Below are 115,343 nucleotides of genomic sequence, written 5' to 3' on the forward strand. Positions count from 1 at the left end.
CGATATGTTTCAACTTTTCTCCTATACTGCAATACTATAGAAATAAAAAAGGAGGAATTATTATGAGTATTTTCAATGTTCTTTTGACCATCCACATTTTATTTGGAACAATATGTTTAATTACCGGTATTGTGGCGATGGTTGCTCAAAAGAAGAAAGGGAAACATACGGAATGGGGCGAAATATATCATGCATCCTATGTTGTCATTACCCTCACTGCAATTATATTATCCATTATAAACTGGGATAAAATCGCATATTTATTTTATGTAGCAATTTTCTCTTATGCTTTTGCGATTTATGGCTACCTTGCAAGAAAAAAACGCTGGAAAAATTGGATCCACCACCATATTAGAGGTATGTTAGGTTCTTATATAGGTGCGGTAACCGCACTTTTAGTAAACGTCGGTATTCATATTCCCATAATTAATTTACTGCCACCTATATGGTTTTGGTTTTTACCTACATTAATCGGTATTCCTCTCGTAGCCAGTGTATCAAAAAAATATAAAAAGCGTAGTTAAAATTCATTACATTTTCGTTACTTTCTGACTAAACTTATGAAAAATAATACCCAATGTCGTATTCTTTCGCGTTCGGTTCGTAAAACTAGCAAAAAAAGAATCCAATATGCTTATTGGATTCTTCTTCACGTCTTTTTCATATTTCATTTCAATGTCGGCTCTATGTATTCAATGATATTACCATCTGGATGACGAATTATCATTTTCATACCTGTGGGTACTTGTATTGGTTCAGTAATCATTACGCCGTTATAGTTTAAGATTAGTTCTTTTACTTCGTTGAGATCATCAATTACAATCGTTGCAGCAACATGATTCTTAATTGTTTCTTTTAATTCTTCAATTAAAAGTAAATTTGTAAATCTAATCACATGCGTTCCGTTCATTTGAAATTCGTGTGGTTTTTCTTGCTTTAATAGTATTTTGTAAAATTCTAGATGAGTTTGTAAGTCTGAAACATAGAGGCGTGGGACAACAGCTAATATATTCATCCTACTTACACTCCTTTTTAGTTTAACTAGATTAATTTAATTATATATTACTCGAAAACCTATATAAACTATTACGTTAAAAACAGTTTCTTTTAATTAAAACTTTAATAATGAATGTAATCGATCCGGATAATTCGTAAACATCCCGTCAACTCCCCATAATAGTAACTTTTTCATGTCTGCTTCATTATCTGCAGTAAATGGATGAACTTCTAATCCTTGTTTCTTTATTTTCTTTACGTAAGCTGAATCAATATATTTATAGTTCATTCCAAGACCAATGCAATATGTTTTATACTTTTTTATCTCTAATTCAGTTAATTGAACTGCCTTCTTATAGGATAATAATTGCACCAGGGGTATATTAACATTTAAATTATGAATTTTTTGCAGACTTTCTTCACTAAATGATTGAATAATAACTTTATCCTGTATTTCATAGTGATTAATAATTTCTAATAACTTTTCTTCCATTTCTGGATATTCATCAGGTGATTTTGTTTCAATATAATAGTTCGCGTCATGCCCAAACACTTCAATTACTTCTTCGAGTGTTGGAACTTTAGCATTTTCATATTCTTTCTTTGCTAAATTTGGATACTTTTTATTGTAAGTAGAGCCTGCATTTAGTTGCTTTATTTCTTCTAATGTATGTTCCTTGACTAGTCCTGTACCATTTGTAGTACGATTTAATGTTTCATCATGCATAGCTACTAAATATCCGTCTTTTGTCATTTGGAGATCTATTTCTATATAATCTCCTTTTAATTGTTGTCCTAATGTATAAGCTGCTATTGTATGTTCTGGTGCATACGCAGAAGCTCCTCTATGTGCAATGTTTTTTATATGAGTTGATTGATTAATAGCTTTCGTGTACTTACGTTCATTTACTTTATGAAAAACAAAAGTACCTATTACTATAAAGATGCAAAGTATTGTAACGATATATATCTTTTTCATAATGATTTATTAACTCCTACATGAAAGCAATTTGGCTTGAATAATTTATTCAAATAAATGTCGATTTTCAAATACAGTCATTTGTCCAACAGATTGAAAACCGGCCTTTTTATAAATATTAATCCCATCAGGTGAAGCTTGTAATACGCATTGAGCAACGTTTAATGCCTTTGCTTCTTGTAGCAAGTAATGAAACATAGTAGAACCAAATCCTTTTCCTCTCATTTCTTCTTTCGTTGCTATATCATAAATACCAATACTATCTTTTGTACATACTAATGAACCAACCGATATGACTTCATCTTTATAAAGTCCTAAGTATAGGTTCATATTCCCACTATTCCATAAGTCGAAAGAAGCAGTTTGATTGTAGAATGCTTGTACATGTATACCTTCCTCTGATGAACCAAACAAATTAGCTAACGTTTCTCCAAACTTTTTAATTTGTTCTGGTGAAGATGCTTTTTGTATTGTAAAACCTTCTGGCATGTTTATTGTCGGATGAATTGTATTTAATTCTGCGACCATTGCAATATTTTGTTCTGCTTCTTTTAAGTCCAGTTTTATTAATTCGCTTTTTATAGTCTGCTCGTACCTATCATCCCAAAACCAAACACTCATTGGAAATTTCTTTTGATTATAGTTGTTTACCTCTTTATATAATTTCTCGATCCCTTCTGTTACATTATTGTTTAGTAAAGTAATGATATTAAATGTATCTGCAGGTAAACCACAGTCGACAGCAATGTAATCCTTCGTTTCTTTCACATTCATTCCCTGTGCCTGCCGCGCAATATATGAAGTTTTATATGTAAAATTATCTATTAGTAACTGTTTAAAATTCATCCATTTTGCTCCTTTTATAAAATTTGTATTCGAATACTTCAGTATTAAATATAACATATAAGAAATGTACCTATTTCTATAAAAATATCTCTTTACATTACTCTTTGCGCCCTTAAAGAATAAAAAATGATATAACGTTGTCGGAATGAAAAAAGTGGTATATAATAAATATTATCATTACTAGTAATTATTTTAGGTATTCCTAGAATAAAGGAGCGATACATATGAAAATTACTATTTATTTCGGAAGTCATGAAGATCAAGATGTTCGTACAATGGACTGTCATTTAGATGTAGAAGATACAGAAGAGATTGTTTCTGTATCATAATATAAATTGTGGGGATGAACCCTCTTCCCCACAGCGTTTAAGGCACCTTTTGCAGGTGTCTTTTTTGTTGTTTTTTTCGTCAAAAACCCTTTACTTTATAGCGTTTTAATAGTAAAATATAAATATACGAACAAACGTTCTTTTTATTTTAATTGTACATGAAGGGATGATTTTTACAATGGCTCAAGCAAAGCGCAGAGGAAGAAAAAAGCAAACACCTATCATTTCAAATACAGGCTTTATCGGCTCTGTCTTTATTGATACATTGGAGTTACAAAAGAAATCCTATTATTTCGCTCGTAAAAAACTTCAAATTGTTCATCACGTATTAGATGGTCTCTCTGGGGCAACAAGTTCTCTATTTAAGGAACATAACATTTCAGCATATATGTCATGTGTATATTTACATAAACAAAAGAAAATCGGCTTTGTTCTTTCAACGAAACCATTTGAACAAAGTGACGGTGTTGCTTATTTTGTAAATTATTTAATCGAAAAGAATTTTTACGGTAATCATGACGAAGACGTAGAATATCAAGAAGTATTTAATACAGGTTTTATCGGTGTAGTATTCGCCGATTTATGTAGTATAGATCGCTTTAATTTCGAGTTTGAGATGGGTATGTTAACGAAATTAATGAAAGATATGATTATTCCGGTTAAAGAACTCTTTTTACGACACAATGTACCAGCTTACATTTCCACTTCTCATTTAGAGGAACAAAACAAATTAGGTTTCGTTCTATCTGTAAAACCATATGATGAACGTGCAGAAGCAGATTTATATTTTGAAGCGTACTTAAAAGAACGCGGGTTATTTATTGGTGATGAAGAAGACGATATTGATAAGATTGTTATTAGAAAAACAGCTGAATTACGATAGACAAGCGCAGGATGATGATCCTGCGCTTTTTCCATATTATTTAATTACGTTCAACACTATACCCTTTTGAATGAATTTCTAAATTCAATTTATTTGAGTAAACCTGATTCAAAATAAGAAATACGATCCCTCCTCCAATTGGAAGTGTGTAGGCTGGAATATGATTTAATAATAGACCTGATAATGCCAGTGCTATCGGCTGCATCATTTTACCTACGCTTAATCCAATACTAAGCACTCTGCCCCTATATTCATCTGGAATCTCTCTTTGCATAAAATAAATTAAAGGGATATCGATTAATGCTATCATTAGCCCTAAAAAGAACATAATAGCGCAATACATAGTAACAAATACAATATTATTAACTTCAATACTTTTGAATAGGACTGGGGCACCTGAAACTATCATAAAAATTGCCAACATAAAACTTATTTTTTTCAATAGATAGGAATAAGAAAAACGATTCGTTATCTTTTTCACTAACATTGCACCAACTATCATACCTATCGGGAAAGTCCCTTGAATCAAACCAAATTGTTTAGAACTAAGGTTGAGAACTGTATTAATAATGTATGGCAATGGAACAGTTACAGCAAATCCAAGGAAAAAATTAAATGAAATTAAAATACGAAACGTATTTTTTAGGCTTTCCCGCTCCATTAAGTAAGAGCATCCCTCCTTTATATCTTTAATAAAATGAATTTCTCTAATTGAACATTCCTCATTTATGTATCGCTCACACAATTTAAAGTTTATAAACAATATGGATATAGCCGAAAGGATAAATGAAATACCGTTAATAATTATAAAAGTTTTCATATCAAAGACCGCAAAAACAATGCCTCCTAACATAGGTCCTAGAATTAAAGATATAGAGTCGATAATTTTACTTATAGAGTTAAGACTCATTAGTCTCTCTTTAGAGACGATATTTGGTTTTGCAGCCTCTAACCCTATTCCAAAAAATGTTGTAAATACTGTCATAAGAAAGGTAGTAGTATAAACGATGAATAAGTTTAAACCATAATAGCTGCTTAATATATAAACAGTTATTAATAAGCATCCGCTTAGTACGTCCATACAAACGACGAGTTTCTTTTTATCAACCTTATCAGCAATTACACCGGCAAATGGATTCATAACAATCATTGGAATTGTTCCTAATATGAGCGTAATCGCGAAATTTAACGCAGATCCAGTTATTTGTAAAACATACAATCCTAATGCAAAACTATAAATAGAGCTACCGAATAGTGATACTGTTTTTGCAATTGAATATAAACAAATATTTCTTAACTCTTGGTTTCTTTTTTTATTTTCCATATGTAATCGTAAACTTGCCATAACTTTTCCCCCTGCCTAATTTTGTGTTACGTACATTGTAAGTTCTCGGGTCAACCCAATCGCAATATGTACGATTTGAAAAGTTTGAAGGGAAAATAAATAAAAGATGGGGTTAACCCCATCTTTTTCCGAAAAATGAATATGTATAAATTTCTTCTCCTTGAACAAAGAAATCCTCGTATTTTCCGCCCCGTTCCAAATAATTTGACGTTCGTTCATCAATGGATTGAAACCTTAGATTATGAATTTCTTTCATTACTTTTGAAAGTTTAAAATTCTCTCGAAATCTAGTTGTAATTTGGCTATTTATACTGAATTTATTAAATAAAATAAATGAGCTTAATAAATAACAATCGTGTTTAAAAAGCGAATTTAATTCGTGTAATAAAAAAGCCTCATGTTCAAAACTATAATTACTTGTACCAGACTGATCAATTACAATATCAACAGAATCTTTTTGAATAGGGATGTTTAAGAAATCAGCACAGATAAATAAAATGTTTCTTTTAGGATTTCTTTTTTCAATTACATCTTTTAAAAATAAAAGTTTATTCAAATCTCGATCAACAGCAATATATAAACAATCTTCCGGTAGTTCTTCATAACTATTCCGTAAAAAGAATCCGAGGCCGGATCCTAAATCCAGTAGTATCTTATTATTTAAATCTAGCTGCATTAGTTTCTTTTTCGCCCATTCTCCTCCCTTCTGTATATTTTCTAAAAAAGCAGTATCCGTTTCATGAATATAATCCGAAATAGTATCATCAAGTGACGTCAGCTCATTTGCTTTAAATAATTTACCCGCAGTTATAATTCCTGAAGTAATAATATATTCTTCACCACAATCACAAATTAACTTCCCCTCAGTAATTTGATTGTTAGTAATAATTCCATCTTGAAGAATTAATTTTTCGCTACACTTAGAACATGTAAGTAAATGTAGTACACTTAAATCTATCCCTATAATTGAATTAGAAGTTTCATTTGTTAATAATAAATCATGTAACACTCCCTTTAATTTATCCCGTTTCTCCTCTAAAAGTTCTATTTCCTGTTCCATCTTGTCATATTTCAGTTTAAATAAAGATTGGTAAAAAGTATCTTTTTCGTAATTCATAGATTTCGCTAAATTTTTATAAAAAAATAGTTCTTTAATTTCATTCAAACTAAATCCTAAATCTTTGTAATATAAAATGAGTTCTAAATCTGTTTGACAATACTCATCAAAAAAATAGTGTCCTCCCTTTTTTTCAGGAATAATGAGACTAAGATCCATATAATGTCTAATTGTATCAATACTTAAGTTATTTACTTCTCCAAACTTACCGATTTTCATAATATCCCTACCATTTAAATATTTTTTTATACAGATTTCTATTTTTATATTTAAAAACCCTTTAAACTTTTGAAACAACATTATTTACGTTATGTATGGGGTATTTGAATACCACATATTTTATAAGGTGTATAATCCTTTTATTTAATTAAATTTCCATCGTATAGAACGTATAGGATATACAGGAATTTATAACTTAATATAGAAAATAAAAAGGAGGAGTTTATATTCTAAATAAGGGGATATACATACGGAATGAGGGATTAGAAAATGACAATTGCAATAGTCTGTTTCGATAACTTTACTGATATTGATGTTTTTCTACCATGGGATTTATTAAATCGTGTACGTTTAGTTGGTGGTATTTCTGATTGGGATGTCCAGCTTTTAGGAACGGAAAAAACTCATATATCCATGTCTGGCTTACGTATTCCCATGACAGGAAGTATATTTGATCTTCCTTCTGCTGACGCTGTAATATTTGCAAGCGGTAAAGGTGTACAAGATTTATATAAAAACCAAGAATATATTAATAGCATTCATGTAGATCCTCAAAGACAATTAATAGGATCTATGTGTTCTGGTTCACTACTATTAGGAGCTAAAAAATTGCTAACTGGCAAAAAAGCAACTACATATCCATCCGCAGTAGAACAACTTAAAGAATTTGGCGTAGAGGTTATTGAAAAAAGTTTCGTAAACGAAGGAAATATTTCAACTGCTGCGGGTTGTTTTGCTGCTCAAGAACTTTCAGCTTGGATTATAAGGACCCTGCTTAATGAAGAAATGGTTGATATTGTACTAGAAACTGTTCAGCCAGTAGGAAAAGGTTTATATTTTTAAATAAGTCGAGTGATTGGTTAGTCCTGGAAACAATAAAATGAATTCTTTTGCTTAATATAGACATGGTGTGTCCCCATTTTCAAATAAAAAAACCCGCGAATCATTCACGGGTTTTCTTCTTAATAACTAATTGCTATTGTACCTTCACCTGCATGTACCGCAAATGAAATTGGTAATGGATATAGTTTGAAATCCATTTCAGGGAATGCTTGTCTAATATCTGCAATCCATTCTTCAGCTCCAGGTTTATCGTTAGCATGGAACATGTGAAGTACTTTTGGTAATTCTTTTTCAAGTTCATTTTTAATGTATTCTCGACATTTTTGGATTTTGCGAACTTTCTTTTCAAGTAAAAGCTCGCCACCTTTTACTTCTAATATTAAGTTAACACTTAATAAACTCCCAAGTAAAAATTGAACTCCCTTTACACGTCCACTTGCGTAAAGACCCTTTAAACTTTTCGGGAATACGTGGAAAGGTCTTCTTTTTTCATCTACTAATGTTTTGTGTATATCTTGTAAAGTCATACCATCATTGTATAACGATTTCGCTTTTCTAATTAGTTCATCCATTGGATAACTTGTTGTTTCGCTATCTAATACCGTTAATGGGAAACCTGCCATTTCTGCAGCTAACTTCATGTTTTGATAGGTTCCACTTACTTTTCCGCTAATAGCAACTGCAAATCCCTCTTCATATTCTTCTTTGCATTTCGAAAATAACTCTACCATTTCCCCTATGTTAGGTTGTGATGTAGTGACAGTTTTACCTTCGTTTAAAGCATTATAAACGCGCTCGCGCACACCTTCTTCACAATCTTTATACGACACACCATCAATAATAACTTCAATTGGGATAACAAAGTTATCTCCTTCTGTTGTAAAACTCGCAGTTGTACTATCAGTAATCCAAGCAACACGCTTCATGTTGTTCCTCCCTTAATTCAATTCCTCTTTTCTAATTTTTCTATATATTTATGTTATGAAAAGAGAATATCCCTGTAATAGTAACAGGACTTTATTGTTTTGGCTATAGTAGATAGATGATAAATGTGAATATTTCTTGTCTTTTTCACAAATTAAAAAGAAAATCAAGAAATTTGCTCGATTTTCTTTTTCTCATACATTATTTAAAAGTTTCATTATCTAAAATCACAACATAATCGTTCGTCAAGCGACCTGCTTCTTTCGTATAACTAACAAGTCTTTGTATGTTATCACAGCTAAGTTTTGCACCCCATACGAGTAGTGGTACACCAATAAAGTCAATATGAAATCTTCTAGAAAACAGACCGCCAAAAGTCATTGGTAAAGGTACAGTTGGTGATGTATTAGAAAAAACGATCTTTTCATGACTTTGATAATGTTTTTGCAAAATCTCTCCTAAATGCTTCATCGCAGGTACAACGACTTTAGATGCCCCGCACCCAATTGTATATACAGGATTACCATTTTCATCTATTCCATGAAAAATAATTTTCCCCATATCTTCGGTTTTCAATTTATTAAAGTAATCTACATTTAATATTTCTTCTTTCGTTAACTTACGGTCAGTTGGCAATTTATTTAAATGATAAGCTGCAGCGAGTGCAGTTGAATGTGTTCCGCCGAAATCAGTGTAAATGAATATCATATGATCATCCCTTGTTATAAAAGTTCAATGTTATTTAGTATTACCGTTCACAGCATTGTTAAACAAGGGATAAATGTATTTACACTTTTTGTATTAACTCATTATATTTTTTCCAGATATAATATCGTCTACTTATTACCGTACCTAATGTAATACATAAAAAGGCATTCGTTACAACCATTAATGTGGAATGTGTACTACCTGAAAACATACTTTGCTTAATTCCAATTTTCGCACCTAAAATAACAAGAAGAATCATTGTGCTTAACCAATTTCCTTTTCGTAATACATGACCCGTTTCACTATCTAATCGAAATGTTAAAACTTTTCCGCGTATAATGCCAAAACCTAAGCCAATTCCAAGCATTGCAACAAATAATAGTCCTTGCAGCAAAGTTATTTGTCCCATATGAATAATGGACTGGATTGTTACAAAGCCCAACAAAACTGGAACAAGCCAAATGCGATTTATTTTGATTTTTCGCTCTTTCCCTTGCAGCAAAACAATAATAAGAATAACAAGTACAATATCCATTTAAAGTCCTCCTATATAGTTGTTTGCCTTTAAAAATTATATTCTCTTCTTTTCATTTCATAATTGAAATACGATAACTCCTTTCAATTGTATGATGTGGAATTTGATTTCCCATCAGTCTGAAGCATTATTTTAAAAAATAAAAAGACGTACTTTTTACCCGTACGTCTTTAGTACCGTTATTTATAAAATAAAGGTTTTCTAGTCAACTAAAATGTTTTTCAAAACAAAAACAATCATGAACTCGTTTAAATTGTTTTCTTATGTCTTCTTTATTTTCACCTGTATAATGAGCAAATGTTTGAACCGGATATAACTGATCAATATTACTTTTCATTACACCTTTTATCTCGTCTGTATGATCGCTATATACGTGTAAATACGAATCTACGTTTACAAATCCGTTCTTTTCATACCATCCATGTACCCATAGGTTGTCCCTAGTCCATGCTTCCAGGCGATTTAGGTTAAGTTCTTTCGCTAACTTTTCTGCCTCATTTAATAGTTGATTACCAATTTTCATTCTACGGAAATCCGGATGAACTGCAATATGCCAAATCATGCCGCCAAGACCTGTCCCTCTTGAACATACCGTACGTTCTTCTAATTCATATTCAATATCTATTAAACCCACAATTTGATTTTCGTATACAGCTACTAATTCAATTGCAGGATTTTCATATTTTTCTTTCTCTCTAAATACGTTATCGTAATATGCTGTATCTAAAAAAGATAACACACGGCAACGTACCCAACCGGTTTCATCAGATTTTTTATATGCTCTAATCTTAATATCCATGTAATCTAAAAGCTCCCTCTATATTTTTATTAATTTTTCAACTCCTACTTCGTTGCTTTAGACATATAATCAATTGAACAATCTAAATCTAGATATAATAATTTTCTGGACTATATCCTTTGCATTAATCATATTTGTCACCGTCATATGCAGAAGAGATTCTTCCACCTAATTATTATTCAATATATAGATGGAAGAATCCTCTAGTGATGTATACTAATTAAAAAATGGAAGAAAAAATTATTTGGAATCTAATGATTCAGCATGATATACCTTGGATTTTGAAGGTAATAAAGTAAACACACACAATATAATAGTTATAAGTAACATTACCAATGATCCTACAATAACTACAAGTTGTATAGAAATAAATTGAGTTGCAACTCCGAATAGAATCGTAATCAAAATGGTTATGCCGGCAATTACTAGTCCATATATACTTCCAATCCGTCCCATTATGTGAACGGGAACGTTGTTTTGATAAAAGGTATAATATCCTGTATTTGCATATGCCATAGAGAAAGATAAAATAAGAAATCCGATAGCAGCTATTACGAACCCATTTGAAAAAGCATAAATTAAATAACCAATTGCAATGAATAATGATCCTATTCCAATTAAAAATGAAGGCGCTAATTTTTTAGATAACATTGTATTTGTTATAGCTCCTAAAATAATTCCAGCCCCGCCGGCACTAACTAAAAATCCATATTCACTATCTGTTAACAATAGAACTTCTTTAGCAAATGACAATTCAAGCGAATCATTTGCGGTAGCTAAAACCATCATCCCTTGAAATAAGAAGTACACAAAAACGATATACAAAGATTTTTTACTAAAATTTAAAACGATGTTCCAATCTTTTTTTAGTACAGCTAAAGATAACTTGTCATTTGATATATGCATATCGGATTTTTTATCAAGATTAGGTAATAGCAATGTAATTACTCCTGATAAGAGAAATGCTATAGCATTTATATATATTGCAAACTCTGGTGTACTTGCTATTAACAATACTCCCGCTATCGCTGGGCCAATTAAAAATGCACCAGATCCTATTAAACTACGCAATGAGTTGAAACGTTGTCTTTTCTCAACTGGAATTAATTTAGTCATATATGTCATAGCAGTTGGCTCGTAAATTGCATTAGCCATACTAATAAAGAATACGAATACATAAACCATCCAAAGTGATGGAAGTAAAGGTAAAATAGCGATAAATACCGCACGATATATATCGAGGTGAAACATTAATTTTCGTTTATTTAAACGATCAATCATACTCCCTGACCAAGCGTTTGTTAATAAAGCGGCTAATGGTTTAATTACATATAAAGTAGCAACAGCTAGGGCTGAACCGCCCATATTATAGACAAGTACGTTTAGTGCTATTAAGTAAATCCATGCCCCTAAATTTGCAATACCAACTCCGGACAGTAATAATAAAGGATATTTCCAATCGTTAAGTAAGTTTTTCATTTTCGGCCCCGCTTTCCAAATTATTTTTAACCAATAAAAAAATCCCACCCCCAAGACTTTAGTCTTAGGGACGAGATTTATCATCGCGGTGCCACCCTAGTTTGTTAATATGTCACCATATTAACCTTATCAGGTACTGCACTCTAATTCATGCTTATACCATAGCTCTATAACGGGAGCTCCCGTCACACCACCCCCTAATAATAGGTTCCGATGTGCTGCTCAGAGGCTTGGTTCAATAAAGAATTTTTACTCCTTTTCAGCTAAATGGAGCTCTCTGTGAAAAATTCATTTTATTTACTCTTCTCTTCACTGCATTTGATTTTTCCATATTATCACATTTATATTTAACTGTAAATAAAAAATAATCAGACATTTACAGTTGGTTCATTTTTGCTTTTCGACCAATTCGGCATACGAAACGCATTAGCTTTTTATGAAGATAAGGAAATAAAGTGAAGAGTACATCCATTGTTTTTTTTAACGGCATTGGACATATAACTAATTTATTTTTATGAATAGCTTTCAGCGCAATTTCAGCAAACTTGTCTGCTGAAATCGGCTTATTTGTTTTTAGTTGTTTTATAATTTGGCTCTTATTCATATTAATTGCAATTGATTTTTCAAATATGGGTGTATCTACAAAAGTTGGACAAAGCACACTTACATTTACACCATATTCTTCTGCCTCATAATGTAATGAAGTGGTTAAACCGACGATAGCATGTTTGGTAGTTGCGTACGCGGTACAAAGTGGAGCAGGTCCTAAACCTGTTGCAGACGCAGTATTAATGATATGACCAAATCCTTGTTTTTTCATGAATTGGTAAGCCAATTGTGTCCCGTAAATTACTCCTAATAAATTTATTTCAATAATATGTTTCCAATTATCTAAAGACATATCGAATACTTCTCCATACATAGCAATTCCTGCATTATTAAACATATAATCAATTCTACCAAACTCATTAACTATTTTTATAATAAGTTCCTCTACGGATTCAGCGTTAGTAACATCTAAATATTCGAACCTAGCTAGTTGATTATTATTTTTTATATTATTCACAAGCTCTTGACCACTTGTTTCATTAATATCTGCGATAATTACAAATATATCTTTATTTGCTAATTGAATAGCTAAAGCTTTACCGATACCAGAAGCTCCGCCAGTTACAATTGCGACTCTTTGTTCATCCATATAAAAAACCTCCTGTTGTTAATACATATAATGAAAACGGACGAGTGTAAAGATTTGAACAATCGTTCTAATTCGCTTGTAATGCTACGCATGTTTGTTTGAAATAGAGAGTAAAAAAATCGTAATGGCTTCATTAAATAAAACTTCTAATTTCTCTGTTTCAAATGAATGAATGAATTGACATAATCCACCTAGCCATGAACCTAATAAAAGACTTGAATCCTCAACATTTTCTATATAAAATTCACCACTTTGTATACCTTCATCCAAAATTTTTTGATATGTTTTTAAAGGGATAACAGCTAAACCATAGAGTTGTTGAATTGTAGAAGGGTTCGCGCTCGGATCAGAGGCAAGTTCTTGTCCTGCTCTTAATAATGGCGTTTTGTAATTATAAAGTACAAATTTAGCTATCCCATATAATTTCCCAGTAGCATTTGTATACTGTTTTTCTGCTATTTCCCATTTATCGTGCCAATTTCTCATACTGTCTTTAGCTAAATAAACAAATAATTCTTCTTTATTTTTATAATGGTAATATATATGTCCTTTACTATAACCAGAGGCTTTTGCAATGTTATCAATTGAAGTTCTTGTATATCCTTTTAAGGAAAATAATTCTGTCGCCTTCTCTGCTATTATTTCTTTGGCTAAATCGCTATCGTATCGTCTTTTATTCAATGTAGACTCCTTCCGTCATTTCATACAAAAAAATTGAACAATCGTTCTAATTTCAATATATGTAAGTTTTTTTGTTTTAGTAACTGTTAAGTTTCTTATTTATTATTTTTTATAAAAATTACGGTGCGTGAAATTACTAAACTCTATAAAAAAAAGAGCCTATTGTATATAGACCCTTCACATTGCTTGAATTAATTTGTATTTGCCTCTGCTAACGGTTGTAACGGTGGTTCTAATTTTAGTTCTAATGCATCGCCTTCTTGTATAGCTTGTCCTTTTTCAATACTTTGATTTGTTACATATCCCGTACCTGAAGTTTTTAAATCTAATTTTAATAGTTTAGAAAAATACATAACATCACGCATTGACCAACCTTGTAAATTGGGCATTGTTGCGTTGTTTCCTAATAAAAATATACGATCACCTTCACTCATTACTTCACCAGACTGCGGATATTGTTTTTTTATTTTTCCTTCGCCTAAAATTATCGGTTGGAGTTTCTCTTTTTTCACATTGTTCTCTACCGTATCTATTGATTGATTCACATAGTTTTGCACTTTTAATTGGGATTTTTTCGTTGCATCGGCCATTTGTTGTTCTGTGTATGGTTTCACCTTTAAATATTCAAGGCTATTTTTCACAACTGGTTTAAATATTTCAGCGAGTGGTTGAGCTCCATATTCATCTCCCTTTAACTTTGGCTGCTTAATAGCTAAGTATACAATTAACTCTGGGTCATCAATTGGAGCCATACCTAAAAATGAAAAAATATAATTTTCTTTTCCTTCCATATATCGTCCATTTTCAGGATTCGGAATTTGGGCTGTTCCTGTCTTGCCTCCTATTGGGTAACCATCGACTTTATACATTGTACCTGTACCTTTTGAAGACGTAATAACACGCTCCATTAAGTCTCTTACCTTGTCCGCAGTCCCTTTTTTTATCGGATTGCCAACTTCTTTCGGTTGATTTTCCATAATAACTTGCTTGTTTGTTGGATTTACAACTTTGTCAACGATATATGGTTGCATCATTTTCCCGTCATTTGCTATAGCCGTAGCAGCTTGGATTAATTGAATTGGAGTTACTGTAGAACCTTGTCCGAAAGAAGTTGTTACTTGTTGAATTTGTGTATTTAATAGTAAAGTATTTTTACTTTCACCAGGTAAATCTATTCCCGTTTTTTGGTTAAAACCAAATTTATTCATATATTGCTTAAATTTATTTGGTTTTAATAACTGATCTTCTAAAATAGAAAAAGCTACGTTTGATGACCTTTCAAAACCTTCATCAAATGTTATAGATCCCCATCCAAACCCACCATTATGATCTTTTATATCCGCTGAACCTACTGAATACTTGCCGGATTGAAAATATTCTTTCCCGTTATATACACCTTCATTGATTGCAGCAGCTAACGTAAATACTTTCATCGTTGAACCTGGTTCATATGCATTTGCGATTGGATCATTTAAAAAGTATTCAATATCCCCTTTATTAGGGTTAAAACTAGGTTTACTAGACATAGCTAAAACTTTCCCAGTCTTTGGATCCGCTATAATACCTACTAACATAGAAGGATCATAGTGCTCTTGCGCCTTATTCATCGCTTCTTCTAAAAAACTATTAATTTGTTTATCAAGCGTAAGATATACGTTATTTCCATTTTTAGCGGGTTCTATTTTTCCTATATCATTTGTAAGCGGGATACCTCCTCGCGCTCCCACATATTCTATATTCCCATTTGTCGAGCGTAAATATTTATCTAAACTTTTTTCAAGTCCAAACTTCCCTTCTGTATTTCCTTTATCGTCTGGTCTAGCAAAACCAAGTATATAAGATGCAAAATCTTCATTTGGATACACTCTTGCTTTCTCAGGCATAAAAGAAACACCTGGGATTTTCAATTTTTTAATTTGTTCTTTCTTTTCCCTAGACAAATTCCGGCCAACTTTTCCGATTTCAACTTGCGTACGCCCCTCATGGAAATTTTTTAATACGTCCTCTTTATCAATTTCAAGCGCAGTAGCTAATTGCTCTGCAGTTTCATCTTTATTTTTCACTTTGTCATTACCTTTCAAATTCACAACAACACGATACGTTGTTGAATCTTGAACGAGCACTTTTCCAGTTTGATCATAAATCGTGCCACGATTCGCTTCCAAAACACCATTTTTATTATGTTGTTCATTTGCTAAATCCTTTACATTCACATTTTGCACGACTCCTACTGCTTGAATATAGAAAAAACGTAAAAGCATAATAAGAAACAAAACAATAAAAGCAATCATAAAATACCGCGCGCCTTTATTCGTTTGAAGTTTATGCATATTTCGCTCCTTTCTTTCACCATTAATTACTACAAAGATGTGCTACCAAATATGTAGTTTTTACTTTCACTACTATATGTTTCGAACATTTCCTTTTAATTCCTTTAAAACAGTCTGAAAGTAGTTATTGTTTCTGTTTCTATTTTTTTTATCTATTTATATTACGGTACGTGAAATTTAAGAATATTCCATCATTAGATGGTTGGTTTATTATAAATTACAAATTTCATAAAGACTTTTAATGCTAACCCAGTATTATTTTGTCACTCTTTTAATACTTATGGCCCTTATCTTGTGCACAATAAAAAGTTCCCCTCTGGATTTCCAAAGGAGAACTTTCAAACAAACCTACAAATAGTTATTTATAAAATTAAGCTAAATGATTATATTTCGCTAAAAAAGGAATACGTTTCGCTACCAACGCGTACGTTTTAAATACAAATTTCGCTATCGGCTCAAACGTACGTGTACTTTGCACTACTAAGCCACTTGTGATAAATGTTAAGAAAGCAGCACCCAGTATATCTAAAGGATAATGAACACCTACGTACATACGTGAAACACCGACTAATACTGCCCAAATAAGAGCGACATATTTAAGTTTTTCTCCTCTAAGCAAAAATACAAATGCAATTGAAAATACAAGTACTGAATGATCACTAACAAATGATGAGTCCGCTGCATGTGGTACTAATTGATGTACATCATGTGATACAAACGGACGTGGATGGTAATATACCGCATGTATCACAACATTTACTAGTAATGCGATAATGACTGAAAGTGTCGTATATAACACTGTATATTGTTTTTTTATTGCATTAATTTTCTTTCCATTGTTAAACCATAAGATAACCATAAATAAAATCGCTACATATGCAGCACTATTTGTAATAGCGATCATTAGCGAATCTAATAGTTTGGACGATCCAGCAAAATTATTAAACCATTGAAATACTGTGTAATTCATAATACTCTCTCCTTGCATAAAAGCTTTCTTGATTTACACAGTATACAACATCAATATGAAAATGGGCTGAAACTTTTCTCATCAAATTCTCATTTTACTATCACTTATTTGACAATATTAAGACTAATTATAACGGCCAATTATGTATAAAGCTGAAAAACCTTTAAAACAATATGAATCATATGCTTTTTATGTGTAGAATACATAACATAGTTACTTCAATATACTAGTTAAGAAATCATATTTTTAATACATACGAAGTGCAATATTACCGAATTGTTCGCCTTGTTCCATACGTCTTAACGCTTGAGTCGCTTCTTCCAACGAATACACTTTATCCATAATTGGTTTAATCTTATATTTCTCTATAAACTTCATCATCTCATTAAATTCTTCACGGCTACCCATAGATGTCCCCATAATATCAATTTGATTATAGAATAACGCTCGTAAAGGCAATTCAATTTTATCTCCTGAGCTTGCGCCAAAATTAACAATTCTCCCATTTTGTTTTAATACATCAAAATATTTTAAGAATGTTGCTGGCCCTATACTATCAATTATTAAATCTACTTTCTCTCCGCGCAAACTCTCTTCCCAATTTCCAGAACTATTGAAGGAAAAGTCTGCACCATATGTTTCGGCAAGCTTCCTTTTGTTCTCTATCCTTGAAGTAACACTTACTTTTGCGCCAATTGCTTTTGCAAATAACATAGCAAACGTCGCTACACCGCCGCCTATCCCCGGAATTAAAACATGTTCGCCACGCTTTAATCTACCCTTTGTAAAAAGCGCTCTATATGCAGTTAGTGCCGATAAAGATAAAACACCAGACTCTTCCCAAGAAAGATATGACGGTTTTGCCACTACATTTTCTACTGGCACAATAACACATTCAGCAAACGTTCCATCTTTCGGTCCACCTAACACCTCTGGTAACTCGGGTATTTCAGCAATATGATCCCATCCAATACTAGGGTTAATAATAACCTCATTTTGTAATAAAGTTCTTGAAACACTTTCTCCAATCTCTGTAATTATACCTGCACCATCTGATCCTAGAACTAATGGGACTTGCATTTCTTTTCTATTATTCATTATAAATAAATCTCGATGATTTAATCCTGCTGATTTTAATTTTACTTTCACTTCCCCAGCGCTAGGGTTTCTCTCAGGTAATACTTTATATTCTACCCCTTCAAATCCTGCTTTATATTGTTGTACGATAGCTTTCATTTTTATTCCCCCTTAATAATTCTAATGTACTAGAAAGTTCGAAATAAACAAAGTAATTTGACTATAAAAAAGAAGGAATGTAAAAACACCCCTTCTTTTCAATGTATTAAAGTGAAACGGTAGGCAGTATAATCGTAACGATTGTTCCTTCACCTTCTTTACTCTCTATTCGAATAGTTCCGTTGTATTTCTCTACAAGACGTTTTGCGATAGACAAACCTAGACCGTTTCCACCTTGTTTTCGACTTCTTGCTTTGTCCACACGATAAAAGCGGTTAAGAACAAATGGTAAATCAGCTTCGGGTATTCCCGCACCACGATCTATGATACGAATTTTAACTTTCCCTGATTGTACACTAGATTCAATACAAATATATTTATTAACTTCTTTTGTATATTTCACTGCGTTATCCAATACGATAATAATAATTTGTTCTAAGTAAGATGAAGGGATTGAGACATATGCCGAATCTTCACCCAGTTTCATATCAAATTGAAATTCAGTTTGAAGTACAGCAAAGTTTTGTGTAACTTGTTTTAATATGCTATTTACATGGACTGGATCAGCTGCAATTGGATGCATCTGTTCTGATTCAGCTCTTGATAGTTCTAGCAATTCTAAAACTAACTTATTTAAACGATCAACTTCCTTTAAACTGGATTGAAGCGATTTATCTAAAACTGCTGGATCATTTTTCCCCCACCGATTTAACATAGACAAGTGTCCTTGAATAATTGTTAGTGGTGTTCTCAGTTCATGGGATGCGTCTTCTACAAACTGCTTCTGTTGTGTAAAGGAAGTTTCTACTTCATCCATCATTTCGTTAAAAAGAAACGATAATTTTGCAAGTTCATCATTATTTTCACGTACTGGAACCCGTTCATTTAGCCCATTTTTCTTAATACGCTTCATCGTATTCGTTATATTTTGAATACTTGATAATAGCTTTTTCGTGATTAGTACCCCACCTAAAAAACTAAGGATTAATCCACATATTCCGGCAATAATCATTACCACTAAAATAATTTTTAATAAATGATCAAAAGCCTCTAAGTTTTTCGTAAGTTCAATCGTGCCAGTGAACTCTTTTGTTTGAATTGGTATACGTTTAACTAATATGCGATCTTCTACATGTCTTTTTATAAATAATTCATCTTGTAAAACTTGTTTTGGCTTTATCCATGTCTCATTAAAATCTCGCGAAACAGTAACAATTGGTTTTCCATCCATGCCGATAACACGAATCATTTGATGTTTATCAATCATATTATTTAAGAAATCTTTACTGTTTTCAAACGTTTTAATCGAAAGGGTATCACTTTTATCTTGGTAATATGCCGCTATTTCTGTCACTTGCCTATTTATTTGTTTCTGTTCATAATCTATAGTCCACTTATTGATTACAATAAACTGCAAAGTGCTATATAAAATGAATAAAATAAATACTAATGTAGTGGACCAAAGTGTTAATTTCCACTTTATAGGTAGATTTCGAATTTGATGCACAATATTTTTAATCATTTCATTATATATCCAGCACCGCGGACCGTTTGGATATATTCCTCCTTATCTACACTATGTAACTTGTTACGTAAATAACGAACGTATACATCAACGATATTCGTCTCAACCATTGCATCATATCCCCATACTTGATCCAATAAAACATCACGGGTAAGTACTCTATTAATATTTTTCATAAACATAAGCAAGAGTTCAAATTCTTTATTTGTAAGTTCGATTTCTTCATTTCCTTTTGTAATAGTTCGAGATTCAATCTGGAGCTGTAAATCTTTGAACGTAAGAGATGAAACATGCTTGTTTTCTATATGTTCTTCCCGTCTAAATATAACCCTCATACGTGCCAACAGCTCTTCAATTGCAAATGGTTTCGGAAGATAATCATCGGCTCCGCTATCTAATCCTGTCACGCGATCCATAATACTATCGCGTGCAGTTAGCATAATAATTGGTGTATTTTTAGTTGCCCTTAATCTACGACACACCTCTATTCCATTTAATCCTGGTAGCATTAAATCCAGCAGAATAAGGTCATAATTTGTTTCAAGTGCAGCCTCTAAACCCTTCCGCCCATCAAACTGTATATCGACTTTATATCCTTCATACTTTAGTTCTAACTCTAAAAAATCAGCTAAATTTTCTTCATCCTCAATGATTAATATGTGTTGCAACAGCAATGCCCCCTATACAGTTAAATGAATCAGTAATCCTACTCCAAATATAATTGCCATAATTTGATGTACTTTTCTATACAATATCAAGTTTATTTTTTTATCATGTTTCTGTAAGAAAAGTCCAATGACACCTAGTATAATTAAAATAAAAAGGGAGAATATACCACTATAAAATATAAGTATATGTCGACTTCCTTTTAATAAAAAATAAACACCGTGAGTAATTGATACAGCTAATACAGTATATCCAATTAATACGTGAAATTTTTTAATGAACAAATATAAATCTTTTATCAATTTAACCCCAATTATATTTTTCTTTTTAAAAAATAACCATACATGACGTAAAAACCATAATGATGCAGCTAAAATCGTCCCATATTCACCGAAAGAACCTAATTTCTTATTTAACCCTTTTACATTTAATACGTTGCCGTAAATTACATTAATAAGTAACAATGCTACACTACAAAAAATAATAGTAAAGCCTATAATTTTTACAAATAAATGAAAAGATTTATGTTTTAGTAGCTTTTCCATTTCATTTAAGCTCCTTTCTTAAAAAGTTTCTGTAACCAGCAGAATATCAAATAAAAAAGAAAGGAACATGAGAACAAGATTAAAATAAAATGAGAATTTCAAGATCACTTAATTTGTTTAGCTTCCTTTATTATTTTTTGAATAAACGGCGCTTTTGCACTTGTATATGAAACTCGATCAAAAGGATATGTAGCTGCAAGTCTCTCTTTTAGTTCTCTATATTCTTTACGTGCCCATTCATGCTTTATTAGAAAGTCTCGAAATAAAAGATTGTTTTTCCATTCGTCACTATTATAAATATAGACATGTAAATGATGAGTGCCCGCTCTCCATTTTCCCTTTCTAAAAAAACGCCAATTAGGTGATTCTTTTGGAACGTACTCATATCCAATTTTTAATAAATCTTCAATCCACTTTTCGATAATTTGCAAATCTGTTACGCCAATCATCATATCAATTAAAGGTTTCGCTCCTAACCCTTGTACAGATGTGCTCCCTATATGTTCAATAGCAATACAATCTCCTCCGAATAAAGAAATAAATTTTTCCTTTTCTTTTAAATACTCTTCATGCCACTCTTTTTCATATGATTTAATAACGATTTGTTGTTCCACTTTATTCACACTCCTATAAGTATTCATCATTATATTTATAAAATTTCATGTGATTAACATAGGATTTTTACAAAATATGTCGAATAATGAAATATACAACTTAATTATAATAAATGCGAGGTATATTATGGAAGCTAAACCAGTTGAAATTCAGTTAAATCAAATAACATTCCAATTAAAAGAACATCATAATTTTGATTGGCTCTTGAAATTAGGAACCGTATTTGCAGTTTTTGACCAGCAAGATTCAGGTAATATAAGTTTTGGTGTTGAAAAAAATGGCCATAAAAAATTCATTAAATACGCAGGGGCACAAACAATTGCATACGAAGGAACAATAAACGACGCTATTGAACGGTTAAAAAAATCAGTTTCCCTATACGAGGAATTAAAGCATAACTCGCTTATAAAACTAATTGAACATTTTCCAGTTCAATCTGGATATGTATTAATTTTCGATTGGTTTGATGGTGAATGTCTTCATTCGCACTGGAGTTTCCCGCCTCCTGAGAAATATAAAAATCCAAACTCTCCATTTTATAAATTTAAGCATTTACCTGTTAGAAAACGAGTTCAATCCTTAAATTCCATTTTTTCTTTCCATACATATGTCGAAAAGAAAAACTATGTAGCAATAGATTTTTATGATGGTAGTATTATGTATAATTTTAATACAAATGAAACGAAAATTTGTGATATTGATTTATATTCTAAAAAACCATACGTAAATAAAATGGGAAGATTATGGGGTTCCTCACGTTTTATGTCTCCTGAAGAATTCGAGCTAAACGCTATGATTGATGCGAGAACAAATGTATTTAATATGGGTGCAATGGCTTTCGCAATTTTAGGTGGTGGAAAAGATCGCTCCTTTACAAAATGGGAAGCAAGTAGGGATTTATATGAAATAGCGTATCGTGCTGTAAATGAAAACCGAATGGAACGATATGTATCGGTTGAAACATTTTATGAAGAGTGGCTAAACATGGCTAATACTGAAAAAATATAAACTTATATTATTAAAAGCAAAAAGTTTCTACTATAATCATGTATAATATATATGAAATGGAAATTCAAAATAACGAGGCAAATATATTATGAACTTTGTTTATATTAATCAAAACGTATTAAATAATCTTCTTTACATTCTAATTAGTATATTTATTTTTTATTTTATATACGATAGCGGGCGCTATTTAAAGAAATATAAAATACTACTTATTACTCTTTGTTCGAGTATCCCACTTATTCTATGTATGAGATACCCTATCTATATGGATGAGAGTTGTATTCATGATTTAAGACAAATCCCAGTCATAATTGGTACACTCTATGGTGGATTCCCTGTCGGTATCATATTGTTTACAATTTTATTAATTACAAGATTTTTATTTTATGGATTTAATATGCTAACTGTCATTGTTTACGGAATAATGTTTATCATTACAGCATTCGCATCCGCAAAATTTAATACATATAATAGAAAAATAAAAGTAGCTTTTTCCATGTTTTTAACCTTTTTCCTAGCAATATTTACAACTGTGATTGTGTTAACTTTATCAAATTTTGAAGTAAATAATTTGTATATTATTTACTTCATAATATTACCGACTACTCTAATGCTATTTATTGTTTATATAAATGAAGTTATAAAAGATGCAGTATGTATGCGATCAAAATTAATTAAAGTGGAGAAAATGGAGATTGTTAGCCAACTCGCTGCTAGCATATCACATGAAGTAAGAAACCCTTTAACTGTCGTAAAAGGATTTACACAACTTTTGAAAACATCCAATCTAACTCCCGAATCGAGAGACAAATATATTGACCATATACTTGAAGAATTAAATCGTGCTCAAGAAATTATTGATGACTATTTAACATTTGCCAAACCTGCTCCAGAAAAATTAGATCATATTTCAGTCGAACAAGAGTTAAATAGAGTTATTAATATGATAGTGCCCTTATGTAATATGAATACGGTACATATTACGAAAGATTTCTCCAATGCAACAATAGTTGGTAATAAACAGCACTTTCAGCAATGCTTTTTAAACTTAATAAAAAATGGTATTGAAGCAATGCCTAATGGTGGCACTTTAAATATCGCCTCTTCTATTAGTAATAATAAAGTTATCATACGAATTGAAGATAGCGGAATTGGTATGTCACAAGAGCAAATAAATCGCTTTGGCGAACCGTATTTTAGTACAAAAACGAAAGGTACAGGTTTAGGTACAATGGTTGCTGTTAAGATCATTGAAACGATGCAAGGTAATTTGAAAATCCGAAGCGTTATGAATAAAGGTACTACTTTGACAATTACATTTCCGAAATGTAATACAAACGCATCTAACAATAAATAAAAAAGGAGCATTTATGCTCCTTTTTTATTTGTTTCGATACATAAGTATCTTCTATGTTTTTTAGTTTTACATTTGTGGAGACTAATTAAAAATTAGTACCCTCCGCCCCAACAGCTGCATCCAACGATAATTAACAAAATAAATAATACAACTAATAAAGCGAAACCTCCACCAAAACCACAAGAACCACCGTAACTCATATTTTCTCCTCCTTTTGGTTTGAAAACTAATAGGTAGTTGATCATTTTAACTGGTTCGTATTATACATTATGTAAATATCCCTTTTTTGAGCATGTCTATATAAAAATAAGTAAAAGCACTCATTTGAGAGTGCTTTAAAATGGATACCAAAAATTTTGAAATACATGTAACTTTAAATATACTGCAGCAATTAAAATGAAAATACCTACAAATAAAGCAATGAAATCCCGGCTTTTCGCTTTATTTGTATAGAACCACGTACGTGTATCCTTCTTTCCAAATCCTCTTAAATCCATTGCGTTTGAAACTGTATCGATTCTCTCTAAAGAATGAATAATTAAAGGCCAGAAAATTAAGACACGGTTTTGCATGCGGATCCATAAACTTGCTTCTCCTTTTTCAAAAGCTACTCCTCTCGCCTCTTGGGCATGTTTAATAACTTTATATTCGGACTGAATATCAGGTATATAACGTAATGCAATATTTATCGCATAAGTAATTTTATAATGAATTCGAAATTTACTTAAGCTACTCACAAATTTGCTTGGATCAGTCGTATAAATAAAAATAATTGTAAATGGTAATAACGTAAAATACTTTAACGAAAGTGTAGCTGCATAAAATAATGTTTCGTATGTAATTGTTGCATATCCAATATACACAAATGAAGTATACGATCCAGTTAATTCCGATCCATGGGTTGGTGTAATAAATAAGATCATGACAGAATTTAATAAACTAAATGTAAATATAACAGTAAAAACAATAAAAATTTTACGAAATGGAATTTTAGCAACTAGAAGTCCGATACATCCAATTATAAATACGAATAGCAATATGCGAAAATCAAAAAATAAAAAAGTAAGTGTCATACAAAAAATAAATAATAACAATTTCACTGATCCGTCCATGCGATGAAAATATGTATTATACACCTTCCTCCCTCCTAATATCATCAAAATAAAGTTCCATAAACCTTTCAGGATTTGCAATACCACTAAATTTAACGAGTTTAAATAAAGAACTCTCCTTTAAGTTCGCTCTTTTTAACGTTTCTGGATGACCTAATACAATAGATGCAGTATTATTCGCAATAACTTCTCCTTCCTTTAGAACTATTGCTCTGTCTGCATATTCTAATGCGAGATTCATATCGTGTGTGATAAAAATAAAGGATATTCCCTTTGCAGCTAGTTTTCTAATAAACGTCATAAATTGTTTATAATGATAATAATCTTGTCCCGCTGTCGGTTCATCTAATATGATAAGTTTTGGATTTGTTGTTAGTACAGATGCAATCGTTAATCTCTTTTTTTGCCCATAACTTAATGCCTGAATTGGCCAATTTCGAAATGGATACAAGCCACAAATTTTTAATGTTTCCTCTGCTCTAAGCTTAATTTCTTCCTTCGAAAATTTTTTTAATTTTAATGAAAATGAAATTTCTTCCATTACAGTAGCTTGTGTAATCATATGATTTGGATTTTGCATCACATAAGATATAACCTCACCGCGTTTACGAATAGACCAAGAATTGATATTTACTCCATCAATTAAAATCCTATCATTTTTTGTTTTGTTTATCCCTATAAGACTATGAGCTAGTGTTGATTTTCCAGCTCCATTATGTCCTAGGAGTGCTACTATTTCCCCTTTAAATAGAGAGAAATTTACATTGTCTAATACTTTTTGTTTATTAGGATATGAGAATGACAAATTCTCTACTTTCAATAATTCTTTTTTTGTAGGAGTATCTTTACAAAAAGTTTGCTTCTCCATCCACTCATTTATTACTCCACTAACACTTTCCCTTTGAAGATTTTCAAGTGGGTATATTACGTCATTATTACTATCAAAATGCAATCTCTTTAAGCCTTCTATGTACATAGGTTCTCTTAATCCGATAGATGGTAATATATTTGATGCTAAAATCTTTTCTGGTGTGCCTATCGCAACAATTTCTCCTTCATCAATTAAAATGATTTTATCTAAATCTAGGTTTAACATTTCTTCTATTCGATGTTCAATTATTACAATTGTTTTATTATATTGTTTATGTATATCTTTAATAAGTTCTACTGTATGTAAGCTACTAACTGGATCTAAATTTGCTAACGGTTCATCGAACAATAATATATGAGCATTTGTTGTTAACAGACCTGCTAAAGAAACAGTTTGTTTTTGTCCTCCTGATAATTCATGTGGACTTTGTTTATGAAAATTATGCATCTTTACCTTTTTTAATGATTCCGAAACAATCTTTTTCATATCATCTTCATTTACGCATTCATTTTCTAAATAAAAAGCTACATCTTCCTCTACTGTAAGACCAATAAATTGTGCATCTTGATCTTGCAAAATTGTTCCAACCTGTTTACTCTGTTCAAAAATACTTCCTTTCCTCGGGTCTTTTCCGTCAATTAAAATAGTACCAGTACTAGTCCCTTCATAAGAAAATGGGATTAGCCCATTCATACAATGAGCTAATGTCGATTTCCCTGAACCACTTCGCCCAGCAATCAGCACTTTTTCCCCAGGATATATATGAAATGTAACGTCTTTAACAGTAGGCTGCGCTGCATGCTTATATTGAAAGTTGAATTGTTCAAAAGAAATAATTGGTTGCATGTTAACATCCCTACTTTTCAATTTTTAAATGTGTATGTTTTTTATTAGATTTAGCTAACCCTATTGTAATTGGCAATCCAAGAACTAAAAATACAATAACATCAGCAATTGTTGCACCTAATACTTGTATAACAATTTTATCAAACGGTTCTCCCATCACGATAATATCGAATGCCCCAGCAAATATAATAGCAATGACAATACCAATTAACCCAGTAATAGCTAAATAGGAAATATCTCCTTTATTATATGTCCCGTTTTTCACACTAAAGCCAACTCTTTTTTGAATGAGCCCCATTGCAAAGCCGATAATGCCGGAACTAAAAACCCAGCCCCACCAAATACCCCAGCCAGCAATTGTATCTGTTACGGTATGACCGATAAGTCCTATTAACAGTCCTGCCACTGGGCCAAATAACGCACCAAAAATGGTTAAAATAGCTAACGCAGGTTTAATAAATGTATTGGGTGCAATAGAAAATCCCCAAAGTCCTAATATCCCGTATAATGCTGCTCCAATTCCGATTGCCACTACTAATTTTGTTGATAATTTGTTCATTACAATTCTCCTCTCTTAATAGTCAACTTTTATTACTCTATATTTATTTTGAAAATGAATTATGCATCGACACTCCCTTTCTATACAACAAAAAATGACCTCTTACATAAGAGGTCATTTTCTTTCACGTTCAAGAATCCTCTTATCTTCCAAAAAACACATCGTGTTCTCTGCGGAATTAGCACCTTCCTATAAATATATATAGGGGTTGCTGAGGTTTCATAGGGCCGTTCCCTCCACCTCTCTGGATAAGTATTAATTTGTAATTCGTATTATGGCATTAAAAAATATAAATTTCAATACTTTTCTAATTATTTTTATTTTTTGTTTAATAGTACATTTAAATCATTGTATTCTTATCGGAATTGTGAAATAATAAATTCAAAATAGTTACGGGAGGAATGTACGATGAAAGTAATCGGTTTAATTGGTGGACTAAGTTGGGAATCTACATCATTATACTATAAACATATTAATACACTTACACTCTCTCAATACGATCAAAATGCAAAGCTTGTTTTATATAGCATGGACTTTGGTGAAGTAACTACTTTATTACAAAATCACCAATATGAAGAAGTGAAAAACGAATTAGTCACCGTTGCAAAGAAGGTTGAAAAATCCGGAGCTGAATGTTTATTAATGTGTTCCAATACGGTCCATCTATTTGCTGAAGAAGTGGAAAGTGCAATATCCATTCCACTTCTTCACATAGGTGATGTAAGTGCTAAAGAAATGGTAGAACAGAATATAAAGCGTATCGGATTATTGGGTACGAAACAAACGATGGAACAAGACTTCTATAAATCACGATTAGCGAATTATAGCATTGAGACAATCATCCCCAATAAAGAGGAAAGAAATTTTATTCATCATGTTATTTTAAATGAATTAAGTAAAGGAATTATTTCAGAAACATCAAAAGAAAAGCTATTACAAATTACAAAGTCATTAATTCAAAATGGCGCAGAAGGTATACTACTAGGTTGCACCGAAATACCGTTGCTCATTTCCCAAAACGACCTTACTGTTCCTGTTTTTGATACTGCTTTTTTACATGCAAATACTGCTGTGCAGTTTGCGGGATAATCATATAAAAGCATAAAGGTGCGCCTCTATGCTTTTATATTACCCACACTATTTATTTAAAAGAGATGTAATCACTGTGATTGCTTCATTTGAACCACCACAATCTAAAAAACTATCTTTCAGTTTTCGTATTCCATGCTTATACTTTTCATTTGAAAGAACATCGGTTACCGCTTCTTTTAACGTTTGCACATTAACATTCTCTTTCAATAACCGATGCGCTGCTTCAAGCTCAGTTAATCTTTGTGCTATCATTGGCTGGTCTTTATCATGTGGAATGATGACAAATGGGACATTAAAATGAATAGCATCGTGTACACTGTTCATACCGCCATGTGTAATAAAAACATCTGCTTCACTTAATACTTCTGATTGAGGTACGTATGGAGCAATTACAAAATTGTTTGGCGCTTCCTTAATTTTAGAACGATCATTTCTATCGCCAATTGCCATTACAACTAATCCATTAAAATCTGAGAAAGCATCAATACATGCATTAAAGAATGGTTCGATCCCTTCAAGCAGTGTTCCCATTGAAATATAAATAACTTTCTTATCTTTAAGCGATTCAAGTGGAAATTCAACATTTATTTTACGCTTTGAAATACTTGGTCCAATAAAAATGTTATTTTCTCCGAACGAATCGCTATTAGGTTGGAAATAACGACTTGTGTACACAAGAGTAACATCTCCCTTATTATGCATAAATTGAAGATTATTTTTAGGCTTTACTCCAAATTCACGATCCATTTGATATAACAACTGTTCAGAAATTTCATCAGGTCGGAATGGTATTGCTGCATTAGGATGAAAAGGTAAAGTCTCCAAAAATTCAGTAGGAATTAAAAATATAGGAGAAGAAACTATGCCTGGAATTTGTAAATACTCCTTTACTAACTCTCCAGCACCAAATATATCATAAATTACGAAATCAAAATGTATGTTTTCACATAATTGTTTCACAATTTCTAATATATATAAAGAAGTTTGAACATGTACACGAAAGAAAGAATTCAGCCCATCTAGAGTTTCAGAATCAATAGAAATCTCCTTTAATAAATCTGGATGTGTATATACAATAGCTCCCAAATCTTCAATTCTGTCTTTAAATTGTTCTGTCGTAATATAATGTACGTGATCCCCCCGTTCAGTATAAGCTTTAACTAAACTTAATGTAGGATTTACATGTCCCTCTGCTGGAAAATTAACCACTAAAATATTTAGCACTTATTTCTCACTCCTTACATTTCAATTCACTTATTAAGCATACTGTAATTATTACCGTCAAACTTCCCCTAATAGTCCTAATATACTTGCTACTTTAGATTGATAAATAATTATCAGTTATTTAATTAAAAAAAGCATCTACATAAGTAGATGCCAAACCGTGATAAGGAGTGTTCTGTGAGGTTAGAATAAGCTTTTCAGCTTGTCCTATGCTATCAATATATGTTTTATTTTATAAAATGTGAATAATTGATAGAATAATTTTATTCTTCTTTCTCACCCATTTTGAATTAATTCCTAAATAAGACAACTCTATTTTTATAACATTTCATATGTTTTAATCTTCTTTAGAGCTATCTATTTTTACAGTTTCTCCAGTCAATCGCTTATTTTTCAATTCAAAATACGCATCTAAAACTTCTTTTCCAATATCAGAATTAATACCAGATTTATCATTCATAACCCACGGCACAACTACGGAAAACGCTACTTCTGGATTATCATATGGCGCATATCCTGCTAACGTTAAGTTATAACATTCTCTTCTCTCGCCTTTTTCATTTCTTCCAATATCACTTTCTCCACCGTATACCGTCTGTGCTGTTCCTGTTTTACCTGCTGGTTTATAAGATGCTTTTTGGAACGCCCTTACTCCTGTTCCATCACCCTCTTGGAATACCTTTCTAAATCCTTCTTTTACTTGATTTATATATTCCTCTTTCATATCAATTTTATTTAAAACAATTGGTTCTACTGCATGCACCACTTTACCAATCTCATCTTTTTGCGACGTTTGCTCTCTTACCTCTTGTACAATTTGTGGCTTCATTCGATATCCACCGTTTGCAATTGTTGAAATATACTGTACGAGCTGAAGTGGTGTATACGTGTCATACTGGCCAATTGAGTAATCTAATAAGAAACCCGGCTGATTATCTTTTTTACCAATTTGTCCAGCTGTTTCATTCGGTAAATCGATGCCCGTTGGAACACCTAATCCGAATTGTCTGAAATAGTACCTCATTTTATCAAAGTGTTCCTGTTTAATATTTAATGAACTATTTTTCACATAATCCACACCTGCAATTTTTAATGCTGTATGAAACATATAAACGTTTGAAGAGACTTGTAACGCTCTTAAATCATCAATGTTTCCAAACTCTTTCCAAGACTTCTTCTCCCTAGTACCTTTAAACTTCATAGGTGCATCATAAAAATAAGTACCTGGTGTTATAGCTTTCGTTTCAAATCCAGTTAAAACTGTCGCACCTTTAACTGTTGATCCCAGCTCATATGAACTAGTCATTGTGCCTAATGCATAGTCTTCAACTTCTGTTTTCCCGTCTTTTTCTACAAGTCTTTTCCCAGCCATTGATAATACTTGTCCGTTTTTCGGATTCATCATTACAACGAAAGCACGGTCCAACATAGATTCAGATCCTTTATATGCCTTTAATATTTTTTCTATACTTTCTTCTACTTTTTTCTGTAATTCCATATCTATCGTTAAAGTTAAGTTCTTACCGCTCTTTCCCTCAGAAATTGTTTCCGTTCTAATTGCAGTACCTTGTTTATCTGCAACGCTTCTTACTTCTTTTTTTGTACCATGAAGTACCTCTTCATATTGCTGCTCAATATAACTTTTTCCAACTCTATCATTTCGGCTATAATCACGTACTAAGTAGTAATCTAATCGCTCACCTGGTAATCCTTCATCGGAATTAGAAACATTTCCAAGAACAGATCGGAATAATCCATCATTTACATACACTCTCTCCCAATCAACCGACACATCTACACCTGGGAGATTTGCTAAACCTTCACTAATTATAGTAAATTCCTTTTCACTAACATCTTTTTTAATAATTTGAGGAGCCATTTGATAACCAGAAGTCATCTTACTTTTAATAGCTAACACTTTAATATCTTTATCTGTTAAACCTTGAAGATTTTTATCTGTAACTCGTTTTCTTTTTAACTCTTCAATTTTTTTATCTAAATTTTTTCCGGTAATATCTTTATCTCTGAACTTATTTATTTCTTTTTTAGATACTAATTTTTCAGTTAGTTTCGGATTTAATTGCATCCAAAAATCTTTCTTATCCGTCTCAGTTAGCTTGTCTATATCTTCTTGTGGTATTTCAATTATGTCTGCAAGTTGTCTTGCTGTTTTTAATATTTCTTCTGATTTTACACCTTTCATCTTTGTATATGTAATTGTACGTAAAGACTTATTATCAACTACTGGATTCCCTTCTCGGTCAAATATTTTTCCCCGCGGCACAGAAAGGCTTACGGTTGCATTTTCTCTCTTCTCCACTTCATTTTTATACGTCTCACCATCGATAATTTGTACTTTACCTAATTGTATAATCATGGCAGAAAACAATATAAATACACATAAGAATAAAATGTTTAACCGCATCGGTACTGCTCTACCGCTTTTTTTCTCTTGTTTTTTCACCTTGTCATAATCTCCTCCTTACTGTATTTCTATTAATAATTGAATCTATATATTAAAAGTAATGCACATTTTCTATACATTACTTTGCACAAATACTAATATATTGATAAAAACTTAATAGAAATTAAAGCAAATCTAAAGAAAAGGTAAAGTTTTCTAAATTAAATACAAAAATACCCAATAACCAAAAGCTTAGCTTTTGGTTATTGGGTATTTAATAAATTTAAGAGTTAATAATTGGACGTATCGATTCAAATCTATCATCATAATTTGATAAAGGCTTTTTACTCTGAAATTTTGGCAAGTAAATCGTTACTGTTGTTCCGAAGCCAACCTCACTCATAATACTTATATTCCCTTGATGACTTTCAATAATTTTATAACTTAACATCAATCCAATACCGGTACCTTTTTCTTTCGTACTATAAAAAGGTTCACCTAATCTTTTAATTCGTTCTTCAGGTATTCCTATTCCTTTATCAATTACATTAATAATGATACCATCTTTGCCTATTTCTTTTATGTGAATTGAAATTCTCCCACCATCTGGCATAGCTTCGATTGAATTTTGCAAAATGTTAATAAATACTTGTTTCAGTTGATTTTCTGAGCATTCAATGATTATATCTTTGGAATCTGCATATAATTCAACTTGAATATTTGTCATAATTGCTTTTGTATTTATTAACGAAACGACATTTTTAAATATTTGATAAAGATTTTTCTTTTCCGTGCTTAGTTCATCTGTTTTAGCAATCGATAAAAATTCTTGAAGAATCGCTTCTATTCTTTCAATTTCAGAAAGCATTAGATCAAAATATTTTTCTTGATCTTCTTTATTAATTTGAAATAGCTGTATAAAGCCTTTAATGACTGTTAATGGATTCCTAACTTCATGAGCAACACCAGCTGCTAATTGACCGATTGCTGCAAGTGTATCTGATTTATTTAGCAATTCTTCTGTCTTTTTCCGCTCTGTAATATCACGTACAATAATCATAATTTTATCATGCAATAACGGTAAACATCTAGCTTCGAAGAAATCGATACTTTCATTAATTGTAAGTGGATATTCCACAATTACATTTGTCCCTTTTTCTTTCACTTGACAAATTGCTTCTTGAAATTTTTTTGCTACTGTAGATGGTAATACTTCGTAAAACTTTTTTCCCATAAAAGCTTCTGCGGGTACGTAAAATTTTGTAGGGGATCCTGCTTTATAATCAATAATTGTTCCATCATCTTCCGTTAAGAAACATAAATCTGGTAAAGCCTGAAAAATTACTTCTAATTCAGACGTTTGTTGTTTTAATTTCTCTTCTATTGCTTTTAAATGTGTAATATCCACACCAACAGCCCAATAACTAAATCCACTTACAGGAAACTGTTCTGATATATTGGACCACATTATCGTTTTAATTTCACCATTTTTACAAGTTAAACGCATTTCCCAGTCTCTAAAGTTCTTTCCACGAGTCAAAAATTTCTTTTGTATCTCGTGACGATAATCATGATCCGGATACAGTAATCGAAGTGCGTTTGGATTTCCAATTACCTCTTCCGCAGTATAGCCTGTCACAATTTCACATTCGCGATTCCACAAAACAAAATCTCCATTATAATCAAGTGCATCAACCATAACAGGCATGTTTTGTAAGATTGTATGTAGTTCCTCCTCTTTTCGAGTAAGTAACGTTGTATTTTTATTTTGAAATCCTTTCATTACTCCATCTATAATTAAATTTGAAAGCATTTCAAAGTATTTTTGGCAATTGAAAATTTCGCTTTTCTGAGACCATACAACAAAAGATCCTAAATATTGATTGTATAAAAAAATGGGGATTTCAAGTTTGGGAAGTTTACATATTTTCTTTTCATTTATTCCAAATGAAAATATACATTCTTTTTCAGCATCAAGAAGTTGATGTGATATGTTGGTTAATTGATAAAATTGTTCTGCCATGGTTTCTATTGTACTCACATCAATAAGTTCCATTAGCCGCGCATTCATTCCTTTTTCACCTCAATATGTAAAATTCATACAAATTTAAAATTCATACTTCTCCATTATACGAAGAATGTGCCTGTAGGTATATAGCTGAAGAATAATTATTCGAACAAATTTTATTTTTCAATTAAAAACAAAAAATATATCCGTGCAAATTGAAACTCTAATTAGTAAGTTTTTTCATCACCGATTAATTATTAGCTGTGCCAATCATGATCTTTTATGTTGCACAAACTCTCCTTAGCTCCTTACATTTGTTAAGTTTTGACATGAATTCATACGCATTAGTTGTATTATAAAAATGCATTAAATATAAAGTTCATAAAATTTTCACAATTACTATGAAAAATATAAACATTTATTCCAATATATTCTATATAATAAAATGTAATAAGGCTTCTATGAATCTCATAGAATACCTTACCCCTAATAAAAAGAAAAAAAGAATCTATTTATTTTATTAAAAGGACAGATAATTAGTAAGTCCTATAATAAACAAGGGATTCAATAAAATGTTACACATTTTATTAAGGAAAGTACATCACTATTGAATAGTGGTGTATTTTTCTTTTAAAAGACCTCTATATGACCTCATTTACTACTACAACATTTGAGTTTTATCATAAATAATTTTATTGTAAAGTGACGGACAAGTTGTTTGAGTTACAATAAAGTCGTTTAAAAAATAGTAAAGTTGCTAAAAAAATGAGAGTCATTTTAAGCTATATGTGATAAAATATACAAATCAAATTTAGGAGGAGTTATTTATGAAGTGCAATAAATATAATTGGGTACATTTAAAGAGGGAAAGCGTATCAATGACCCTATAAAATACGTCTACCCTCATTATTTATTGGAGGGTTAAATGTGAATACATCTCATTCACAGTCAAATTTACGCCATAATCAAGTTTTATTATGGCTTTGTGTTCTTTCTTTTTTCAGCGTTTTAAATGAAATGGTTTTAAATGTTTCATTACCTGATATTGCTAGCGATTTTAATAAGGAACCAGCAAGTGTAAACTGGGTAAACACAGCGTTCATATTAACTTTTTCCATAGGAACAGCTATATATGGAAAGCTATCGGATCAGCTAGGTATCAAAAAGCTACTCCTATTTGGAATTATAGTGAACTGCATCGGATCAGTTATCGGATTTGTTGGGCATTCGTTCTTTTCTGTAATTATTTTGGCTCGGCTTATTCAGGGGGCGGGTGCAGCTGCATTTCCAGCACTTGTGATGGTTGTTGTGGCGCGTTATATTCCAAAAGAAGATAGGGGTAAAGCATTTGGACTTATTGGGTCTATTGTAGCAATGGGAGAAGGTGTAGGGCCATTTATTGGTGGAGTTATTGCTGAATATATCCATTGGTCTTATTTACTGCTCTTACCACTTGTGACGATTATCACTGTTCCATTCCTTGCAAAATTAATGAAACAGGAAGACGTAATAAAAGGCTCTTTTGATACTGTAGGAATAATATTCATGTCCGTAGGTATTGTATTTTTTATGATGTTTACGACATCTTATAGAATTTTCTTTCTAATCTTTAGCATTATATGTTTCCTGATATTTGTTAAACATATTAGGAAAGTATCTAATCCTTTTGTTGATCCTGCGCTAGGAAGAAATGTCCCATTTATGATTGGAATCATTTGTGGAGGACTTATATTTGGAACTGTAGCAGGATTTCTTTCTATGGTTCCTTATATGATGAAAGATGTGTATCAATTAAGTACTGCTGCAATTGGAAGTGGAATTATTTTCCCTGGTGCAATGAGTGTTATTGTTTTCGGTTATATTGGTGGAGTGCTTGTTGATAAGAAAGGTTCTTTATTTGTGTTAACAACTGGAGTTGGATTTCTTTCTATCAGCTTTTTAGTAGCTGCCCTTTTTATAGAAACAACACCATGGCTCATGACAATTATATTAATTTTTGTTTTTGGGGGACTTTCTTTTACGAAAACAGTTATCTCCACCATTGTTTCAAGTAGTTTGGAACAAAAGGAAGCTGGTGCTGGCATGAGCTTGCTTAACTTCACAAGCTTTCTATCGGAAGGAATGGGTATTGCAATTGTAGGTGGATTATTATCGATACCTTTGCTAAATCGAAAATTGCTACCTATAAACGCTGATTTACCTACTCATTTGTACAGTAATATGCTATTTCTTTTTGCGGGGATCATCGTCATTAGCTGGTTGGTTACTATGAATATGTATAAGCGTTCAAGAAGAAATAGCTGAACTTGACTGGGCCGCTATTGTTGAATAAAACTTAGATTTTTAAATGACTTTATCGTTATTTTTTTAGTGTAGTGAAATATCTTACATCAAAAATTAAACAACTTTAAGTATAACCCCGTCCTAAATTTAGAACGGGGTTATATTTATTTGAGCTTTTAAAATTTAATAACTTTATTGTTATTTTACATTTATACAATAAAAAAAGATTCCGAGAAGTTATTATCCATTAAACAACTAATTATTTAAACATTTCAAAATGACCTGTAACCCACTTTTGATGATTACGAGCAAGGTATTGTTCCGTCTGAATAAGTTTATCTACAAGTTCTTCTTTAGATAATTTCATATATTTACTTCTTACTTTTAAAATATTACGACTAGGTGAAATATTTCTGATAGTCGATTCGTCAAATGTGCTCTGTGGTACAGCCTTTTTCTTGTTTTGTTTTATTTTAAAAGTCTTACTATATTGTTTGTAATAAGCATACAGTTCCTCATTTCTTTTTATTGTATTAGCATGGATACCTTTTCCTGTTACATCAAGTTCCTTTGATTTTTCATGAATGTTTTTGTAAGTTACAGGAATTCCATTTGAAACGAGAGTATCAATTGTCAACATGCCTAATTGAATAGAACGATTTTTTCTTTGTTCATGAACAGACCTCAACCAAGAACGATTACCAGAAGGTGTTAGATTTGATAACTGGTTCATATCTCTGTTCCTCTCTATATTTTTTGATTAAATCAATTTCTTTCAATTCAATCTTTGCTTGTTTCCGCATTTCTTTTGCTTTTCTTACTTCAATTTCGAGCCCAATTTTTTTGAAACGTTTTTCCATGTCCTCTGCAACCTTAATAGCTTCTAATAGTTCATGTTCTTGTTCTGGTTGTGGGATTTTTGCTTTGCACCCTAAACATGCCATCTTCGTCGGACATACATAATCTGTCACACAAGTACCACCTAAAACGTTATTAAAAACTCCAACTTTTTCACTATACTCTGTAAGTTCTTTTTGAAGTTGTTTTGGACTTCGTAATAACGCATCATCTATGTCAACATAACTTGAAATCACATCTTGAAGTTCACCGACCGATTCAGCAATTTGACTTGGAGTTGGAGCGGAATAGTATTCAGTTACAGTTAAGTCTCGTTGATGTAGAATTTTCGCTAAAATATCAATAGGCATCTTTTGACGTTGTACAGCTTCTGTTGCAAATGCATGGCGTAATAAGTGTGTTTTTATAATTACTGGAGAACCACTTTGCGTTTCAAATCTTAAACCATGTAGTAAAAATCGAATACAGGCATACACTGCATGAACTTTAAAGGCTTTGTGATTATATTGAAAATAATAAGGCTTGAGTTCTGGAAATAAGTGCTTTCTATCATGACGATATTCAATACTTGGAATCTTGCCCCCATAATGATCCTTTAGCATTCGTGAGACAGTTTGAATAATTTGCATTGTTTGTTTACTCACATAAAATTCTTCTACTCCATCTCTTCCTTTTGGAATTGCATAAAACGAATAATGGAGTTTTTCTTTTACCATTTTGGTTTGTATACATTCTTTTGTGTTGCTAATTTGCAATAGTTCATTTATTCTTGCTCCAGTTGTTGTAAGAATATCTATCGCTAATAATCCGAATGTACATCCAACATAAAAAGGTTCTACATCGAAGAAAATACCTCTTACATTATTTTTATAGCGCCCTAAAAAAACGGAAGAACTTATTACATCTTTATGTCCACTAAAAAAAGGAGGAGATTTACTTTCAGAATTCACATCAATGTATCCCCATAATTTAAAATAATCCTGCTTTTTTTTCATCTCTTCTTCGGTGGTTCTTTGATAACATTGTCCTAACAAACCTTTTTCAATTAATTCAGTAAACCATAAGCCTTCTGTTTCATCATTTCCATGAATAGATTCAGAATTTATAAATTCTAAGAAATGATGGTTATTTTTTTCCGAATAGGTTAATTTGCGCTTTTGTGCTTGTTTAACTATTGTTTCAGGAAACTGTTCTTCGTGGTGTAATATAAATGATCGCTTGTCCCATAGACGAAAGTAAAAACGTTCTCCAATTCGTGTCGGCTCTTCGTAGTGAAATTCTAGTGGAAGTGATAAGTTTTGTTCTTTAACACGTTCTATTGTTTTTTGAAAACTTTCCTTTATACGTTTTATTTGATTCCAGCGAAAATGGGCTTCCGACCGAATTTTTGGCAAAAAAGGAACGATAGCATCTGTTTCATCTTTCCGACTACTTTGTGCATGTTCTGTCGCTAATTTTTCAAATGGAAAATCACTTGAGTTAAATAAAGGTATAGGAAAAAGGAATTGCTCAAAATATTCTTGTTGCTCGATTGATAAGGTATGAATTAACCATTTTTTCATTCGAGAGGAAATTGCCTTATAAGTTTTTAAAAAACTCATTCTCATAGAATTAGAATGTTTTGGATAGACTGTTCCTTTAAAATATTTATATAAATGTTCCATAACATCAAATTCTGACATCATATTCAAGTTGAATGCTAAAAAAACATCTTGGAATCTTGAATTAATATTTATTAATATATTTCTAATTGTATGCGAATCTAGATTTTTTTCTGCACTAGTAAGTATCCCTAATAAGAGATGATTTGCCCAAGGTTTATTAACACAAGCACTTAAGAAATACTTTAAGTGTCTTTCATCTAACTTATCCAAAAGAAAAACACCCCTTGAGTCTTTTAAATGAAGAATTTCCCCATCCACTTTTCCCTTTAATTTATCATACCATTCGTTATTTGGTACATCTCTAATCATTGTTGACATACTTACTCCAGCCCCTCTAACAGTTCTTGTAAATCATGATCTATTTCTTTTTGGACTTCAATTGTTGTATGTTGGAGTTCGATTTTTTTCTTTATCTTTTTACTTTGTTCATATTCGATTTCATTTTTTTGCATGTTTTCAAACATTTGATCATGTGATTCTCGATGTTTTTCCTCATCGAAATAATGCTCATACACTCTAATGGTATCTGGATTTTTCCATTTCATATATTTGATAAGTTCATTCTTTCGTTGTTGGATTTCGGAATCATGTTTAGAAATGTTATGAATCTCTCTAAGTCTAGTTGTGACAAACCAATGCCTTGCTTTATGTGGATTCAACTTAATATCAGCATATTTCATTGCCGTGTTCCAATGATAATACCAAGCATGATACGTTAAAGGTGTACCAAACTCTGAAAGGAATATAGGATCTTCATCAGATAGTTGTTCATAATTAAAATGGTTTATATCATATTTCATTCTTTCGCTATTAATATATTGAAAAAGGCGTTTTACAGTGTCTTTGCTAAATCGAAGAAACTTTACCTTTCTTCCATAGCTACCTTTACTGAATGTAATGACTTCTTGGTGGCTTTTTCTTGAACGATAATCTCCAATTGTTAATTCAATGATTTCGGAAGCCCTAGCTCCTGTTTCAAAAAGCATTCGTGATATAATCATTTCCCTTTGAGACCAATTTATATTTTTCCCCGCTTGATAAACTTGGAAGGGTAAGTGGGGATCGTCAATAATCTTAGGCTGCCATTCTTCATTGATAATTTTGAAATAAGAATCTGTTAATCTACGATGTTCTAAGGGGTCTTCTGTTCCGCTTATAGCGGGCATGCGTGGTTTGTCCTTTCTAACACCTTCAATATGACTACGATATTCATTGAGGATTGCTTTAGAATCTATTAATGGATTGAGATGATTATACTGGTTTAAACGAATAAGCGATTTATAGAATGATTTAATCGCAGATAAAAAACGATTTACGGTATTGGGGCTTTTGCTTGTTAAATTAACAAAGCAAAAACTATCCTTTTCACGAACTCTACATTTCATTTCGCTTTTTAAATAATCTTCAATGGCTATTCGTATAATGTCTGGTGAATCATTCCATTTCACATGTCTTTCTTGATAGTTGCTATGCTTTTCTAACCAATAAAAAAAAGGTAACAGACATTGTAAATAAGATAAAGCTGAACTTTTTGATATTCTTCCTATACTATCTTGGTAAAAGTCCGTTAAAGGTAAAAATGGTTCATTATTGCTATTAAAAACTAACAATTCATATCGACTCTCAACATCCTTTGGACAATATGCATAATAATATCCTTGGCCCATTGTGCAAATCACCTTCCAGCAACTTTAAATAAAATTAGTCTTCTAACCAGTTGTAGAATGCAATCTTTGATTGATATGTGTTTTCTACTTTGTTTTGCATCGCATCGTAGTCTTGCTGTGTAAGATCAGATAAGTGTTTATTTTGTTTTTTAGGTATTTTAACGGGAAGAGTAGTTGGACTCCAATTTTCACGAATCGCTTTTTTAATAAATCCATTAGGGTTTTTCACTTTTGTATTAGATTGCTGCATAATAAGTAGTATTTCTAAAGTACGTTTAATTCCAACAATGGATAAGAGTGAATGAATTTCTTTCGTAGGTGAGATAAGTGTAACAGCTTCGTATGCTAATTTTATTAGCGTAGCTTCTTCATTTTCAAATGACTTTATGTGGGATTCTTGATGGGGTTCTTCTTTTGTGGGAACGATCTCTGTAATATGAAGCAAATCACTTTCAAGTATCCGCCATCCTTCTTTATCACTATTGCGATACGAATTAGGCAGTCTACCAGAACGTATCCACCTTTTAATCGTTTCTTCATGCTTCCCTATGAGGGAGGACACTTCTTTGACTGTGTATATTTTCATAAACACACCTCATTAAAAGTTTTGATTTCCAGAATATTCTATTTTAATTATACAGAAAATGAATGCTGTAGTAAATCTATTTTTTGTTGTGGTAGTAAATGAGGTCATAAAGAGGTCTTCTAAAAGAAAAATACACCACTAGTAATTAGTGATGTATTTTCGTTAGTAAAATGTGCAACATTTCATTAACATTAAGGCTTATAAAAGCCTTGTGTGTTAGAACCTACTTTAATATTACATAGTAGATTCTTTTTTTCTTTTTATATTACATTACATATTTATATAAAGCATGTGCAACACCATGTTCTTCATTAGTCAAAGTTTCATATTGACACATCGCTTTTATTTCTTCGACTGCGTTCCCCATTGCAATTGATAGGTTTGCTTTTTCCATCATGGATACATCGTTTAGCCCATCACCTATCGCTACAGTATTTTCAACTGGAATATTTAAATGTTCCGCTAAAGTATATAGTCCATTTCCTTTTTGAGCGTCTCGATGATTAATCTCTAAATTATGCCAATATGAAGATGTAATTGCTAAATCAGTATTATGCAGAAACGTTTCTTTTAACTTTTTTAACTTTTCCATGTCATAAGAAAATGGTAAAAGCTTATGCACATGTATATCTGTTTCTACAATTGGTTTACAACTTTCTGCACTAAGAAATGCTGTATGTTCAAGGTATAATGCTGCGATCGTTTCCAACTCTTTCAAATCGATATTTTCATTTGAATGTTTCACATAATCGATTTCATTGCGTACACTCTCTACTCCATATTCCGGTACGTACACACCTTTATTAGTATAAAGCTGATAATATAATCCATTTTCTTCAAGATAATTCACAATCTCGAGTGCCTGCATATTTTGAATTGGATATCTCTTCATCATTTTTTTATCATTATATATAAGCGCACCATTTTCGGCAATAATTGGACACTCCAAATTAACTTCTAACAACAATCGTTCAATATCGACGATAGAACGACCTGTACAAATTGCTACAACATGACCAGCTTCCTGACATTTTCGAATTGCTTCTGCATTCTCGTTACTAATCATTTTGTTCCCCGAAAGAAGAGTTCCATCTAAATCAATTGCGATTAATTTCATTATTTCTTCACCACTTTCTATATATACACGAGCTCATATTAAATGAAAGGTATCGTTTTCATACCGCTCTCGTAAAGCACTCTTTATTTATAATTTATGAAAAGCGTTTCAGGTCAAGAAATAATTATAAATAAAATCCAAAGCAAGGGCTTTGGACTTTAAACTATGAATTATAATTAATATATTTTGTCTCACATGTGTATACATTCTTTTCTTTAGTTGGAACGTATACTTTAAACTTTTCTAAACGTTTTCCGTAAACATGAATTGTGACAACGCTTTCATTGCCATCTATTTCAAGAATGTGACAATCAGCTGGTGGAATGACTTTATCTGTTTCTCCTTCTCCCAAATAAAGATTTCCTGTATGAGTTAAATAAACAAGTGAATTTTCAAGCTGCTTAGTTTGTATAAAGTTCTGCACCATTATTCTCCCTGTAAATACACCTTCTACTCCCCATGTGCCATCATGATCATGCAAAGGAGTCGATTGTCCATCTTTCCATACAAGAGCTAATACTTCAAAACGATTTAAAGGATCTTCATATAATAAGTGTCGTGCATATTGAGCCGAATTCGCCTTCTGTTTTTCTAACGGAAGCCATGTTTTCTTTTCTAAAAGTTCTTCTAATAATTTTTCAATCCCACAAACCATTTGATCTTCTAACAAATTACTATTTATTAAATCCGTTACAGCTTTAATAAATGTTTGGAACGTCTTACTTCCATTACACGTTAACATAAGCATCCTCCTCTACTCTTATTCACACACTTCCATACTAAATAACCAACTAAAATTTCACAATTGAGAAATAAAAGAACAAGGTACAGTAAATTTGTACCTTGCTGAACAGTTTATTGAGTTTTTAAGCAGATAGGTAAGAATTTCAAAGTTTGTTCATTTTCCAATATACATTGTTCTAAATTGAACGATGGGGATAATGCTATCTTTTCAAAAGCATTTATAAAGGTAGTTAATGCAATCTCAGCTTCTAAACGTGCAAGTGGTGCCCCTAAGCAAAAGTGAGGACCTTTACCAAATGTTAAATGCTTTTCATTTCCTATTCGGTGTATATTAAATTTAGAGGCTTGTGAAAACTTTTTCTCATCTAAATTTGCTGCACTTACCCACGCAACCACCATTTGATCCTTTTTCATTAAAGGGCCAAATATATTTGTATCCTCTGTAATTCTCCTAGCTAATGTAATGGGAAAGCGATAGCGTAATACTTCCTCAATTGCTTTTGAAATTAATGTAGGTTCTTCTCTTAATTCTTTATATGTTCCTGGTGAATCCACTAAGAAACAGTAAAAACTATTAATAATTAAATTTGTAGTTGTTTCATTGCCAGCCGCTAATAAACCCAATGAAAAAGTAACAATTTCTTCATCAGTTAATCTTTCGCCTTCATATTCAGCTCGTATTAAATCTGAGATAATATCATCCGTTAAATGGTATCTCTTTTCCTGAACGATTGGTAGAAGATATGCTTTAAATTCATTTAGTGCTATCCCCTTTTCTACATCCAGATCATTAAACTTTTCTTTACTATACGGCATAAATAAAATATCAGACCATGCTTTAATTTTTTTGCGGTCAGTTGTTGGCACTCCTAACAAATCGGATATAACAGTAACGGGTAAAGGAGCAGCAAACTCTTCAACGATATTAACTTCACTATATTTTCCAATATGTTGTACAAGTTCATTTGCGATAGCCTGTATTCGAGGTTTCCATTGTTCTAAACTCCTTGGAGTAAATGCTTTAGAAACGATAGAACGTACATTGCGATGTTCTGGTGGATCAGTAGAATTAATATTGATTCGAGTTTCTAAAGGAGGGATTGAGAATTGTCTTCGCTCCCTTCTACTTGAAAACAGGCGATAGTCTGATAAAACACGATTTACGTCCTCATACAAAAATACATTCCAAACATCTTGCTCTTCATCATAATGTACGGGGTGGTTATCCCTCATAAATTGATACCACTCATACGGATTCCACAATTCCTCTTTCGTTTTCAGCTTTGAAATTTCATGAACTAAAATCACATTTTCAGGCGAAGCCATAGTCCTTTCCTCCCTTTTCTTTTACAATAAAAGTGATAGGTCGGTAATTCAAAGTTGTATAATCTAACATATGTTATTTTAACATATACTAAAGGGGATTTTTCGTAGGAGAACTTGAGAAATAAATAAGGGGGATTTTTATGTATGTTGATATTTTATTGCTCGCAGAATTGACGTCAGGGCCAAAATATGGGTATGAAATAAAGAAAAATATTCAAAATCGGTTAGGAGAGAATTTTGAATTAAATCATAATATGCTTTATCCTTCTCTTCGACGTTTTGAGAATATGGGGGCTATAACGAAAAAGGTACATACACAAGTCGGAAAACCAAACCGAAATATGTATGACATTACTGAAACAGGAGAAGAAATTTTTTCTGAAATGTTACGCGAGTTTCCCGAAAAACTCGCGACAAATAATGCAGAATTTCTTGTTCGTATCGCGCTATTTGAAAAACTTGATTATGAAGCTAGAAAAGAAATTTTAACAATACGCCAAAACGTACTACATAAACAGCTTACTGCTATTCAATCTTTAGATGCTAGTTCATCTTTTATTACAGAAGTCATTGAATTTAGTAAATCGCGTATTGAACATGAATTGCTCTGGATTACATCACTGATGAAGAAAATATGAAAAATAACAAGAAAAGTTAAAAACAATGAATGAAAATGAGATTTATTATCAATACTATAATTAATAAAAGGGCAACCACGATTTGGTTACCCTTAAAAATTTATACTTCCGGATCGAAAGTTTTGCAATCTGTTTCTTCTGTAGTCGATGCTTGTTTTCCTTTATGACTTACTACATAAATTGCGTCTGCGCTACATTTATTACCGTTAGCCCAAAATTTACAATTGTTTACTTCACATAAAACGTCTTGTGCCATAGTATCACACCTCCTCGTTCTATTATCATTAACAAAATTCGGAGGTATGATACTCTTTGTTATGCATTTTTTATTCCATTTTTAGCTTTCTTAATGGCTCTATATCCCCTTGTACAATAGCATCTATATTTTCAGTTATTTTTTCAATATCAAAATGCCACCATTGAATTTGCAGTAATTCCTCTATTATTGTATTTGTAAATCGTTCCTTTATTTTATTTGCGGGGTTTCCACCAACAATTGTATATGGTGCAACGTCTCTAGTCACAACAGATTTAGCTGCAATGATTGCACCATCTCCTATTTTGATTCCAGGCATAATGGTTGCATCCATACCAATCCAAACATCATTACCTATGACTGTATCCCCTTTGTAAGGTAGATCAGACAAACTAGGTGTATGCTTCTCCCACCCATTTCCAAATATATTAAATGGATATGCCGAAAATCCATCCATCCGATGATTCGCTCCGTTCATAATAAAGGTAACTCCATTTGCAATACAACAAAATTTTCCAATGATAAGGTAATCACCAAGAAATTCATAATGATGTAATACTCGATCTTCAAATGTTTCTCCATCTTTCGCATCATAATATGAATAGTCTCCGGCGCGTATATTAGCTTTCGTTATTGTATTTTTTATAAAGTGAACATTTTTATTTCCTTCAATAGGATATTTAACATTTGGATTAGGATTCATGTTGCACAGCACTTCCTTTACCGTTTATTTCACTTTCTACTGCTATTACTGGCTTTAAATTGTATATAGGTAAAATAAATAATAATCCAATTATAAATAGTAAAGCTGTGCCTTCGTACATCGTACTTAATGAGAACATTTCTTTTAATGAACCAGCAATACTCATTGTTACTACCATTGAACCGGTGAATAGCGGACTTAAAATGCCATTTACACGACCAATAAAATCAGTATCACTATTTTGAATAATGAGCGTATTAATACCTATTTGAATACAAGGAAGAGCTAAACCGCTAAAAAGTTGTGCTGTGAGTGTTATCCATAAATTGGTGGAATAACCTATAATACCGATGCCGATTGCCTGACCAAGCATACCGATAATTAACATCTTTTGCGGCGCAACGTTTTTTGCAAACACCATCGCTAAAGCACCTCCAACAATCATTCCTGCACCATTTACTGTTAGTAACCATTGTAAACTCTCTTTTGATAATCCTAACTGCTCAGTTACAATAAAAATCCCTAACGGCTGAATTAAACCAATTCCTAGTCCTGCTGCCATAAAACAAAGCCCTAGCAAAGTTAATGCTTTTTTCTTTTTCACATATTTAATACCATCAAGCATTTCCTGTAACAGAGTGATTTCTTTCTTCTCATTATCATTCTCAAGATCTTTCGGAAGAAATAACAACACAGCTGCTGCAAGTAAAAAAGCAATACCTGTAATAATGATTGAAATATAAATTCCAAAACTATGAAAAATAAATGTTCCAAGAATCGGTCCTAATACCATAAATATCGCAAATATTGTTTGATAAATAGACATTGCTAATTGAATTTGTTCTGCCGATAAATGCTGTTTAAATAATTTCATGCCAGATGGTTGAGAAAACTGTGAAAGAATTGCAGAAATAAGTGTGACAAAAAATACGATTTTCCACGTTCCAAACATTAGAGTAATTAATACTGCAAATACTGATAAAGAACTTAAAGTCTCACACCATATCATAGTCCTCTTCGGCTTCCACCTATCAGCAAACGTTCCACCAATAAAGGAAAAGATGAAAATTGGAGCAAACTCCGCCACTGAAATCATCGAAATAGCAAAAGCATCACCTTTTGTCATTTCCATTACGTAAAGTAATACCGCAAAGTTCCGAACCCATATTCCAATTTGTAAAAATAATGCTGATGCTAAAATCACTTGAACAAACCGATTTTTTAATACTTGTGATACCCCATTGTTTTGTTTCGTTACTACATTTGTCGACATAAAAAAGCCTCCTATTTCATGTTCTGAACAGGAAGCAGCACAAATCATATAAAAAGACTATATATTCGCAGAGCGAAATACATCCCTTTTCTATAAATGTACAGACTAATCCTATTCAGAAGAATATTTCGTTTTTTAACGAAGATCTCTTATAAATAGAATTAGTTGATCATTGGGATGTTTTCACCCTTCCGTTTCGAATTTAAATAACACATACATACTCTATGTAAAACATTTTCAATGTATGCATGTCTCCCTTTAACTATTCTAGAAAGTTAAAGGCAATTCCTCTAAAGAACGCATTAAATAGTTACCTTGCCATTTAATGTCTTTACGATCGCCTTTTATTTGTAGTTCAGGCATTCGTTTGAACAAAGTAGTAATAGCGATCTTTGCTTCTAACCTCGCAAGTGGAGCTCCTAAGCAGAAATGACTACCATGGCCAAAGGCAATGTGACGGTTGTTCTCCCGTGTAATATCAAATATTTCTGGATTTTCAAATACTGTTTCATCACGGTTCGCTGAAGCCAATGCGATAATAACCATATCTCCTTTCTGTATTGTTTGATGGTGAATTTGAAAAGGTTCTGCTGCCCATCTTGCAGTTGTAACCTCAACTGGAGAATAATAACGCAATCCTTCCTCAATAGCCGAATCAATTAGTTTTGGATTATCTTTTAATAACTGTAATTGATTTGGATTTTCAAGAAGTGCTAATACTGTATTTGTTATTAAATTTACCGTTGTTTCGTGTCCCGCTACAATTAGTAACATGATCATCGAATATAGTTCTCGGGCGCTAAGTTTATGCCCTTCACTCTCTGCAAGGATTAAAGCACTCACCAAGTCTTCTTTTGGCTCTTTTCGTTTCACATCAACTAAATATTGAAGATATGTAATAAACTCAGATAGTTGTTTTTCAGTTTCTTTTATTTCTTCAGGTGTTTCTGGTGATGCAATAACAGCATGAGACCAAATTCTAAATTTCGCTTGATCTTCTTTTGGAATACCGAGCATCTCACTTATCACAATAATTGGTAATGGAAATGAATAATCATCCACAAGATTTAATGTACCTTTTCGCTCTATATCACTTATCAAATCATCTGCTATTCTCTGAATTCTTCCGTCTAATTGTGCAATCATCTTCGGTGTAAAAGCTTTTTGAACTAAAGATCGTAAACGACTGTGGTTAGGTGCATCTGAATTTAGCATATGTGTTGTCAAGTGATCACTATTATCAACGGAAAGATACATGTTCTTTGTATCTTGAGAAAACACATTTGTCCAATCTTTTTTTAAACGATTATCTTTTAAAAGTGGCAGAGCATCTTCATATCTAGTAATGAGCCATTCTTTACCGATTTCAACTTGGTTTACAAATAATATTGGTTGTTTTTTTCTCGATTCTTTATAAATTTCATACGCATCTTCTTTAAACTGAGCTGAAGCTAAATTAATGCCATCCTCTATGCTTAACCCAACTTTATTTTTCATTGACATTGCATTCCCTCACTCTCATTTGTTGTTGAAAACCAACCCAACATATGCATTATACTCTAATAAAAACGCGAAAATTGTAAATTTTTAATCAAAATCTCACTTCGTATATTGAAAAATAAAAAGTGAGAAAGTAAAATCGTTTCACTCCCTCACTTCTCTTTATGCGAAGCACATAAAATTACTAATTTGTTGATAGCGATAACTTACTTTACGACGACGACCACCTTGCCACGTGTAACCTGATACTCCATTTCTTCTCACTTCAGTCGGGAAGAACCATAAATCCCTTCCGAAAGGACCAGGACGATGTAAGCGTAAATAGCCCCATCTTCCTAGACAGTTACACATCCAGGATTTCATATTACCTGGTTGTGCAGGAGAAGCAAATGTAGACGGTAACGACGGCGCTTGTGACGGAGGTGGTGACGTTGGAGCATCTTCCGCATCATCTGGTCTGTAATCTTCTTGTTCAATATCTCTCACTTCATTTGTAGGTTCATACCCGTAGTTTTCTGGATTATAATACATCGCTTGATCATATGGATAATTTTGTTGGTTATACATATTAATAAATCACCTTCTTTTCATTCATTTCCTTTACCATTCATATGTGATATGCCATCTCTGGGAAGCTTATGTATAGCCTAAATTCAACAAAAAATAAAGCTCGTATTTTAAAAATACGAGCTTCTTCATAAACGGAATAGATGTATTATTTTCTTAATTTCACACTATAGAAACGCATTTCATCTAATGAACCTTCAAATTCAAATACTTCTTGTTTAATTAATTCCTTTAAGCGATATTCTAAAAACGTATCGCCAACTGATTGCTCTACAAGACCAAGTGCTTCACCAATTACTCTAGGAGCTTTTCGGAATTCTTGATCAGCACCTATACTTTTCGCACATTCAATAATAAATTGATCAAAATAATTTTCTTGTACAGAACGCACTTCATTGTCTGTCCAAATTCTTAAAAATTCCGTACTTTTCGATAGACTATCCCACTCATGTTCAAACTGCATACGATTCTCTACAGTTAAATACGGCAATTTTACAAAACTTTTTTGAATTAGAGCTAAACTTTCAGGTGGTAACTCTCCTGTTCCACGAATAACATACTCTAGTTTTAATATTTCTTTACTTGCTTCAGATGTATTCATAACGCGAATATTTTTCTTATCTTTTAATTGCGCCATTACAAAACATAGACCTACATGTTCATGTGCGTTATCTGCCTTCCAAATGGTAATTGGTGTTTCATTCGGAATTGAATGTAAAACTTCTAAAGTTTCCTTAAATCTTGGTAAATACTCTTCTTCAAAATAACAATCATAAGAAGTTAAGTTATTTACTAACCACTCTTTTCTTGCTAGTTGCCCTTCATTCATATGTAACTTATTTATCGGCCCAATTGAAAAGAATTCAGAAAAAGCAACAACCATCTCTTCCAATCGTTCTTCTTGACCAAGCATATGCTTTAAACATCCAGCTGTTGAATCATCAAATGCAATATGTACGTGTGAGACTTCTTTTACATTTCTTTTATAAGATGTATTACTCGTTAGTTGCTTAGGAATATCCATCAAATTTTTAATAGTATCTTCACTATAGTTTTCTTTTAATAAATTTAATTGGATTAGAATACTTTGAAGTAAATGTTTTGCTTCATCTTCGTGCATATCTTCTACAGCATTTTTAATTTTATCTATCATGTAAACCCCTCTATTCATTTCAAAAATAACGTAGATTATAGTGTATCATTTAAGTGTTACTCTTTAAAAGTTTTTTAGTCAAATCATGTATTAGAAAGATTGCTAAATAACCTTTTGTAAATCTTTTTATTTAAATGTATAATTATATAGAAAACAAAAAATATAGGAGCTATGTTTATGGAGAAAGTATTTCCTAATTATAAACATTATCTAAAAAATTGGAGATTTATATTTATTTGTATATTACCTACTATCGCCTTTTTATATGTTTTTGATGTCATCTTTGAATTAATATTTCATCAAGATTTCTATTTATCTAACTTAATTTTTGCTATTATTTTATTTTTAATATTTATGAGCATCAAAGATATGTTTAAAATTAAAAGTTAAAGATCCGGATAAAGTGGGATAAAAAAAGAGCACCCTGCAATCAGATGCTCTCATGTGATAGAGGTTTTTCTGAGTATTAAGTAGGACACGAAGGTCTTGTCCCACTATCTAATATATGCTTGTACTTATTTTTTGTGCATGTACGAAGTATCACTATAAATTCTCCTCATAAATTCATTGTACAATTAACATATTTATACATAAAAAAACATCCCCGTGGATGTTTTTTTATGTACCGATTTTTAAGCTTCCATAAACTTAGCCGGTACACCAATTTTTTCAACTACAGAAGATATATTAGTAGGATTAATCATTACATTTTCAATACTAACTAATTTATTTTCTAATAGTCCATTCTCTGTTGTAATAAGTTCTTCAAACCGTTCTAAAGTCATCGAGAATTTATGTTCACTTCCGCCATTCATACTGACTTTTACATACTTCATCGTGCACCCGCCTTTCATAATAATCTATAATTCGATAAAAAGGCGCTTACATCCTTTTTATTTAATACTAGATTTTACACTTTTACACTTGCCAATTTACGTTTATATTTAATATAAAAAAAGCTGATACTATTTTTTATTCACATTATAATTGCGAGTAAAAATGATAAAGATAGAAATGCACAAAGTGGTATAAATAAAACAGTATCCATTCTAGCAAAACGCGTATCTTTTTTTCGTTTAAAGATACCAAAATAATGAAATTCACCTATTACTCTTATCAAAAAAACAACCATACAAACCCAGGATCCCATTTGAACAATAATAGTAGGAAATGCGAAATGAACAATATTTGTTTGTTGTAATAAAATTATTGCGGCCATACTTAGTAATAACGCAATGAACAAAGTCATCCCTGTACCTGGTGTAAATACCTTTTCTCCAGCTTTTGTTGGAATGACACTATTTGTCGCCCACTTACCTCCAAAAGCCCAATAAACATGTAAAAAGCTAACTAAAAATAATATACAGACAGAAATATATGTAATAATAAACATTTTGTCCTCCTATTATTTTATTTAAGCCCTCAACTTTAGAGTATGCTATAAATTTCACCTTAGCAATCTATTTTTAATAACATAAAACCCCTTAATGATTTTTCTTAAAATTGATTAATCATTAAGGGGCTTTTAACTTCATTATGCATTATACCGATTTCTACGACGTTCCATCCTCGTTTGTCCTTGAGCAGTCTCTTCTTTATATTGAGGTATTTGCTCTGCCATTTCATATGTTGCAACTGCAGTTAGTTCTTCGTAATTATGCTCACGTATTTCTTCAGGCGTTTTTTGTTTCGATACTTTCCCACCAAACTTAAATAATTTTAACTTAAATTTCGGTAATCTTGGGATCGGAATCTTAAATGATTGCTTTTTACGTTTCTTTTTTTGTTGAAATAAAGTTATATTTTCTTTATAATCCTCTTCTTTACGGTGTAATAACATAGCAATTAATCCACCTAATATAAGTCCACCAACTAAAAGCATAAGATATTTGAAATTACTTGTCATTAAACTCGACATACGTTCAAGTATGACTAACGACTGCACTTCTTTAATATCCCATAGTAAAGCAGCCCATAATGCGAATAAACCGAAAGTAAGCCCATATGTACGAAAACGGAATAAACATGGGATTAAAGCGACACAAGCAGCGATTTTCGCATTCGCTATGATTGAACTTGTTGAAATATCTTGATGCCAAATAACTAACAATAGTGTAATAAATGGCGCATATGCTATCCAGCTACATATACGTGAATATATTTTTTTCGCAAAATAACTACCGAAACTGGTGAAAAATAAAAGGCCTCCAATATATAAAGATTGTTCTAGTGGGATTTGCTTCATAATTCCTGCAACTGGAAAGAGGCCGCTCAATAGCATGAATAGCACATCTAATTTCTTCACAATTCCTCATTCCTTTCCAATTTCTTTTGAATTCATTCCTATTGCTTTTCCAAATGATATAGTTTTTTATTTCTAAAAAACATCTTAATCCTGTATGGAAATAAAGTAAATATATAAAAGAGAGGATACATGACAAAAGATATCCTTATTTACATGAAAAAATGACAAATCCTGATCGATATAATGAGCAGGATTTGTTTATTATTATTTACAGTAGAATAATTGAATCTTTCTTTTCTATTTTTATAATATCTACATCCAATTCATCATCAAACTCTTTAAACTCTCTTGCATCTATATCCGTCATATAGCTCTTTATTACTTTCGCCATATGCATAGAATATGGCATGTGTATATTCTTTTCCAAAAGCATACTTGAATTACAGCACATGTAATGTACCATTTTGGCAATATAGTTCCTTTCAACAGCTTTTACACCTAGAGGTAATATTTCAAGTATATATCGATGCAATGTTTCACTATCATTACACAGATACTCACCAGTGCTATAATACATTCCTTTTTGATCTATATATAAACTCGTACTATCTAGTACGTCATCACATTCTATCACACCGTATTTTGGTACATCAAAAGATGTATTTATTCTTACAGCATTTAAGTTTGGAACCTTTAGCACATCTGGAACAATGTCAGGGAAAGTATCTATATCAATTTTTTCATTTTGAACCTCTTTTATCCAATGTTTTCTTACATTCGCATCTATAATAAAGTATACTTGCTCATTTTGCTCTTTTGCAGGTTGTAAAATTTCCGCTAATGTTTCAGAAACAAATTGTTTAAATTGAATGCCCATATCATTTCTTTTTGAAGGCTGCGGCAAAAAGGTGTTATGTTTATCTACATTTAATAATAAACGATCAATCGTTTGCCACTCTGTATTCCCATATAATTTATATGAAATTTCTTTTCCTTTTATTTTTGAAAAAATGGGTAAGAAATCAAATTTCGAGATTCGTTCAATTGATAAATTAACATATGTACAAGGTAAATTTATCTTATTCCAACTACGTTTTAAAAATCCTTTTTGTTCTAATAAACTCAAAATACCATTTATAATCGTTTTACGAGATACACTTTGACCTATAAATAAATTAATAAATGCTGAAATACGGTTTGTTCGTGCAAATCCTTCTCTAACAATTTGCTTTGGATCAATTTTTTCACGTCCATCACAATTTTTCATTGCAATTAACGCCAATGTCGCATCATTACGCTCACCTGCAGTAGCATAAACCGCTTTCATAACATCCTCTACTAAATTCGTTTTATACTTCTGGCAATATTGCATTTTATATGGATTTTGCAATACCTTTTCAATATTACATCTTACTATTTTTAACAACACTGGCGAATCTGCATTTAATATATATGATGACTCACTAATTTGAGCTAACACAATTTCACTTTCAAATAATGCTTGTTCTACTTCCAGCGATATTTTTTCAGACCATATTTCTAGCGTTATAGTCTCTAATCCTTTTGGTGCAATTAAAGGGAATAATTCTTTCCTATTATCTGTTTCCATCTTTTTGCATTCTGGTAGTAATGTGAAATAAGAAAATTTTTGTTGAAACCCTTTAAATAGATACTCTCTTTCTTTTGCTTTTATACCAGATTTTATTTTAGTACCTTGAACTTTATATATCCTCTCATTGTATGGAAGAAGTACCCTAAGATTTGCTCCTAGCATATAATCTTTCGGATATTGAAGAATATGCTCTAATTCAACTTCTCCACCTATACGAAAATCATCTTTTAAATTTCTAAATATCTTAATCCATTTGATGCCGTTTGTAGCCTGCTGAACTTTTAGTTTTACAAATCGTAATTTCTTATTATTCGATGCAAATTCTGGAGTAGAAATTAATATCATGCCCCGTTTTCGTCTTAATAGCAAAGGAATGTCTGGATGGTTATATTCTTGATAAAACCTCCGAATTCCTATTGAAACATTTAATAATGGAATGTTCTCTCCTCCGCGCGTTATATATTCGAACCGAAATACATAGGCGAAATAGTCTTGTGTTTTTTCATCTTTAATAGGCTCTGACATCGCCTCACAAATATTTTGTGATCTAAGAGGAGAAAAATATATATCTTCTTCATTTATATTTTCTAATTGTACAGGACGTTCACAAAAAATATGTGAAATTAAAGCGGGCACCCATTTAGAATATACTTCCTTATCATGTAGTACTGTTAAATTAGAAATTAAATCGTAATGCCATTCATATTTTGGCGATTCTATTAATTTATTAGGTTTCCAATCATGAATAATCTCATACCAACTTTGAAAAATATAATCAAGTTGTTCTTTTCTAATAGGTTCTTTACATACAATCCATGGTGTATTTTCATTTAATACATATGGATTATGCTGAATAAATAATATATCAGAAAACATATCATATAATCTTTCATTCAATCGTTTCAACTTACTCGTTAATAAAAATGTCTTATAATGTATCTCTACAATATCGAGCCATTCAATAGGAAAATATATAAATGATACGCTTTCGTTTAAAAGAGGTTCTATTATATTTTCAAATGTTAACAACTTTAATTTTCCCATAAAATGATTACTTCCTTTCTTCATTTTTCTTGATCTCAAAAAAACTAAAGTATCATCACATAATTTAATTATTTAAAAGAGAAGCAAATACCGCTTATCCGACTTATATATTAATGACATGACTCTGATAAAAGTTAAAAGAAATTATCATACATAGCCCTCCTTTAATATCATAAATACAATACATTAAGATTATACAATATTAGTCGCGTATTATATTTGGGATTTACAATAATTTTACAAAAGATTATAAAAGAGGTATTGACCATACATATGTATATCAATACCTCTTTTCACTATCCTATTACCTTTTTCGATTCTTTATTCACCGACCACTGTTCTAATGTATAAGCCATTTCCCAAAATGAATATTCATATTGAATGCTAATAATAAAATGCTGTCTCATTCCTTTGCGGTCAGACTCTGTCACTTTTTCAGCGATAATTTATGTATATTTCTTATAGGTGTTAGCAAGTTAGTTTGTAAACTTGTTAGAACTTTTTTATATCTCCTCCATTACATAAACCTTCACAAACATAGTAGCTCCAATTAATTTTTATTATAAAAAAAAGAGTTTGGCTAAGTAGCCAAACTCTTCTAAAAACATTATCTGGAAAATTTTCTTTCCTTATCTTTATTATGTATAAAATAATTCGTGTATTTTAAATATTTATTATCTGACGACTCTTCGACAGTTGCTGCTATCTCAGCATTTTTATTTTTATCACTAATATCAATTTCAAGGAAGTCGATAATAAATTTTTGTAATTCTTTCTTTTTTTCTATATCCATTACATCTTGCTTTTCTTTGTTTAATTTTTTTAATAATAGTAAAGCATTCTTCAATCTTATAATTTTCCGGGGCTCTACATCTGAAGCGTACGTACATATTGTATCTTTAATGACCTGACGTTCTGCCAATGTAAATGACGGAATATCCCTCTCTTCGGGTACTTCTAACTCTGCTGGATATTCGGACTGTTCTTGATCCCCTGATTGTTGCATGAGTTCTTCACTCTCTATTTCATCATGCCCTTCAAATAATCGTGCCGATCCCTTATTTTTACCCTCATTATCACCTTCTATATCATTTCCATTAAATAAATGATCCACCAAATTTCTATAATCAATACTATCTTCAAGATAAAGAGATAAATCTAGATACTTATCCATGTATTCTTTTCCTAATTTATAATAATTTACATAAACATCTTTATCTTTTCCTTCAACAAATCCATTATAATTCTTATAACTTTGAATAAATAATTGCTTATTGTCAACAACGATTCAAATTTCCCCAATTTCAACGAAATGAAATTCCCCATTATGAACGGCTAAATCGTTGTTTGGGCAGGATAAATTCCTGCTTTTTTCTTTTCTCGCAAACGGTAGGAGTCACCCTTGATGTTAAATGTAATCGCATGATGTAAGAGGCGATCCAAGATAGCCGTTGCCAATACATCGTCACCAAAAACTTTTCCCCATTCAAGGTACGATTTATTAGATGTTAAAATCATTGCTCCTTGTTCGTATCGCTTTGAAACAACCTGGAAGAAAACATTGGCGGTTAGTTCATCAAAAGGAAAATAACCTACTTCATCTACAATTAACACGTCTGGACGACTCCAACGATTTACGAGTCGCTGGAGTGTCCCTTTATCATTGGCCTTGCGGCACTGAGCCACTAAGTCGTCGGCCGACAAAAATAGGGCTGTATATCCTTGGGTAATCGCTTCAATCGCAAAGGAGACGGCTAAATGAGTTTTTCCTACACCCGGAGGACCCAGTAATATGCGATTTTCCCCATTGGCAATAAAGCGACATGTTAAGGTTTCCTTGACCCTTTTCTCGCTCAGACTTGGTTGAAATGTAAAGTCAAAATCATGAATCGTTTTGGTGTAAGGCAGCTTTGCCCGTTTCATTCGCTTTTCTAGTTGATCAGAATCTTGTTGCTCCGTTTCATGCAAAACGATAGTGTGAAGAAACTCAGAATATGATACATTATCCTTAGAAGCGTCTTCTAGTAAACTATCAAGTTGGTTGGCTGTATGATGCCAGCCGAGCTTCTTTAAACGCTCCAATAAGAGTTCGTTCATCATACAGACTCACCTTCTTCCAGTGCTGCGTAAGCAGCGAGAGGGCGTTTTTCCACATTTGGAGATGGGGTATGAGAGTGAAGACCGTCGGTCGCCAAATCTTCAACGTTCTTCGCTTTCTGCCCTTTTTCTTTTGTATGTAGCCCATCATAGTGTTCCATTCGGATATGAGTAGTTGCTTTTCCTGTAAGAACCGGATGTTTTGCGATACATTCACGTTCATCGTAAATCTCTAAATGATGATCGAGTGTTTCTTTAATCTTAACCATTTGTCCAGCGTAACGGTAAGGAACTGAATACCTTTTTCCGCGGTACGACACCACACAGTCCCGACTGACTTCTCTGGTTTCCCAATGTGAAGTGGGAAACAGAGGCTTCACTCCCCATATCTGCAGGAACTTCTGTTCCTGCTCAAATCGTTGAAATGGTGACTCATTAGTAGTCTGATTGGTTTTCTTGTTAGCTATCTGATCCAACCATGTACGTACGGCTTCATTTAATGCATGTAAAGTTGGTTCGTGTTTTCGCTGAAAGAAGTTATCTTTCAAATACTTAATGGTTCTTTCTACTTTCCCCTTTGTTTGCGGACGTTTAGGACGACAGGCTTTTGGCACAATCCCATAGTAGGCTAAGAAATCCTCAAACTTGCGATTGAAACGAATCTCTACAGGACTATGCTTGATTACAACGGTTTTCATATTATCATAGAGAATTTGTTCTGGTACCCCATTAAAGTAAGAAAAAGCATTCATATGACACTTCATGAGGGTTTCGAGATTCATGTTGGTTGTAAACTCTACGTACTTCATTCGGGAATAACCTAATATCATCACAAATGCATAAATGTCTTGCAGATTGCCATTCACTAAGTATTTTCCCACGTACGCCCAATCCATTTGGGCTTGTTTCCCTGGTGGTGTTTCAAACCGTAAGGTTGCCTGTTTCTTTGGCTGTTGACGAAGAGGACGAACAAAGTCTCTTAAAATTGTCATCTTCCCCTCGTAACCCATCGTTTGAATTTCCTCTAACAGTACGACACAGTTGGTTGTTCCTTCTTTGACTCGTTGAAGGATGTAGGACTTATAGGGTTCGAGCTTACTCTCTTTCTGCTGCTCGCTTGCCTTACGTTCCGGCAACTGATTGCTTTTTAGATATTTGCTGATCGTTTTACGATCGAAGCCTGTTGCTTCTGCAATGGCTGTTTTCGTCCACCCTTTCTGAAATAACTCTCTAATCATAAAAAACTCCCCAATCTTCAGCACCGTTTCTTCACTCCATCTTTGATGTTTGTTTCGAAACGATTATCTGTTATTTTTGGGGAATTTAAAACCGTTGTTATTGGGTATTTTACAATCGTTGATTACACTTATCTTCTAAAGATATATTTCGTCCTATAATAGGAAACAGTACGTCATGGTTAAATGAAAACACACACGAGATGGTGGATTTATTATTCGTCTCGTTATTATTATTTTCTTGTTTTTCTCGTAATCTTTCTTCATTTAAGGATTTAAATAGTTGAACACACTCAATTATATCTGGTAATAAATCTTTATGAATTCTATCTAATTCATCTAATATTAATAATATCTTAATATCCTTTTTTTTCGGAACACCATTTAGCAATTTTAACAAGAGTTTATATTCATTAACACTTCTCGAATATGTATTGCCTATACTTCTATTATCCGTTAAAAACACATTTTCTTTAAATATTGATGATATGCTTTTCACTAAAGTATAACAAGCGGTAACTATCGTGATGAGAAAAGTAATCTCTCTTAGACTCTGACTTTCTCCCATTAATAAAGGCATAAATTTGTAAATAATAAAACCAAAGATACTACCAATCCCTAAAATACTTATCCATCTATTTTTACCTTTTAACCATTCCCAAAAATTACGAGCAAAAAACCTAGTTTTAAAAGAAATAAACTTCAATTTATAGTTGAACCTATCTTCTTTGTTTTTATCTTTGTCTTTAGAAATTTCATCTATCAATTGATTAAGTATGCTAACCCATAGTTGATCTTTCTTATCGAATACAGAACAATCTACTTTACAAACCAAATATTCATTTTTATCCGACTTTCTTTCCTTTATAGCATTAGAAAGCATTTGAACAATGGAGCTTTTCCCCATCCCCCATCTAGCGAATATCCCCAGATAAAATGACGAATGGTTATTATCAGTATATTCCGTATAAAAATCGCTTAATTCCTTGACTAGAACATCTCTTCCTAACAAATCCTTTTCAGTTATTGTATCACTTTGTGCATCTTTCCCCTGAGGATTTGAGTCCTGTGTTTCAGGGCTGTTTAAATTAAACCTACTAATATATTGCTCGTAATATTGAATCATCTCTTGTAGGTCTTCAACTAGCTCTTCCTCACCTGGCATTTCTTGAACACTGTAGGAAATATAAGCAGCAGTTAAATTTGCAAAGCTTCTTGCTTTTGCGCTCGTACCAAGAAAGATGTCATCATCCTTTTTAACCTTTTCTGACATTGTGATAACTTTACGAATTTTGCTTTTAAACCCTTTTAGCTCTTCCTTTGAAGTTTCGGTCACCCCAGCTGCTAATGTTAAATAAAGTCGCTGCATATCCTCGCTAAACATGTACATAATATAGTAACCTCTTTGAGTAGAAGTCGTAATGTTTTTATTCAATACTGCAATCCAGGGAACATTTGCCCAATTCCCCATACCGACTGAGCCTATTAATACGTATTGATTTTTATCAATAAAGGTTAATTTTGCGATTTCCTTTGTAATTTCGCTTCTAACAAAAGAGCTTAATGAGTGACCAGCGAAACGCTCTCCTTTTGCCTCTAGGTATTCGTTCATTATTTTTAAAAATCCGGTACGTAAATTACTTACCATTTTGCTCCCTCCCTCACTTAAGGCAGTAAGTTCTCACTTTTGATTAGTTACTAAAATAATCAAGTGCCTTGATTTAATAATAGAAGGACATCACCTTCACCTCATTTGAAAGATTAAATAATTATACTCTATAACGCTCTTTTGTGTACATTGCGAAATATAAATTACTAGATAAGACATTCTGTTATAATAATACCCACAGAAGAACTACACATTAAAATGAAACATAACCTAGTACTTAGGATGATCTCACATTGCTATCAAAGTAAAATAAATTTGTTCTGCATAATTAAAAACGCTATTATTTTTATAGAAATACACCGAAAGGATGGTGGTTTTTATGAACTTATCGGCTTTTGATGACCTTGAATTGTCTTCTAAAGAGTTGCAACGATATATGTCACCACCAAAGGACTGTTATTTTTATTTCGCTCTTATACGCTTACAATCACATAGACTTTTACATATACAGCATATTTTGCTGCTAACTGTTCCAATTTCTTTTCCCTATATTTTGTAACCGTAAAGAAATGAATAATTGGCATCTTCCCATTATGCTTCTGTTTATAAATTTGCGTAAACTCTGGCCAACTGGAATACACCATTTCCCTTTCGTTACTAAATCCATTGACCATGACCAATTCCTCGGTATTTCTCTACGGAATACACGAATGTTCAATTTATAATTATCGTACTGAATACGTACTGGTTTATTTAATCCTTCCGAAACAACATCCTCTACCTTCTGTATGATTTTACTCGGCATGCCAAGCGGCAAGGTATATACATAAGTCGTACTACGATCATCAACGATTTGTTTTTGGAACTTTGGATATTGCAATTTCTCTTCATTATTTCTTTTAATCGCAATACCAGCTACCTCAAAAAACACTTGTATTTTTCGCTTATCATCATTTTTACTTTTAAACTTTTCACCGAATAATGCCACTGTTAAACCTGCAGCTGGAACGAGTAATAATTCAATCATTTTCTCCACTCCCCATATACCCTTTATAAGGGTATATATCCCTTATTTTTGGAAGACTCCCGTACGTGCTAGATGCTAATGACCTATAAATGTCCTACAATTCCACATCGGTATTCCCTTATAGAAACGCGAAAAGCACATAACGTAGAAGATACAAGAACGAGCCTGTGAGCGTTGTGTACATGGTCATTCGTGGAAGTCAACGTGGAACACTCTGCCCCATTTTTTCCGCAACCTTCATCGTAATCACTGACAAACCTGTTGCCGTCCATACACTACCGCTTCTCCTACGATTGTCATTTGAATCCCTCTTTTCGAATAAGCTGTAATCCCTTTGTTGTCATAACTGGTTGATACTCGTTGATGACATCTCCCCAATCAAGCACTTCATCCTCATCTTCATATATTGCACGTGTCTTAGAAATGCGATTAGAAGACATTTGGATTGAGGAAAATATAACAGAAACATAAATAAAAAAGCTAACTCAAATTTTTTTGAGTTAGCTTTTTTATTTAAATTATGCTATTGGTTCAACAGCAAAACTCCCGCTCATACCGGGTTGTGCAAGATTGATAGCCAACCCCTGTCCATTAGCTGGACCTTCAAAGAAAACTGTAACATGCACTCCATTATGGATGCCATTATAATCCGGTATTACTCTTGCATATATCTCACGTACGCTGGGATAACCTTTATTATCCCCTAAACAAACAATTGGCGCTTCCACGGAATTTGTAACTACAAAAAAATCAAGCATATTATCTTTTGCATATCTACTATCTACTTCAATTCTAGTTGATTCCATATAAATCTCCACCTTTTTTTATATTCACTGTATAAAATACCCTTAACAATTAAATATATACATAAAATTTATTATCATTTATAAAATAAGCAATATAGAATTAATGCTAATTATTACTTACAACATTTGGAGCTAATAAGTATAGGGTCACCCACTGTTAACTAATTATTAACAGGATTTAATACATATTGAGGTAACGGCTGACCTTCGATAGATTCCATATACATTTCAGCCAATCTTGATCCATCGATTAGTTGTACATTCAATTCTTCAGCATATTTTTTTGCATTTTTTGAAAAACCACCTGTTGATACTACATAACCACCTTTTGCCTCTCTTTTGGCAATATTACTATGCACCAGAGCAATTGCTTTATAGGACATGTCATTGCACAAACACTTCACCTGCCCCAGATAAAGTTCACCGTTTACTGTATGTTCAAAGTCTACACCATAATCACCTGTAGCTACCGTTACAAATGCAGAACCACCATAATACTTTTCAATTACATCTGCTACAAAGGCTTCAAATTCCAAGGGTGTTTGACGTATAAATACTGATGAGCACTTTTCATTTTCTAATGGCTTCATAAATCGATAATAAAGCCCCATTGCTAAAGTACGTTTAAACTCTTCATCTTTATTAAAACGAGCAATCAGCTGGTATAAATGATGGTCTTTTCTTCTTTTATAGACATACCACGAAATGTAAAGTATACCTGCTATCACTAGAAAAGCATATAACATATTCAAACCTCCTTAGAGGTAGTATTGCTTACAAAACTCTTTTTATTAAGTAACTTTTTGTAAAATCATCTGAATTATTAGATATAATTAATATTGCCTTACCAATACATATCAAGGGGGATTTTTCATGGAAGCAACATGAGTAAATGAACAATTACAGGTTGAAAGGAGATAAAGAAATCTTAATCAAACACATATCTTCTATCCAATTTAAACCTGCTGTAACTTTTACAAATGGTTATATTCAATTTGCTTTTTCTGGAGGGAAAGAAAATAAAGGTGGGCTTTTCGACGCTACAAAAGATGAAAATTCAATAATGTTTAGTAAAAAACAACAACCAAATTCCCTGAAACTCAAAGCATTAATTGAACAAAAGATGGATGAATAGCATTCCCCTGCACCTACAAATGCTTCTGGTGATGTTGCCGATCAAATCAAAAAACTAGCTAACTTGCGTGATAGCGGTATCCTAACAAATGAAGAATTTGACGCGAAGAAGAAACAATTACTTGGCATATAAAAAATAACCCAGCTCCCTCAAGGGGGATGGGTTTTGGCTTATTGACTCCTAACTGCATCAGCTAGACTCCACACTTTCTTGCTGATTGCTTACATTCTATTTCATATATAATTCAACATATTTTTTCTCTTGACCCATTAAAAATCGTTGTAAATTACCTATTTCATTAATTACTTTATCTAAAGCTTCTCCATTACTTTTTGAATAGGCAATTTCAATTTCATTACTCATACTCCTATGTATTGTTACAACATACATAAATAAATTCATTAGCTTAACATATTTCTCTGAAACATAATCATATACTTCTTTACTAACATGTAACGCATTCCCCAAAAACCTTACACGAGAATCTGCTAATTCACTCATACACTTATTCATTTCATTCACTATAACATCTAGTTTATATGCTTCTTCCTCAGGATGAAGCATATATAAATCTAATTTGATTTTTAAATCTGAAAAACTATTAAGCATCTCAATGCTGATTTTTTGCAATTCGAATATAGATTCTAATCGCTTAATTTTAAACTCTTTCCTTTCTTTTGCCCTTGTTATTTTATATGTAATAAATCCACCTGTTACAGCACCCAACATAGCGCTACCAAATGGAAAAAAATCTTTTAAAGAGCTTATATCCAATCCCATACTGTATAACCATCCCTGCTTTTTTATTTACCCGAAAATCATATCATATAAATATAAAGAACAAAAAGAATTACCTTTATCATCAAATATAATTCGGATAAAATTTCATATTACCGTGATGGACACATTAGTGACATGTACATAAACGTATTACACAAAAACGGTATAATGTACGGATGCATTTGGTTTGAATAACGAATTTAAGTTTGATGAATTACTAAATACAAATTAAAAAATCAGCTTATATAGGCCAATTTTATTTTTTATCCATCTCTAAACTCCATTTATAATCTAAGGCATAAATTAATAATTCTCTGCATTCCCCTGATAGATCGGTAATACACTCTGGTAAAATTCCATTTTTCATTAAATATTCTATGGAATCAATCCCTGTATCAGTCCATTCATCAATACTCTCCAGTACTTTTATAATATAATAGTGATTAGCCAAATAAACCTGCGAACTTAATTTTAATTTATCAAATTTGTCGAATGCATCAATATCTACATTTTGAATTATATCCCTATATATTGGAATTATCGGTTTTAAGACTTCTAAATAATTTAGCACCAACGCTCTTTCATCTGGTTGGAATTCTTCAATATCACACATTAAAAATGATTTGTATAATTCTATATCAGTTTCATAGAGTTCATCCAGCAATCTTCTTTTTTGTGCTTGCTCATGAAGTTGATTTAATTGAGCTAATTCATCTTTATCTTTATTCAAATTTATGGGTGTTTCTTGTAATTTCTTTTTTTCACGATTATACAAATTATCAATTTCTTTCATAAGTTGATTTAATGATTCAAATCTTAATGTTATAAAATTGATAAGATCATTAACTTTTATTTCTTTTGTTCCTCCATATAATTCCTCTGCTTCAGGATTATTTGAATACAAGCGAAGTGAGAATTTCAATCCTTCAGATGGCTTTGAGAAAATTGGAATTGTTGACCAACTACAAAAAAATCTTACGTTGACTTTTTTATTATTAAGTAGTACTTCTGTATTATTACCATTCACCGAATGAACACCAAACCATGCTCTTATTTGTTTGAAGTATTCCCTATCTGTCAATTTCTTACCAAACACTTCTGCTTGAAAAATGTTTGCATCTTCAAGATATGGTTGTTCTTTATTAATCGCTTGACCTATAGAAACCCACAAACCTTCAATTGCCTCTAAAATCATATCTATAGTTACTAAAAAATGAGTAAATTCAAGCGCTGCTTTGTTCATATTATTACGTTCTGTAGGTATCTCTAGCCCCTCTGAAGCAACAGTTAACCAATCCATACATGAACAAATTTTACTCCATACGTTTCTCCCTTTGTATTCCGTAAAGTAGCATGCTACAAAGTTATTATTCTCATGAACTTTCCTCCTAAATTCATCCACTAATTCAGGTTTAATTTCAGGTATCATTTTATTCAAAGCTTCCAACTGCTTCTTGGCTCCTTCCTTCTTGTCTTTCACAGTGAATAATTTGTATGTAATAGTTCCACCAATGCCGGCACCTAATAAAGCACTCCCAAATGGAATTAAATCTTTTAACGCCAAATCTATATTCATTGTTACCTCCTAATTTAAACCCTTAATATTTAAATAGATAATAACACAAATGTTCAATTTATTAAAAAACCGCCCAAACAGGACGGCTCTTTTTTATTTATGTCTTAAATAACTATACTCTATTATCCAAGGCTCCCTCCTACTCTTCGCATAGCATGTACTAAAAAGGAGGTACGTGCTTAATATGTCAAACTATTATACTGTAACTATAGCGGTACAGAATTACCAAGATACGTGTAATGGTGATGTATACCCTTCTTATGGATATCTTTGTGGGGAGCTAATTAATGATGAAAACGGAGGCTCTGATGATACTGTGCGGAATGGTAACGGCGGATGTATCATCAGAGCCTGAAGGAGTCAATTCATTTGTTGGACCAGTTACATTTACGATTTCGCCACGGCAGTTGTTTAGCGTAAGGGTGTTTTTACCGCAAGACCCTGTATACGTAGTTCGGGTGACGGCGCCGGTAGATCCGGTTCAACCAGGAGACCCTTTACAACCACAAGATCCGATTAGACCAGTTACCATAAACACATGGGGCATTAGCTTTGCGGGAGTAATTCAGCAAGGGAATACGGTGTTGAACGGACAGTTTTCGCCAGTTGAACCAATCTCTCCAGGCGATCCTGCTTAATACAGGATAAATAAAAAGACCGACTTTTGTTTACTGAAGTGAACCCGAATAGTGGTTGATGCCCTTCAATCTAAGAAAAAGGGGCGTCCATCCATGAAAAAAGATTCAAATAAACAATTAAAACAAGCGTTAGCTGAAGGGTCAGTTGAGGCACTTGAAGCACGTATTCAACAGCTTGAAATGGAAAATGAGTACTTAAAAAAGTTGAATGCCTTAGTTCAAAACAAGGAAAAATCACAAAACAAGACAAAGCGCAAGTAGTCTATGAGTTAAGGCATAAATATTCGGTGAAGGCACTCGTGGAGCTAGCTGGCATTCCGCGGAGTACGTATTATGATTTAGTAAAAAAAATGAATCGTCCGGATCAAGATGCCGATTTAAAAGCTGAAATTAAAGCGATTTATGAGGAAAATGAAGGTCGTTATGGCTACCGTCGCATTCGTGATGAATTAACGAATCGTGGTCAGAAAGTGAATCACAAGAAGGTTCAACGCAGTATGAAAGAGCTTGGATTAAAGTGTGTTGTGCGTATGAAGAAATATAAATCTTATAAAGGAAAAGTCGGTAAAATTGCACCTAATATTTTAGAGCGTAATTTCTGCACAGATGCCCTGAATCAAAAATAGGTAACGGACATCACAGAGTTTAAATTGTTTGGAGAAAAACTGTATGTATCACCTGTATTAGATTTGTATAATGGTGAAATTATTACCTATACAATTGGTTCTAGACCGACGTATTCACTTGTTTCAGAGATGTTAGAGAAAGCATTAGAACGTTTACCTGAAAACCACCAGCTACTGATGCATTCGGATCAAGGATGGCATTATCAAATGAGACAATACGTCCGTACACTTGAATCAAGGGGGATCGTACAGAGTATGTCTCGAAAAGGAAACTGTTACGACAACGCAGTAATCGAGAATTTCTTTGGGATTATGAAGTCGGAGTTCCTCTATATAAAAGAATTTGAAAGTGTAGAGCATTTTAAAATAGAATTAAAAAAATATATAGATTATTATAATACGAAACGGATTAAGGCAAAATTAAAAGTGAGTCCGGTACAATACCGGACTCACTTTTATCAAGCTGCCTAATGAAATAACCGTGTCTAACTTTTAGGGGTCACTTCAAATTCGCTCCTCTTTTTTATATAAGTTCTATTTTGTTATTCAACTCATTTAATTTCACTCTTTAATCCATACATCCAAATCCCAATTAGAGCCTGTTTTTTTCTTAAAATTACTAAGAGCAATAGCTACACCGACACTAGTTAAAATACATCTAGAAAGTCTTGATTTGTTTATTGCTTCTAAAACTTCATATAAATAAGGAGTTACAATTTTTAGATTTTCTTTAAAAGCCAGATATGGATTTTCATGAGAAGCCGGTACTAAATTAGGATAATATTTCTTGACCTCTTCTATAAAATCGGCTGATCCCATACTGATTGATACACATCCTGTATATTGTAGATGCTGATAGAAAAATTCCTCATCAGGAACATCTTCAATAAATAATCTCATGATATTATCTAATTCTTCTATACGGTATACACTGCCAAAATTGACATTACGGAAGATAAATATAACCGTTAGTATATCAATCTGTTTCAATGTTAACTTAGGTAATATTTCTAACGCTTCATTATAGACTATCTTTACCAACGTTTCTTCCCTAGTAATCGTTCTCTCAATTAGCATATTAACTAATAAATCAGCAATTTCTTTATCACCACGTCTTGCATGGTTTTTTTGTGCTTCGTATATTATAAAACGTAAGTCGGCATCCTCCGTATTTTTTAACGCTTCGGGATTTTTTGATGTTAAGCGTTTCAAATACTCATTAATTATTTCTTCCGCTCGTTCATTGATTGTATTTTCTACTGTTTTCCCTAAATCATAAAAGTTACTTTTAAATACATCCATAGCAACTTCTTTTACAGCAGTATAACTAAGACCATTTTGTTGTACGGTAACATTTTTTGCTTGAATATTTGTTGAGTTATCCCCTGCATGTAGTTCTTTTTTATTCCCAATCATTTTTTATCACTGATTGTAACGTTAACATCATTTCCACTTTGTATATTATTAGAATTATTCCCTGAAGTAATAGTTTGAATCGGCTGGCCTACATCTTTCTTTTTCTTTATGTAACTTCCAATTACGCCAGCAAGTATGGTTAATACTACTCCACCAATCCCACTAAACACTTTATTATCTGCAATCCAATCCATCATAGCTCTCACCTCTAATATCATATCATTTAATTATTAATATAAATATTAATGGTAAAATTAGATGTTGTCTATATTTATTGGTACCTAATTAATAGATATTTTTCTAAAAAATTTCCGGCAAAAGCTCCAATATGCATAAGTTACTCTTTAGTCGAAATCTTATATTATTACTAAAAATACGGTACATGAAGTTTTATGCTTCTTCCAATTACTTAATATTTCTCCATTCATCTGTGCCAACATTATTAAGTAACTGGAAGAAGAGCAAAAGCCCCTCTCCGTTTACACAACAGATTTTGACTTTTGAATTGAAAACAAGAACAACCTTTCATTCAATCCTCAACCAAATCTTTTTATGGTTTTTCTATAAATTCTATAACTCTTGTTCTGGTTCTCTCTTAATATATTTTCAGTTTCATTCCGTAGCTTTACACAAAAGAATTACATTAATTTCAACTATTGCAAAATAAAAAAATGAGCCCTTTTTAAGTGCCCATTTTTTATTTTTGTTAAACTAATGCAGTTAGTCTATTTATCTTTTCATTAAATTTTTCGACTTCACTACTTCTTATATCATTTAAAAAGCTATAGCATTCTGTACATGCTTCCATAAATTCAAGTAAGCTTTCCTTACTAATTAAATCACTCTGTTTTTTATATTTATCGGCATCAGTTGGTTTTGGATGAATAAATGAATTTCGCAAGGTAATTATTGGTCTAATTTTGGCCCATCCTTTTTGCTGCAAAAATGTTTCTCCACATAAAATTTGTAGAAACCAATCCAATTTTTCTTCAACTTTCAACCTAGTTAAAATTTTATTTATTCTAGCATGGCTCATTCCAAACTGTAATTGTAACTCTTCATGCAATTTATCATTTACAGCACTTTCAAGTATTGATACAGCTTTAAATAATAGCATTTCTTTATTCTCTGAGAAGTCTCCTTCATCGAAACGATCTAACAGTCTTAAAAATTTTTTCTTACTATCATGAAATTCAGAAGCAATTAACATTGTATTTTCCTGATCAAATAATTTGTCTTTTTTTAATTTTTCCCTAACAATCTTTACTGCAGCAACCTTATCTTCAATAAACAAATCATCAACCTTATAATATATTAAAAGCCATGGTAAAAACTCTTTTATGAGGTTATCCATAAGCCCTGCTTCTTTTTTGAGATACTCCATAAGCTCTGTTTTTTCCATTCCTTCTCCACCTTATCATAATATAATTATATTAAATATTACATTATGACAACCTCTTCGTCTACCATTAAATTCCTCTTGTTTTTCAGGAATTTCAAGTAAAATAGTAGCTTTTATAAAATTCTTTTAGAAATATATAATTATTTATATATAACTCATATCCTCCTCTCCTTTCTCTATAGATTTTACCAATATATATTCCTACTTTTAACAACCCTATCATTATCTAATTTTAGCCTCACTTACCCATATCTTCTATTTTGTGTAACTAAGCCAAGTGCTTTATCACAGGTCTGGACTACGCTGTCTCGCCATCTACATTTCCCCTGCCACCTCACGTTCGAATTTTAATATTTCCATGAATTCACTACTTACGCTATTCACTTAATGAATTTTACTTTAAAAAGTCCATCTATTTTTATTCAATTTTCGTGGAGAACCTTCTTCTAGTTTGTATATACCCATGTAGACCAAAATCGCTACACCTACTGCGCCTATCTCTTTGGAAGGGAGGTTATGAAAATGAAATTCAAAAAAACAGAATTAGAAAACGGAACACGGATTTCAGAACGAGAATTTGACATTCCAGGATTCATCTTCGCCATCGCTGATTTAATTATGGTCCTTCACCTAGCAGGAATCATTTGATTCTTGCTTTTTTTGTTCGTTGTGTTCGTTTGTTTTGTGCAAAAGAAAAAGCACCTTTTTAGGCGCTTTTATTTAAGTAAATATTCTTTGATTTTATTTATAGTGTTAATAAACCTTTCACAATCTTCAAATTCCATTTGAATAATTTCATTGCCCAAAGAAAGTGCAGTACCAATCTCTAGTTTTTCCATACTCTTTTTGCACTTGTCATTAATAATAGCACTATTATGAATCAAAAAATTTCTAATTACATTCCAATGTTTTAACTCTTCATGATATATATTATTTTTTACATTCTCAATTTCTACCACTCTATCTAGATAATGAAATGCCCTTTTAATGCCATCTCCTGTAAGATCATCGATTTTCAATTTATAGCCTTTACTTTCTTTATATGCTTTACATAACGAGTTTATAAAAAACTCAAAATCACCATACAAAGTTAAAAATAAAGCATTAGCCATTTTAGGAAATACTAATGCTTTATTTTCTAATGCTTCTATCTCACCTTTTAAATTATCATTATCTTTAATTATTTGCTCTGTATACCTCATAACACTTTCCGATAGATACATACGTATATCAAACTCTTCAAATGCATTATAAACAGGACTTCCCTTAGCATAACCTTTTTCAATTAAATTCAAAATAAACACTCCTAAATTAATATGTAACCTCATATAGCTTAGATTTTATAATTCCCTTGTCTAATTCATATTTTTTACAAATGGATCTTACTAGTTCTTCAAACCATTTAGGTGAATTAGGTGATACATAAATATTTTCAATTAGAGTTTCTATGTTACATTCAACCTGAATACCAAATTCAACTGGAGAATCCGCATTGAGATTTATTGTATCAGACCCATTATCAGTATCTATTGTAGTAATCGCCCTAACTTCACGTTCATGTTCAAATGATTTTCTTTTGTATGTGTATGGCCAGAATGCATTATCTTTAGGAATCGCTTCCTCAGTATAATCTATATAATTAACTTCTCCCAGATATATAGTTTCATCTGTAACATCAAGGCTATTTTTGAAATTCAATACCGTTGTCTGAATAGCGATTCCATCACCATTTTTCAAGTACAAATCCCACATAGCAGCTGACTCATAATTGTTCATATGCCAACAATTTATTGTTGTATGCTTTCTATGCCAAGAATTGAACTGTTCCATTTTTTGATAAAAATCAAAATCAGAGCCTTCAATAGGTAATATAGGTGGGATTTTCCACAAGAACTTATTTTTTCGGGATAAAGCCCTTCAAACGGGTCATCGAATTTATCTGATCTTACAAAGAACAAAGATTTCGTATCCAACAGATTAACAAATTTAGTAAAATCCATATACCGCCAAATTTTTGTATCATCACTTGGTGTATTAAAACATGGGTGTTCCTCAAACATACGTTGTCCTCCATTTAAATTATAATATGTACTTAACGACCTTATTTTACCATAATTTAAACCTAAACAACTATTTATGTCACCAATCAACCCAGCAACCTTACCAGGCTTAATAAGAAACACAAAAGCCACGATACACATGCACCGTGGCTGAATATATAATGTAATTGGTCTTTTCGTCCTTTTCATAGGACAACTCAAAAATTTCTTCCGCAAATTGAACAGTTTCCCCCAGTTCATCTAATCTTTTTTCAAAACTCACAACTTATCCCCCTCATCAAAATACCAAACTACGTTTAATTACCTTTACTCCAATTATATCACTCAATTACCATTTAATAGTGTAAACTAGTGTTTTTTGATTAGGAACACTATTTGTTCTGACTATGATTCTACAAAATGAAATTTTTATACTCTGATTCCGTTTTGTTTTTTACCAACAAGAATTTTCGTTAAATAAATTACTTTTGTCCACCAACTTTCACCCCCCTTAAATTCCCATAAAAGAATTGACTCTACTCATTAATAGTAATATTATTATATACTGATATTAATGTTTAAAAGTTATCACTTAATAACAATCTATATGCTGTTATTTAGTTTTGCTTAGGAGGAATAGTAATGAACTTTAAAAATGTACTTGCAACCGGGTTAATCACTGCCGCTTTATTCGGATCAGCAACTACAACAAACGCTCAAACAGCACTTTTTGACGATATCCCCAATGGACATTGGTCTGAAAAAGCTGTCAATTATTTAGCTGGAAAGGAATTTGTTTCTGGATACGGAAATAGAAAGTATGGATTTGGCGATAACGTCACTCGCGGACAAGTAGCATCAATTATGTCTCGTTATTTTCATTTAAGTTATAAGGGAAAACCTATATAATTTACAGACATTAAAGGTCATATGTTTGAAGACAGTATTAAAGCTGTTGTTCAATCAGGATTGATGATTGGTGATGGAACTGATAAATTCCGACCAGATGACACACTAACTCGTTATGAAATGGCAACGATTTTACAACAGGCATTCGATTTAACTGTTAATGGTCAGTCACCATTTATTGATATTCCGAATAACCATTGGGCTAAAAAAGCAATTGAAGCTTTATACACTAATGGTGTTACAAGTGGTGTTGAATATAATCAATACGGCGGACAATACAATGTAACAAGAGAACAGTTTGCTACATTCATGTATAATACTATCCTTCAAGGTCAAAAACCTGAAGAAAAACAAAGCGATACAGAAAAAATAAAGCGGATTCTTGAAGAAAACGGATTCTTAGCTAATGAATATGGGTATACTTTCAATCCTTATGGACCAAAAGGAGATTCTATATTTGATGTTATGAATTTTTACATACAAAGTAAAAATGATCGTGAATGGGAAGCGAAAATGTTTGTATATAGTGGAAATCCTGTTATCGATAAACCTATAAAACAAATATTAGATATTCTTCTTCCTACTAAAAGCGATGAATTATGGAAAATTATCAATAGTAAGCAGCTTCCCAGAAAACAAGAATTTGAAATGGATGGAAGAACTATAGTAGTTGAAAAGTATCCTCAATACCTTGACGTTTTAATTGGTTATAAAAAATAAGTTACATACAAATTGAAAAAGAGATAAGCAGTTAGCTTTTGCGAGCTGCTCTTTTTCTACAAAATGAAATTTCTATTAAGATTTACGCTTCACTTCTTCAATTAGCCAAGACACGATATTATAATCATTGGCTTCAACCCTTAAAGATGTTCCGTTTAAAAGGCATTCCTTCATAAATATGACCTTCTTGTGATAGATGAAATAATAGCTCTACTTTAGCAACCATTTCCGCTATATATGTTGCATGACCCTTTGCGTAATTGAGTCTATATTGGCTTAATCCATGTTTTACTTTCATAACCATTCTTCCTTCCCAAATAGCGTTTTTATTAAAATTACCTTAAATCTTTTTCAGATTCCGACTACAAAATATAACAATATAGTAAGATGATAATTACAATACTAATATTTGTAATTTCTAGGAGGTTAACTAACATATGCATCCTTTTTTTGAAAAACTCACTATATTATTTTCTTGTATGGTATTACTTCTTATTATTATTGGAACAGTTCATATTTCAAAGAAGTTTAAAGAGAAAAGAAATAATAAAGAATCTTAAACAGGTTGGTGAATTACTAACCTGTTTTTTATTAAATTAACGATTTTGTTCACTTTTTTATTACATTCAGGAACAATAATGATTTATATATATATATTTGTTTCGGAATGAGTGCAGTTTTTAGCTTGGTAAAGGAACTTCGAAAGCCACAGAAAAATCAGTTCTTAATTTTAGTGGATTCTCTAATTCTGCTAGGAGCTTTATTCCTAGTAGGTAGTATCTTCATCTAAATTACATAACAAGACTACATTAGGGAGCAAAGCAGTCTAGCGAAAGCTAACTGCTTTTTATTAATTTAACTATTTTATGAAACTTTTAAGTATCCGCCATCCCTTTCACATCAACTACTTCTACCATTCGCTCTATCCTTTTTTATTTCTCTCATATTAGTTGGACCTTGCCAAATCCCCACTCGTTTCCAATGTTTTTTCTTTTTTCCGACATACGAAGGGTTAGGATCATACATAATACCAATATCCTTATCCGGTATTCCTTGTATATTTAAATTCTTGACAACCTCAGGTGTTAAACCACTCGATTTTTCTATTCTCGGTCCACTATTCTTTTTAGGCTGTGTATACAAATATCTGCCCAACCGACGTAATTCATCACCAGTCGGGCATACTTTACATTCATTAACACTAAAACTCTCGTTGGATGAGCGATTATAATGACAACGTCTACATTTCTGTTCGATAATTTCGCCAATCTGGTATGTAGCTCTTTTCGTACTCCTTTTGTCAGTTTTTTCATACCATCCAACACAAAACTGCCTTGAGCGCTATAATGAGCGCTTGTGATTGACTTTGTAACTTCAAGCCGGTGTGCACGTTTTTTCGCGGTTGTTCTTCTGCAACACGTATATTGACATGCATAAAGGTCATTCTTTAATTCATGATTCTTTTCCATAATTGCTTTAAATTCATTAAATAATGTATTGTAATCCTCATCACGATATTGAAACTGAGCTTGCATGAGTTTGAGTGCACTTCCGCTTCCAAGCATAACTTTGTTTCTGCCATACTTCTCTCAATTCTTTTTGAAGTGAATCTTTTTCATCAACAACGCCAATAACCTTTATAAAAATTAAAAGTAATTACAATATAAAGAAGTGTTTTATTTGTGATTTTTACAATAATTTTATAAAAACCTAAAAAAGAGGTATTGTCCATACATGCGTATAGCAATACCTCTTTTCTTTATCTTATTACATCTTTTACTTCTGTATCCACTGGCCACTTTTCTAATGTATAAGCCATTTCCCAAAATGAATATTCATATTGGCTGCTAATAATAAAATGTTGTTTCATTCGATTTCGGTCTGCCTCTGTTACTTTTTCAGCTATTGCATCTAATCGTGTGATTTGCTCTTCAACCAATGTTCGGAACCAATCAGATCCATAAGCAGAAATCCATTCGTTATAAATCGGCTCTTCTGGCTGACACTCTTTTAAACGCTCACCAATTTCATAATACAGCCAATAGCAAGGTAAAATTGCTGCAATGATATCACCTAAATGCCCTTCATACGCAGCACGATACATATGTGAAGTATATGCGTATGCAGTTGGAGCAGGGATAAAAGTATCTTTTTCTTCTTGTGTTATCCCTAATTTCTTCGCAAAATTCTCATGTAAAGATAATTCCGCCTCATATGTATTTTGAGCATGGTGTGCCATACGAGCTGTCGTTTCTAATTCTAGTGCTTTTGCAGCTCCTAAAGTTTGTACTCTAGCAAAGTGACTTAAATAATATGAATCTTGAAGCACGTAATAGCGAAAATTAGCTAAATCTAACGTTCCTTCACCAAGTTTTTTTACAAAAGGATGATGAAAACTAGCTTCCCAAATTGAATCTACTTCTTTACGTAATGATTGTGAAAAAGTCATTTAAGTCCCTCCAATTATGTATAAAATTTAAGTATTTACCCACCATTATTAAATCTGTAAAACAAAAAAACTTTCTTTACAGGCGTAAAGAAAGTGAAATTGACAGTTTTTATTTATTAAATAGCAATGTCCTTCCCACTTCCCTACGCTGGTATTAACCAGATCAGGTACTAAGAGTCTCAAATTCCAATTTGATCTCAGCCTATAATAGGCCCCCCTAGTGGATAAAATATTTAATTTTCGTATTGTATTCATCATAACATACTTCATGTAACTGTCAAAAGTTATTCATGATACCACTACTTAAAATCCTTCGTCTTTTCTTACTCTTAATGAAGTTTCAATAATCATATCTAATAGTTTACTATATTCAATTCCCGCTGCAGCTGCACTTTTTGGTAGTAAACTCGCTTGCGTCATCCCTGGTAATGTATTAATCTCCATTACATATGGAATACCATCCTTCACCATCATATCCACCCTTGCATAAACGCTGCATTTTAATGCTTTATAGCAAGCCAGTGACGCTTTGTTTACACGTTCCTTAAGTTCAGCTGGAAGTTCAATAACTTCTTCAATTGTACTAATATCATCATATTTCGCATTGTAATCAAAGAACTCCGCCGCATGTCGAATTGAAATAATAGGTAATTGTTTTCCATCAAAAATGGAACATGTAATCTCGTCACCTTTTATATATTTCTCTATTACTACTTCTGAATCCCATTCGAACACCGTTTCCAGCATTGAAATTAATTCATCTTTATCATAGACAATCTTTACCCCCACACTCGAGCCACCAGAGTTTGGTTTTACCACTAACGGAAATCCTAATTTATCTAATTCATCAACATTTAGATCCTCCATTTTTGTAAGTTCAATCCAATCTGGTGTTTCTATTCCTTCATAACGTAAAATCTTTTTCGAAATATTTTTGTCCATACATATACCGCTAGATAACATATTGCTTCCGCTATAAGGAATACCTAAACTTTCAAGCGTTCCTTGAACAGTTCCATCTTCTCCGTATTTTCCGTGTAATGCGAGCAATGCAAAATCAATGTCTTTCGCTTTTTCGATTAAATCCATTTTTTCATTTAATGTAATTGGTACAATTTCATATTTATTTTTATCTAAATTTGCAATCATTTCATTTCCAGTCATAATGGATACTTGTTTTTCAGAGGATACTCCTCCCATAATAACGCCAATTCTCATTTCCTCAACTCCAAATTTCGTTTTTTATTGTATCACCGATTATTTTAATGCCACGAACTATTTCTTCTTCTTTCAGACGTGAAAATCCTAATCGAAAAGTGGTCGCTCCTTCTCCATCAGAATAAAACACATCTCCAGGAGAAAAAGTAACCCCTTGCTCATAACACTTTTGCAAAAGTGTGCGGGCATGAATTTTTTCTTCTAACTCTATAAATAAATGAAGTCCACCATCACCGGTCATTCTTTGAAACGGAATGTACTCGTTACACGCCCCAACAGCTAACTCATATTTTTTCTTATAAACAGACCTTGCCTTTTTTAAATATTTTTCAAAATATCCTTCATGTAAATATTGAAAAAGAACAGCTTGATCTAAAGTAGATGTGTGAATTGTTCTTGCTCTTTTTACACTTTCTAAATAATGAATCAGCTCTTTATCTGCAATGATCCATCCAACACGTAAACCAGGGAAAAGTACCTTCGAAAAGCTACTAATATAAATCACATTATTACCAGCACCAGCAAAAGTTAATAGTGGGGCTAAATGTGAACCTGAATAACGTAGTTCCTCATTAAATCCATCTTCTATAATAGGAACCTTATATTTTGAAAATAATCTCATCAGTTCCGTTCTTTTCTCTGAACTCGTAACAATACCGGTTGGATTATGATAGGAAGGAATTAAATACGCAAAATCAAACTCTTTTTCACGCAAGCTTTTTTCCACTTCGTTCGTATCAATACCATCTTCATTCATATTTATTCCATCCACTTCAAGACCATGTAGGCGGAAAAGTTTGAGTGCAGCATGATGAGTCGGATTCTCGCAAATAACCCGCCCTGATTTCTTTGATAACGAGGATAGAACAATGTCTAACCCTTCTGTAAATCCATTTGTAATTAAAATGTCTTTATTCGAAATATCTACACCTTTCATTTCCATATAATGAAGTAAATATTTCATTAACGGTCTATAGCCTTTTGCGTATCCGTAATTTAATACGACATCACCTTCAATGGACATACGAGTAAGAAAAGCTCTTTTGAAATTTTCCACATCAAATAGCTTTTCGTCCGGAGCGATACTGTTAAAAACAATCATTCCTTTTTCCCAGCGAACACCATGTTTCATTAAATCTAATTCATCCGCTAATAAAGTAACTGTATTAATTTTATTTTTCCAATCTATTTCAACAGACGAAGTGTTTGAAATATCAACCTTCGCAACAAAATTCCCTTTTCCTTTAACTGCATATATAAGTCCTTCTTGCTCTAAATCCGCATAAGCAGCTAGCACAGTATTTCTGCTCACACTTAATAATTCGCTAAGTTCCCTCGTCGAAGGAATTTTTTGATCCCCGAGCAAATGCCCTTTCATAATCATCTTTTTTAAATAATCTTTCAATTGAATATAAACGGGACGCTCTTTGACAACTTTAAAATCTTTAAACAATTCCTTACCCCCTGCAATCATTTTTGCATAATTATTTCATTCTCAAAAGGTCCACTACATATGTATTTTTTATAAAGGGCGGTACGGTCTTATAAAGTGGAACTTTAATCAATGGGATTGTTTATTAAGCTCACTGATTATTAGCCCTCACGAACCAGGCGTTTTACTACCTGTTACTAAGGGATAAATCTTTACGGTATAAGTTAATTATATCTTTTAAAGCTGCTGCTGCGGCTCCGCGTGGATTTGATGCACCACCAATTGTAGTAACTTGCCCCATCGTATCTGTAAAGAACGTAATCCCTTTTTCTGTCCCATTTATATTTGCTAGCGGATGATTCTTATCTATTTCGTACGGTTCTACTTTAAGAGTCACTTTACCATCCTGCTCCTTATACGCTGAAGCTATTAATTTAATAAATTTATTTTGTTCCTTAGCATTTCGAATTTGTTGTTTTGTAACATGTTCAATTCCTTTTATATGTATATCTGTAAGCATATGCTCTGTTCCCATTAAACTGTTTGTCAAAAGTAACAATTTACAAGCACTATCAGATCCGCTTACATCCAATATTGGGTTCGTCTCAGCAATTCCTTTACGTTGCGCTTCTTTCAGTGCTTCTTCAAACGTAATATCTTCCTCATTCATTTTCGTAAGAATATAATTTGTAGTCCCGTTTAATATTCCTTCTATTTTTTCAATATGGCAACCAGCTAAACTAAATTGACCAATATCAAGTGTCGGTAATGCCGCAGCAGTTGCACCACTATATCGAATTCGTACATTTGCGATTTTTGCTGCTTCATTTATTTCTCTCCAGTTTGTAACAAGCGCACCTTTTGAAATTGCTACTATATCCATTTGTTTCTCAATCGCTTGTTTTATATATTGTTTCCCTGGATTTCCATCTTTAAGGTTTGTAACTGTTGATTCTACCAGCACTGTACCACTTATGTTATCTGTTGCACGTTCCTCCGGATGATATTCTATATACTTTTCAATTGCAGCACTACTGCTACCATACATTAATAAGTTATGAATAGATAATCCATCTTTATTATGTATTGCAACATTTCTGCCTAATACGCCACTTACAACTAACTCTATACCATAAGTTTCATATATATATGAACATTTTTCATGTAGTAATTTTATAAACTCTTTTCCTACTGTTCCATATCCTGAGAGTACAACTTTAATTTTCATAATATCCCCCCATATTTTTCTACCAAATCCCTCTTTCAATATAATATAAAGCGCCCTCGAATTCCATCGAGAGCGCTTTATTATTACCTATTTCGGTAAACGTAATAGCTTTTCAGCAATTGTTCTATAAAACTCTTGAATGTTAGAAAAACCTAACGTGTCTGAAATACTTAATCCTACCATGTCGAGATGGTCCCAATTTGCTTTCGTTTCGATATGATTCCATTTCCCAATCTGTAATGACTCATTATTATTTACGGTAGCATTAGAAGAAGGTGCAATCATAGAACTTGTATTTACTACACCATCATTTTGCCACCAAGTAGTATCAATTAATGGACGATTTTCTTCATACCTTGCATAGGAACCTAAGAAAAATGCATTCCCCATTAACACTTTATTCATCGTTATATGAGGGAAATGTAAACCTGTTATAGGTGCCGCTTGTGATGCATGTCCACTATAGGATAAGTAATACACATTCGGTTGCGTCTTTACCCAATTATTTAACTCCTTTGCACCATCTGTACTTAAATCCCATTGACTTATATCTTTTGTATTTTTCCAAAGTGAACTATTTAGAATACGATTACTGTATTGGAAAAAGGACTCTCCAACATTTTTCTTTATGCCCCATTGATCCAATTTAAAATCATATAGTGATAAATTATCGTTTCCTCCAAAACTTGCAGCTGTAATGAGTAAATCTTTAACGAACGGTAGTAGAAGACTACCATCCGCAAGTGTTGTACCGTTGTGAGGAGTTGCTAATGTTGTAACACTATGAACATATGATTTCTCGCCCTCAAATAATGGTGATATTTTGGTGTTTGGGTGATTTTTCACATAATTTTTCTCTTCAAAACTGCCTTCTTTTAATAGCTGTACTAATGTTCTAATCGTTTGTCCACCCATGCTATGCCCAACTAAATGAACTTTATTTGTTTCACTCCAATTCGGCGCAAAACCACTATAAGTTCTACCAAAACGATTATGTCCATGTTTCTCAGCATGTGCGGCACCGTAGTCTACTGTTCCACCGTTAATTTGGGCATATAATTCACATGCACGGTCCCAGTTACTAGAAACCGGTCCAACAGCTGCGGTATGAACTGTATAACCATTGCGTTTCAAATCTTCTTGTATATCATGAACACCCCCCCAATATTTAACCCCTAGCATTTCCTCTCTACCCCATCCGGCAAACCCATTTACTAAAATGATCGGATAATTATTTTGTTGACTCTCTTCAGCATATGTTATTTTCGCTACCAATGAACAAACAGCCACTAATGCAAAAAAACATATTTTTAAAAATAACTTCCCCATATTTCCTCCCCCTGATAAAACGTTTACATTTTTCACTTTACAGCATGCTTTAATAACTTAAACATAATGTAAAGTATTTTATATACGTTGTATATATAGAAAACATATAAAAATGTTGATAAATATTTGCTTTTTACAATACATCTTGTAAATCTGTTTATTTGAATTTATAATTAGATATAGTTTCCTCATGTTAAAAAGATTTAAAAACCATAAGAAAACTAATCTCATTGCTTGAAAAGGAGGAAAAAGCATGCAAATCAAATCAAATATTCATACATTATCTCAACCTACTAAAATAACTCCGTCTAATCTTGAGCATAATACTATCTCTTCTACTAAACTTGAAAATAAAAAATCAAATGATCCCATCAAATTTGATATTCGTTCATCTGAAAAAGAGATGAAACAACCTGAGCATAAATTTAATGAATTAGATTTATGGAAGATGCTAAAAGATAAAGGTGTTCCTTTATGGATTATACTTGAAATGCTACAAAAGGCTCGTAAAGAAAAAGAAACACAAAATAATTCAGTTCAAAATTCAACTGCGATTGAAGAAACGAGTGAGACTCGATTAAATGAAGTAATGTAATCTATGTTATATGAATGCTCTAAAGTAAAAAGAGTTCGAGATTGATAAAATTTCTATCAACCTCGAACTCTTTTTTAAGATTTTTCTCCAATCGTTACAAACTGAAATGATACCTCCCCTTGATGATCTTTAATTAACTTTTCTACTTTTACTTTTTCATTTATTAATGTATTATCTGTCGACATTTTAGGTTTTTCATCACCTAAAGACTTGTTCAGGTGGAGAAGATGCATTTTCGTTTCATTTGCTTTTAATTCTTTATACACACTATCTTTTGCTACAATTACATACGCTTGTGTTGGATATTTACGAGTGTTACCTATCCAAGCATCACTACCGTATTTAACAGCAAACTCCTTTCCTTCTAATTCAATACTTTTTAAATTTTTTTCATCTTCTTGTGCCAACAAAATCGAGCCTTCTTTTGGTAACTTAGGTAACGTATCTATAGGTCTAAATTTGGATCCATTCTCTCTTTCACGAAAAATCTTTGTTTTAATCAACGCTTGTGCTGTAGATTCATTTAAAATTAAAACTTGTCCATTTCCAAATGTACCCGTTTTCACAGAAAACACTTCATTTTCTTTCGTAATTTCCTGATAACGATTCATAATTGATAAAGTATTATTTTCATCTCCAATGATTAATACACCGTTAGCTGGAAATCTGTTTTCATTTTTAGAGCATGCACTTAAACTTATTAACATTAATATACTTAAAATGAAAATAGATAATATTTTCTTCATCACAGTTCCTTTCATAACTCAAATTGTTTTTACATGCTTTTATGCAGTCTTACTTACTCATATTCCCTACTGTTCCATAGTTTTATAAAGCTTTTGTAAATAACGCCAACGAGTTATATAGAAATATAAAACTTGTATACAGATAAATGAAATTAAAATTACAATAGAACTATTTAAAATAGAAAAATCGACTAATTGTTGTAATGCCATATAAGCAACCACTGTGTGTATTACTGCAATGGTAATCGGTAAAAAGAACATTAATAATAACTGTCTCGTTACAACTTTTTTCAACTCTCGCTTACTTAATCCCATTTTCGAAATCATTTTATATTGTTGTTGATCGCGATCCAAATCAGTATATAACCGGAAGTAAATAAAACTAGCGGCAAATGTGAAGAAGACGATTCCAACTAAAACACTTGCCATAAGTAATAATCCATTCGTTTGTTTTGCCTCTAACAAACTTAAAGTCAAAGCTTGAAAATGGAAATTATCTTCTCTTGCATCTGCATTGAATATACTATTTAATTGATTTGAAATTTCTTTCGTCTTTATCCAGTCATCTACAACAAATCCGTATGTACGATGTTGAATAACTACATCATCTTGATTGATATTAAAAGGAATACCATCATATACACGATCTTGAACCGCGATAAAAATACCGCTAGTATCATGTGGTAAAACTAAATTTTCTACAGCTTTTTTCACACGAAATGTCTTTATCCAATCTCCTTCAATGACTTCAATATTCTTTTTATAATCACCATTTTTAAATTCTTGTTTTTGTGATACCATTCCAGGGATTAGTAATATTTCATCTTCTTTTTCAATTGTTTCTTGTTGATATCCTAGCGCTCTCGCAAGTTCGTTATATTCACTTAACTTCATTACATATACATTACTTTCTGTATATTTATAAGAAGATGAAGCTGTTCGATATGGAATATTCGCATCAGCAAGATGTTTTTTTATAATAGATAGATGTTTATCCACCACTTTGTCTTTTTCAGGACCTATATAAAGAAACGTATATGGGTTTGTCATTCTTACCAATTCTTTATTCCCAATAGCAGCTGTAGTTCCAATTGCTGTAAAAGCAACTGCTGAAATAATAGACACTATAAAAAACATAGTTGCATTATCTTTCATACGGTAAATTAATTCTGAAAACGTTAATATATTTGTTCTCTTTAAAAAGAAAAATTCACTCCTTTTCGCAAGATGCAATATATAAACGCTACATTGTGTATATAAAAAGTACGTTCCTATAATTACTAAGAGCACACCCATTACGAGCATGATAAAACTATGATTTTGAATAAAGCGAAATACTGAAATATATCCATACCCTATACTAATTAAAGAAAGTAACGATAATATTATTGAAGCTTTCGGTTCAGGCTTTGGCTTTTCTCCAGCTTGAATAAGTTCCACAAGTTCGGTTACTTTAACCGTTTTAAATGTAACTAACGAAACGATTAAAAATAAGACAAGAAACGTGAAAACTGTTAATAATACAGCCTGCACTGGTATATAAAAAGGTAAACCATTACTAATCATTAATACACTGGCACTGATTAGTAAAACTAGTTTAGAAAATATGAGGCCAATGAGGATACCAATACAAATCGAACCAAGTCCGATTAACATATTTTCAATTAACAATAACTGCTTAAGCTGTCTCATTGACATACCTTGCATCATTAAAATACCAAATTCTTTCTTACGCGTTTTTAAAAACGAGCTCACTGAATATAAAATAAAGAAAAATGAAAAGACAAAAATCAAACCTTGGGATATTTGAAATCCTAATGTACCAAATGTACTTATTGTTTTACTTGTCGATTTCAACTCCCCCTGTAAATCAGGATGGAATAATAAAAGGGCATATGTAAAGAAAATCATAATCGAAAATGCACTACTTAAAAAATGGGCAGCATATGTACGCTTATTTCGAAAAATATTATTAAATGCGAACTGACGAAAAGTCATGCCTTTTCCCTCCTAACAAAGAAAGGACATCCATAATCTTTTGATAAAAGGTTTGCCGACTTTCACCACGATAAATTTCGTTATACAGTTGACCATCTTTTATGAAGATTACTCGGCTACAAAAACTAGCTGCATACGGATCATGTGTAACTAACATCATCGTTGCCTTTTCTTCCTTATTAAGCGTATCCAGCATCTCCATTACATCATTTGAAGATTTAGAGTCTAAATTCCCGGTCGGTTCATCAGCAAGTAATAATTGCGGCTTATGAACAATTGCACGAGCAATTGCTGTTCTTTGAGCTTGTCCCCCTGAAATTTCAAACGTTCTTTTATTCAATATATCTGTAATATTTAATTTCTCTGCAATTTCTTCTACTCGTTTATTCATTTCTTGCACAGAAACACCATCTAATGTCATCGGCAATACGATATTTTCCTTCACTGTAAGCGTACTAAGTAAATTAAATGATTGGAATACAAATCCTAATTGTTTTCTACGGAATAAAGCCAAATCTTCAGATGATAACTGGAAAGGATTCGTACCATTTATTACTATTTCTCCCGATGTTGGAGAGTCGATAGTAGATACCATATTTAATAACGTTGTTTTCCCGCTACCAGATGGCCCCATGATCCCTATAAATTCACCTTCTTGAATTGATAAATCAATATCTACTAATGCTTTAAAAGGTATTTTCCCTTTATATACTTTACTAATATTTTTCGCATGTAAAATTTCCATTTCTATTCTCCCTTCATTTGCACTTCTCACAATAGAGTGTAAATGAATTCTCTTATAGCTCATATTGATTCATCTTTCATTTATCTTACACGCTTGTAAGATTTCTAAAAAAACTGATAATAATACTATTTACAAATTAAAATTAACGCATAACTATCTTATAATAATTGTATAGTGGTAGGAAATACAATATCCTATCTTTATTATACGAAAAAGAAAAGACCGATTACTTTATCGATCTTTTCATTCCCAAAGTTATATTTTTAACTTACGCCTTTAATTGAAATGTATTTGATAAATACTCTCTGCATCATTGACCGTAAACTCTTGTAGGTATAGATCTCCACAATCTATTCTAAATAACTTAGTCAAACTCTCTTCTCCCATGTTAATCCCCCTTACTTACATTAAAGTTCCTTAATCTGCTTCGTAAGTTCCTTAAATCGTTCATCCAGTGCTTTATATTCTTTGTCTTTAGAAGTTAAAAAGCTTAATTTTCCTAATACTTCTTGTCTTTCTGTTTCTAACGTTAAACGTAGCTCTTCAATTTCATCTCTTGTTTTCGTAGGTTCTTCAAGTTGCTTTTGTATCGTATTGTTTACAAACACAAGTTTTGTGTTTGTTGTTTTCTCCAGAAAATATCGATCATGAGAAACAATAACGAGTGTTCCGTTATACTCAGCTAATGTATTTTCGAGCTGTTCACGTGAAGGCAAATCCAGATGATTCGTTGGTTCATCTAAAATAAGTACATCTTTTTCATCTAAAATATAAGCCATTAGCTTACATTTTACTCGTTCTCCCATACTCATATATCGTATCGGCTCTGTCCATTGAGAAGATTCAAATCCTAAATGTTTCATTAAATTTTGGACTTTTCCTCTTTCTTCAAATGTCTCTTTATAAAATAAATCTTCTGGTGTTTTATCAAGTGGTAAATCAAATACTTCTTGTGTTAAATAACCGATGTTTGCTGATGGTGAAATCCATATTTCGCCTTGAGCAGTTTCCGCTCCCATAATCATCTTTAGTAATGTTGTTTTCCCGCTACCGTTTGGGCCAACAATCGCAATCTTCTCACCGTGCTGAATTGTAAAATTAACGTTTTCAAATAATAGCCGATTATTAAATTCTTTCCGTAATTGTTTTACTTCTAAAAAACGTTTCCCTACTTTTTTATTCGCTTGAATAGAAAATTCAACCGAATAATCTTCTTTCACACGTTCAACTTTCGTTTTTTCAAGCTCTTTTTCAAGACGTTTTCGTTTCGATTTTACTTGCGCATCCATTCGCTTCGCCTTTACACGATAAAACTCTTTCACACCTTCTTGTTTTGTGGACTGCGCATGTGCCTTTTGTGACCATGAGCTTAATTCTTTTATATGAGTTTCTACTTGTTCTATCTTCTTTTGTTGTTTTTCATATTCACGCTGCTGCGTCATTCTTTTATGCTCACGTGCTTTCATATAACTCGTATAATTCCCGCTATGATCAATTAATTTCTTATCCTCAATTGACCATATTCTAGTCGCGACAACATCTAAAAAATATCGATCATGTGATACGACGATAACTGTACCTTTCATATTTTTAATTTGCTTAATGAGAAATTCTGTACTCATCTCATCTAGATGATTTGTCGGTTCGTCTAATATTAAGACATTAGGATTTTCAGCAAATCCTTTTGCTAATCGAACTTTTAGCTTTTCACCACCACTTAAAGTAAAAAAATCATTCGTTGGCACGCCCCATTTCGCAAGAAGTTCTGCTTCTTTTGCAATTATATCCTTACTAACGAAAGATTCTTTTTCTTGTTCAACATATGCTGTTGTCATATTCATTTGCATCCATTCAACAGTACCTTTTGATGGTTCAATCTTCCCATTTATTAATTGAAGTAACGTTGATTTACCAGCCCCATTTTTGCCGATTAATCCGATAACATCCCCTTGTCTTACTGTCACATTCATTTTCTCTAACAAAGTATTTTCCTTTATTTCAACATAAACATCATTTAATTTTAATAGTTCTTTCATAATACCGATCCCTTTCATTAAGGGAGAATAAAAAAATCCTCCCAAATAAATTTGGCAGGATTAGTCGTTAAAATATTTATACCCAAATAAGCTATTGCGCAACATAAATAGCAATACCGTTGTATGGAAATTGGGCAGACTAATCCTATTTTTTAGAAATTGAAATATATTGAATTTCAACATTTAAAAATAAGATTAGTTAATCATCGTCCACCCATCATTCCTTTCCGTCGTTAATAACCATATTGTACCATACTAGTACTGTATGAGTAAATGTAATTATATGTGCTGTTAAAAAGATTGCTTTCTTTTAGATTTATTTATCATTCCTTAACTTCATGTTGAATAAGCACAAATTACATTGATTGTAATACGCCCTTTAGGTTTCCACATTGAGACTCCCACGACTAAAGTCGCAAGCCCTAATCCTTACGAATTGACGGGTGGGATTCTTGAATGACTAAACGTTCGCAGTCCATTTCTGTTTTGAACAGACTTCAAGATGAGGGCATCTCATTGCCCCTCCTAAGACAGTGCGTATAGCATCTTAGGCTGATTGACTGTTACCATCAATCACAGTTGCGTAGCGAATATTCATCGCCCCAACAATATCACGATGTTTCTCAAATCCACATCGGCACTTGTATTTTCTGTCTGGTGCTTTGTTCTTTTCAGAACATTTCGGACATGTTTGACTTGTATAAGCAGGGTTCACATATTCTACTTTAATACCAACTAAATTCGCTTTGTATTCAATGAACTGTGCTAAACGATAGAATGACCAAGTGTGTAGATTTTTCTCGTTTTTACGGCTTGTTCTTGCCGTCTGTCTAATATTCGTTAGTTGTTCTAAACGAATAACAGAAATGTTATTATCGGTTGCAAAGTCAATGATTTCACGACTTACTTTGTGGTCTTGGTCTTGCATCCATCTTTGTTCTTTATCATCAAGTTGTCGAATGGCATTTAATTTCTTATTTTCACCTAACTTCTTACGAACACTACGAAACTTACGTTTCATATATTTGTTTTGTCTACCATTGCCGAAGAAACGAACTTTATCATCGTCTGTGATGGCTACCGCAGGGACCTTAAGACCTAAATCTACCCCTAAAATCTTCGTTCCTGTTTTTTCATTTGTAGGAATCGTGACAGATATTTGAGCAATCCACTTATTAGATTTCTTCGTGATACGAAGTGTACCTAACTTGTGTGTTAACAAATTAAAATTGCGATTATATTTATCAGTTAATAAAGCACGAACCTTTAAGCGAGTTGATTTTCCATTTACCATGAGTGGAACTGAAATGTGCATGAAGTCAAACGAATAGTTTTGATTGTTCCATACACAAACAGGTCTCTTTAGAATCGGAATAACTTTGTATTTACTTTTTTTCACCTTTGTAGAAAACACACTTTTAGCGTCTTTAATTGCTTGGTTCTTCACTGCGCTTGGAAGATTAGCTTCAACATCTTTTGTACTTTTCTTAGTGCTCTTCTTCGCTTCAGCCATTTCAGATACAAGTGTATTAATGACTTTAATATACTCATAGCTACTTTGTTCCAATAACTGAATTTGTTCTTTTGTTGGAAGCAATTTAACTTTGACTGTGATTGTTTGTGACACAATTTTCACCCCCTCTTCTTTTGATTTTCAACATACTGTTTAATTGTCTCAGTCGATACATTTCCAGCAGTAGAAACAAAATAGGAACGTGTCCATAGACTTGGCAAGTGTTGAAGATGAGGAAACTCTCCTCTCAAACGCTTCGATGTCACTCCTTTAATTTTCGCCATTGTGTCAGCAGGACTAAGTGTTGGTAGTGTATTTAAGAACAAGTGAACGTGGTCTTTGTCGCATTCCATTGCGACAATAGCAACATCCATTTCTCCGCATATTTCTTGAACCAACTCTTTGAAACGTTCTTCTACTTTTGTGTTAAGAAAAATCTTTCTTCTGTATCGCGGGCAAAACACAAAATGGTAGTTAATTAATGACACAGTTGTTTTGGTTCTTCTATAATCATGTATCATATTCACATTGTATCAGTTTTACTTTTAAACTACACCACAAAAGATACCAATATTTTGGATACTTAAAGTACCACAAACTTAGCGATTTTTAGTGGTACTCCGTATCCAACCTCACTTTCATCCCATGCCTAAAGGCGATGGGCTTTCCCGTTCGGAAAGGGCTGTAATAAATTTTATATAAAAACAAAATCTTATTCGTTATCCAATAACCACTTATTGTTTTTCGATAAATTTTTATTGATTATTCCCTTGCGATAAGCTATTATATCTTTACAGAAAATATTAATGTAAGGATTGAATTTATGGACAGGACATTAGAAATCACAAAGTTAAATATGTTTGTAAGGATTTTTATCCTCCCGATTATAGTAGGGATACTTGTTGGTATACTAACGAAATTGGGACAAGGTATACTTCCAGGACATTGGAATTCATTAGCTAACCTAGGAAGCGTTTGGTTAGTTCCATCCTTTTTTGTGGCTAGCTTTAGTTATTCTAAGCGTACAGCTATACTTTCTGGTATCCTTGCACTACTCGGTATGGTACTAGGCTACTATGGTTATGCAATAATATTTAAAAATGTATCTCATTCTATTTATTTTATTTCTGTATGGATAACATGTGCATTCATTGGAGGAACTATCTTTGGAATTGCAGGCTTTCTATGGAAAGATACTACAAATCCACTTCATAAATTAGGAAGTGCACTTATTGGTGGAGTTTTTGTAACGGATGGACTTCACATTCTTTTAAATTTTGAAGACTATAATCACATGTTACCTGTTGGATATACCGAAGTCATAGTCGGGATTATCTTGATTCTTGTATTAGAACGCTCTAATGCTAATCGAATTTCTTCTTTCTTAATGATGGTTCCTATCACTATTTTAGGATTAATTGGATATAAATTATTAAGTTTGTTTACTTAATTACAATACTGTATCATGAAAAAACAAAAGACTAATTCTATTATAGTCCACAAAATATATCACGAATTTGATCATTATACTTATTAATGTTGATACACTTATTCATAGGCTGGATTCATGAAGCTATCTCTTTCAAAGGGATAGCTTTTTTCTTACAAAAACTATTCATCAACTTTTATTAAATACTTCTAATTTAACAATCGTATTTATTAGCGTGGCATTATGTATACTAAGATGACCTTTTACCATTCCATATAATCGCCGTAAAGGTAAACTTTAACCAGTGGGGGTTTTCTTTATCACCCACTAATTATTATCCCTCATCAATCGGACTTTAATGAGCAATCCGCCCCCCATTAAAACGAGATAAAATAAGGCTAAAAAACTTATTTCCAAAGTTCTTTAGCCTAGATCACTTATTTATACATTATAAAATTTAATTCGTACAACCGTACCTTTACCACATGCCCATCAACTTAAGAACGAAAACAAAATGAACTTTCGTTCAAACAAACTAAAAAACACGTAATGTACTTTTGGTATTGAAAAGTACACACACCAAATAAACTCTAACGAGTTTCATTTTAAAAATTATGCAGCTTTCTTTTGTTTTCCAAACCCATTATACTCATAGACAACACCCATAATATCAAAGATAGTTTTCTTCTCATATCGATGAGATTTCCGTCCATTCTTCTGTAGGAGGTCGAACAAACGGATTAAAATCTTTGTTAGATTTTGGGTGTTTCTCTGTATCGCTTGATATAACAGCGATACATGATCTTGAATCATCCCAATGGCTTTATATTCACTTAATTCTCTTTTGTTCTTTTGCAAAAGAAGTTTACGCATCTTAAACATCGTAGAAGAACAGATAAAGATGGCAATAAGTCTTCCATACACATGACATTCTAATCGCTCTTTTTTGATAGTTTGCCAATGATGAATTTGAAATAAGGATTTCCACGTTTTAAAAATAATTTCTATTTGCCAGCGAAGGGAGTAAAAGTCATGTATTTGTTCCATCGGAACAACTCCTTCAGGCGTATTTGAGACATATATGTTGATACCCGTTAATCGTTTACTCTTTTCTGAAAATGTAATACCCTTTTTACTTTCAGTGTAACTTTGTTTTTTTCTACGTTCCTGTATCTGTTTGTCTGTTAAACGATAGATAATTACACGTGTGAATAGTTTTTGATTCTTTCCAATGTAAGCTTCTTTTATTTCGTATGTTTGACCGGGTTTTAAATTGTTCATAATATGTTCTAAATCAACTTGGATATACTGTGATTGCTTTTTTACGGTTCCGTTTCGAAAGTATTCTGGAAACGGATTTTTTACATACACGGTATGGTTTAATTTTAATCTGGATATATAATAAGCACCTCGTTGATCCATTTGATCTAAGTCTTCTAATGAAAAATAACCTAAATCACGGATACATAAATCGCTTGGACGTAATGTGTCTAAGCATTCTGTTCCAAAGGTCTTATCATTATTTTTTCCTGGACCTATCTGAAAGTTTAGAAACTGTCCGCTATGTAAGTCATATTCTAATTGAATCTTGATACCCGCTGTTTGTGCACAACCACCTGATCCAGGATATACATGGGCTAAATGTTTTGGTACTTGGAAAATCGTCGCATCTAAAATACGAATTCGTTGAAAATACGTGAGCGCCGCGCTTGAAATGGCCGATGTTTCACAGATTTTACTTTTCCATAATGCCGAAAAAATATATTTCAAAAATTCAACCGCTTTTTTATCAAAGCGTTTATTGAGTCCTTCTGGACTCATAAGAGTGCCTGTAGCCGCATGTAATTGACTGCATAGTCGAACAAGCGAGTCACTCGCTGTACGTTGACTTACCCAAATACATATGGTAGCTAATTCATTTCCAGAAAACTTTCGTTTTCTTTTTACAAAACCTAATTCTTTTGCGAGTTCTTCCAAAAGAGAAGGGGTTAAATGACGATACAGTTCTTCAGAAAATAGTTGTAATTCATCTTGAATCGAAAGATTCATAAAAAATGTCACCCTTTCTAGCTAGCTTTTTAGAAAGAATAACGTTTTTTGTCACTTGGGGGTAGTGAAAATTCTTAAGTTGATGGGCATGTACCTTTACCAACTTCTGAATGGATTTCTACACTATGCCCTAATTGCTTCGTAATTTCATATACGAGATATAGCCCCATTCCAGTTGATTCTTTAAAATCTCTACCATTTTCTCCTGTAAAGAAAGGTTTAAACACTCTTGGTAAATCTTGCTTCGGTATGCCTACACCGTTATCAGCAATTTCAAGTATAACATTATTACCTTCCTTACAAGCTTTCACTTTAATCTTCTCTCGGCTACCAGATGAATATTTAATCGCATTTGATAGTATTTGTCCAATTAAAAATTGTAACCATTTCGCATCACTTTCTACTGTAATGTCCTTATCAATTTTAAGCTCTGGATATACAAAATTCCGGATAAAGAAGCGTTTATGTTCATGCACGGAATCATTCACTATTTTATGTAATTGTACTCTTTCCACATAAAAATCTTGTGTAAATGCTTCTAAACGTGCGACATACAGTGCCATCTCTAACCCCTTTTTCAGCCTATCTGTTTCCTCATTTATGCTTTCAAAACGTGGATCGACTTCATCCTGTGTAATTAATTCTATTACAGATAAAGGTGTTTTCATTTGATGAATCCACTGATTCATAAAGGTTAAATGATCATTATTTTTTCTCTCTTGCATCTGAAGCTGATTTTGATAATGGCGATATTGCATCTCAAGTAGTTCTTGAAGAGCAGTCGACACAGCTGCAAAATCAGATTTTTGAACAGATTCATCTAAAGATTGCATCGGGTTTGCTAATCGTTCATAGAAAGTACGATGAGTAAAGTAACGAAATACTAAATAGCCTACCATAAAAAAGGCACCTAAAAACATTGCATACAATGCCGTCGCGATATGCTTATGTCCATCAAACCAATATACGAGAAATATGGATAGTAGTTGGATTGCTGTAAAACAAATAAGAGGTATATGATCACGTATAAACAGCTTTATCATTTTTCCATACCTGTATCCCAAGTAATATGCAATCTATATCCAACACTACGAATCGTTTCAATCGCATCCTCAATATGTAACGTTTTTAACTTTTTTCGCACACGTGTTGTATTTACACTCAATGTATTATCATCAACATAAGATTCGCTATCCCATAATTTATTTAACAATACTTCCCTACTCACAACACGCGGATAATTTTTCATTAACATTTCTAATAAAATAGCTTCATTTCTCGTTACATCAATTTCTTGATTCTTAAGCTTCAATACAAGCCTTTCAGGATATAAACAAAGACCATGTTGCTCAACCATCCGTTCTTCTATTTTTGGTGCATAATCTCCGTAAGCACGTCTTAAATGACTTCGAATTTTAGCCATTACAACTTCGTAATGGAATGGCTTTGAAATGAAATCATCGCCACCGTTTTCTAACGCCATAACTTGATCCATCGTACCTTCACGAGCTGAAATAAATAATATCGGACATGTAGAAACTCCGCGAATTTGACGACACCAATAGTACCCATCAAAACTCGGTAGATTAATATCCAATAAAACTAACTCTGGTTGTTCTTCTAAAAAAATATTTAATACATTTTGAAAATCCGATACAATAATTCCTTCATACCCGTATTTCGTAACATGTGTTGATAATAATTCTGCTATTTTCATATCATCTTCTACAATCATAATTTTAACCATTATTTACTCCTTTTTCGATCCGCAATCGTATATGCAATTATATAAAATAAATAATACCTTTTTTTATTTAATTCGTAAATTTAAAAAGGATACTTTTATACAAAAGCATCCTTCTTCTATTATTCTTACTTAATATGAAATTTACTCAAATTAAAACCTAGCTTCTCCATATAGTCCATACTTAGTTCCATTCGTGCCGTTTTAAGCGGGTCCACAACTTGACAAACTTTTAAATCACCGGCAGCTGATAATAAAAGAGTAGCATCAGCTTTAGACATTACTAATTCTTCATGTAAAAATGTCACCATATTACGTACAGCGCGATTCGCCGCATCATCTAGTAATTTATCTGAAGCAATCGTCATTACTTTTTCATTTTGGATAGCCATTGGTAGTGGCCATTTCTTTCCTTTTATAATCTGAACTGTTACCGTCACCTCACCAGCAACCTCTACTCCACTAACACCAATTTCACCATCACCCATCGCTGCGTGTAAATCACCTAATGCTAATAAAGCACCAGGAACATTTACAGGTAATAATAATGTTGTCCCTTCTTTTATCTCTTTACAATCCATATTCCCACCGTGATCATGCGGTGTGCCACATGAAATGCTCGCTTCTTTCGGCGCTGTTCCAATTACACCGATCATTGGATTAATCGGGATTTGTAGTTCATTTGAAAACAGAACATGTTCATTATGTATTGAGACGATTTTCACTGTATTTTCATGTAGCTCTTCACCCATTACGCCAAGATTCACCCCTGTAGTTAAAACACCTTGCTCTGCAATTTTTATCTTTTCAATCGTAACAACTAATATATCCCCAGGTTCTGCACCATTAATATATACCGGACCAGTCGCTGGATTAATCCGGTTCCAATCTAATTCTTGAAACACAACATCTTCAGAATTAATTTGATTTTCAAAGCAATCATATGTTTCAAATATAAGGCGACTCCCAATTTCTACTTCCATACATGGTTGATTTTCTGGTGACATTGCGTAAATGATATGGTCTTTCTGAATTCGATGCATATTATCTCTCCTCTTTATATTAGTCTACAATTAATAATTAGCTTTTTTCATAAAAGCTCCTTTTAATAATTAATGAATTTACATATAGAAAAGCACTTAGCTTATTTTCATACATACACTCTTTACTATAACAGGTAAAGAAAGGTGGTATCACTATGCCCCTTATTCCATATAACGAAAGCGATGTTGATTTACTAGCTCGTTTAATGCGTGCTGAAGCTGAAGGCGACGGTCGACAAGGTGAACAACTTGTTGGCTGTGTAGTAGTAAATCGTGTATTTTGTGATTGCTTAGATTTTAAACAACTTCGTTCTGTACGTGACGCTGTATATCAAAGCCCTGGTGGATTCGAAGCAGTGCAATACGGATATTTTTATCAACGTGCTCGTGAGTCAGAAAAAGAAATCGCACGAAAAGTTTTACAAGGTGAATGGCGCTGGCCTGCACGATGGGCTCTTTGGTATTTCCGTCCAGTTGGATCTTGTCCACCCCAATGGTATAACCAGCCATTTGTAGGACAGTTTAAAAGTCATTGTTTTTATGAACCTAGTGGTGACGAATGTCCGAAAATGTATTCACGGTAATAGAATTTGAAATGCAAGTACTTAGCCCTTTAAGTACTTGCATTTCTTTGAGCTTTTTAAAAATCTAATAATGTGATGAACTTTTCAACTCCTACAACATGTATTAATAACGGTATTCGAGGGCCACTGGACTGATTCATAATGAGCTTATATATAATAATAAATAATTGTTTTTGATTTTCTTTCATTATTTTTTTATTTTCATGATGACAAAGCGCGTACAATTGTTCCATTAAGTTAGAGTAATCTTTGTTAGAACGAAGTATGTTGCAGACTTCTACTAACCATTCTTTCTGTCTTTCATCTAATGTGTTGTAAAACTCTATATTTCTCTCTTGATTTACCGCCATTAATTTTTCAGATTGAAAGTTTCTAACCCAATACTCTGCACGTTTACTTATCGCTACCATATCCTCTAATGCATAATTCCTATCTATTTTGTCTAATATACCTTGTAAAATAGATGAATCAAAATTTAATAACGGTAACGTTCCTGCTACTTGATTAAATTTCGGATATTCTTTCAATTCGCTATCTACTCTAGAAAGTTTAATTGCATCAAATAAATCTTCATTTTTGAGCGTTTTATTTTTATAACGATCTTTTGATCGTTCATACTCTGTATAATTGCGAATCACATCTTCATCAAGACCGATATGAAAAGCTGCGTCTGGCCTATATTTTGCAAACATAAATAGAATCACTTCGGGCAAATACACTTTTAGCAACTCGCTAGGTGTAATACTATTCCCTGAGGAACTAGACATTTTTTCATGATTCCCTTTAATACCAATGAAATCGTAAGCAACGTAATGGGGCGCTTCACGATTGAATATTTTTCTCGCAATTTCTTTTGATACATTATAACTACCCGTTTCTGATGAATGATCTCTTCCGCCCGGTTCAAAAACAACATCCTCTATCATCCATCTCATCGGCCAATCGATTTTCCAATTCAATTTCATATTATTTGTATTTAGTATAGATAATTCATTTTGATTTCCACATTCACATTCATACCGAACTGTTTTTAATACTTCATCAAAATGCGTAATCGCTGTTGTATCTCTCCCGCATTTCTCGCAATATAACGTAACTGGATAGAAGCTCTCTCGCTCTTCTTCACTACATTCCCCAGTTTTATAATCCATTAAAATACCATATATTTCTTTTCTTTTATACAAAGCCTCTAATATGCTTTTGTTATACCTTCCGCTCCTGTATTCATCATGTTGATAAATAAATTCTACTTCAATTCCAAATGCTTGAAGAGATTCCTCAAACTCTTTTTCAAAATGATCAGCATATGAATTATGACATCCATACGGATCTGGTATATTACAGTATGGCATACCGATATACTTTATAAAAGATGGATCAATATTTTTAGGAACTTTTCTAAACCTGTCGTAATCATCCCATGAAAATATAAAACGCGCTTTTTTCCCTAAATCTTGAAGTGCCCTTACAACAAAATAAGTCGTTACGATTTCACGAAAGTTTCCAATATGAACAGAACCTGATGGACTAATCCCAGATGCGCAAATAAAAGTTTCTTTGTTTGGATGTTTTCTAATTAATTCATTTGCTACTTCATACGCCCAATGCATATACTACTCACCTCAATTATATTTTTGTTCTCACATTTTCATTTTTTTGCAATAAAAAAACTCCCACCCCCAAGATTATTCATCTTGAGGACGAGAGTTATTAGCTTCGCGGTACCACCTCAGTTTGTTAATATGTCGCCATACTAACCTCTTCAGGTACGGCAAAATAGCTTATACCCTATCTCTATAACGGGAGAACCCGTCGCACCATCCCTAAATAAATTAGTTCCTTGCGCAGCTCCAAGTCTTTTTTCGTTAAGATGTATACCGCTCTTTCTCAGCTACCAGAGCTCTCTGTATGTATTCTTTCTTAACTACTCTTCTCTTCCATGCCATTTTAAATATTAGTTTTTTCATATGATAATTTAAAACGACTCTATTGTCAAACTTTTCCGAAATAAAACAGTATAATTATCTAAAAAAAATTCTTTATCGCTTCTAATTGAATTTTGTGGCTACACTCATCACAACAATATAACCCTTTTGGTTTCTCTTTAAATCGCTTATATTTTTCACTACCTTCATACACACGAAATATATTTTTACAAGAAAAGCAAATAATTTCATAAAACATCATATGCATTTTCCTCTCCATGTTTATACATTTTTTAATCGCTCGAGAAAATTACTTTTCCATAGTACAAATCTTAATATCTTCTGATTAAAAGGTTTACCTCTATTCTTATCGAATTATATAAATATCTTATAAAGCGAGGTGGACATCTTGGACAGTAATATAGAATTAATTTTAGATGCGAAAGCAAGTTTAGCTGAAGGACCATGTTGGGATGAAAAAAAGCAGCTTTTATACTGGGTTGATATTGTGGAGAAACAATTATGCATATTTAGCCCTACCGCTAATACAAACCGAGTAATTGCTCTCAATCAACAAATTGGCTGTGTTGTTCCATATTTAGATGACGTACTACTCCTAGCTATGGAAAATGGCTTTTATTCTATTAATATAAAAACAGAAAAACTGACACATATTTTTGACCCTGAACCACATTTATTTGATAATCGTTTTAACGATGGAAAATGCGATCCAGCAGGACGTTTTTGGGCAGGTACTACAGATACATACGGTATTAATGCTGTAGGTTCCTTGTATTGTTTAAATAATAGTTTAAAGGTAGAGAAAAAAGTTTCACATGTAAATACATCAAATGGCATCGCTTGGTCACCTGATTATACATACCTTTACTATATTGATACACCTACTAAAAAAGTAGTTCGTTTTCATTATAATATTTGTACTGGAGAAATTCGTAATCCAAATGATGTAATCATTTTCCCCGAAAATGACGGTCTACCTGATGGTATGACAATTGACGAGGAAGGTTGTTTATGGATTGCTCATTGGGGAGGTTCAAAGATTACGAGATGGAATCCTTCAACTGGAGAACGAATATTAAGCATCCCAATTCCAGCGCTATATGTAACCTCGTGTACATTTGGAGGACCTAATTTAACAGACCTATATGTTACAACAGCCAGAACAAGAATGACAAATAACGAATTAAAAGAATATCCACATGCTGGTGGTATTTTTCGAATTCAAACAAATATAAAAGGTTGTCCTACCCATTCATTTCGCAATAATAATATTGGAGCTGAAACAATATGAATCGTCTCGATTACATAAGACAAGAAGAAAAGAAATATCATGACCTTTGCTATGAACAATACAAACTATTTGAAACTGGCTCTTGGCTTTACAAACCAGTTAAAACAGTTATGGATTTGATGGATTATTTTGAAGGAAAAAACAACTTGCAAGTACTTGATCTCGGCTCTGGCGTTGGAAGAAATAGTATTCCAATTGCCCAAAAGATTCAAAATACTAGTGGTACTGTTACATGTGTGGATTTACTTGATTCTGCTTTAACAAAATTACAAACTTATAGTAAAGAATATGGTGTAATTAATAATATTAAAACAGAACAAGCAGCAATTGAAAACTACTACATTCAACCTAATACTTATGATTATATCGTTGCAGTATCCAGTTTAGAGCATGTTGAGTCAGAAGAAGATTTAAAACACGTGCTCCATTCTATGAAAAAAGGTACAACAAACGGCGGTATTAATTGTTTAATTATTAACTCGAACATACAAGAAATTGACTTACATACAAATGAAGAATTAGATGCTTTAATTGAAATTAACCTTCCTACTGAAGATATGATATATCTATTAAAAAGTATTTATAAGGAATGGAAAGAAATTAAAGTTGAAATAAAAGAATTAGTCTATGATATTGTTCGCGATGAAAGGCATATTCAATTAAAAACAAATGCTATAACATTTATTTTTCAGAAATAAAACTATAAAAGGTAAGGTTTTCCCCTCATATATTTAGAGAAACACCCTTACCTTTCAATGATCAATTCTTCAAAAAATTACTTCGTTATTAGTTTTAGCTTTATCTAAAACATTATTTTTATTAGAAATACTATTAAGCTATTAATTAAATTCATTTGTTAATAATTGCTTGTCGAGCTTTTTCTTTATCATCAAAATGAATAGTTGAATCTTTTAAAATTTGATACGTTTCATGCCCTTTCCCTGCAATCAAAACGATATCATTAGAAGATGCCATGTTTATTGCGTGAGTTATTGCAAGTTCACGATCTACTATTTTAGGTATCTCAATATTTACATCCCTTTCTACAATTAGCGCTACAGCACCATTCTTCACTGCATCTTCAACAAATTGATGTCGATCTTCAAGAAAACCATCGATACCTGATACACATATAAATAGATCTCCATCAGTTATCTTTCTAGAATCCATTTCTAACCCCGTAATTTCTACATCCATATTGCCAATAGTTTCTTTAATCAATAACAAATTCGCCAGCTCTTTTAGTTTCAAATGTTCCGCCCCCTTAAATATTCCCCCTATTTATTTTACCACTTTATATAAAATAATGGCTTAAAACCCCATATTGATTTAACGAAATTTATTCATCTTAAATAAACAAAAAATAAAAGAGCACTTGTTTCCGCAAGTGCTCTTTTGGGGATTTTGAGATACCCTATTAACGAAAGTTAAGGTTACTTAAAGTTAAAAGGTATTTCTATTATATGCTTGTCCTCTTTATTTGTGCATAATTAATATATAAACATATTTAATCATTCTTAATAACTTTTAGTTATAGTTCTTTCTTACATTTTATCGTTAAAAAGTTGATTGAAGGTTTATTTGCCATGTTCTTATTTGGTTCATCAATTTCCGAAACTTGTACTAATCCATATTGATTAAAATCTTTTTTTATAGATTCCGAATCATAGAAGAACATTTTTACACCTTCCATTATCTCATAATAATCTTTATCCAACTGTTTTCCTTTTCCGTACATGGGAGCTTTTTTAGAAACAGTTGTAAAAACCATATATCCGTCTGGTTTTAACTGATTATAACAATCTTCAATAAATTTCTCTCTTTCCTGTTCATTCAACAAATGAAGAAGTGCATGACTAAATATCCCATCATACAGTTTATTATCAAAAGGCATTTCGTTTACCGAACCGTGATAGATACTAACATCTTCTAGTCCGTTTTCTCTTGCTAAATCGATCGCTGTTTTCGAAATTTCAATACCTGTTACATTTATACTATTTTCGATAAATACCTTCGCGTTTCTTCCATAACCAATACCCGGAACTAATATGTCCTTAACGTTCTTTTCTAGAAAAAAATCTTTTGCCAAAATTGCAGATTCTGTAGGTTCAAAACCCCACATCGTTTGTTTCTCAATAAAACTTGATTCCCAAAATTCCATTATGTTTCTATCTCCTTGTTCTAATCCTATTTTTAGTATCACATTAAAAACTTATAAATTTTAGTGCTGTGGCTACCTATGCCAAATTAATTTTTTTACCACATTCACTATAGGTTCATTGAATATAGCATAATAATAAGCCTATATCTAATTTTAAGATTGGCTTATTATTTCCCCTATATTAATATGTAAAAAAATAGAAAAACCAATACTTCCGTTGTAGTATTGGTTTTTCTTAAGATAAATTATCTTTTTATATTGTACTGATCTATTACTTTTTCTAACATTTCTAAAGTTATCGGTTGAGCTTTCTCTATTAATTGGTAACCAATCCGCCCATTCGGCTCAGCTGTAACTTGCTGTAAGCTCTTCAGATCATGAATTCCTTTTTCTCTTAATTGCATATATAGTTGTTGTTCCGACATTTTCGCCTTCATCAAATTCTCTTTTACAATCTCTCCATTTTCTACTACTATAATGCTACTGCCATTTAGGAATTGTTCCATCTTCTTTGATTTCAATTCAAAGAAATGAATGATAAGAAGGACGGCTGCAAATATTACAGCTGCAAATATAGATGGGCCTACTTTCCTACTTAATACAGGCTCCACAATAATACGTGCAATTGATACTACTATAATAATTTCAGCTCTTGTCATTTGGCTAACAGATTTACTACCTGTCATTTTTAATGCAATAATCCCAGTCAGAATTAAAATAATGCTTTCAAAAATCATATTCATAATAGCCCAATCCTTTAATGGTGAATGTTACTAGCATTCCCATTTCATATAGCATTCTAAATGTATTTTAATTAAACTTTTTTGTAAAAATCAAACTTACATATACTGAAAAAGAATTTATTTTGACCAACCTTTTTCAATAAGGATTTGATGGTCCATCTTCCATTGTCAAAAAAAGAAAAAGCACCCGAATGGATGCATATAGATTAAACTTATTCATTATTACTTTCTTCACTTTCATCATCAACTGATTTGGAGTCTAACATGCTGCCTATATCAGGCGGTAAAGCTAACTCTATTCCAGCCACTGGTTGATTATCTTCATTAAACCATTGTTTCTTAAATTTAATCAATTCTTCATTTTCCTTTTTTTCATCCATATTACCCCACCTTTTATGTACATGATATGAAACATTTTACTTAATATGTACATTGAGAAAGATAATATACTATTTGTACATAATGAAAGAGCAAAAACCATTCTCTGTTTTCACAACCCGTTGTACCTATTAAAGAATCCCCGTACATGTTACTCCGCGCTCTGCTATCATATTAGTGTCTAAACATATGTGGGCTATGTGACAAGTACCTGGTCATTTTGTTCATTATTCATATGAGACAAATACTTTTAAAGAGGTAATTATTCCTTGACTTAATTCCTCAAAACATTGTTCAAGTGTGGTCCTTCTAAAACTAATTTATTTTGTTCCATTTATAACCCTCACATTTTATAAAAATATATTCTCACTACATTTCAAACAATGTATAATAAATTCATCTAAAATTTAAGCTATAACGTTGGCTAGCACCCAACAGTGATAATATGATAATTGAATTTGATGGATATGGAATTAATGAGTATGTTTTTGGCCTTAATTGTTCTCTTAAAGAGTTAATGATAATGTATTTAAATGTTAAAAATGAAGAAATATCTAATAAAGAGCTTCTAATTTTATTTTGTATGCGGTACCACTATGAACGAATCCCAAAGTTATTACAAGAAGACCTCTTGAGCGATGTTGTTATTGATTTAGATACAGACTATATTTATATCCCTAATAGATAACAGTAAACTAGATTGAGTGAATAGAAATTACGATTCAGCTAAGTGTTTAATAAAATAAGTCATTGCCCAAATTAATGTCGCAAATTGAGTGACAAAATACATTGTCCATTCAAAACCAGTCAATTTCCTCTCTCGTTTAACCTTCTTTAAGTACCTGTAAAATATAAATGTACTTAAAAACATAAGTAACAATGATAATTGTTGTAAATCATCAATTATACGTACTGCCATAGACTCTATCAGCCTCCTATTCAAAATAAACACTACACTTTAAGGTTAACATTTATTGGTAGTTTATTTCCATTTAAATTACTTATATCCAAAATAAAAAGAGCATTCAGCTATTGAGTGCTCTAAAAAATATTAATTTAACACATTTTCCCCGTAATGATTTTATGACAGTTCTCTTACTTTTTATAACTCAGTTCTATCACTGCCGGTATATGATTACTATCATATTTCCTTGTATAGATTTCTCCATTTGGAGTAACTAATTGTAATACAATCTCGCCACAAACACCATGTGGTATTTCAAATTTACCTTCTATATTTGAAACACTGCGTTCCTTACTTTCAATTGAATCTTCATAAATTTTCACATTAGATATAGGTTCGTTATTTTGATCTACGATAATGCCTCTTGAATACTTACCAATCGCGATACATTGATCATCTTTTCTATAATAATTAATTAGAACGACAGCTCCAATTATAATAGCGATACACACAAACAAGAGAATTATTTTGCGTCTCACAATAAACCTCCTAATTCAATTTATTCTTTTTTAAATTGAAAATTTAGACGTTCTACTTGTTTGATTTCCTCCACTACTTTACGAATTCCTTCCTCAATCCTATCTTCCTTTACATTCGATACGTTTAACTTTAATAGTCTTTGTTTCGGAAAACCTCTCACATAATTTTTATCAATCGAATCAATCCTGATTTGTATTTCACTTAGTCTTTGTATCAACATGTCCGAAATACTTGTTTTATGTACTTCTAAACAAGTATGGATTCCAATTGTATTTTGCTTTTTATATGTGAATAAAAGCGGGTTTTCACTATGCATTCTTTCTAATGCTTCTGCTAGTTTTTTAGATCTATTATTATAGGAAGATTTAATTTTATTTTTATGGCGTTCGAACATGCCACTCTTTATATAAATTTCTAAAGCAGCTTGGGATATCATTGGACTATCGATATCTAAAATCTTTTTATATGTATGAAAAGCACTCGAAATAGCCGTTGGAATAACTGCTACACCAACTCGTAAACCTGGAAAAATAATTTTTGAATAACTTTTTAAATATATAACATGATTACCATGATCCAAGCTATATAACGGATCAGCTTTTGAATCTGTTTCTAAATCTGCTAAATAATCATCTTCTACTATAAATACATTATATTTCTTAGCCAATAGCACGATTTTTTCTTTCTCACCTTTAGAATAAGAAGTTCCAAGTGGATGATGATATCTCGGTATTGTATAAAAGAATTTTATTTTACCAGTTCGAAAAATACGCTCCAATTCATTTAAACCAATACCTTCATTCGTACGTTTAATACCGATTACAGGGACTTTATTTATTTCTAGATATTCTATATATAAATGATACGTTGGCTGTTCAACTAATATTGTTTCATTTTCATTTGGAAATGGTATAGAAGTTAATATTGCAAGTGCCTGCTGCACACCTGATGTTATAAAAATATTGTCTTCTTTCGTGAACACTTGATAATTTGCCAACTGTTTTTGAATGACTGGAATTAAAGATGGTAACCCTTTCGGTGTTCCGTATACGAACAAATCATTTTTATAAGTATCAATTGCCTTATTCATACAATGCTGAAAATCTAAATATGGGAAAACATCTGGATCTGGTGCTGAGGAAGCAAAATCAATTATCCCGTCATTTTCTACAAAACTCCCTGACTTTTGAACAACGTAGTATCCACTTTGAGGGATAGAATATATAATGTGACGCTTTTCTAATTCATGAAGTGCACGTATAACTGTCGCCTTATTACATTCATATTGCGTAACAAGCGATCGTATAGACGGTAATTTCTTTCCTTCTTTTATTTCTCCATGTTGAATCATGTTTTCTATATCATTAAAAATACGTAAATACTTATACATTTTACACCTCCTTCAGCAATTTTATATTTAATTACATCGATTTTTCATCCATATAGCATTCATTCCTCAATTAGTTAATTTTTCGATTATCTATATCGTAAATCCCAATAGCATATGAATCATTTTCAATCCATTTCTTTACTGCTTCTGTTTTAAGTACACCTTCAACCTCTTTTTCTATTTTCTGCCCAAGTTCTCTCGTTCTTACTTCATCATTGCTAATCTTAGTTTTTATATCAATAGCAACAGGTTGATTCTTTTTATAATTTATTTGCTGAATCCCAAACCCTTCATATCCATTTTTTCTGAATACGTCATCAAATATCTGTCCAAAAACTAACTCCCATCTATGTTCTGCATTTACAATCTCCTTGTTTCTTTGAGATATATTTACTTTATAAGACATAATGCCTTGAATTTGCAATCTTTTATTAATTTCTTTTTTTATTTCGTTAGCATCTTCGCTATCAGCAATCTCTAAATCTACTATTCTTTCCTTTTCATCCCATATAGCAGCACTAAAAAAAGATTCCTCCTTGACTGTCGCTGTAGCAATATCCATAACTATAGAATCTTCACTTTTGGATTCTTCCATTTCAGACTCACAAGCACACAATAAAGCAATTGAAAATAAAAATACAATCAACTTCTTTCCTCTTTTCATTGCACTTCCCTCCGTAAATTTTCATTTACGATAAACTTTTACTTTCACATATAAATACCTTCTATAATTTCAAATTTTAACATTATTTCACATTTTCTCCTCTTAAAAAGGAAATTACAATTAATAAATAGAATATCTTCATGAATAAATAAAAAGTGAGGGATATATAATGCAACATGTAAATACAATTGATATTAGTAATGTACTACAATTGGAAAAAACGCTTTCGACTTTATTAAATAAAATGATTTCTTCAAAACTAGACCTTGAAAATTGGTTAAAAGAGCAGTCAAAAGTGATTTGGGAAATCGAAGAACAATTAAAATCACATTATATCGCCTTTCAATGTAATACGGATGATGAAGAAATAAAAGATACTTTTGAACATGATCAACAATTTGTAAAGCCACTTTTAAAGCGGTACCAAAATTTATTGGATAATAAATATTTAGAGTCACCATTTCGAATGGAATTAGATTCTAACGTATATGGTTTATTGAATGCAAAAATAAAAAATGCTCAAAAGTTATTTTGTGAGGAAAATATCAAATTAGAAATACAAGAAGACAAATTAGTCACAGAGTACTTTGAAATTACTGGAGGATTAATTGGAATTTGGGACGGAGAAGAAAAAACGATAACAGAATTACAATCCTATTTACAAGATTCGAATCGTGACACCCGTAAAAAGGCAAAAACCATTATTTCTGAACAATTTTTATCTGTTGAAAAAGAACTTCAAAACATATTAAATCAATTAATTGAAATTCGTCATCAACAAGCAAAAAATATTCAACTAGAGAATTATCGCGATTATATGTTCAAAAAATACGAGCGTTTTGATTATTCAGCGAAAGATTGCTATGAACTAGCTGAATCCATACGTAAGTATGTTGTGCCTCTTAAAGATAAAATATTACTAGAAAAAAAAGAGAAACTGCAAGTGGATACGCTTCGCCCGTGGGATGTATCAGCTGTAACTCCAGATCAAAAAGTACTTAAACCAATTGCAAATGAAAATGATTTAATGGAAAAGAGCACTCATATCTTTAATAAACTAGATGTTGAATTTTCAGCACTTTTAAACCAAATGTATAAACATAACTGTCTTGATTTAACAAGCCGCAAAGGAAAAGCATCTGGAGGCTTTTGTGAGTACTTACCAGCTTCACAATTATCATTTATTTTTATGAACTTAAATTATACACAAGATGATATTATCACTTTTATACATGAAATGGGTCATAGTATTCATAACGAACTCATAAAACCATTAGAAATACGACAGTATATAGAAATTCCAGCTGAAACAGCTGAACTAGCCAGTATGACAATGGAGTTATTCTCGCTTAATTATTGGGATACCTTCTATACAGACAAAAAAGATTTAAAACAAGCAAAAATTAACTTCTTTAAAGATGTTATTTCATATTTACCTATTATGCTTATTGTCGATCAATTTCAACACTGGCTGTATGAAAATCCAAGTCATACTTCTGAAGAAAGAAATGAAAAATACTTACAACTTCAAAAACATTATCAGTCTAGCGTCATACATATTGATGGCTACGAAAACTGGATAGCAACGAGTTGGTTACCTGTACTCCATATTTTTGAAGTACCATTTTATTATATTGAATATGCGATCGCCCAACTGGGTGCATTACAAATGTATAAACAATATAAAGAGGATCCAAAGCAAGCACTAGAAAATTATAAAAAGGCATTATCACTAGGAAGCTCGCAATCTATAAAAGAAGTGTATGAAGCAGCTGGAATTCGTTTTGATTTTTCTGGCGAAACAATTAAAGAATTAATGGCATTTGTAGAAAAAGAATTAGAATTACTTGAGCAATTATAAGAAGAAAACTACACTTATATTTTAGGTGTAGTTTTCTTCTTTATTTTATTAATCAGTTCTATGTACTGAATATCTCCATATCCAATTGTTGGAAAAACATGAAGCAACTTCGTTAATAATTCTTGAGTTGATACGTCTTTATTTTTAAAGATAAATTTCATTACAGCATTGTCTTCTTTTAGCATTTCTAAATATAGATCTATAGTCTGATACATTACAGGTGGTACCTTATAGAAAGTCTTTTTATGATTTACTAATACTTCATTGTATACCGAAGAATAATTTCCTAATTCAAGTTCAATTTGATTTACTTTAAATTCATCCTCTCTGAAGCTATTTAAATATACTTTCCCTTCATAATAAGACTGTTCAAGATATGAAAGTATTGTAAGTAGATTCATTTGGCAAAACATATCTTCACCAAACCATAAGACAATACATTTATACTTTTTCGTAAAAAGTTTTTCTAGCGGATCTATAACCTTTTTTGTATAACTTTCTACGGAACTGTTGTGTCCTTCCGCTCTTGTTTTAATAAAATCGTCATCAAAAATTTTTGTAGTAGCGGGGTTCACACACATCGCCTCATTAAATGGTGCATAATCAGAATCACCCATTAACTTTTCGTTTTTAAATTCTTCATACATAACTTGACCATTTAATATGTTAAGTACTTCTTTATCAAATAGCTCACTCTTCCTATTTCGTAACTGTTCAACCTCTAATTTTCTAGAAATATTCATATTAAACGCCCCTTCTTTATTTAAATTTAGTTTAACAAATGATTGAATAGTCATTTTGCTAAGTTGGTATTCTCTTGGATTCATTCCAAAAACATTTTTGAAAGCTCTACTATAAGCTTCTTGGGAAGAGTAATCGTAATCCAATGCGATCTCAATTATTTTCCTACCATTCTTTAAATCTTCTGTAGATAAATACAATCTTCTAAGAAGAATATAGCGTCTCATACTGAAACCCGTTACTTGATGAAATTTAAAAGAGCAATAATAAGGAGAATACCCCATGTAACGAGATAATTCATCTAATGAAAATCCCTTTTTCAAATTGCGCTCAATCCAATCAATCATCTGCTGTATATGTTCATTCATTTCCTTCACTCCTTATAAAAAGTATAAGAGAAGTGCGTTTCATTCTTTTGATATTTCTTGTGTTTTATAACATGAACCATTCTGTAAAATCTATATATGTGTATTAATCTTATATTTTTATCTATCTTATTTTGACATACCTTCTATTCATTTTTCAATTTAGTGTTCATTCGTATGCTGGTAAGACCTAACTAATTATTAAAGATCAATTTACATCATATTTCATTTACAAAAGCAATATTTGACGGATATCAAGAGGAAAAGGAACTGCCTAAAAAGATGATAGACCAGTTGCCTATATTTATTAAATTAAAGGAGATTTTTGAATATAGCTTAATGCATATGTATTGGGATAAAGAAGAATTAACTGAGGAACAAGTACGGATAATGAACCTTTATAGGATGAAGATCGAAACTAATCGTTCTCTCATTAATATTTAACAGAAGTGTTGTTCAACTACATGGTAATGATAGTTGAACAACATCCTATAATTACCAAATTATTTTAAATGGTATTCTACATTTCGTCTTTTATAAATCGATGTTCCTTTCCATGTGTTTTCTTAATTAAAATTGCTTTATACAAAGATGCTATACCTAATATAGCAAATAGGATGATTATAGGAATACGAACAATATGTGGAACATAGCGCGGTAGAAAGAAAAGACGAACTTTATCATCTATACTAAATATCTCAAAAATTAACGGGACTACACTTTGATGTATCAAAAAAAAGATACCCATAAATACTAAAAGAACAACAATAGCTAGTTTTTTCTTAGGTAATTCAACCGCTTTTCTGTTACCTTTCTTTTTGTTATCATCACGCAATGTTTTCATGCCATTCTTCATTTCAAATAGCAATTCAGATCCACTTTTTTCAATTTTTAAGTAAGCAATTCGCCCAAACCACCAAGCAAAAAACATTCCTGTACAAATGCCAGTCAACACACCTAGCCATTGTAAGAACTGTACATGTAGTAATGTCCCAAGCCATACAACTAACAAAGCGGGTATAGTTGTTGCCATTACCATCACCATCATTAACCACGTTGTTATAAACATTTTACTCGCATTCATATCATCACCTGAGATAACTGATCCTCTCCCGCGGCGATGAGGATCAGTTATCGGTACTACGTTAAATACAGAAAATAACATAATTAGACCTGCTGCTCCACCAAGTAATGCTGGTATTACTGTAAATACCCAAGGATAAATGAAAGTAAGCCCGCTAGAAATTGTGAAAATAATTGTTGCTAAAATTGCAATTGGACCAACTGCTATCAACCATGCAAATTGACGACCACGCACATCAATTCGTTCTGCGTCAGGTGTCGTCAAAGTTAACCATAATGCACTCCCATCAAAACCATATATATTACAGGAAAACATACTTGTGAATACAATCATAATTATCCCTGCCCAAGGCATTAAGTACGATATATTAGCGCTTGTAACTAAAATACCATAAAATACCCCTATCCAAATACCCATTCGGAGGAAACGGCCACGTTGTGGATCTCTTCTCCAACTTTTTAATTCTTTCGTAATTGTTGCTCCAATTTTCGTTTCTGAAAAGAAACGTAAAGCTTTTCTATGTTTATTAGTAGTAATCCTTCCTTCGATTTTCTTAGTTTCTGTACTTTTCATTAATAATGTAGCCCATATAAAAAACAGCAATCCACATAATATTGTTAGAACAATTAAAAAAACAAGAACTAATAACCAATTGGATTGAATTGCATACTCTACAGCGAGTATCGCCCAACTAGACGGAAACATGTAAAGTAAAGTTGAATCACTAAGTGTCATCTTATTAATAGCAGGAAGTACATACCAGCCCACATTTAGAAACGCTATAATGAAACCAAAGAGCATTGCTCCCACTTCCATTCCAATCCTTGATTTCAACGTCTCACCAATAATACTAACTACTACTTTTGATAACAATACTACAAATATTAACTGTAAAATAATTGCTGGAATTGCAACTATAGTTGCAGATAAGCTAACCCTAGCTGCGTAAATGAATAGTCCTATGAAGGCTATTAAACTAACAATTGGTCCTAATCCTATAAAAGCTACAACAAGTAACGCCCTAGCAAGTTTATAAGAAGTAAATGGAAGCAACACGAAATATTCAGAACGTAATATTCCATCTCCCCCAGCGATAATTGGACCCAAAACCCACCCTACTGTCCACAGAGCAAATGTAATGTATAGAATACTTTGTGAAACGTTCTGTTCCGTAGGATAAAAAGAAAAAAGCAGCATGGTTCCAATTGCAATTAATAAGCCAATTATTCCTGTAACAATGAAAAGAACTGCTTTACCACTATTCATTGAATTTTTAAGGATAGATAACTTCATTCGAATCAAAACACTAACCAAGACAGTTCCTCTCCTTTAACAGCAGGAATCCCTACTAACTGAACGAAAATGTCTTCGAGGGTTTCTTCACCGCAAACCTCTCCCATTGTTCCTGAAGAAACCACTCTACCTTTTGAAATAATTGCAACGTGATCACAAAGTTGTTCAACTAACGCCATGACGTGACTTGAAAATACTACAGAACCACCCGAACTAACAAATTTCTGTAAAATCTTTTTGATAGTAGCTGCAGAAATAGGGTCTACCGCCTCAAACGGTTCGTCGAGAACGAGTAATTTCGGCGCATGAAGAAGTGCAAGTGCAAGGCCAATTTTCTTGCGCATACCAGTAGAATAATTAATAACTAAAGTCCCCTCAGTATTATTTAACTCTAATATTGTAAGTAATTCTTCTGTCCGCTGAGCAACTTCCTTAGCACTCATTCCTCTTAACAATCCCATATATGTTAATAATTCGCGACCAGTAAGTCTTTCCGGTAAAGCTAACCCATCTGGTAATACCCCAATCAATGTTTTAGCTTGTTTTGGATTACCCCAAACATCAATTCCAAAAACTTTTGCGCTCCCACTATCTGGTCGTAACAAACCAACGGCCATCGATAAAGATGTAGTTTTCCCTGCTCCATTAGGCCCAACAACTCCGTAAAAAGATCCTCTTGGCACAACTAAATCAATATGATTAACTGCAATAAATTCTCCGAAACGCTTATATAGTTTCAAAAGCTGTAGTGCTGGAGCAACTTGCTCAAATTCAGTATGCATTGAAATTGGTTCACCAGTTTTCATAAAATGGACTCCTTCTTTACAAATGTAATACCCAATTACAAATCTCAATAACCTTACTCATCCATTTGCATTGTTAGAACGGATATAATAAAAAATGAATTTAGGAAGAGCTTTTCTTTAATTACAATACTGCGCTACCAAATCATTTAAATATTCAATGTTTGTAGCAGTTACATTTTCAGATATTCTAGCCGCAATAATAATAGGTGCCCATTGAAAAATCTCATCTCTTGATAATCCAGTATTTCTGCAATAAATATGCAAATACTTTTCAGCTAATTCTACCGAAGATTGTGAGTACAACAAGTATGTTCGAAACACATCTGCACGAATATCACCTGAACTAGCATCTACCCAGTCTATAATACTTACATTCTTTTCACTTAAAATTAGATTAAATGGATGGAAATCGCCATGGCATAATCTAGGATCAAATTTGATTGAATGTAACTTATTCAATATACTTTCCTTTTGTTTTTCATCCAATTTATGTACAGATTTAATTTGACGCTCTAGCCTTTCCCCCATTGCTTCCATTTCATCTGTATTCACATGTATAGCATGAATCTTTTTTTGTTCATTCACACAAATATTTATATAATACTCTACCTCATTTAGATTATTAAGTAGGAGATCACCAATACTGTCCCCTTTTACGTATTCCATAATAATTGCCTGTCTATTTTGTATCTTTGTCACTTCAAATACGTTTGGAACTGGCAGCCCGCATGAATAAGCATATTTTTGTTTTTTTGCTTCATTCATAGACTCTGTATTTGGGAGGTAATCTTTAAATAATTTCATAATCTTATTATCATATAGATAAATTTCCGCTGTGTTCCCTTTTGCTATCGGATTTCCTAGATTCAATTCATTTATCTCCTTACTATAAATTAAGCTAATACATTATACTCCTCTATAAATTCAGTGTAATTATGCTGAAACCCTTCTCCACGAAAATATAAAAAACTTACCGCTTTCCATCATTAAATAGAAAGCGGTAAGTTTAATTGTTTAGGAATATCAGAATGAAACTCTGATGTATGCACAATTGAAAATGTATATCCTTGCTCAATAAATGATACTTCATTACGTTTACATTCAAATAGTACACTATTTTTCTTAAAGTTATTTTGGATTCGCTGTAAAAATGCGACGTCTGGTGTTCCAAAAGAAACATGTACTTTCGGTGGTAAAGCTTTCATCGCAATCGGGATCCAAGGTCGCTGCCACCAAGTTGCGACGATATATGCAGTGCCGCCAACTACAAAGTTAAAAATATCCCCGTCTTCCATCGTTTTCATATTTAAATTTGATTTCAGCCATTCCCTAAAAATAGGTACACTTTTAACAGGAAGACCAATTTCCCTTATATATAAAATGTTTAAAGGTGACTGCGGTACTAATACCTCTTCTTTAACATAACTATGCGCGATAATTTCGAGTAGATTTCCATCTCCGTCTTTAAAGTATAAATTGAATAGCTCGTTCTCCTCACCAATTGTATTTCCATCTTTCCATTTCACAATAAGTAACCCAGACTTTTCAAGCCATTTTGCTGTTTCATGAAATTTTGAATATGAAATTTCAAAGGCGAAATGTGCTGGAGCGATTGGTTCGTATACTTCTTGAAAACTAATTGTTGTGTAAGGTGTTACTTTAAATTGAATAAATGATGCCGTTTCTTTTTTTATTGGAAAAGATAATATGTCCTTATAAACTTGTTTTACCCCTTCTATAGAAACTGTTTGTAGTTTTATATCTGATATATGTGTAATCACATTGCATACCCCCTTGCTTCTTATTATCTATTTGTATTGTATTACATTTATAAATAGATAGAATCAAACGGAAGGATGGATTTTTCAAATACAAACTACAACTTTAGTATGAATATTTAAGTTTATCCTGCATTGTTTCCATACAAAAAGCTGCCTTTTCTTAAACGAAGAGCAGCTTTTACAACAAAACATATTATGATTTTACAGCAATAATCATAAATCTTTTTGAATTCGTACGAATCCCTTTTTCAGAACTATTAGCTTTAATGAACTTTTGCAAAATATTAAAATCCTCTTCCTCTTCTCCAAAATTAGGAATAATAGGCGTATGTTTTAATAAGAAAATGAAATCTTCAGCCGTACTGTAATAATCAGTAACATCATATTCACGTACTTGCACGAGTTCCAATCCTGCACTAATAAGTTCACTCATATACTTTTCTTTTAATGTACCATCTCTTTCACCTAAGCATTGTCCTCGCCCAAATGCTTCCTTAAGATTTAATTTATCATGTTCGCTTACTTGTTGTGTTAAGAAAAAAGCACCTTGTTTCATTACTTTTGCTAATTCGGATGCTGCAAATGGTGCGTGACAACTTGAAACAATATCAAAATAAACATGTGGAAACGTTAAAGCTTCAGAATCCATTTGCAGAAACTCAACATTTTGTACACCTGATTTTCTCAAATTGGAATGTGCTTTTTTCAATCATTCCGTTAGAATTATCTATTCCAATTAAAGATTTAGCTGATGATGCTATATTAAGTACATTTTCTCCTCCGCCTGTACCAACATCAAGTAAAATATGTGATGGTTTGCATCTTTCTTTTACCTCTCTATAAAAGTCCCCTGAATCTCCTGCAGTTTCACATTTTATCTTACCAAAATCCCATCCATTTAATCTTCCTACTTTATCATAAAAGTTTTTGTACTCTAATTCGTTCATTTTATGTGTTCCCCTTTGTTGATACATATAAATTAAAATGAATATTGATTATTTATTCTATATTTGTAAGCCAAGCTTCATAAAACGCTTGAATAGTGCGGTATCTTTTACTTTTTTCTTTATGCAGCGCTTTTTTACATATATTATATAATTCTTGTGAGCTCTCCCATTTTTCATAGCTTTTATCATTTTTTCCACCGATAAAGGAAAAAGCAATTCCAGCTAATACATACACATTCGTTTCGCTTGTAATTTGTGCATACAGTTCATATTCCTCTGGTGCTTTAAAGCGAGCTGTACCCCAAAAATTCTCCCCAATTTCATTAAACACTGGTGCTTTTTGAAAAAAATCAATATCACAAATCATCAATTTTGATTGCTCGAAATTATATAAAATACTACCGTCATAAAAATCAACCATGACATAGCCTAGTGACTCCACATAGGTTGCAAACTCAAAAATCTGAGTCAATATGTTAAGTCTCTCCATCACGGATAATTGTCTTAACTTAACAAAAGGTGAATTTGGTGAATGGTGCTTTTCAAACGGAGTAAAGTCCCAATGATTGTGCATGCATTCCCCATCTATCCAATGAAACTTTAAACAAAACCCATTTTGCATTTGAATACAATTAATATATGGAACTAGTAAAGGATGTTGAATTTGTTCATATATTTCTTTTGCTTTCATTAATCGTTGAATTGCATCCGCTACATTACCTTTGTACTCTAAATTACGTGCACCGGCATACTTCAAAAAGTAACGATGTCCATTTTCAATAATACCAAAGCTAATATTTCCTGAATCTT

The 115,343-nt window shown here is 32.2% G+C and carries 113 protein-coding genes, 12 pseudogenes, 2 riboswitches and 2 other annotated features (1 of these 129 cut by a window edge); of the genes and pseudogenes, 26 read left to right on the plus strand and 99 right to left on the minus strand.

All coding sequences use genetic code 11. From position 1 onward, the window contains the following. Positions 1 to 62 precede the first annotated feature (62 nt). The gene (locus tag LMD38_RS13635; protein WP_000021776.1) at positions 63 to 524 is read left to right on the plus strand and encodes a DUF2306 domain-containing protein; all 462 of its coding nucleotides are present in this window, start codon (positions 63 to 65) and stop codon (positions 522 to 524) included. 143 nt (positions 525 to 667) lie between these two features. Here LMD38_RS13635 and LMD38_RS13640 read toward each other — a convergent pair whose 3' ends face one another. From LMD38_RS13640 to LMD38_RS13650, 3 genes are all read right to left on the minus strand, one after another. Continuing rightward, a complete protein-coding gene (locus tag LMD38_RS13640) occupies positions 668 to 1,015 on the minus strand; it encodes a VOC family protein (RefSeq protein ID WP_001022863.1) in 348 nt (115 codons plus the stop codon). A 96-nt stretch (positions 1,016 to 1,111) separates the two neighbouring features. After that, positions 1,112 to 1,975 carry a glycerophosphodiester phosphodiesterase gene (locus LMD38_RS13645; RefSeq protein ID WP_016717605.1) on the minus strand — a complete coding sequence of 288 codons (864 nt, stop codon included), beginning with the start codon at positions 1,973 to 1,975 and terminating at the stop codon, positions 1,112 to 1,114. A 45-nt stretch (positions 1,976 to 2,020) separates the two neighbouring features. Next, positions 2,021 to 2,821, minus strand: a complete 801-nt coding sequence (locus tag LMD38_RS13650; RefSeq protein WP_001009763.1) for a GNAT family N-acetyltransferase — start codon at positions 2,819 to 2,821, stop codon at positions 2,021 to 2,023. A gap of 495 nt (positions 2,822 to 3,316) precedes the next feature. On the opposite strand from LMD38_RS13650, the gene LMD38_RS13655 reads away from it, so the two are divergent. Further along, positions 3,317 to 4,033 carry a hypothetical protein gene (locus LMD38_RS13655; protein WP_002021581.1) on the plus strand — a complete coding sequence of 239 codons (717 nt, stop codon included), beginning with the start codon at positions 3,317 to 3,319 and terminating at the stop codon, positions 4,031 to 4,033. 40 nt (positions 4,034 to 4,073) lie between these two features. On the opposite strand, the gene LMD38_RS13660 is transcribed toward LMD38_RS13655, so the two are convergent. Further along, complete coding sequence (locus LMD38_RS13660) at positions 4,074 to 5,378, minus strand: MFS transporter (RefSeq protein ID WP_062822564.1); 1,305 nt, start codon at positions 5,376 to 5,378, stop codon at positions 4,074 to 4,076. Positions 5,379 to 5,490: 112 nt separating this feature from the next. After that, the gene (locus LMD38_RS13665) at positions 5,491 to 6,714 is read right to left on the minus strand and encodes a methyltransferase domain-containing protein (protein ID WP_062822563.1); all 1,224 of its coding nucleotides are present in this window, start codon (positions 6,712 to 6,714) and stop codon (positions 5,491 to 5,493) included. A gap of 270 nt (positions 6,715 to 6,984) precedes the next feature. Here LMD38_RS13665 and LMD38_RS13670 point away from each other — a divergent pair, with 270 nt between their 5' ends. Beyond that, the gene (locus LMD38_RS13670) at positions 6,985 to 7,557 is read left to right on the plus strand and encodes a DJ-1/PfpI family protein (RefSeq protein ID WP_016717603.1); all 573 of its coding nucleotides are present in this window, start codon (positions 6,985 to 6,987) and stop codon (positions 7,555 to 7,557) included. 119 nt (positions 7,558 to 7,676) lie between these two features. Here LMD38_RS13670 and LMD38_RS13675 read toward each other — a convergent pair whose 3' ends face one another. From LMD38_RS13675 to LMD38_RS13740, 14 genes are all read right to left on the minus strand, one after another. Next, a complete protein-coding gene (locus LMD38_RS13675) occupies positions 7,677 to 8,483 on the minus strand; it encodes a DegV family protein (RefSeq protein ID WP_000831949.1) in 807 nt (268 codons plus the stop codon). A gap of 199 nt (positions 8,484 to 8,682) precedes the next feature. Then, positions 8,683 to 9,189 carry a DUF3189 family protein gene (locus LMD38_RS13680; protein ID WP_016717602.1) on the minus strand — a complete coding sequence of 169 codons (507 nt, stop codon included), beginning with the start codon at positions 9,187 to 9,189 and terminating at the stop codon, positions 8,683 to 8,685. Positions 9,190 to 9,268: 79 nt separating this feature from the next. After that, the gene (locus LMD38_RS13685; RefSeq protein WP_016717601.1) at positions 9,269 to 9,724 is read right to left on the minus strand and encodes a DUF1453 family protein; all 456 of its coding nucleotides are present in this window, start codon (positions 9,722 to 9,724) and stop codon (positions 9,269 to 9,271) included. 205 nt (positions 9,725 to 9,929) lie between these two features. After that, the gene (locus LMD38_RS13690; RefSeq protein ID WP_062822562.1) at positions 9,930 to 10,523 is read right to left on the minus strand and encodes a GNAT family N-acetyltransferase; all 594 of its coding nucleotides are present in this window, start codon (positions 10,521 to 10,523) and stop codon (positions 9,930 to 9,932) included. A gap of 240 nt (positions 10,524 to 10,763) precedes the next feature. Beyond that, complete coding sequence (locus LMD38_RS13695; protein WP_227585342.1) at positions 10,764 to 12,002, minus strand: MFS transporter; 1,239 nt, start codon at positions 12,000 to 12,002, stop codon at positions 10,764 to 10,766. A 63-nt stretch (positions 12,003 to 12,065) separates the two neighbouring features. After that, positions 12,066 to 12,324 (minus strand) — a binding site (T-box leader). 54 nt (positions 12,325 to 12,378) lie between these two features. Then, positions 12,379 to 13,200, minus strand: a complete 822-nt coding sequence (locus LMD38_RS13700; RefSeq protein ID WP_016717598.1) for an SDR family NAD(P)-dependent oxidoreductase — start codon at positions 13,198 to 13,200, stop codon at positions 12,379 to 12,381. 84 nt (positions 13,201 to 13,284) lie between these two features. Further along, positions 13,285 to 13,881, minus strand: a complete 597-nt coding sequence (locus LMD38_RS13705; protein WP_001042679.1) for a TetR/AcrR family transcriptional regulator — start codon at positions 13,879 to 13,881, stop codon at positions 13,285 to 13,287. 191 nt (positions 13,882 to 14,072) lie between these two features. Continuing rightward, the gene (locus LMD38_RS13710) at positions 14,073 to 16,211 is read right to left on the minus strand and encodes a penicillin-binding protein (RefSeq protein ID WP_062822561.1); all 2,139 of its coding nucleotides are present in this window, start codon (positions 16,209 to 16,211) and stop codon (positions 14,073 to 14,075) included. A gap of 370 nt (positions 16,212 to 16,581) precedes the next feature. Beyond that, the gene (locus LMD38_RS13715; protein WP_001110136.1) at positions 16,582 to 17,181 is read right to left on the minus strand and encodes an undecaprenyl-diphosphatase; all 600 of its coding nucleotides are present in this window, start codon (positions 17,179 to 17,181) and stop codon (positions 16,582 to 16,584) included. 246 nt (positions 17,182 to 17,427) lie between these two features. Next, a complete protein-coding gene (locus LMD38_RS13720; RefSeq protein ID WP_000644612.1) occupies positions 17,428 to 18,417 on the minus strand; it encodes a zinc-binding dehydrogenase in 990 nt (329 codons plus the stop codon). Positions 18,418 to 18,523: 106 nt separating this feature from the next. After that, positions 18,524 to 19,939: a HAMP domain-containing sensor histidine kinase gene (locus LMD38_RS13725; protein ID WP_000594489.1), complete on the minus strand. Its 1,416-nt coding sequence runs from the start codon at positions 19,937 to 19,939 to the stop codon at positions 18,524 to 18,526. Continuing rightward, positions 19,936 to 20,610 (minus strand): response regulator transcription factor, encoded by a 675-nt coding sequence (locus LMD38_RS13730; protein WP_001163823.1) that lies wholly within the window; start codon positions 20,608 to 20,610, stop codon positions 19,936 to 19,938. Before LMD38_RS13730 ends, LMD38_RS13725 begins: the two co-directional genes overlap by 4 nt. A gap of 12 nt (positions 20,611 to 20,622) precedes the next feature. Next, positions 20,623 to 21,153, minus strand: a complete 531-nt coding sequence (locus LMD38_RS13735) for a hypothetical protein (RefSeq protein ID WP_000413330.1) — start codon at positions 21,151 to 21,153, stop codon at positions 20,623 to 20,625. Between the two features lie 104 nt (positions 21,154 to 21,257). Then, positions 21,258 to 21,767, minus strand: coding sequence for a GrpB family protein (locus LMD38_RS13740; RefSeq protein WP_000437697.1), 510 nt, complete (start codon positions 21,765 to 21,767; stop codon positions 21,258 to 21,260). Between the two features lie 127 nt (positions 21,768 to 21,894). Between LMD38_RS13740 and LMD38_RS13745 the strand changes: the two genes are divergently transcribed. Together LMD38_RS13745 and LMD38_RS13750 are read left to right on the plus strand one after the other, a co-directional pair. Further along, positions 21,895 to 22,776, plus strand: a complete 882-nt coding sequence (locus LMD38_RS13745) for a protein kinase family protein (protein WP_016717592.1) — start codon at positions 21,895 to 21,897, stop codon at positions 22,774 to 22,776. Between the two features lie 88 nt (positions 22,777 to 22,864). Next, positions 22,865 to 24,133 carry a LytS/YhcK type 5TM receptor domain-containing protein gene (locus LMD38_RS13750; RefSeq protein WP_062822560.1) on the plus strand — a complete coding sequence of 423 codons (1,269 nt, stop codon included), beginning with the start codon at positions 22,865 to 22,867 and terminating at the stop codon, positions 24,131 to 24,133. A 92-nt stretch (positions 24,134 to 24,225) separates the two neighbouring features. Here LMD38_RS13750 and LMD38_RS13755 read toward each other — a convergent pair whose 3' ends face one another. The 4 genes from LMD38_RS13755 to LMD38_RS13770 form a co-directional block, all read right to left on the minus strand. Then, the gene (locus LMD38_RS13755) at positions 24,226 to 24,333 is read right to left on the minus strand and encodes a YjcZ family sporulation protein (RefSeq protein WP_000120182.1); all 108 of its coding nucleotides are present in this window, start codon (positions 24,331 to 24,333) and stop codon (positions 24,226 to 24,228) included. Positions 24,334 to 24,468: 135 nt separating this feature from the next. Then, complete coding sequence (locus LMD38_RS13760) at positions 24,469 to 25,269, minus strand: energy-coupling factor transporter transmembrane component T family protein (protein WP_062822559.1); 801 nt, start codon at positions 25,267 to 25,269, stop codon at positions 24,469 to 24,471. Next, positions 25,262 to 26,962 carry an ABC transporter ATP-binding protein gene (locus LMD38_RS13765; protein WP_016717590.1) on the minus strand — a complete coding sequence of 567 codons (1,701 nt, stop codon included), beginning with the start codon at positions 26,960 to 26,962 and terminating at the stop codon, positions 25,262 to 25,264. The genes LMD38_RS13760 and LMD38_RS13765 overlap by 8 nt, the downstream gene beginning before the upstream one ends. A 10-nt stretch (positions 26,963 to 26,972) precedes the next feature. Next, positions 26,973 to 27,521, minus strand: coding sequence for an ECF-type riboflavin transporter substrate-binding protein (locus LMD38_RS13770; RefSeq protein ID WP_001038197.1), 549 nt, complete (start codon positions 27,519 to 27,521; stop codon positions 26,973 to 26,975). A gap of 139 nt (positions 27,522 to 27,660) precedes the next feature. After that, a riboswitch (SAM riboswitch) is annotated at positions 27,661 to 27,776 on the minus strand. Between the two features lie 153 nt (positions 27,777 to 27,929). On the opposite strand from LMD38_RS13770, the gene LMD38_RS13775 reads away from it, so the two are divergent. Further along, complete coding sequence (locus LMD38_RS13775) at positions 27,930 to 28,610, plus strand: aspartate/glutamate racemase family protein (protein ID WP_000864407.1); 681 nt, start codon at positions 27,930 to 27,932, stop codon at positions 28,608 to 28,610. 48 nt (positions 28,611 to 28,658) lie between these two features. Here LMD38_RS13775 and LMD38_RS13780 read toward each other — a convergent pair whose 3' ends face one another. From LMD38_RS13780 to LMD38_RS13790, 3 genes are all read right to left on the minus strand, one after another. After that, complete coding sequence (locus tag LMD38_RS13780) at positions 28,659 to 29,837, minus strand: macrolide family glycosyltransferase (RefSeq protein ID WP_062822558.1); 1,179 nt, start codon at positions 29,835 to 29,837, stop codon at positions 28,659 to 28,661. A 337-nt stretch (positions 29,838 to 30,174) separates the two neighbouring features. Then, positions 30,175 to 32,301 carry a peptidoglycan D,D-transpeptidase FtsI family protein gene (locus LMD38_RS13785; protein WP_061182309.1) on the minus strand — a complete coding sequence of 709 codons (2,127 nt, stop codon included), beginning with the start codon at positions 32,299 to 32,301 and terminating at the stop codon, positions 30,175 to 30,177. 223 nt (positions 32,302 to 32,524) lie between these two features. Further along, positions 32,525 to 34,312 (minus strand): ATP-binding protein, encoded by a 1,788-nt coding sequence (locus LMD38_RS13790; RefSeq protein WP_061182352.1) that lies wholly within the window; start codon positions 34,310 to 34,312, stop codon positions 32,525 to 32,527. Between the two features lie 764 nt (positions 34,313 to 35,076). On the opposite strand from LMD38_RS13790, the gene LMD38_RS28830 reads away from it, so the two are divergent. Then, a complete protein-coding gene (locus LMD38_RS28830) occupies positions 35,077 to 35,139 on the plus strand; it encodes a tetracycline resistance efflux system leader peptide (protein WP_106081929.1) in 63 nt (20 codons plus the stop codon). A gap of 37 nt (positions 35,140 to 35,176) precedes the next feature. Further along, entirely contained in the window at positions 35,177 to 36,553 is a 1,377-nt protein-coding gene (gene tet / locus LMD38_RS13795) for a Tet(L)/Tet(K)/Tet(45) family tetracycline efflux MFS transporter (protein ID WP_061654193.1), read from the plus strand. 238 nt (positions 36,554 to 36,791) lie between these two features. Here the strand turns inward: tet and LMD38_RS13800 are convergent, their stop codons facing one another. The 7 genes from LMD38_RS13800 to LMD38_RS13830 all read right to left on the minus strand — a co-directional run bounded on the left by LMD38_RS13800 (position 36,792) and on the right by LMD38_RS13830 (position 44,494). Then, entirely contained in the window at positions 36,792 to 37,265 is a 474-nt protein-coding gene (locus LMD38_RS13800) for a hypothetical protein (RefSeq protein WP_061654194.1), read from the minus strand. Further along, a complete protein-coding gene (locus LMD38_RS13805; RefSeq protein WP_061654195.1) occupies positions 37,231 to 39,372 on the minus strand; it encodes a site-specific integrase in 2,142 nt (713 codons plus the stop codon). The genes LMD38_RS13800 and LMD38_RS13805 overlap by 35 nt, the downstream gene beginning before the upstream one ends. Before the next feature lie 2 nt (positions 39,373 to 39,374). Then, positions 39,375 to 40,721 carry a tyrosine-type recombinase/integrase gene (locus LMD38_RS13810; RefSeq protein WP_061654196.1) on the minus strand — a complete coding sequence of 449 codons (1,347 nt, stop codon included), beginning with the start codon at positions 40,719 to 40,721 and terminating at the stop codon, positions 39,375 to 39,377. 34 nt (positions 40,722 to 40,755) lie between these two features. After that, positions 40,756 to 41,307, minus strand: coding sequence for a helix-turn-helix domain-containing protein (locus LMD38_RS13815; RefSeq protein ID WP_061654197.1), 552 nt, complete (start codon positions 41,305 to 41,307; stop codon positions 40,756 to 40,758). Between the two features lie 265 nt (positions 41,308 to 41,572). Continuing rightward, positions 41,573 to 42,424 carry a Cof-type HAD-IIB family hydrolase gene (locus LMD38_RS13820; protein WP_000766398.1) on the minus strand — a complete coding sequence of 284 codons (852 nt, stop codon included), beginning with the start codon at positions 42,422 to 42,424 and terminating at the stop codon, positions 41,573 to 41,575. Between the two features lie 163 nt (positions 42,425 to 42,587). After that, positions 42,588 to 43,166 carry a cysteine dioxygenase family protein gene (locus tag LMD38_RS13825; protein ID WP_228919782.1) on the minus strand — a complete coding sequence of 193 codons (579 nt, stop codon included), beginning with the start codon at positions 43,164 to 43,166 and terminating at the stop codon, positions 42,588 to 42,590. A 113-nt stretch (positions 43,167 to 43,279) separates the two neighbouring features. Continuing rightward, positions 43,280 to 44,494, minus strand: coding sequence for a cytochrome P450 (locus LMD38_RS13830; RefSeq protein ID WP_000158000.1), 1,215 nt, complete (start codon positions 44,492 to 44,494; stop codon positions 43,280 to 43,282). A 140-nt stretch (positions 44,495 to 44,634) separates the two neighbouring features. On the opposite strand from LMD38_RS13830, the gene LMD38_RS13835 reads away from it, so the two are divergent. Continuing rightward, complete coding sequence (locus LMD38_RS13835) at positions 44,635 to 45,132, plus strand: PadR family transcriptional regulator (protein WP_062822557.1); 498 nt, start codon at positions 44,635 to 44,637, stop codon at positions 45,130 to 45,132. Positions 45,133 to 45,232: 100 nt separating this feature from the next. Here LMD38_RS13835 and LMD38_RS13840 read toward each other — a convergent pair whose 3' ends face one another. The 6 genes from LMD38_RS13840 to LMD38_RS13865 all read right to left on the minus strand — a co-directional run bounded on the left by LMD38_RS13840 (position 45,233) and on the right by LMD38_RS13865 (position 50,584). Beyond that, complete coding sequence (locus LMD38_RS13840) at positions 45,233 to 45,388, minus strand: DUF1540 domain-containing protein (RefSeq protein WP_000046091.1); 156 nt, start codon at positions 45,386 to 45,388, stop codon at positions 45,233 to 45,235. A 70-nt stretch (positions 45,389 to 45,458) separates the two neighbouring features. Next, the gene (locus LMD38_RS13845; RefSeq protein WP_062822556.1) at positions 45,459 to 46,091 is read right to left on the minus strand and encodes a Vat family streptogramin A O-acetyltransferase; all 633 of its coding nucleotides are present in this window, start codon (positions 46,089 to 46,091) and stop codon (positions 45,459 to 45,461) included. Then, positions 46,081 to 47,364, minus strand: a complete 1,284-nt coding sequence (locus tag LMD38_RS13850; protein ID WP_016717583.1) for an MFS transporter — start codon at positions 47,362 to 47,364, stop codon at positions 46,081 to 46,083. The genes LMD38_RS13845 and LMD38_RS13850 overlap by 11 nt, the downstream gene beginning before the upstream one ends. A 267-nt stretch (positions 47,365 to 47,631) precedes the next feature. Next, positions 47,632 to 48,867, minus strand: a complete 1,236-nt coding sequence (locus LMD38_RS13855; protein WP_016717582.1) for a cytochrome P450 family protein — start codon at positions 48,865 to 48,867, stop codon at positions 47,632 to 47,634. Positions 48,868 to 49,026: 159 nt separating this feature from the next. Then, positions 49,027 to 49,431, minus strand: a complete 405-nt coding sequence (locus tag LMD38_RS13860; protein WP_061182403.1) for a hypothetical protein — start codon at positions 49,429 to 49,431, stop codon at positions 49,027 to 49,029. Between the two features lie 148 nt (positions 49,432 to 49,579). Beyond that, complete coding sequence (locus tag LMD38_RS13865) at positions 49,580 to 50,584, minus strand: DUF1835 domain-containing protein (protein ID WP_000565675.1); 1,005 nt, start codon at positions 50,582 to 50,584, stop codon at positions 49,580 to 49,582. 177 nt (positions 50,585 to 50,761) lie between these two features. Here LMD38_RS13865 and LMD38_RS13870 point away from each other — a divergent pair, with 177 nt between their 5' ends. After that, positions 50,762 to 50,974, plus strand: a complete 213-nt coding sequence (locus tag LMD38_RS13870; protein ID WP_000416565.1) for a hypothetical protein — start codon at positions 50,762 to 50,764, stop codon at positions 50,972 to 50,974. A gap of 242 nt (positions 50,975 to 51,216) precedes the next feature. On the opposite strand, the gene LMD38_RS13875 is transcribed toward LMD38_RS13870, so the two are convergent. The 15 genes and pseudogenes from LMD38_RS13875 to LMD38_RS13940 form a co-directional block, all read right to left on the minus strand. Continuing rightward, positions 51,217 to 51,420, minus strand: a complete 204-nt coding sequence (locus LMD38_RS13875) for a hypothetical protein (protein ID WP_000878375.1) — start codon at positions 51,418 to 51,420, stop codon at positions 51,217 to 51,219. 140 nt (positions 51,421 to 51,560) lie between these two features. Then, complete coding sequence (locus LMD38_RS13880) at positions 51,561 to 51,977, minus strand: DUF3995 domain-containing protein (protein ID WP_062822555.1); 417 nt, start codon at positions 51,975 to 51,977, stop codon at positions 51,561 to 51,563. A 141-nt stretch (positions 51,978 to 52,118) separates the two neighbouring features. Then, complete coding sequence (locus LMD38_RS13885) at positions 52,119 to 52,889, minus strand: DUF3959 family protein (protein WP_062822554.1); 771 nt, start codon at positions 52,887 to 52,889, stop codon at positions 52,119 to 52,121. 208 nt (positions 52,890 to 53,097) lie between these two features. Next, positions 53,098 to 55,485 carry an RNaseH domain-containing protein gene (locus LMD38_RS13890; protein ID WP_062822553.1) on the minus strand — a complete coding sequence of 796 codons (2,388 nt, stop codon included), beginning with the start codon at positions 55,483 to 55,485 and terminating at the stop codon, positions 53,098 to 53,100. A 296-nt stretch (positions 55,486 to 55,781) separates the two neighbouring features. After that, a pseudogene (locus tag LMD38_RS13895) lies at positions 55,782 to 55,928 on the minus strand (TenA family transcriptional regulator); the annotation flags it as partial. Positions 55,929 to 56,092: 164 nt separating this feature from the next. Further along, positions 56,093 to 56,659 carry a hypothetical protein gene (locus LMD38_RS13900; protein WP_227585343.1) on the minus strand — a complete coding sequence of 189 codons (567 nt, stop codon included), beginning with the start codon at positions 56,657 to 56,659 and terminating at the stop codon, positions 56,093 to 56,095. A gap of 161 nt (positions 56,660 to 56,820) precedes the next feature. Continuing rightward, the gene (gene istB / locus LMD38_RS13905; RefSeq protein ID WP_000980839.1) at positions 56,821 to 57,585 is read right to left on the minus strand and encodes an IS21-like element helper ATPase IstB; all 765 of its coding nucleotides are present in this window, start codon (positions 57,583 to 57,585) and stop codon (positions 56,821 to 56,823) included. Then, a complete protein-coding gene (istA, locus tag LMD38_RS13910) occupies positions 57,582 to 58,844 on the minus strand; it encodes an IS21 family transposase (protein WP_002073783.1) in 1,263 nt (420 codons plus the stop codon). The genes istB and istA overlap by 4 nt, the downstream gene beginning before the upstream one ends. An 85-nt stretch (positions 58,845 to 58,929) precedes the next feature. Continuing rightward, positions 58,930 to 59,724, minus strand: a complete 795-nt coding sequence (locus LMD38_RS13915) for a P-loop NTPase fold protein (protein WP_228920364.1) — start codon at positions 59,722 to 59,724, stop codon at positions 58,930 to 58,932. A 189-nt stretch (positions 59,725 to 59,913) separates the two neighbouring features. Next, positions 59,914 to 60,480 (minus strand): annotated as a pseudogene (locus LMD38_RS13920) (DUF3578 domain-containing protein); the annotation flags it as partial. A 419-nt stretch (positions 60,481 to 60,899) separates the two neighbouring features. Then, positions 60,900 to 61,055 (minus strand): annotated as a pseudogene (locus LMD38_RS28910) (replication-relaxation family protein); the annotation flags it as partial. Beyond that, a pseudogene (locus LMD38_RS13925) lies at positions 61,031 to 61,453 on the minus strand (FtsK/SpoIIIE domain-containing protein); the annotation flags it as partial. The pseudogenes LMD38_RS28910 and LMD38_RS13925, both read right to left, overlap by 25 nt. A gap of 118 nt (positions 61,454 to 61,571) precedes the next feature. Beyond that, positions 61,572 to 61,753: pseudogene (locus LMD38_RS13930) on the minus strand (hypothetical protein). A 218-nt stretch (positions 61,754 to 61,971) separates the two neighbouring features. After that, positions 61,972 to 62,259: a hypothetical protein gene (locus LMD38_RS13935; protein ID WP_062822409.1), complete on the minus strand. Its 288-nt coding sequence runs from the start codon at positions 62,257 to 62,259 to the stop codon at positions 61,972 to 61,974. A gap of 161 nt (positions 62,260 to 62,420) precedes the next feature. Then, positions 62,421 to 63,005, minus strand: coding sequence for a restriction endonuclease (locus tag LMD38_RS13940; protein ID WP_062822410.1), 585 nt, complete (start codon positions 63,003 to 63,005; stop codon positions 62,421 to 62,423). Between the two features lie 161 nt (positions 63,006 to 63,166). On the opposite strand from LMD38_RS13940, the gene LMD38_RS13945 reads away from it, so the two are divergent. Together LMD38_RS13945 and LMD38_RS13950 are read left to right on the plus strand one after the other, a co-directional pair. Beyond that, complete coding sequence (locus LMD38_RS13945) at positions 63,167 to 63,394, plus strand: DUF4429 domain-containing protein (RefSeq protein WP_201099526.1); 228 nt, start codon at positions 63,167 to 63,169, stop codon at positions 63,392 to 63,394. 63 nt (positions 63,395 to 63,457) lie between these two features. After that, positions 63,458 to 63,526 carry an SHOCT domain-containing protein gene (locus tag LMD38_RS13950; RefSeq protein WP_228920365.1) on the plus strand — a complete coding sequence of 23 codons (69 nt, stop codon included), beginning with the start codon at positions 63,458 to 63,460 and terminating at the stop codon, positions 63,524 to 63,526. 96 nt (positions 63,527 to 63,622) lie between these two features. Here the strand turns inward: LMD38_RS13950 and LMD38_RS13955 are convergent, their stop codons facing one another. Continuing rightward, positions 63,623 to 64,174 (minus strand): hypothetical protein, encoded by a 552-nt coding sequence (locus LMD38_RS13955; RefSeq protein WP_062822411.1) that lies wholly within the window; start codon positions 64,172 to 64,174, stop codon positions 63,623 to 63,625. A 102-nt stretch (positions 64,175 to 64,276) separates the two neighbouring features. Here LMD38_RS13955 and LMD38_RS13960 point away from each other — a divergent pair. Further along, positions 64,277 to 64,406 (plus strand): annotated as a pseudogene (locus LMD38_RS13960) (YolD-like family protein); the annotation flags it as partial. 24 nt (positions 64,407 to 64,430) lie between these two features. Here the strand turns inward: LMD38_RS13960 and LMD38_RS13965 are convergent. Beyond that, positions 64,431 to 65,750 (minus strand): G protein-coupled receptor family protein, encoded by a 1,320-nt coding sequence (locus LMD38_RS13965; protein WP_227585679.1) that lies wholly within the window; start codon positions 65,748 to 65,750, stop codon positions 64,431 to 64,433. A gap of 287 nt (positions 65,751 to 66,037) precedes the next feature. Between LMD38_RS13965 and LMD38_RS13970 the strand changes: the two genes are divergently transcribed. Beyond that, positions 66,038 to 66,388 carry a hypothetical protein gene (locus LMD38_RS13970; RefSeq protein ID WP_227585680.1) on the plus strand — a complete coding sequence of 117 codons (351 nt, stop codon included), beginning with the start codon at positions 66,038 to 66,040 and terminating at the stop codon, positions 66,386 to 66,388. Between the two features lie 54 nt (positions 66,389 to 66,442). Further along, positions 66,443 to 67,485 (plus strand): annotated as a pseudogene (locus LMD38_RS13975) (IS3 family transposase); the annotation flags it as partial. A 90-nt stretch (positions 67,486 to 67,575) separates the two neighbouring features. On the opposite strand, the gene LMD38_RS13980 reads toward LMD38_RS13975, so the two are convergent. The 3 genes from LMD38_RS13980 to LMD38_RS13990 all read right to left on the minus strand — a co-directional run bounded on the left by LMD38_RS13980 (position 67,576) and on the right by LMD38_RS13990 (position 69,832). Beyond that, the gene (locus tag LMD38_RS13980; protein WP_062822412.1) at positions 67,576 to 68,430 is read right to left on the minus strand and encodes an LPO_1073/Vpar_1526 family protein; all 855 of its coding nucleotides are present in this window, start codon (positions 68,428 to 68,430) and stop codon (positions 67,576 to 67,578) included. Then, positions 68,427 to 68,627, minus strand: a complete 201-nt coding sequence (locus tag LMD38_RS13985) for a hypothetical protein (protein WP_227585681.1) — start codon at positions 68,625 to 68,627, stop codon at positions 68,427 to 68,429. Before LMD38_RS13985 ends, LMD38_RS13980 begins: the two co-directional genes overlap by 4 nt. 509 nt (positions 68,628 to 69,136) lie before the next feature. Then, positions 69,137 to 69,832: a hypothetical protein gene (locus LMD38_RS13990; protein WP_062822414.1), complete on the minus strand. Its 696-nt coding sequence runs from the start codon at positions 69,830 to 69,832 to the stop codon at positions 69,137 to 69,139. A 522-nt stretch (positions 69,833 to 70,354) separates the two neighbouring features. Here LMD38_RS13990 and LMD38_RS28620 point away from each other — a divergent pair. Beyond that, entirely contained in the window at positions 70,355 to 70,480 is a 126-nt protein-coding gene (locus LMD38_RS28620; protein ID WP_262448140.1) for a hypothetical protein, read from the plus strand. 68 nt (positions 70,481 to 70,548) lie between these two features. Here the strand turns inward: LMD38_RS28620 and LMD38_RS13995 are convergent, their stop codons facing one another. Genes LMD38_RS13995 through LMD38_RS14010 form a run of 4 tightly spaced genes read right to left on the minus strand, consistent with a single transcriptional unit; the run spans position 70,549 to position 72,154 of the window. Beyond that, on the minus strand, positions 70,549 to 71,127 hold the full coding sequence (locus tag LMD38_RS13995) for a hypothetical protein (RefSeq protein ID WP_062822415.1): 579 nt from the start codon (positions 71,125 to 71,127) through the stop codon (positions 70,549 to 70,551). Positions 71,128 to 71,143: 16 nt separating this feature from the next. Beyond that, positions 71,144 to 71,569 (minus strand): hypothetical protein, encoded by a 426-nt coding sequence (locus LMD38_RS14000; protein ID WP_161485293.1) that lies wholly within the window; start codon positions 71,567 to 71,569, stop codon positions 71,144 to 71,146. A 50-nt stretch (positions 71,570 to 71,619) separates the two neighbouring features. After that, positions 71,620 to 72,024 carry a hypothetical protein gene (locus tag LMD38_RS14005; RefSeq protein ID WP_161485294.1) on the minus strand — a complete coding sequence of 135 codons (405 nt, stop codon included), beginning with the start codon at positions 72,022 to 72,024 and terminating at the stop codon, positions 71,620 to 71,622. Beyond that, a complete protein-coding gene (locus LMD38_RS14010; protein WP_161485295.1) occupies positions 72,002 to 72,154 on the minus strand; it encodes a hypothetical protein in 153 nt (50 codons plus the stop codon). The genes LMD38_RS14005 and LMD38_RS14010 overlap by 23 nt, the downstream gene beginning before the upstream one ends. Positions 72,155 to 72,513: 359 nt before the next feature. On the opposite strand from LMD38_RS14010, the pseudogene LMD38_RS14020 reads away from it, so the two are divergent. Further along, positions 72,514 to 73,500: pseudogene (locus LMD38_RS14020) on the plus strand (S-layer homology domain-containing protein). Between the two features lie 133 nt (positions 73,501 to 73,633). Here the strand turns inward: LMD38_RS14020 and LMD38_RS14025 are convergent. Further along, positions 73,634 to 73,798, minus strand: a complete 165-nt coding sequence (locus tag LMD38_RS14025; RefSeq protein ID WP_162493030.1) for a hypothetical protein — start codon at positions 73,796 to 73,798, stop codon at positions 73,634 to 73,636. Positions 73,799 to 73,937: 139 nt separating this feature from the next. Between LMD38_RS14025 and LMD38_RS28625 the strand changes: the two genes are divergently transcribed. Then, positions 73,938 to 74,060, plus strand: a complete 123-nt coding sequence (locus tag LMD38_RS28625; RefSeq protein WP_262448118.1) for a hypothetical protein — start codon at positions 73,938 to 73,940, stop codon at positions 74,058 to 74,060. A gap of 340 nt (positions 74,061 to 74,400) precedes the next feature. Here the strand turns inward: LMD38_RS28625 and LMD38_RS28630 are convergent, their stop codons facing one another. The 7 genes from LMD38_RS28630 to LMD38_RS14055 all read right to left on the minus strand — a co-directional run bounded on the left by LMD38_RS28630 (position 74,401) and on the right by LMD38_RS14055 (position 81,156). Then, positions 74,401 to 74,526, minus strand: coding sequence for a hypothetical protein (locus LMD38_RS28630; RefSeq protein WP_265105273.1), 126 nt, complete (start codon positions 74,524 to 74,526; stop codon positions 74,401 to 74,403). A 77-nt stretch (positions 74,527 to 74,603) separates the two neighbouring features. After that, positions 74,604 to 75,065 (minus strand): hypothetical protein, encoded by a 462-nt coding sequence (locus LMD38_RS14030; protein ID WP_227585683.1) that lies wholly within the window; start codon positions 75,063 to 75,065, stop codon positions 74,604 to 74,606. 194 nt (positions 75,066 to 75,259) lie between these two features. Next, positions 75,260 to 75,949, minus strand: a complete 690-nt coding sequence (tenA, locus tag LMD38_RS14035; RefSeq protein WP_062822421.1) for a thiaminase II — start codon at positions 75,947 to 75,949, stop codon at positions 75,260 to 75,262. Between the two features lie 123 nt (positions 75,950 to 76,072). Beyond that, positions 76,073 to 76,178, minus strand: a riboswitch (TPP riboswitch). 74 nt (positions 76,179 to 76,252) lie between these two features. Next, entirely contained in the window at positions 76,253 to 77,167 is a 915-nt protein-coding gene (gene ddlB, locus LMD38_RS14040; RefSeq protein WP_016717577.1) for a D-alanine--D-alanine ligase, read from the minus strand. A 4-nt stretch (positions 77,168 to 77,171) separates the two neighbouring features. Continuing rightward, positions 77,172 to 78,620, minus strand: a complete 1,449-nt coding sequence (gene pdxR, locus LMD38_RS14045; protein WP_000471643.1) for a MocR-like pyridoxine biosynthesis transcription factor PdxR — start codon at positions 78,618 to 78,620, stop codon at positions 77,172 to 77,174. A gap of 166 nt (positions 78,621 to 78,786) precedes the next feature. Continuing rightward, positions 78,787 to 79,827 carry a homoserine dehydrogenase gene (locus LMD38_RS14050; protein ID WP_062822422.1) on the minus strand — a complete coding sequence of 347 codons (1,041 nt, stop codon included), beginning with the start codon at positions 79,825 to 79,827 and terminating at the stop codon, positions 78,787 to 78,789. Positions 79,828 to 79,914: 87 nt separating this feature from the next. Next, entirely contained in the window at positions 79,915 to 81,156 is a 1,242-nt protein-coding gene (locus tag LMD38_RS14055) for an esterase/lipase family protein (protein ID WP_062822423.1), read from the minus strand. A gap of 253 nt (positions 81,157 to 81,409) precedes the next feature. Here LMD38_RS14055 and LMD38_RS14060 point away from each other — a divergent pair, with 253 nt between their 5' ends. Next, entirely contained in the window at positions 81,410 to 81,751 is a 342-nt protein-coding gene (locus tag LMD38_RS14060) for a DUF3914 domain-containing protein (RefSeq protein ID WP_016717573.1), read from the plus strand. Between the two features lie 74 nt (positions 81,752 to 81,825). Here LMD38_RS14060 and LMD38_RS14065 read toward each other — a convergent pair whose 3' ends face one another. The 7 genes and pseudogenes from LMD38_RS14065 to tnpA all read right to left on the minus strand — a co-directional run bounded on the left by LMD38_RS14065 (position 81,826) and on the right by tnpA (position 89,310). Beyond that, the gene (locus tag LMD38_RS14065) at positions 81,826 to 82,497 is read right to left on the minus strand and encodes a lipoprotein BA_5634 family protein (protein ID WP_048554571.1); all 672 of its coding nucleotides are present in this window, start codon (positions 82,495 to 82,497) and stop codon (positions 81,826 to 81,828) included. Positions 82,498 to 82,563: 66 nt separating this feature from the next. Then, on the minus strand, positions 82,564 to 84,495 hold the full coding sequence (locus tag LMD38_RS14070) for an ABC transporter permease (RefSeq protein ID WP_046647115.1): 1,932 nt from the start codon (positions 84,493 to 84,495) through the stop codon (positions 82,564 to 82,566). Then, positions 84,470 to 85,240 carry an ABC transporter ATP-binding protein gene (locus LMD38_RS14075; protein ID WP_000404256.1) on the minus strand — a complete coding sequence of 257 codons (771 nt, stop codon included), beginning with the start codon at positions 85,238 to 85,240 and terminating at the stop codon, positions 84,470 to 84,472. The genes LMD38_RS14070 and LMD38_RS14075 overlap by 26 nt, the downstream gene beginning before the upstream one ends. A gap of 288 nt (positions 85,241 to 85,528) precedes the next feature. Continuing rightward, a pseudogene (locus LMD38_RS28720) lies at positions 85,529 to 85,627 on the minus strand (acetyltransferase); the annotation flags it as partial. Between the two features lie 20 nt (positions 85,628 to 85,647). Next, positions 85,648 to 87,276: a ribosomal protection-like ABC-F family protein gene (gene abc-f / locus LMD38_RS14080; RefSeq protein WP_062822426.1), complete on the minus strand. Its 1,629-nt coding sequence runs from the start codon at positions 87,274 to 87,276 to the stop codon at positions 85,648 to 85,650. 547 nt (positions 87,277 to 87,823) lie between these two features. After that, on the minus strand, positions 87,824 to 88,903 hold the full coding sequence (locus LMD38_RS14085; protein ID WP_016717819.1) for an RNA-guided endonuclease TnpB family protein: 1,080 nt from the start codon (positions 88,901 to 88,903) through the stop codon (positions 87,824 to 87,826). 5 nt (positions 88,904 to 88,908) lie between these two features. Continuing rightward, positions 88,909 to 89,310, minus strand: coding sequence for an IS200/IS605 family transposase (gene tnpA / locus LMD38_RS14090; RefSeq protein WP_228920366.1), 402 nt, complete (start codon positions 89,308 to 89,310; stop codon positions 88,909 to 88,911). A 302-nt stretch (positions 89,311 to 89,612) separates the two neighbouring features. On the opposite strand from tnpA, the gene LMD38_RS14095 reads away from it, so the two are divergent. Further along, a complete protein-coding gene (locus LMD38_RS14095; protein ID WP_000376247.1) occupies positions 89,613 to 90,239 on the plus strand; it encodes a DUF6518 family protein in 627 nt (208 codons plus the stop codon). 591 nt (positions 90,240 to 90,830) lie between these two features. Here the strand turns inward: LMD38_RS14095 and LMD38_RS14100 are convergent. From LMD38_RS14100 to LMD38_RS14115, 4 genes are all read right to left on the minus strand, one after another. Then, positions 90,831 to 92,267, minus strand: coding sequence for an IS4 family transposase (locus LMD38_RS14100; RefSeq protein ID WP_001053964.1), 1,437 nt, complete (start codon positions 92,265 to 92,267; stop codon positions 90,831 to 90,833). Between the two features lie 74 nt (positions 92,268 to 92,341). Next, positions 92,342 to 93,310: a sensor histidine kinase gene (locus LMD38_RS14105; protein ID WP_228919786.1), complete on the minus strand. Its 969-nt coding sequence runs from the start codon at positions 93,308 to 93,310 to the stop codon at positions 92,342 to 92,344. Beyond that, the gene (locus LMD38_RS14110; protein ID WP_062822428.1) at positions 93,307 to 94,014 is read right to left on the minus strand and encodes a response regulator transcription factor; all 708 of its coding nucleotides are present in this window, start codon (positions 94,012 to 94,014) and stop codon (positions 93,307 to 93,309) included. The genes LMD38_RS14105 and LMD38_RS14110 overlap by 4 nt, the downstream gene beginning before the upstream one ends. Positions 94,015 to 94,139: 125 nt before the next feature. Continuing rightward, positions 94,140 to 95,054 (minus strand): acetamidase/formamidase family protein, encoded by a 915-nt coding sequence (locus tag LMD38_RS14115; RefSeq protein ID WP_227585513.1) that lies wholly within the window; start codon positions 95,052 to 95,054, stop codon positions 94,140 to 94,142. 155 nt (positions 95,055 to 95,209) lie between these two features. On the opposite strand from LMD38_RS14115, the gene LMD38_RS14120 reads away from it, so the two are divergent. Next, complete coding sequence (locus tag LMD38_RS14120; protein WP_016717568.1) at positions 95,210 to 95,638, plus strand: cell wall hydrolase; 429 nt, start codon at positions 95,210 to 95,212, stop codon at positions 95,636 to 95,638. Positions 95,639 to 95,694: 56 nt separating this feature from the next. Here the strand turns inward: LMD38_RS14120 and lysS are convergent, their stop codons facing one another. Both lysS and LMD38_RS14130 read right to left on the minus strand, forming a co-directional pair. Beyond that, positions 95,695 to 97,248, minus strand: a complete 1,554-nt coding sequence (gene lysS / locus LMD38_RS14125) for a lysine--tRNA ligase (protein WP_061182427.1) — start codon at positions 97,246 to 97,248, stop codon at positions 95,695 to 95,697. A gap of 83 nt (positions 97,249 to 97,331) precedes the next feature. Further along, positions 97,332 to 97,587: a binding site (T-box leader), on the minus strand. A 76-nt stretch (positions 97,588 to 97,663) separates the two neighbouring features. Next, the gene (locus tag LMD38_RS14130) at positions 97,664 to 97,831 is read right to left on the minus strand and encodes a DUF2197 domain-containing protein (RefSeq protein ID WP_016717565.1); all 168 of its coding nucleotides are present in this window, start codon (positions 97,829 to 97,831) and stop codon (positions 97,664 to 97,666) included. Between the two features lie 141 nt (positions 97,832 to 97,972). Here LMD38_RS14130 and LMD38_RS14135 point away from each other — a divergent pair, with 141 nt between their 5' ends. Together LMD38_RS14135 and LMD38_RS14140 are read left to right on the plus strand one after the other, a co-directional pair. After that, entirely contained in the window at positions 97,973 to 98,875 is a 903-nt protein-coding gene (locus LMD38_RS14135) for an SMP-30/gluconolactonase/LRE family protein (protein WP_016717564.1), read from the plus strand. After that, the gene (locus LMD38_RS14140; protein WP_016717563.1) at positions 98,872 to 99,573 is read left to right on the plus strand and encodes a class I SAM-dependent methyltransferase; all 702 of its coding nucleotides are present in this window, start codon (positions 98,872 to 98,874) and stop codon (positions 99,571 to 99,573) included. The genes LMD38_RS14135 and LMD38_RS14140 overlap by 4 nt, the downstream gene beginning before the upstream one ends. Positions 99,574 to 99,853: 280 nt before the next feature. Here the strand turns inward: LMD38_RS14140 and LMD38_RS14145 are convergent. From LMD38_RS14145 to LMD38_RS14160, 4 genes and pseudogenes are all read right to left on the minus strand, one after another. Next, positions 99,854 to 100,126: pseudogene (locus tag LMD38_RS14145) on the minus strand (Mur ligase domain-containing protein); the annotation flags it as partial. Between the two features lie 280 nt (positions 100,127 to 100,406). Further along, on the minus strand, positions 100,407 to 101,036 hold the full coding sequence (locus LMD38_RS14150; protein WP_016717561.1) for a class I SAM-dependent methyltransferase: 630 nt from the start codon (positions 101,034 to 101,036) through the stop codon (positions 100,407 to 100,409). Positions 101,037 to 101,281: 245 nt separating this feature from the next. Next, the gene (locus LMD38_RS14155; protein WP_016717560.1) at positions 101,282 to 101,779 is read right to left on the minus strand and encodes a DUF421 domain-containing protein; all 498 of its coding nucleotides are present in this window, start codon (positions 101,777 to 101,779) and stop codon (positions 101,282 to 101,284) included. Between the two features lie 212 nt (positions 101,780 to 101,991). Further along, on the minus strand, positions 101,992 to 102,159 hold the full coding sequence (locus LMD38_RS14160) for a hypothetical protein (protein ID WP_016717559.1): 168 nt from the start codon (positions 102,157 to 102,159) through the stop codon (positions 101,992 to 101,994). Positions 102,160 to 102,602: 443 nt separating this feature from the next. Between LMD38_RS14160 and LMD38_RS14165 the strand changes: the two genes are divergently transcribed. Then, positions 102,603 to 102,845, plus strand: a complete 243-nt coding sequence (locus LMD38_RS14165; protein ID WP_016717558.1) for a hypothetical protein — start codon at positions 102,603 to 102,605, stop codon at positions 102,843 to 102,845. A 27-nt stretch (positions 102,846 to 102,872) separates the two neighbouring features. Here the strand turns inward: LMD38_RS14165 and LMD38_RS14170 are convergent, their stop codons facing one another. The 4 genes from LMD38_RS14170 to LMD38_RS14185 form a co-directional block, all read right to left on the minus strand. Further along, positions 102,873 to 103,076, minus strand: a complete 204-nt coding sequence (locus LMD38_RS14170) for a hypothetical protein (RefSeq protein ID WP_016717557.1) — start codon at positions 103,074 to 103,076, stop codon at positions 102,873 to 102,875. Positions 103,077 to 103,252: 176 nt separating this feature from the next. Beyond that, positions 103,253 to 103,600, minus strand: coding sequence for a hypothetical protein (locus tag LMD38_RS14175; RefSeq protein ID WP_016717556.1), 348 nt, complete (start codon positions 103,598 to 103,600; stop codon positions 103,253 to 103,255). A gap of 20 nt (positions 103,601 to 103,620) precedes the next feature. Then, entirely contained in the window at positions 103,621 to 104,991 is a 1,371-nt protein-coding gene (locus tag LMD38_RS14180) for an aminotransferase-like domain-containing protein (protein ID WP_062822432.1), read from the minus strand. Between the two features lie 70 nt (positions 104,992 to 105,061). Beyond that, positions 105,062 to 105,655, minus strand: a complete 594-nt coding sequence (locus LMD38_RS14185) for a DUF4030 domain-containing protein (protein WP_061182391.1) — start codon at positions 105,653 to 105,655, stop codon at positions 105,062 to 105,064. Between the two features lie 169 nt (positions 105,656 to 105,824). Here LMD38_RS14185 and LMD38_RS14190 point away from each other — a divergent pair, with 169 nt between their 5' ends. Next, positions 105,825 to 107,516 (plus strand): M3 family oligoendopeptidase, encoded by a 1,692-nt coding sequence (locus LMD38_RS14190; RefSeq protein ID WP_016717553.1) that lies wholly within the window; start codon positions 105,825 to 105,827, stop codon positions 107,514 to 107,516. 14 nt (positions 107,517 to 107,530) lie between these two features. Here LMD38_RS14190 and LMD38_RS14195 read toward each other — a convergent pair whose 3' ends face one another. Beyond that, positions 107,531 to 108,625, minus strand: a complete 1,095-nt coding sequence (locus tag LMD38_RS14195) for a helix-turn-helix domain-containing protein (RefSeq protein WP_062822434.1) — start codon at positions 108,623 to 108,625, stop codon at positions 107,531 to 107,533. A 222-nt stretch (positions 108,626 to 108,847) separates the two neighbouring features. Here LMD38_RS14195 and LMD38_RS14200 point away from each other — a divergent pair. Then, positions 108,848 to 109,066, plus strand: a pseudogene (locus tag LMD38_RS14200) (protein kinase); the annotation flags it as partial. Positions 109,067 to 109,142: 76 nt separating this feature from the next. Here LMD38_RS14200 and LMD38_RS14205 read toward each other — a convergent pair. The 6 genes and pseudogenes from LMD38_RS14205 to LMD38_RS14230 all read right to left on the minus strand — a co-directional run. Beyond that, on the minus strand, positions 109,143 to 111,020 hold the full coding sequence (locus tag LMD38_RS14205; protein ID WP_016717550.1) for a hypothetical protein: 1,878 nt from the start codon (positions 111,018 to 111,020) through the stop codon (positions 109,143 to 109,145). Next, positions 111,005 to 111,805, minus strand: a complete 801-nt coding sequence (locus LMD38_RS14210) for an ABC transporter ATP-binding protein (RefSeq protein ID WP_000847755.1) — start codon at positions 111,803 to 111,805, stop codon at positions 111,005 to 111,007. The genes LMD38_RS14205 and LMD38_RS14210 overlap by 16 nt, the downstream gene beginning before the upstream one ends. Positions 111,806 to 111,922: 117 nt before the next feature. Beyond that, on the minus strand, positions 111,923 to 112,675 hold the full coding sequence (locus LMD38_RS14215) for an aminoglycoside phosphotransferase family protein (RefSeq protein ID WP_062822435.1): 753 nt from the start codon (positions 112,673 to 112,675) through the stop codon (positions 111,923 to 111,925). A 116-nt stretch (positions 112,676 to 112,791) separates the two neighbouring features. Continuing rightward, entirely contained in the window at positions 112,792 to 113,586 is a 795-nt protein-coding gene (locus LMD38_RS14220; RefSeq protein WP_016717549.1) for a VOC family protein, read from the minus strand. Between the two features lie 193 nt (positions 113,587 to 113,779). Continuing rightward, positions 113,780 to 114,533, minus strand: a pseudogene (locus LMD38_RS14225) (class I SAM-dependent methyltransferase). 52 nt (positions 114,534 to 114,585) lie between these two features. Then, a protein-coding gene (locus LMD38_RS14230) for a serine/threonine protein kinase (RefSeq protein WP_016717548.1) crosses the window boundary here: on the minus strand, positions 114,586 to 115,343 show its 3' portion. It continues 106 nt past the right edge of the window; 758 of the gene's 864 nt are visible here — the last part of the coding sequence; its start codon lies off the right edge, out of view; it ends in the stop codon at positions 114,586 to 114,588.

It is taken from the genome of Bacillus pacificus (assembly GCF_020861345.1).
Taxonomy (GTDB): Bacteria; Bacillota; Bacilli; order Bacillales; family Bacillaceae_G; genus Bacillus_A; species Bacillus_A pacificus.

Coding starts and splice junctions, on each gene's coding strand:
- LMD38_RS13635 (WP_000021776.1), top strand. CDS start 63: ATGAGTATTTTCAATGTTCTTTTGACCATCCACATTTTATTTGGAACA.
- LMD38_RS13640 (WP_001022863.1), bottom strand. CDS start 1,015: ATGAATATATTAGCTGTTGTCCCACGCCTCTATGTTTCAGACTTACAA.
- LMD38_RS13645 (WP_016717605.1), bottom strand. CDS start 1,975: ATGAAAAAGATATATATCGTTACAATACTTTGCATCTTTATAGTAATA.
- LMD38_RS13650 (WP_001009763.1), bottom strand. CDS start 2,821: ATGAATTTTAAACAGTTACTAATAGATAATTTTACATATAAAACTTCA.
- LMD38_RS13655 (WP_002021581.1), top strand. CDS start 3,317: ATGATTTTTACAATGGCTCAAGCAAAGCGCAGAGGAAGAAAAAAGCAA.
- LMD38_RS13660 (WP_062822564.1), bottom strand. CDS start 5,378: ATGGCAAGTTTACGATTACATATGGAAAATAAAAAAAGAAACCAAGAG.
- LMD38_RS13665 (WP_062822563.1), bottom strand. CDS start 6,714: ATGAAAATCGGTAAGTTTGGAGAAGTAAATAACTTAAGTATTGATACA.
- LMD38_RS13670 (WP_016717603.1), top strand. CDS start 6,985: ATGACAATTGCAATAGTCTGTTTCGATAACTTTACTGATATTGATGTT.
- LMD38_RS13675 (WP_000831949.1), bottom strand. CDS start 8,483: ATGAAGCGTGTTGCTTGGATTACTGATAGTACAACTGCGAGTTTTACA.
- LMD38_RS13680 (WP_016717602.1), bottom strand. CDS start 9,189: ATGATATTCATTTACACTGATTTCGGCGGAACACATTCAACTGCACTC.
- LMD38_RS13685 (WP_016717601.1), bottom strand. CDS start 9,724: ATGGATATTGTACTTGTTATTCTTATTATTGTTTTGCTGCAAGGGAAA.
- LMD38_RS13690 (WP_062822562.1), bottom strand. CDS start 10,523: ATGGATATTAAGATTAGAGCATATAAAAAATCTGATGAAACCGGTTGG.
- LMD38_RS13695 (WP_227585342.1), bottom strand. CDS start 12,002: ATGAAAAACTTACTTAACGATTGGAAATATCCTTTATTATTACTGTCC.
- LMD38_RS13700 (WP_016717598.1), bottom strand. CDS start 13,200: ATGGATGAACAAAGAGTCGCAATTGTAACTGGCGGAGCTTCTGGTATC.
- LMD38_RS13710 (WP_062822561.1), bottom strand. CDS start 16,211: ATGCATAAACTTCAAACGAATAAAGGCGCGCGGTATTTTATGATTGCT.
- LMD38_RS13715 (WP_001110136.1), bottom strand. CDS start 17,181: ATGAATTACACAGTATTTCAATGGTTTAATAATTTTGCTGGATCGTCC.
- LMD38_RS13720 (WP_000644612.1), bottom strand. CDS start 18,417: ATGAAAGCTATCGTACAACAATATAAAGCAGGATTTGAAGGGGTAGAA.
- LMD38_RS13725 (WP_000594489.1), bottom strand. CDS start 19,939: ATGATTAAAAATATTGTGCATCAAATTCGAAATCTACCTATAAAGTGG.
- LMD38_RS13735 (WP_000413330.1), bottom strand. CDS start 21,153: ATGGAAAAGCTACTAAAACATAAATCTTTTCATTTATTTGTAAAAATT.
- LMD38_RS13745 (WP_016717592.1), top strand. CDS start 21,895: ATGGAAGCTAAACCAGTTGAAATTCAGTTAAATCAAATAACATTCCAA.
- LMD38_RS13750 (WP_062822560.1), top strand. CDS start 22,865: ATGAACTTTGTTTATATTAATCAAAACGTATTAAATAATCTTCTTTAC.
- LMD38_RS13755 (WP_000120182.1), bottom strand. CDS start 24,333: ATGAGTTACGGTGGTTCTTGTGGTTTTGGTGGAGGTTTCGCTTTATTA.
- LMD38_RS13765 (WP_016717590.1), bottom strand. CDS start 26,962: ATGCAACCAATTATTTCTTTTGAACAATTCAACTTTCAATATAAGCAT.
- LMD38_RS13770 (WP_001038197.1), bottom strand. CDS start 27,521: ATGAACAAATTATCAACAAAATTAGTAGTGGCAATCGGAATTGGAGCA.
- LMD38_RS13775 (WP_000864407.1), top strand. CDS start 27,930: ATGAAAGTAATCGGTTTAATTGGTGGACTAAGTTGGGAATCTACATCA.
- LMD38_RS13790 (WP_061182352.1), bottom strand. CDS start 34,312: ATGAATGCGCGGCTAATGGAACTTATTGATGTGAGTACAATAGAAACC.
- LMD38_RS13800 (WP_061654194.1), bottom strand. CDS start 37,265: ATGAACCAGTTATCAAATCTAACACCTTCTGGTAATCGTTCTTGGTTG.
- LMD38_RS13805 (WP_061654195.1), bottom strand. CDS start 39,372: ATGTCAACAATGATTAGAGATGTACCAAATAACGAATGGTATGATAAA.
- LMD38_RS13810 (WP_061654196.1), bottom strand. CDS start 40,721: ATGGGCCAAGGATATTATTATGCATATTGTCCAAAGGATGTTGAGAGT.
- LMD38_RS13815 (WP_061654197.1), bottom strand. CDS start 41,307: ATGAAAATATACACAGTCAAAGAAGTGTCCTCCCTCATAGGGAAGCAT.
- LMD38_RS13820 (WP_000766398.1), bottom strand. CDS start 42,424: ATGAAATTAATCGCAATTGATTTAGATGGAACTCTTCTTTCGGGGAAC.
- LMD38_RS13825 (WP_228919782.1), bottom strand. CDS start 43,166: ATGTTAACGTGTAATGGAAGTAAGACGTTCCAAACATTTATTAAAGCT.
- LMD38_RS13830 (WP_000158000.1), bottom strand. CDS start 44,494: ATGGCTTCGCCTGAAAATGTGATTTTAGTTCATGAAATTTCAAAGCTG.
- LMD38_RS13835 (WP_062822557.1), top strand. CDS start 44,635: ATGTATGTTGATATTTTATTGCTCGCAGAATTGACGTCAGGGCCAAAA.
- LMD38_RS13840 (WP_000046091.1), bottom strand. CDS start 45,388: ATGGCACAAGACGTTTTATGTGAAGTAAACAATTGTAAATTTTGGGCT.
- LMD38_RS13845 (WP_062822556.1), bottom strand. CDS start 46,091: ATGAATCCTAATCCAAATGTTAAATATCCTATTGAAGGAAATAAAAAT.
- LMD38_RS13850 (WP_016717583.1), bottom strand. CDS start 47,364: ATGTCGACAAATGTAGTAACGAAACAAAACAATGGGGTATCACAAGTA.
- LMD38_RS13855 (WP_016717582.1), bottom strand. CDS start 48,867: ATGTCAATGAAAAATAAAGTTGGGTTAAGCATAGAGGATGGCATTAAT.
- LMD38_RS13860 (WP_061182403.1), bottom strand. CDS start 49,431: ATGTATAACCAACAAAATTATCCATATGATCAAGCGATGTATTATAAT.
- LMD38_RS13865 (WP_000565675.1), bottom strand. CDS start 50,584: ATGATAGATAAAATTAAAAATGCTGTAGAAGATATGCACGAAGATGAA.
- LMD38_RS13870 (WP_000416565.1), top strand. CDS start 50,762: ATGGAGAAAGTATTTCCTAATTATAAACATTATCTAAAAAATTGGAGA.
- LMD38_RS13875 (WP_000878375.1), bottom strand. CDS start 51,420: ATGAAGTATGTAAAAGTCAGTATGAATGGCGGAAGTGAACATAAATTC.
- LMD38_RS13880 (WP_062822555.1), bottom strand. CDS start 51,977: ATGTTTATTATTACATATATTTCTGTCTGTATATTATTTTTAGTTAGC.
- LMD38_RS13890 (WP_062822553.1), bottom strand. CDS start 55,485: ATGGGAAAATTAAAGTTGTTAACATTTGAAAATATAATAGAACCTCTT.
- LMD38_RS13900 (WP_227585343.1), bottom strand. CDS start 56,659: ATGGATAAGTATCTAGATTTATCTCTTTATCTTGAAGATAGTATTGAT.
- istB (WP_000980839.1), bottom strand. CDS start 57,585: ATGATGAACGAACTCTTATTGGAGCGTTTAAAGAAGCTCGGCTGGCAT.
- LMD38_RS13915 (WP_228920364.1), bottom strand. CDS start 59,724: ATGGGGAAAAGCTCCATTGTTCAAATGCTTTCTAATGCTATAAAGGAA.
- LMD38_RS13935 (WP_062822409.1), bottom strand. CDS start 62,259: ATGGAATCAACTAGAATTGAAGTAGATAGTAGATATGCAAAAGATAAT.
- LMD38_RS13940 (WP_062822410.1), bottom strand. CDS start 63,005: ATGTTATATGCTTTTCTAGTGATAGCAGGTATACTTTACATTTCGTGG.
- LMD38_RS13955 (WP_062822411.1), bottom strand. CDS start 64,174: ATGGGATTGGATATAAGCTCTTTAAAAGATTTTTTTCCATTTGGTAGC.
- LMD38_RS13965 (WP_227585679.1), bottom strand. CDS start 65,750: ATGAATATAGATTTGGCGTTAAAAGATTTAATTCCATTTGGGAGTGCT.
- LMD38_RS13970 (WP_227585680.1), top strand. CDS start 66,038: ATGATGAAAACGGAGGCTCTGATGATACTGTGCGGAATGGTAACGGCG.
- LMD38_RS13980 (WP_062822412.1), bottom strand. CDS start 68,430: ATGATTGGGAATAAAAAAGAACTACATGCAGGGGATAACTCAACAAAT.
- LMD38_RS13985 (WP_227585681.1), bottom strand. CDS start 68,627: ATGATGGATTGGATTGCAGATAATAAAGTGTTTAGTGGGATTGGTGGA.
- LMD38_RS13990 (WP_062822414.1), bottom strand. CDS start 69,832: ATGGAAAAAACAGAGCTTATGGAGTATCTCAAAAAAGAAGCAGGGCTT.
- LMD38_RS28620 (WP_262448140.1), top strand. CDS start 70,355: ATGAAATTCAAAAAAACAGAATTAGAAAACGGAACACGGATTTCAGAA.
- LMD38_RS14025 (WP_162493030.1), bottom strand. CDS start 73,798: ATGAAAGTAAAACATGGATTAAGCCAATATAGACTCAATTACGCAAAG.
- LMD38_RS28625 (WP_262448118.1), top strand. CDS start 73,938: ATGCATCCTTTTTTTGAAAAACTCACTATATTATTTTCTTGTATGGTA.
- LMD38_RS28630 (WP_265105273.1), bottom strand. CDS start 74,526: ATGTATGATCCTAACCCTTCGTATGTCGGAAAAAAGAAAAAACATTGG.
- LMD38_RS14030 (WP_227585683.1), bottom strand. CDS start 75,065: ATGCTTGGAAGCGGAAGTGCACTCAAACTCATGCAAGCTCAGTTTCAA.
- tenA (WP_062822421.1), bottom strand. CDS start 75,949: ATGACTTTTTCACAATCATTACGTAAAGAAGTAGATTCAATTTGGGAA.
- ddlB (WP_016717577.1), bottom strand. CDS start 77,167: ATGAGAATTGGCGTTATTATGGGAGGAGTATCCTCTGAAAAACAAGTA.
- LMD38_RS14050 (WP_062822422.1), bottom strand. CDS start 79,827: ATGAAAATTAAAGTTGTACTCTCAGGATATGGAACAGTAGGAAAAGAG.
- LMD38_RS14055 (WP_062822423.1), bottom strand. CDS start 81,156: ATGGGGAAGTTATTTTTAAAAATATGTTTTTTTGCATTAGTGGCTGTT.
- LMD38_RS14060 (WP_016717573.1), top strand. CDS start 81,410: ATGCAAATCAAATCAAATATTCATACATTATCTCAACCTACTAAAATA.
- LMD38_RS14065 (WP_048554571.1), bottom strand. CDS start 82,497: ATGAAGAAAATATTATCTATTTTCATTTTAAGTATATTAATGTTAATA.
- LMD38_RS14070 (WP_046647115.1), bottom strand. CDS start 84,495: ATGACTTTTCGTCAGTTCGCATTTAATAATATTTTTCGAAATAAGCGT.
- LMD38_RS14075 (WP_000404256.1), bottom strand. CDS start 85,240: ATGGAAATTTTACATGCGAAAAATATTAGTAAAGTATATAAAGGGAAA.
- abc-f (WP_062822426.1), bottom strand. CDS start 87,276: ATGAAAGAACTATTAAAATTAAATGATGTTTATGTTGAAATAAAGGAA.
- tnpA (WP_228920366.1), bottom strand. CDS start 89,310: ATGATACATGATTATAGAAGAACCAAAACAACTGTGTCATTAATTAAC.
- LMD38_RS14095 (WP_000376247.1), top strand. CDS start 89,613: ATGGACAGGACATTAGAAATCACAAAGTTAAATATGTTTGTAAGGATT.
- LMD38_RS14100 (WP_001053964.1), bottom strand. CDS start 92,267: ATGAATCTTTCGATTCAAGATGAATTACAACTATTTTCTGAAGAACTG.
- LMD38_RS14105 (WP_228919786.1), bottom strand. CDS start 93,310: ATGATAAAGCTGTTTATACGTGATCATATACCTCTTATTTGTTTTACA.
- LMD38_RS14110 (WP_062822428.1), bottom strand. CDS start 94,014: ATGGTTAAAATTATGATTGTAGAAGATGATATGAAAATAGCAGAATTA.
- LMD38_RS14115 (WP_227585513.1), bottom strand. CDS start 95,054: ATGCATCGAATTCAGAAAGACCATATCATTTACGCAATGTCACCAGAA.
- LMD38_RS14120 (WP_016717568.1), top strand. CDS start 95,210: ATGCCCCTTATTCCATATAACGAAAGCGATGTTGATTTACTAGCTCGT.
- lysS (WP_061182427.1), bottom strand. CDS start 97,248: ATGCATTGGGCGTATGAAGTAGCAAATGAATTAATTAGAAAACATCCA.
- LMD38_RS14130 (WP_016717565.1), bottom strand. CDS start 97,831: ATGCATATGATGTTTTATGAAATTATTTGCTTTTCTTGTAAAAATATA.
- LMD38_RS14140 (WP_016717563.1), top strand. CDS start 98,872: ATGAATCGTCTCGATTACATAAGACAAGAAGAAAAGAAATATCATGAC.
- LMD38_RS14150 (WP_016717561.1), bottom strand. CDS start 101,036: ATGGAATTTTGGGAATCAAGTTTTATTGAGAAACAAACGATGTGGGGT.
- LMD38_RS14155 (WP_016717560.1), bottom strand. CDS start 101,779: ATGAATATGATTTTTGAAAGCATTATTTTAATTCTGACTGGGATTATT.
- LMD38_RS14160 (WP_016717559.1), bottom strand. CDS start 102,159: ATGGATGAAAAAAAGGAAAATGAAGAATTGATTAAATTTAAGAAACAA.
- LMD38_RS14165 (WP_016717558.1), top strand. CDS start 102,603: ATGATAATTGAATTTGATGGATATGGAATTAATGAGTATGTTTTTGGC.
- LMD38_RS14170 (WP_016717557.1), bottom strand. CDS start 103,076: ATGGCAGTACGTATAATTGATGATTTACAACAATTATCATTGTTACTT.
- LMD38_RS14180 (WP_062822432.1), bottom strand. CDS start 104,991: ATGTATAAGTATTTACGTATTTTTAATGATATAGAAAACATGATTCAA.
- LMD38_RS14185 (WP_061182391.1), bottom strand. CDS start 105,655: ATGAAAAGAGGAAAGAAGTTGATTGTATTTTTATTTTCAATTGCTTTA.
- LMD38_RS14190 (WP_016717553.1), top strand. CDS start 105,825: ATGCAACATGTAAATACAATTGATATTAGTAATGTACTACAATTGGAA.
- LMD38_RS14195 (WP_062822434.1), bottom strand. CDS start 108,625: ATGAATGAACATATACAGCAGATGATTGATTGGATTGAGCGCAATTTG.
- LMD38_RS14210 (WP_000847755.1), bottom strand. CDS start 111,805: ATGAAAACTGGTGAACCAATTTCAATGCATACTGAATTTGAGCAAGTT.